The organism is Paenibacillus sp. Aloe-11, from assembly GCF_000245715.1.
In the GTDB taxonomy this organism is placed as follows: domain Bacteria; phylum Bacillota; class Bacilli; order Paenibacillales; family Paenibacillaceae; genus Paenibacillus; species Paenibacillus kribbensis.
Genome location: NZ_JH601050.1, coordinates 285,627 through 392,409, shown reverse-complemented (window position 1 = coordinate 392,409; position 106,783 = coordinate 285,627). Strand labels below are relative to the sequence as shown.

At 44.0% G+C, this 106,783-nt stretch carries 106 protein-coding genes, 1 tRNA gene, 2 pseudogenes and 1 riboswitch; of the genes and pseudogenes, 22 read left to right on the top strand and 87 right to left on the bottom strand.

Annotation, left to right across the window (positions count from 1 at the left end):
* Window positions 1-207: pseudogene (locus WG8_RS28160) on the top strand (hypothetical protein); the annotation flags it as partial.
* Window positions 208-236: 29 nt separating this feature from the next.
* Here the strand turns inward: WG8_RS28160 and WG8_RS07865 are convergent.
* Window positions 237-1,490: an aminotransferase-like domain-containing protein gene (locus WG8_RS07865; RefSeq protein WP_007429591.1), complete on the bottom strand. Its 1,254-nt coding sequence runs from the start codon at window positions 1,488-1,490 to the stop codon at window positions 237-239.
* 49 nt (window positions 1,491-1,539) lie between these two features.
* On the bottom strand, window positions 1,540-2,196 hold the full coding sequence (locus WG8_RS07860; protein WP_007429590.1) for a response regulator transcription factor: 657 nt from the start codon (window positions 2,194-2,196) through the stop codon (window positions 1,540-1,542).
* Window positions 2,197-2,472: 276 nt separating this feature from the next.
* Between WG8_RS07860 and WG8_RS07855 the strand changes: the two genes are divergently transcribed.
* Both WG8_RS07855 and WG8_RS07850 read left to right on the top strand, forming a co-directional pair.
* Window positions 2,473-2,880 carry a hypothetical protein gene (locus tag WG8_RS07855; protein ID WP_007429589.1) on the top strand — a complete coding sequence of 136 codons (408 nt, stop codon included), beginning with the start codon at window positions 2,473-2,475 and terminating at the stop codon, window positions 2,878-2,880.
* A complete protein-coding gene (locus WG8_RS07850; RefSeq protein ID WP_043890877.1) occupies window positions 2,877-3,944 on the top strand; it encodes a phosphodiester glycosidase family protein in 1,068 nt (355 codons plus the stop codon). Before WG8_RS07855 ends, WG8_RS07850 begins: the two co-directional genes overlap by 4 nt.
* A 74-nt stretch (window positions 3,945-4,018) precedes the next feature.
* On the opposite strand, the gene WG8_RS07845 is transcribed toward WG8_RS07850, so the two are convergent.
* From WG8_RS07845 to WG8_RS07790, 12 genes are all read right to left on the bottom strand, one after another.
* Window positions 4,019-4,267: an AbrB/MazE/SpoVT family DNA-binding domain-containing protein gene (locus WG8_RS07845; RefSeq protein WP_007429587.1), complete on the bottom strand. Its 249-nt coding sequence runs from the start codon at window positions 4,265-4,267 to the stop codon at window positions 4,019-4,021.
* A 366-nt stretch (window positions 4,268-4,633) separates the two neighbouring features.
* Window positions 4,634-5,098 carry a tRNA (uridine(34)/cytosine(34)/5-carboxymethylaminomethyluridine(34)-2'-O)-methyltransferase TrmL gene (trmL, locus tag WG8_RS07840; RefSeq protein ID WP_007429586.1) on the bottom strand — a complete coding sequence of 155 codons (465 nt, stop codon included), beginning with the start codon at window positions 5,096-5,098 and terminating at the stop codon, window positions 4,634-4,636.
* A 136-nt stretch (window positions 5,099-5,234) separates the two neighbouring features.
* Entirely contained in the window at window positions 5,235-6,326 is a 1,092-nt protein-coding gene (gene serC / locus WG8_RS07835; RefSeq protein WP_007429585.1) for a 3-phosphoserine/phosphohydroxythreonine transaminase, read from the bottom strand.
* A 266-nt stretch (window positions 6,327-6,592) separates the two neighbouring features.
* Window positions 6,593-8,017 carry a type I glutamate--ammonia ligase gene (gene glnA, locus WG8_RS07830; RefSeq protein WP_007429584.1) on the bottom strand — a complete coding sequence of 475 codons (1,425 nt, stop codon included), beginning with the start codon at window positions 8,015-8,017 and terminating at the stop codon, window positions 6,593-6,595.
* A gap of 270 nt (window positions 8,018-8,287) precedes the next feature.
* On the bottom strand, window positions 8,288-9,325 hold the full coding sequence (gene aroF, locus WG8_RS07825) for a 3-deoxy-7-phosphoheptulonate synthase (protein ID WP_007429583.1): 1,038 nt from the start codon (window positions 9,323-9,325) through the stop codon (window positions 8,288-8,290).
* A 220-nt stretch (window positions 9,326-9,545) separates the two neighbouring features.
* The gene (locus tag WG8_RS07820) at window positions 9,546-10,502 is read right to left on the bottom strand and encodes a 4-hydroxy-3-methylbut-2-enyl diphosphate reductase (RefSeq protein ID WP_007429582.1); all 957 of its coding nucleotides are present in this window, start codon (window positions 10,500-10,502) and stop codon (window positions 9,546-9,548) included.
* Between the two features lie 111 nt (window positions 10,503-10,613).
* Window positions 10,614-12,092 carry a sensor histidine kinase gene (locus WG8_RS07815; protein WP_007429581.1) on the bottom strand — a complete coding sequence of 493 codons (1,479 nt, stop codon included), beginning with the start codon at window positions 12,090-12,092 and terminating at the stop codon, window positions 10,614-10,616.
* 1 nt (window position 12,093) lies between these two features.
* The gene (locus tag WG8_RS07810) at window positions 12,094-12,783 is read right to left on the bottom strand and encodes a response regulator transcription factor (protein ID WP_007429580.1); all 690 of its coding nucleotides are present in this window, start codon (window positions 12,781-12,783) and stop codon (window positions 12,094-12,096) included.
* A gap of 147 nt (window positions 12,784-12,930) precedes the next feature.
* The gene (locus tag WG8_RS07805) at window positions 12,931-14,517 is read right to left on the bottom strand and encodes a S1C family serine protease (RefSeq protein WP_007429579.1); all 1,587 of its coding nucleotides are present in this window, start codon (window positions 14,515-14,517) and stop codon (window positions 12,931-12,933) included.
* A gap of 195 nt (window positions 14,518-14,712) precedes the next feature.
* Window positions 14,713-15,021, bottom strand: coding sequence for a hypothetical protein (locus WG8_RS07800; RefSeq protein ID WP_007429578.1), 309 nt, complete (start codon window positions 15,019-15,021; stop codon window positions 14,713-14,715).
* Between the two features lie 84 nt (window positions 15,022-15,105).
* Window positions 15,106-15,681 carry a 3D domain-containing protein gene (locus tag WG8_RS07795; RefSeq protein WP_007429577.1) on the bottom strand — a complete coding sequence of 192 codons (576 nt, stop codon included), beginning with the start codon at window positions 15,679-15,681 and terminating at the stop codon, window positions 15,106-15,108.
* A gap of 62 nt (window positions 15,682-15,743) precedes the next feature.
* Entirely contained in the window at window positions 15,744-16,625 is an 882-nt protein-coding gene (locus WG8_RS07790) for a putative sporulation protein YtxC (protein WP_007429576.1), read from the bottom strand.
* 203 nt (window positions 16,626-16,828) lie between these two features.
* On the opposite strand from WG8_RS07790, the gene WG8_RS07785 reads away from it, so the two are divergent.
* The 5 genes from WG8_RS07785 to WG8_RS07765 all read left to right on the top strand — a co-directional run bounded on the left by WG8_RS07785 (window position 16,829) and on the right by WG8_RS07765 (window position 20,462).
* Window positions 16,829-17,224 carry a hypothetical protein gene (locus tag WG8_RS07785; RefSeq protein WP_007429575.1) on the top strand — a complete coding sequence of 132 codons (396 nt, stop codon included), beginning with the start codon at window positions 16,829-16,831 and terminating at the stop codon, window positions 17,222-17,224.
* A 210-nt stretch (window positions 17,225-17,434) separates the two neighbouring features.
* A complete protein-coding gene (locus WG8_RS07780) occupies window positions 17,435-17,929 on the top strand; it encodes a cation:proton antiporter regulatory subunit (RefSeq protein ID WP_007429574.1) in 495 nt (164 codons plus the stop codon).
* 4 nt (window positions 17,930-17,933) lie between these two features.
* Window positions 17,934-19,160: a cation:proton antiporter gene (locus WG8_RS07775; protein ID WP_007429573.1), complete on the top strand. Its 1,227-nt coding sequence runs from the start codon at window positions 17,934-17,936 to the stop codon at window positions 19,158-19,160.
* Window positions 19,161-19,245: 85 nt separating this feature from the next.
* Window positions 19,246-20,103: a YitT family protein gene (locus WG8_RS07770; RefSeq protein ID WP_043890923.1), complete on the top strand. Its 858-nt coding sequence runs from the start codon at window positions 19,246-19,248 to the stop codon at window positions 20,101-20,103.
* Window positions 20,104-20,270: 167 nt separating this feature from the next.
* Window positions 20,271-20,462, top strand: a complete 192-nt coding sequence (locus WG8_RS07765) for a helix-turn-helix domain-containing protein (RefSeq protein WP_232289069.1) — start codon at window positions 20,271-20,273, stop codon at window positions 20,460-20,462.
* A 129-nt stretch (window positions 20,463-20,591) separates the two neighbouring features.
* Here WG8_RS07765 and mqnC read toward each other — a convergent pair whose 3' ends face one another.
* The 10 genes from mqnC to WG8_RS29500 all read right to left on the bottom strand — a co-directional run bounded on the left by mqnC (window position 20,592) and on the right by WG8_RS29500 (window position 31,470).
* Window positions 20,592-21,725, bottom strand: a complete 1,134-nt coding sequence (gene mqnC, locus WG8_RS07760; protein WP_007429571.1) for a cyclic dehypoxanthinyl futalosine synthase — start codon at window positions 21,723-21,725, stop codon at window positions 20,592-20,594.
* Window positions 21,726-22,124: 399 nt separating this feature from the next.
* Window positions 22,125-23,303 carry an aminotransferase class I/II-fold pyridoxal phosphate-dependent enzyme gene (locus WG8_RS07755; protein ID WP_007429570.1) on the bottom strand — a complete coding sequence of 393 codons (1,179 nt, stop codon included), beginning with the start codon at window positions 23,301-23,303 and terminating at the stop codon, window positions 22,125-22,127.
* A complete protein-coding gene (locus tag WG8_RS07750; RefSeq protein ID WP_007429569.1) occupies window positions 23,300-24,484 on the bottom strand; it encodes a PLP-dependent transferase in 1,185 nt (394 codons plus the stop codon). Before WG8_RS07750 ends, WG8_RS07755 begins: the two co-directional genes overlap by 4 nt.
* 125 nt (window positions 24,485-24,609) lie before the next feature.
* Window positions 24,610-25,527, bottom strand: a complete 918-nt coding sequence (gene metA, locus WG8_RS07745; protein WP_007429568.1) for a homoserine O-acetyltransferase MetA — start codon at window positions 25,525-25,527, stop codon at window positions 24,610-24,612.
* A gap of 115 nt (window positions 25,528-25,642) precedes the next feature.
* Window positions 25,643-25,769: riboswitch (SAM riboswitch) on the bottom strand.
* A 209-nt stretch (window positions 25,770-25,978) separates the two neighbouring features.
* Window positions 25,979-26,254, bottom strand: a complete 276-nt coding sequence (locus tag WG8_RS07740; protein WP_232289068.1) for a DNA-binding protein — start codon at window positions 26,252-26,254, stop codon at window positions 25,979-25,981.
* Between the two features lie 99 nt (window positions 26,255-26,353).
* Window positions 26,354-27,187 carry a hypothetical protein gene (locus WG8_RS07735; protein ID WP_043890876.1) on the bottom strand — a complete coding sequence of 278 codons (834 nt, stop codon included), beginning with the start codon at window positions 27,185-27,187 and terminating at the stop codon, window positions 26,354-26,356.
* A 162-nt stretch (window positions 27,188-27,349) separates the two neighbouring features.
* Window positions 27,350-27,967 (bottom strand): helix-turn-helix domain-containing protein, encoded by a 618-nt coding sequence (locus tag WG8_RS07730; RefSeq protein WP_007429567.1) that lies wholly within the window; start codon window positions 27,965-27,967, stop codon window positions 27,350-27,352.
* Window positions 27,968-27,997: 30 nt separating this feature from the next.
* Window positions 27,998-28,222 (bottom strand): hypothetical protein, encoded by a 225-nt coding sequence (locus tag WG8_RS07725; protein ID WP_007429566.1) that lies wholly within the window; start codon window positions 28,220-28,222, stop codon window positions 27,998-28,000.
* Between the two features lie 1,096 nt (window positions 28,223-29,318).
* A complete protein-coding gene (locus WG8_RS07720) occupies window positions 29,319-31,172 on the bottom strand; it encodes an AraC family transcriptional regulator (protein ID WP_043890875.1) in 1,854 nt (617 codons plus the stop codon).
* A gap of 76 nt (window positions 31,173-31,248) precedes the next feature.
* A complete protein-coding gene (locus tag WG8_RS29500; protein WP_442950072.1) occupies window positions 31,249-31,470 on the bottom strand; it encodes a DUF5659 domain-containing protein in 222 nt (73 codons plus the stop codon).
* Between the two features lie 680 nt (window positions 31,471-32,150).
* On the opposite strand from WG8_RS29500, the gene WG8_RS07715 reads away from it, so the two are divergent.
* Window positions 32,151-32,486, top strand: coding sequence for a YfjL-like protein (locus tag WG8_RS07715; RefSeq protein WP_043890874.1), 336 nt, complete (start codon window positions 32,151-32,153; stop codon window positions 32,484-32,486).
* A gap of 88 nt (window positions 32,487-32,574) precedes the next feature.
* On the opposite strand, the gene WG8_RS07710 is transcribed toward WG8_RS07715, so the two are convergent.
* The 11 genes from WG8_RS07710 to WG8_RS27355 form a co-directional block, all read right to left on the bottom strand.
* A complete protein-coding gene (locus WG8_RS07710) occupies window positions 32,575-33,243 on the bottom strand; it encodes a hypothetical protein (protein WP_052310852.1) in 669 nt (222 codons plus the stop codon).
* 503 nt (window positions 33,244-33,746) lie between these two features.
* Window positions 33,747-35,174, bottom strand: coding sequence for a helix-turn-helix domain-containing protein (locus WG8_RS07705; RefSeq protein WP_007429564.1), 1,428 nt, complete (start codon window positions 35,172-35,174; stop codon window positions 33,747-33,749).
* A gap of 761 nt (window positions 35,175-35,935) precedes the next feature.
* A complete protein-coding gene (locus WG8_RS07700; RefSeq protein WP_007429563.1) occupies window positions 35,936-36,790 on the bottom strand; it encodes a tyrosine-type recombinase/integrase in 855 nt (284 codons plus the stop codon).
* An 820-nt stretch (window positions 36,791-37,610) separates the two neighbouring features.
* Window positions 37,611-37,952, bottom strand: a complete 342-nt coding sequence (locus WG8_RS07695; RefSeq protein ID WP_007429562.1) for a DUF3102 domain-containing protein — start codon at window positions 37,950-37,952, stop codon at window positions 37,611-37,613.
* Window positions 37,953-38,589: 637 nt separating this feature from the next.
* Entirely contained in the window at window positions 38,590-39,060 is a 471-nt protein-coding gene (locus WG8_RS07690; protein ID WP_198286447.1) for a hypothetical protein, read from the bottom strand.
* Window positions 39,061-39,085: 25 nt separating this feature from the next.
* Complete coding sequence (locus WG8_RS07685) at window positions 39,086-39,604, bottom strand: hypothetical protein (RefSeq protein ID WP_043890873.1); 519 nt, start codon at window positions 39,602-39,604, stop codon at window positions 39,086-39,088.
* A gap of 61 nt (window positions 39,605-39,665) precedes the next feature.
* Window positions 39,666-40,553, bottom strand: coding sequence for a hypothetical protein (locus tag WG8_RS07680; RefSeq protein ID WP_043890872.1), 888 nt, complete (start codon window positions 40,551-40,553; stop codon window positions 39,666-39,668).
* Between the two features lie 236 nt (window positions 40,554-40,789).
* Entirely contained in the window at window positions 40,790-40,897 is a 108-nt protein-coding gene (locus tag WG8_RS29495) for a putative holin-like toxin (protein WP_442950071.1), read from the bottom strand.
* A gap of 120 nt (window positions 40,898-41,017) precedes the next feature.
* The gene (locus tag WG8_RS07675) at window positions 41,018-41,359 is read right to left on the bottom strand and encodes a hypothetical protein (RefSeq protein ID WP_043890871.1); all 342 of its coding nucleotides are present in this window, start codon (window positions 41,357-41,359) and stop codon (window positions 41,018-41,020) included.
* Window positions 41,360-41,868: 509 nt separating this feature from the next.
* Window positions 41,869-42,315 carry a hypothetical protein gene (locus WG8_RS07670; RefSeq protein WP_007429560.1) on the bottom strand — a complete coding sequence of 149 codons (447 nt, stop codon included), beginning with the start codon at window positions 42,313-42,315 and terminating at the stop codon, window positions 41,869-41,871.
* A gap of 43 nt (window positions 42,316-42,358) precedes the next feature.
* Entirely contained in the window at window positions 42,359-43,006 is a 648-nt protein-coding gene (locus WG8_RS27355) for a hypothetical protein (RefSeq protein ID WP_007429559.1), read from the bottom strand.
* 186 nt (window positions 43,007-43,192) lie between these two features.
* On the opposite strand from WG8_RS27355, the gene WG8_RS07660 reads away from it, so the two are divergent.
* Window positions 43,193-43,429 carry a helix-turn-helix domain-containing protein gene (locus WG8_RS07660; RefSeq protein WP_043890870.1) on the top strand — a complete coding sequence of 79 codons (237 nt, stop codon included), beginning with the start codon at window positions 43,193-43,195 and terminating at the stop codon, window positions 43,427-43,429.
* 313 nt (window positions 43,430-43,742) lie between these two features.
* The gene (locus tag WG8_RS07655; protein ID WP_043890869.1) at window positions 43,743-44,705 is read left to right on the top strand and encodes a hypothetical protein; all 963 of its coding nucleotides are present in this window, start codon (window positions 43,743-43,745) and stop codon (window positions 44,703-44,705) included.
* Between the two features lie 434 nt (window positions 44,706-45,139).
* Here the strand turns inward: WG8_RS07655 and WG8_RS07650 are convergent, their stop codons facing one another.
* The 8 genes and pseudogenes from WG8_RS07650 to WG8_RS07620 form a co-directional block, all read right to left on the bottom strand.
* Window positions 45,140-45,553: a hypothetical protein gene (locus WG8_RS07650; RefSeq protein ID WP_043890868.1), complete on the bottom strand. Its 414-nt coding sequence runs from the start codon at window positions 45,551-45,553 to the stop codon at window positions 45,140-45,142.
* Between the two features lie 17 nt (window positions 45,554-45,570).
* Window positions 45,571-45,929 (bottom strand): annotated as a pseudogene (locus tag WG8_RS28155) (cyclic-phosphate processing receiver domain-containing protein).
* Between the two features lie 31 nt (window positions 45,930-45,960).
* Window positions 45,961-46,551 (bottom strand): hypothetical protein, encoded by a 591-nt coding sequence (locus WG8_RS07645; protein ID WP_043890867.1) that lies wholly within the window; start codon window positions 46,549-46,551, stop codon window positions 45,961-45,963.
* Between the two features lie 67 nt (window positions 46,552-46,618).
* The gene (locus WG8_RS07640; RefSeq protein WP_007429558.1) at window positions 46,619-46,837 is read right to left on the bottom strand and encodes a hypothetical protein; all 219 of its coding nucleotides are present in this window, start codon (window positions 46,835-46,837) and stop codon (window positions 46,619-46,621) included.
* Window positions 46,838-46,927: 90 nt separating this feature from the next.
* Window positions 46,928-47,275: a hypothetical protein gene (locus tag WG8_RS07635; protein ID WP_052310851.1), complete on the bottom strand. Its 348-nt coding sequence runs from the start codon at window positions 47,273-47,275 to the stop codon at window positions 46,928-46,930.
* A 28-nt stretch (window positions 47,276-47,303) separates the two neighbouring features.
* Window positions 47,304-47,654 carry a hypothetical protein gene (locus WG8_RS07630; protein WP_007429557.1) on the bottom strand — a complete coding sequence of 117 codons (351 nt, stop codon included), beginning with the start codon at window positions 47,652-47,654 and terminating at the stop codon, window positions 47,304-47,306.
* 42 nt (window positions 47,655-47,696) lie between these two features.
* Entirely contained in the window at window positions 47,697-47,918 is a 222-nt protein-coding gene (locus WG8_RS07625; protein ID WP_043890866.1) for a hypothetical protein, read from the bottom strand.
* A gap of 6 nt (window positions 47,919-47,924) precedes the next feature.
* Window positions 47,925-48,614, bottom strand: a complete 690-nt coding sequence (locus tag WG8_RS07620) for an AbiTii domain-containing protein (protein ID WP_043890865.1) — start codon at window positions 48,612-48,614, stop codon at window positions 47,925-47,927.
* Window positions 48,615-48,950: 336 nt separating this feature from the next.
* Between WG8_RS07620 and WG8_RS07615 the strand changes: the two genes are divergently transcribed.
* Both WG8_RS07615 and corA read left to right on the top strand, forming a co-directional pair.
* The gene (locus WG8_RS07615; protein ID WP_043890864.1) at window positions 48,951-50,168 is read left to right on the top strand and encodes a tyrosine-type recombinase/integrase; all 1,218 of its coding nucleotides are present in this window, start codon (window positions 48,951-48,953) and stop codon (window positions 50,166-50,168) included.
* 632 nt (window positions 50,169-50,800) lie between these two features.
* Complete coding sequence (gene corA / locus WG8_RS07610) at window positions 50,801-51,736, top strand: magnesium/cobalt transporter CorA (protein WP_007429556.1); 936 nt, start codon at window positions 50,801-50,803, stop codon at window positions 51,734-51,736.
* A gap of 166 nt (window positions 51,737-51,902) precedes the next feature.
* On the opposite strand, the gene WG8_RS07605 is transcribed toward corA, so the two are convergent.
* The 12 genes from WG8_RS07605 to WG8_RS07550 form a co-directional block, all read right to left on the bottom strand.
* Window positions 51,903-52,910 carry an HRDC domain-containing protein gene (locus WG8_RS07605; RefSeq protein ID WP_007429555.1) on the bottom strand — a complete coding sequence of 336 codons (1,008 nt, stop codon included), beginning with the start codon at window positions 52,908-52,910 and terminating at the stop codon, window positions 51,903-51,905.
* 165 nt (window positions 52,911-53,075) lie between these two features.
* The gene (locus WG8_RS07600) at window positions 53,076-53,954 is read right to left on the bottom strand and encodes an ROK family protein (protein ID WP_007429554.1); all 879 of its coding nucleotides are present in this window, start codon (window positions 53,952-53,954) and stop codon (window positions 53,076-53,078) included.
* Between the two features lie 227 nt (window positions 53,955-54,181).
* Window positions 54,182-55,078: a 5'-3' exonuclease gene (locus WG8_RS07595; RefSeq protein ID WP_007429553.1), complete on the bottom strand. Its 897-nt coding sequence runs from the start codon at window positions 55,076-55,078 to the stop codon at window positions 54,182-54,184.
* 72 nt (window positions 55,079-55,150) lie between these two features.
* On the bottom strand, window positions 55,151-55,516 hold the full coding sequence (locus WG8_RS07590) for an arsenate reductase family protein (protein WP_007429552.1): 366 nt from the start codon (window positions 55,514-55,516) through the stop codon (window positions 55,151-55,153).
* Window positions 55,517-55,520: 4 nt separating this feature from the next.
* Window positions 55,521-56,477: an RluA family pseudouridine synthase gene (locus WG8_RS07585; protein ID WP_043890862.1), complete on the bottom strand. Its 957-nt coding sequence runs from the start codon at window positions 56,475-56,477 to the stop codon at window positions 55,521-55,523.
* A 21-nt stretch (window positions 56,478-56,498) separates the two neighbouring features.
* Complete coding sequence (locus WG8_RS07580) at window positions 56,499-57,062, bottom strand: cob(I)yrinic acid a,c-diamide adenosyltransferase (protein WP_007429550.1); 564 nt, start codon at window positions 57,060-57,062, stop codon at window positions 56,499-56,501.
* A gap of 18 nt (window positions 57,063-57,080) precedes the next feature.
* Complete coding sequence (locus tag WG8_RS07575) at window positions 57,081-57,650, bottom strand: hypothetical protein (protein WP_007429549.1); 570 nt, start codon at window positions 57,648-57,650, stop codon at window positions 57,081-57,083.
* Between the two features lie 101 nt (window positions 57,651-57,751).
* Window positions 57,752-57,958: an aspartyl-phosphate phosphatase Spo0E family protein gene (locus WG8_RS07570; RefSeq protein WP_007429548.1), complete on the bottom strand. Its 207-nt coding sequence runs from the start codon at window positions 57,956-57,958 to the stop codon at window positions 57,752-57,754.
* A 115-nt stretch (window positions 57,959-58,073) separates the two neighbouring features.
* A complete protein-coding gene (locus tag WG8_RS07565; protein WP_007429547.1) occupies window positions 58,074-59,285 on the bottom strand; it encodes an aminotransferase class I/II-fold pyridoxal phosphate-dependent enzyme in 1,212 nt (403 codons plus the stop codon).
* 12 nt (window positions 59,286-59,297) lie between these two features.
* The gene (locus WG8_RS07560; protein WP_007429546.1) at window positions 59,298-59,798 is read right to left on the bottom strand and encodes an Lrp/AsnC family transcriptional regulator; all 501 of its coding nucleotides are present in this window, start codon (window positions 59,796-59,798) and stop codon (window positions 59,298-59,300) included.
* A 143-nt stretch (window positions 59,799-59,941) separates the two neighbouring features.
* Window positions 59,942-60,328 (bottom strand): spore coat protein, encoded by a 387-nt coding sequence (locus WG8_RS07555; protein WP_007429545.1) that lies wholly within the window; start codon window positions 60,326-60,328, stop codon window positions 59,942-59,944.
* Window positions 60,329-60,360: 32 nt separating this feature from the next.
* On the bottom strand, window positions 60,361-60,597 hold the full coding sequence (locus tag WG8_RS07550; protein WP_007429544.1) for a hypothetical protein: 237 nt from the start codon (window positions 60,595-60,597) through the stop codon (window positions 60,361-60,363).
* A 115-nt stretch (window positions 60,598-60,712) separates the two neighbouring features.
* Here WG8_RS07550 and WG8_RS07545 point away from each other — a divergent pair, with 115 nt between their 5' ends.
* Window positions 60,713-61,951, top strand: coding sequence for an NAD(P)/FAD-dependent oxidoreductase (locus WG8_RS07545; protein WP_007429543.1), 1,239 nt, complete (start codon window positions 60,713-60,715; stop codon window positions 61,949-61,951).
* A 70-nt stretch (window positions 61,952-62,021) separates the two neighbouring features.
* Here WG8_RS07545 and WG8_RS07540 read toward each other — a convergent pair whose 3' ends face one another.
* From WG8_RS07540 to WG8_RS07525, 4 genes are all read right to left on the bottom strand, one after another.
* Window positions 62,022-63,275 carry an MFS transporter gene (locus tag WG8_RS07540; RefSeq protein WP_007429542.1) on the bottom strand — a complete coding sequence of 418 codons (1,254 nt, stop codon included), beginning with the start codon at window positions 63,273-63,275 and terminating at the stop codon, window positions 62,022-62,024.
* A gap of 120 nt (window positions 63,276-63,395) precedes the next feature.
* A complete protein-coding gene (locus WG8_RS07535) occupies window positions 63,396-64,109 on the bottom strand; it encodes a hypothetical protein (RefSeq protein WP_007429541.1) in 714 nt (237 codons plus the stop codon).
* Window positions 64,110-64,164: 55 nt separating this feature from the next.
* Window positions 64,165-64,578, bottom strand: coding sequence for a DUF350 domain-containing protein (locus WG8_RS07530; protein ID WP_007429540.1), 414 nt, complete (start codon window positions 64,576-64,578; stop codon window positions 64,165-64,167).
* Window positions 64,579-64,638: 60 nt separating this feature from the next.
* Window positions 64,639-67,005, bottom strand: coding sequence for an endonuclease MutS2 (locus WG8_RS07525; RefSeq protein ID WP_007429539.1), 2,367 nt, complete (start codon window positions 67,003-67,005; stop codon window positions 64,639-64,641).
* 153 nt (window positions 67,006-67,158) lie between these two features.
* Between WG8_RS07525 and WG8_RS07520 the strand changes: the two genes are divergently transcribed.
* Window positions 67,159-67,518, top strand: a complete 360-nt coding sequence (locus WG8_RS07520; RefSeq protein WP_007429538.1) for a phage holin family protein — start codon at window positions 67,159-67,161, stop codon at window positions 67,516-67,518.
* A 151-nt stretch (window positions 67,519-67,669) separates the two neighbouring features.
* Here the strand turns inward: WG8_RS07520 and zapA are convergent, their stop codons facing one another.
* From zapA to ilvB, 15 genes are all read right to left on the bottom strand, one after another.
* Complete coding sequence (gene zapA, locus WG8_RS07515; protein WP_007429537.1) at window positions 67,670-69,694, bottom strand: cell division protein ZapA; 2,025 nt, start codon at window positions 69,692-69,694, stop codon at window positions 67,670-67,672.
* Between the two features lie 207 nt (window positions 69,695-69,901).
* Window positions 69,902-72,349 carry a phenylalanine--tRNA ligase subunit beta gene (pheT, locus tag WG8_RS07510; protein WP_007429536.1) on the bottom strand — a complete coding sequence of 816 codons (2,448 nt, stop codon included), beginning with the start codon at window positions 72,347-72,349 and terminating at the stop codon, window positions 69,902-69,904.
* 28 nt (window positions 72,350-72,377) lie between these two features.
* A complete protein-coding gene (pheS, locus tag WG8_RS07505) occupies window positions 72,378-73,409 on the bottom strand; it encodes a phenylalanine--tRNA ligase subunit alpha (protein ID WP_007429535.1) in 1,032 nt (343 codons plus the stop codon).
* 430 nt (window positions 73,410-73,839) lie between these two features.
* Window positions 73,840-74,409 carry an ATP-binding cassette domain-containing protein gene (locus tag WG8_RS28150; RefSeq protein WP_232289067.1) on the bottom strand — a complete coding sequence of 190 codons (570 nt, stop codon included), beginning with the start codon at window positions 74,407-74,409 and terminating at the stop codon, window positions 73,840-73,842.
* A gap of 368 nt (window positions 74,410-74,777) precedes the next feature.
* Window positions 74,778-75,818: a polysaccharide lyase family 1 protein gene (locus WG8_RS07495; RefSeq protein WP_007429533.1), complete on the bottom strand. Its 1,041-nt coding sequence runs from the start codon at window positions 75,816-75,818 to the stop codon at window positions 74,778-74,780.
* A gap of 272 nt (window positions 75,819-76,090) precedes the next feature.
* A tRNA-Gly gene (locus WG8_RS07490) sits at window positions 76,091-76,161 on the bottom strand.
* Between the two features lie 106 nt (window positions 76,162-76,267).
* On the bottom strand, window positions 76,268-78,409 hold the full coding sequence (locus tag WG8_RS07485) for a putative bifunctional diguanylate cyclase/phosphodiesterase (protein ID WP_007429532.1): 2,142 nt from the start codon (window positions 78,407-78,409) through the stop codon (window positions 76,268-76,270).
* A 339-nt stretch (window positions 78,410-78,748) separates the two neighbouring features.
* A complete protein-coding gene (locus tag WG8_RS07480; RefSeq protein WP_007429531.1) occupies window positions 78,749-79,852 on the bottom strand; it encodes an ATP-binding protein in 1,104 nt (367 codons plus the stop codon).
* A 338-nt stretch (window positions 79,853-80,190) separates the two neighbouring features.
* A complete protein-coding gene (locus tag WG8_RS07470; protein WP_007429530.1) occupies window positions 80,191-80,607 on the bottom strand; it encodes a hypothetical protein in 417 nt (138 codons plus the stop codon).
* A gap of 256 nt (window positions 80,608-80,863) precedes the next feature.
* Window positions 80,864-81,403 carry a peroxiredoxin gene (locus WG8_RS07465; RefSeq protein WP_007429529.1) on the bottom strand — a complete coding sequence of 180 codons (540 nt, stop codon included), beginning with the start codon at window positions 81,401-81,403 and terminating at the stop codon, window positions 80,864-80,866.
* Window positions 81,404-81,743: 340 nt separating this feature from the next.
* Entirely contained in the window at window positions 81,744-82,820 is a 1,077-nt protein-coding gene (leuB, locus tag WG8_RS07460; protein ID WP_007429528.1) for a 3-isopropylmalate dehydrogenase, read from the bottom strand.
* Window positions 82,821-83,114: 294 nt separating this feature from the next.
* Entirely contained in the window at window positions 83,115-84,656 is a 1,542-nt protein-coding gene (locus tag WG8_RS07455) for a 2-isopropylmalate synthase (RefSeq protein WP_007429527.1), read from the bottom strand.
* Between the two features lie 127 nt (window positions 84,657-84,783).
* Complete coding sequence (gene ilvC, locus WG8_RS07450; RefSeq protein ID WP_007429526.1) at window positions 84,784-85,776, bottom strand: ketol-acid reductoisomerase; 993 nt, start codon at window positions 85,774-85,776, stop codon at window positions 84,784-84,786.
* Between the two features lie 166 nt (window positions 85,777-85,942).
* On the bottom strand, window positions 85,943-86,428 hold the full coding sequence (ilvN, locus tag WG8_RS07445) for an acetolactate synthase small subunit (RefSeq protein WP_007429525.1): 486 nt from the start codon (window positions 86,426-86,428) through the stop codon (window positions 85,943-85,945).
* A 1-nt stretch (window position 86,429) separates the two neighbouring features.
* Window positions 86,430-88,175 (bottom strand): biosynthetic-type acetolactate synthase large subunit, encoded by a 1,746-nt coding sequence (ilvB, locus tag WG8_RS07440; RefSeq protein WP_007429524.1) that lies wholly within the window; start codon window positions 88,173-88,175, stop codon window positions 86,430-86,432.
* 613 nt (window positions 88,176-88,788) lie between these two features.
* Here ilvB and WG8_RS07435 point away from each other — a divergent pair.
* Entirely contained in the window at window positions 88,789-89,229 is a 441-nt protein-coding gene (locus WG8_RS07435; RefSeq protein ID WP_007429523.1) for a GNAT family N-acetyltransferase, read from the top strand.
* Between the two features lie 33 nt (window positions 89,230-89,262).
* Here the strand turns inward: WG8_RS07435 and WG8_RS07430 are convergent, their stop codons facing one another.
* The 9 genes from WG8_RS07430 to WG8_RS07390 all read right to left on the bottom strand — a co-directional run bounded on the left by WG8_RS07430 (window position 89,263) and on the right by WG8_RS07390 (window position 97,665).
* A complete protein-coding gene (locus WG8_RS07430; protein WP_007429522.1) occupies window positions 89,263-89,595 on the bottom strand; it encodes a hypothetical protein in 333 nt (110 codons plus the stop codon).
* A gap of 263 nt (window positions 89,596-89,858) precedes the next feature.
* A complete protein-coding gene (locus WG8_RS07425; protein ID WP_007429521.1) occupies window positions 89,859-90,818 on the bottom strand; it encodes an ABC transporter permease in 960 nt (319 codons plus the stop codon).
* A gap of 1 nt (window position 90,819) precedes the next feature.
* Complete coding sequence (locus WG8_RS07420) at window positions 90,820-91,899, bottom strand: ABC transporter permease (RefSeq protein WP_007429520.1); 1,080 nt, start codon at window positions 91,897-91,899, stop codon at window positions 90,820-90,822.
* A complete protein-coding gene (locus WG8_RS07415) occupies window positions 91,892-93,430 on the bottom strand; it encodes an ABC transporter ATP-binding protein (protein ID WP_043890918.1) in 1,539 nt (512 codons plus the stop codon). The genes WG8_RS07420 and WG8_RS07415 overlap by 8 nt, the downstream gene beginning before the upstream one ends.
* 137 nt (window positions 93,431-93,567) lie before the next feature.
* A complete protein-coding gene (locus WG8_RS07410) occupies window positions 93,568-94,605 on the bottom strand; it encodes a BMP family lipoprotein (RefSeq protein WP_007429518.1) in 1,038 nt (345 codons plus the stop codon).
* Between the two features lie 371 nt (window positions 94,606-94,976).
* Window positions 94,977-95,336, bottom strand: a complete 360-nt coding sequence (gene rplT, locus WG8_RS07405) for a 50S ribosomal protein L20 (protein WP_007429517.1) — start codon at window positions 95,334-95,336, stop codon at window positions 94,977-94,979.
* A gap of 53 nt (window positions 95,337-95,389) precedes the next feature.
* A complete protein-coding gene (rpmI, locus tag WG8_RS07400; RefSeq protein ID WP_007429516.1) occupies window positions 95,390-95,590 on the bottom strand; it encodes a 50S ribosomal protein L35 in 201 nt (66 codons plus the stop codon).
* Window positions 95,591-95,610: 20 nt separating this feature from the next.
* A complete protein-coding gene (gene infC, locus WG8_RS07395; RefSeq protein ID WP_007429515.1) occupies window positions 95,611-96,108 on the bottom strand; it encodes a translation initiation factor IF-3 in 498 nt (165 codons plus the stop codon).
* Window positions 96,109-96,426: 318 nt separating this feature from the next.
* Window positions 96,427-97,665: a glycosyltransferase family 2 protein gene (locus WG8_RS07390; protein WP_007429514.1), complete on the bottom strand. Its 1,239-nt coding sequence runs from the start codon at window positions 97,663-97,665 to the stop codon at window positions 96,427-96,429.
* 604 nt (window positions 97,666-98,269) lie between these two features.
* On the opposite strand from WG8_RS07390, the gene WG8_RS07385 reads away from it, so the two are divergent.
* Together WG8_RS07385 and WG8_RS07380 are read left to right on the top strand one after the other, a co-directional pair.
* The gene (locus WG8_RS07385) at window positions 98,270-98,797 is read left to right on the top strand and encodes a phosphatase PAP2 family protein (RefSeq protein WP_007429513.1); all 528 of its coding nucleotides are present in this window, start codon (window positions 98,270-98,272) and stop codon (window positions 98,795-98,797) included.
* A gap of 51 nt (window positions 98,798-98,848) precedes the next feature.
* Window positions 98,849-99,982 (top strand): MGDG synthase family glycosyltransferase, encoded by a 1,134-nt coding sequence (locus WG8_RS07380; protein ID WP_007429512.1) that lies wholly within the window; start codon window positions 98,849-98,851, stop codon window positions 99,980-99,982.
* Window positions 99,983-100,027: 45 nt separating this feature from the next.
* On the opposite strand, the gene trmB is transcribed toward WG8_RS07380, so the two are convergent.
* Together trmB and WG8_RS07370 are read right to left on the bottom strand one after the other, a co-directional pair.
* Entirely contained in the window at window positions 100,028-100,741 is a 714-nt protein-coding gene (gene trmB, locus WG8_RS07375) for a tRNA (guanosine(46)-N7)-methyltransferase TrmB (protein ID WP_007429511.1), read from the bottom strand.
* A 104-nt stretch (window positions 100,742-100,845) separates the two neighbouring features.
* The gene (locus WG8_RS07370; protein WP_007429510.1) at window positions 100,846-101,043 is read right to left on the bottom strand and encodes a hypothetical protein; all 198 of its coding nucleotides are present in this window, start codon (window positions 101,041-101,043) and stop codon (window positions 100,846-100,848) included.
* A 307-nt stretch (window positions 101,044-101,350) separates the two neighbouring features.
* Between WG8_RS07370 and WG8_RS07365 the strand changes: the two genes are divergently transcribed.
* The 4 genes from WG8_RS07365 (at window position 101,351) to WG8_RS07350 (ending at window position 105,029) form a co-directional block, all read left to right on the top strand.
* The gene (locus WG8_RS07365; RefSeq protein ID WP_007429509.1) at window positions 101,351-102,304 is read left to right on the top strand and encodes a TIGR01212 family radical SAM protein; all 954 of its coding nucleotides are present in this window, start codon (window positions 101,351-101,353) and stop codon (window positions 102,302-102,304) included.
* Entirely contained in the window at window positions 102,305-102,886 is a 582-nt protein-coding gene (locus tag WG8_RS07360; protein ID WP_007429508.1) for a class I SAM-dependent methyltransferase, read from the top strand.
* A 165-nt stretch (window positions 102,887-103,051) separates the two neighbouring features.
* Window positions 103,052-104,026, top strand: coding sequence for a type I phosphomannose isomerase catalytic subunit (locus tag WG8_RS07355; protein WP_007429507.1), 975 nt, complete (start codon window positions 103,052-103,054; stop codon window positions 104,024-104,026).
* A gap of 25 nt (window positions 104,027-104,051) precedes the next feature.
* Window positions 104,052-105,029, top strand: coding sequence for an alpha/beta fold hydrolase (locus WG8_RS07350; RefSeq protein ID WP_007429506.1), 978 nt, complete (start codon window positions 104,052-104,054; stop codon window positions 105,027-105,029).
* A gap of 85 nt (window positions 105,030-105,114) precedes the next feature.
* Here WG8_RS07350 and WG8_RS07345 read toward each other — a convergent pair whose 3' ends face one another.
* Together WG8_RS07345 and odhB are read right to left on the bottom strand one after the other, a co-directional pair.
* Window positions 105,115-105,645, bottom strand: a complete 531-nt coding sequence (locus tag WG8_RS07345) for a YfiT family bacillithiol transferase (protein WP_007429505.1) — start codon at window positions 105,643-105,645, stop codon at window positions 105,115-105,117.
* Between the two features lie 135 nt (window positions 105,646-105,780).
* Window positions 105,781-106,783, bottom strand: a 1,003-nt coding sequence (gene odhB / locus WG8_RS07340; RefSeq protein WP_007429504.1) for a 2-oxoglutarate dehydrogenase complex dihydrolipoyllysine-residue succinyltransferase, incomplete at its 5' end; no start/stop codon positions are given.

The window sequence follows — 106,783 nt, the reverse complement described above, 5'->3', positions numbered from 1 at the left end:
TTTGAGCGCGTAGCCCGTGGCCGCTATAAGCTGACTCCGTTCGGCGAAGCGGCTCTAAGCGAGTATGCGGCGGTGCTGCAAGAGCAAGGGACTGAAACGGCCGCAGCAAAGGCCGTAGAGCCTGACGAAGGCGACGCGCAACATCGAATCGCAGAAACGCCAGCCCCTTACTCCTCCACCACTGCTGCCGATACGAAGGATGGCTGACATTAGGCGGTGGAGTGTCGGTATGCCTGCTAGCTTCGGGCGGTAAACTCACTGATCGTCTCACCGATCAGATTCATGCCCATAAGTAGCTGCTCGCGGCCCGGATGGCTAAAATTAAGGCGAATATGGGACGCACCCTCACTGCCAACCGCACACAGCGCCCCTGGCATAAAGGCTACGCCTTTGGGCAATGCCGCTTTTAATAGCAATGCACTGTCCAGCCCATCGGGCAGCCGCACCCATACATACATGCCGCCTGATGGAATATGATACGTCACGTCCTTCCAAAACGGCCGCTTAAGCAGCTCCAAAATGAGCTGAAGCCGTGTTGAATATTCTTTGTTCAGCATCGCCAAGTGCTCGTGCCATTGGAAACGCGAACGGGTCAACAGTTGGAACAGCAGTCGCTGGTTCATCGTACTGGACTGCATATCGGCCAGTTGCTTCAAGGCATACATTCCTTCAATCAGCGGGGCGGGACCAGCCGCCCAGCCGGTACGCAGTCCGGGAGCGATCGTTTTATTAAATGAACCAATATATAGCACTTGACCGCCCTGACCCGCATGATCCAGTGCAAACAGCGAAGGATACGCCTCTGCAAATTTCCGACTCTGTCCATGCGGACTCTTGTCAGGGGACTCGTTTTTTTGCTTAAAATGCAATTCACCGTAAGAATCGTCCTCTACAACCAGCACCTGATGGTGCCTGCATAAATCTAAAATTTCCTGCCGTCTTGCTGCGCTCCATAAGGAACCGGTCGGGTTCGCAAACGTCGGCGTGGCAAAAAAAAGCTTGGGACGATAGCGAATCATTAAAGCTTCAAGCTTATCAGGGACTACACCTTCCTCATCTGATTCAACAGGCACAACCTGCGCCCCCTGCATAGATAGCACCTGCAAACATCCGGGGGAGGTCGGATTTTCGACCAACACCGGATCACGCTCATCCACCATCAGTCTTACGATCAGGTCAATGGCCTGCTGACTGCCTGTTGTGAGAAGAATTTGCCCCGGGGGCAGCCTGACTCCTTTTCGCTGCTCCCACTCTCCCGCAAGCCATGCCCGCAAAGGAAAATAGCCCTCCGGTTCACCATACTGGAGGGCGTCAGGGCCGGAACCAAACACATCATGGGCTGCTTCTTCCAGCAGCTTCACCGGAAACAGTTCTTGTGCAGGCAATTCTTCAGCCAGAGATATAAAGGAGTGTCTTCTCGCATTTTCCCGGATATGACGCACTGGAGAAGCCAACATTGCAGCCGTTCGTGAAGCAAAGGAATATTGCATGAACATCCTCCTTCTCCTGAAAATAGGTCACTGCCTCCGGGCTGACGCGTCAGGCATATAGCTGCTTCATCTGACGTGCATATAAGGCATAGCGCTCAATGGCCTGCGCCCGGCTGGACACGCCTAATTTTGCATAAATTTTACGCAGATAATTATCAATGGAGCGCCGACTCACTTCGATCTCGATGGCAATTTTATCATATGTAATGCCTTGTACAATACGTTCCATAATGAAAACTTCGGTTTGTGTCAATTCATCAAAAGGCTCAGAAGCCACTAACGGCAAAAACGGCCAGTTCCCACAGCGAATCCAGTCCATCGGTAAAGAAGCAAATCCTTCGCGTAAACCGTTGATCAGATGAATCAGCTGGTTCGGTGACGCCTGTTTGGACAGCATTCCATTCGCCCCCAGCGAAATCAATTGCTGAAACAACGTAATATTATCCTCATCCGTCATAATAACAATATGGCTGTCCGGAGACAAGGCCCGCATTTGGGTCAAAAACGGTTCAGCAGTTCCCTCGGGCAACCTGTAATCCATTAAAATAATTTCCGGCTGGATGGAACAAGCCAGTTCCAGGCCTTCCGTTCCGGAGGAGGACATCCCTCTAACAAGTAAATCTTGCTGATCTTCCAAAATAAGCTTTGTTCCCAGCATACTTGTAGGATGGATATCTATAATGACCACCTGCCATACTTTTCTCATGTCTTAACCTCCTCTGTTTACAAGAAAATACATAGTTCGCTAAAATGGATCTAAAATTAGAGATTGCATATGTAGGAATTGCGCGAATGTGAACGTATAGGAAGCGAGAACGGTTTAAGGAAATTGTATCCTAGGACTTCCTTCCGATGCAATCTCTTTTTCCAAATATTTTTTATACTCCTATTTCGCTTTTGCGAAATAAATAGGCCCATGATAGAATTGGAACTGCAAAATAAAGACTGGAAATTTGACTTTACACGGGAGTTGAAAAATCACATGCAAGCATCACCTGAACGCCCTCTTGCCGAAGCTCGGCGGAGCCATTCAAGAAAGGGGTTGCCCGTAAAGGCATTTCTGCTATTTTGGTTTATACTTATTATTCTAGGTGCTCTCGCAACCTATCTGTATAGCAATCACTTGAAGCAGCAAATGCTAAACGAGATGCAAACCCATACAGACCAACAGATTCAAGCACTTAAATCCGACTATGAAAAGCAGCTAACCACACTTTCCAAGGAAGTTAGCGACTTGCAGGGCAAAGTGCAGTCCTTCAATGAATTGCTGACCTTTACGAAGGACAATGCCAATAACAAAACCGATAACAGCAACAAGCTTTATACCCAATTAAACGAAGTCAAGCAGCAGCTTAATATACTTCAGAAAAAAATGGACTTGCTAAAATGAACATAGATGCAAAACAAGTGAATCGGTTCTTTATGTTAGCCCTTGCTCCTTTTATCGGTTTATTGGGGTGTATTTTGTTAGTGCATCCCCCTTTGAGCTTTCCCGGGTCCACTGCTCCGGGCCTGCAAAAAGCCGAAACTATTGTACAAACGCAATCCGTAAGCAAGCAGCTTGATGAAGCCAAACAAACGGCAACGTACACTTTGTCCACGATTCGCCGGACATCCGAGCTGTATAAGCAAACAACCCAAACGATGAATCAGCTTGTCCAAACAGCCTCTACTCAGTCCAAGCGTCCCGCGATCATCTATGATCGACGCATCACCGCCAAGCTGGGGGTTCCCTATGAGCATGTAGACAGCAACCGGATTACCATTGAATTGTTCAAGGTGAACCCGGGGATTTATCACGGCTATGCCATGAAGGTTAAACTGAAAGATCCTACCGCTATGAAAATGTCTCTGGGGAGCGACAAATTGGGCGGCTCTGAAACAACTATGCGTGCTGTCTTGAGACACGGAGCTGTCGCTGGCATCAATGCAGGCGGCTTTGCGGATGGAGACGGCAAACGCTATCCATTAAGTACTACCGTCTTGAACGGCCACTACCTTACCGGCTTTCAATCCAGTTTCAAGGATTTGTCATTCGTCGGACTGAGCAGCAATGGCAAGCTTATCGGGGGTAAATTTTACAGTCAAGGCGCGCTGGATAGCTTAAAACCTGCCTTTGGGGCTACCTTTGTTCCCGTTCTGCTCCAAAAGGGACAGAAGATGCCTATTCCTGAGAAGTGGAAAATCTCGCCCCTGCGGGCCCCACGGACGGTCATCGGCAACTATAAAGACGACCAACTGCTCATTATCGTCGTAGACGGCTACAATGAAAGCGGGGGTTCAGGTGCAACACTCGAAGAACTACAAGGGAAGATGTACAATCTGGGTGTTCAGGATGCTTATAATTTGGACGGAGGCGGCTCCTCGTCGCTCATATTGAACGGTCGAATCGTTAACAAGCCGTCAGATGGTCAACTTCGTCCGGTCCCTACTCATTTTTTATTCTATAAATAATAAAATATGCTTGTCGAAGTATGGCTCAATTAAAAAAAAGCATCACGAACGAATGTCGTGATGCTTTTGCCTCATTAGGAGGAGTACTGTGTCATTTCTGTCAGACATTGAGCACAAATATAACGGTCTTTAAAATCGTTTACTTGATCTATTGAACCGCAAAATACACATTTCGGACGATAACGCTCCAAAATAATATGATCACCCTGAACCAAAATTTCGACAGGATCTCCCTCATTCATTTGATATCTTTTGCGCAGTGACTTAGGCAAGACTATTCTCCCCAATTGATCAACTTTACGCACTACACCAGCAGGTTTCATCGTGATCGTACACCTCTCCTATTCAGTAATAACTTACAGTTTGCTTTCCCTGCGAAAAACTAGGTACAAAGACACTATTCTTTATGTAGTATTCGCTGTCTTTTTGTCGAATCCTGCTGATCACAGGAAATTTTATTACATTTTTTCATAAAATCATGAACCCTATCAAAGTATGGGACAGAATGTCTATAATATTCTTATCGACCGGTAAGTCAATTATCATTAGCTCTAATAAGAGAATTTTGCAAATTTCGACAATATAGCCTTTATTCAAGCCCCGCAGTCAGGTTCATCTAGGCAAATATTGCGCAACTTTCATCAGCAACTAAGGTCCTGGTTCTTTATTCACAGTTTACGTGACTTTAATCACGATAAACCTGGAAAATCCATTTGTCTCAACGCTTCATAAACGATAATCGCAGCGGAATTCGACAAGTTTAGAGATCTTACTTTATCTGACATAGGCATCTTAATGCATGTTTCCGGATTCGCTGCTAACAATTCGGGAGGCAATCCCTTCGTTTCTTTACCAAATACCAGAAAGTCTCCATCCCGGAATGAAATATCGCTATAGCGCTGGTTTGCTTTTGTCGTCGCATAAAAAAAACGGCCTTCCTGATACTTCTCCTGTACCTCAGCAAAAGACTCGTGGTATTCAATGTGGACAGCATACCAATAATCAAGCCCGGCCCGTTTTAACGTGGCATCGTCGGTACGGAAGCCCAGTGGCTTCACCAGATGCAGATGTGTCCCGGTTGCAGCACACGTTCTGGCAATATTCCCTGTGTTAGCCGGGATTTCCGGCTCAACTAGCACAATATGTAATGGCATTATGTTTCGTTCCCTTCATCTTTTTATCATCTATCCCCCACACTGCTAAAAGCCTTCCCCTATACACGTTCAGGGAAGGCTTTACTTTTACTTTTTCGATTTCAAATCGCGTGTATCGAAATATATATCCGTAAAATCAACGGTTACGTTGCTTGAAGCTATCCATAAACTCCGCCAATGCTTGACAGTTCTCCAATGGAACAGCATTGTAGATCGAAGCGCGAAGCCCTCCTACGCTGCGATGTCCCTTCAATCCGATAAACCCGGCCTGCTCGGATTCCTTAATAAATTGCTTTTCCAGATCCTCATTAGCGAGACGGAAGGTTACATTCATAATGGAGCGATCTCTGCTGTCCACACAGCCACGATAGAAGCCTTCGCTGCTGTCAATACGGTCGTAGAGCAATGCAGCCTTCTGTTGGTTTACACGCTCAATGCCTTCCAGGCCACCTTCCTCCTGAATCCATTTCAGCACTTCATTCACCATATAGATGGCAAAGGATGGCGGTGTATTGTAGAGAGAGTTATTTTTTTCATACGTGCTGTAACGCAGCATCGTAGGTATGTTGGACGGCGAGGATGCCAACAGCTCTTCACGGGCAACGACGACCGTTACACCAGAAGGTCCCAGATTTTTTTGCGCGCCTGCGTAGATCAATCCAAATTGAGTAACATCAAACGGCTTGCAAAAAATATCACTGGACATATCAACAATCAACGGTACGGAACCCGTATCTGGAAATTGCTTGAACTGTGTACCTTCAATCGTCTCATTGGACGTCATATGTACATAAGCAGTATGCTCAGGCAAGTCCAAAGATTCCACATTTGGAAGACGCATGTACTTCTCATCAGCAGAGGATGCGGCAATATGAGCCTTGCCCAGCAGCTTGGCCTCTTTGTATGCCTTGTCGGACCAGCTACCTGTCATTACATAGCTTCCGACCTGTCCTTCGCTCAGGAAATTCAAAGGCAGCATTGCAAATTGCGTACTGGCGCCCCCTTGCAGGAACAACACCTTATAACCCTTAGGATTGCCCAGCAGAGATAACAAACGTTCCTGTGCCTCATTATGAACAGATTCATACACGGCTCCGCGATGAGACATTTCCATGATGGACATTCCTGTCCCCTGAAAATCCACGAATTCAGCTTGTACACGTTCCAGTACCTTTAGCGGCAATGCCGCTGGTCCTGCATTAAAATTATAGGCTCTCTTACTCAACAATTTCCCATCCCTTCTCTACTCTGGTGTGGATATTATCGCTATGATAGCAGTATTCATAAATGCGTTCAAGACTTGTATAAAAATGTTTTTGAATTCATTTATGATGTGACAAAGCTGTGAATGTTATCATATTTGACATCTCCACTTTGTGATATTCATTTTAATGTTAAAAGGTCCCCGGCTATGAGACCGGAGACCTATCTTGAACAACAACTTTGATCCGTAGGCTAATGTTTGTTCTTCAAGGCAGCTACGCTGCCGATTTATTAGCAGTCGAAATACAGGCTGTATTCGTGCGGATGAACACGGATGTTCACCGATTTAGCTTCAGAACGTTTGAACTCTACATAGTTGTCGATAAATTCCTTTGTGAATACGCCGCCTTCAGTCAAGAATTCGTAGTCAGCTTCCAGAGCGTCAAGAGCCTCATCCAATGAAGCTGGTACGCTGCGGATTTTACCTTTCTCAGCGTCAGACAGCTCATAGATATTCGTGTCAAGCGGACCATAGCCCAATTCGATTGGGTTCAGTTTGCGCTTGATGCCATCCAATCCAGCCATCAGCATAGCCGAGAAAGCCAGATAAGGGTTAGCTGTGGAGTCCGGTGTACGGAACTCGATCCGACAGCCTTTTGGCGTAACAGCCGCTACTGGAATGCGTACAGCCGCAGAACGGTTACCTTTGGAGAACACCAGGTTAACCGGCGCTTCGTAGCCTGGAACAAGACGCTTGAACGAGTTGGTGCTTGGGTTTGTCAAAGCGATCAGCGCAGGTGCATGGTACAGAATACCGCCAATGTAATGAAGAGCCATTTCGCTCAGGTTAGCATAAGCACCTTTTTCGTAGAACAAAGGAGTGTCCCCATCGAAAATGGATTGGTGAACGTGCATACCGCTTCCGTTGTCTCCGAAGAGTGGTTTCGGCATGAATGTTGCCACTTTACCATATTGACGAGCTGTGTTGTGTACAATGTATTTATAAACGAGCAGGTTATCTGCTGTTTTCTTCAGTGTATCAAAACGGAAGTTGATTTCCGCTTGGCCTGCTGTAGCTACCTCATGGTGATGGCGCTCAATTCTCAGACCTGCTTCTTCAAGCAGACGGCACATTTCACTACGAATGTCTTGTTGGGTGTCTACTGGCGCTACAGGTACATATCCGCCCTTCACTCCCACTTTAAATCCCAGGTTGCCGCCTTCTTCCTTACGGTTTGTGTTCCAAGCTGCTTCCTCGGAATCTACGAAGAAGGAAGAACTGTTCATGCCGCTTTCGTAGCGAACATCATCAAAGATGAAAAACTCGGACTCAGGTGCAAAAAATGCTGCTGTGCCCACTCCTGCCGATTGCAAAAATTCCTCTGCCTTTTTGGCAATACCGCGAGGATCGCGGTCGTATTTTTCGCCATCTGGCGTAGCAATGTCACACAGAATATTCAGTGTAGGATGCTGAGTGAAAGGGTCGATAAAAACCGCTTCTGGATCGGGCAGCATAACCATGTCGGATTCCTCGATGCCACGATAGCCAGGAATGGAAGAACCGTCGAAAGCAACACCGTTAACAAATGTTTCTGCATCTACTTCGGAAGCTGGCAATGAAATATGGTGAGCACGACCAGACAAATCTACAAAACGAAAATCTACCCACTCAATATTATTTTCCTGAATTGTTTTCAATACGTTTTCAACGGACATGTCTTCTTCCTCCCAATTTTTCCGAACATTAAGTCTTATACAACCCTGAAATGTTCATGATCGAATGTTTTTGCTGTCGTCATTATAAATCTCAAACATGACACGGGTCAATAGCTATGTAAGGTATTTTTTAAACTAATGTTAGATATTCTCACGCCCTTGATAACATTTGAAAAGCACAAAAAGCCCGAAACATCGGGCTTTTAAGTGATTTTAATCTTATCACTGCAATGCGGCAAAACTTTTATGCAATGATGTTAACTATTCGAATTAGGAAATGGTACTAGGTGTATGGAATGTCTTCCCTACTGCAGGAGCAAGCAATTCCAAATCTTTCAGCAAATCTGCAAATTGATCAGGGAACAGGGATTGTACGCCGTCGCCCGTCATCGAGTTGTCAGGGTCTGTATGCATCTCAATAATCAGTCCGTCAGCACCGGCAGCTACTGAAGCCTTCGTCATAGGAACAACCAGCTCACGCCGTCCTGTGCCGTGGCTTGGATCAGCAATAACCGGCAAATGGCTCAACTGTTGCAAAACAGGGATCGCAGACAAATCCAGCGTATTTCTGGTGTAGGTTTCGAATGTGCGAATACCGCGCTCACACAGCATAACATTCGGATTTCCACCTGCCAAAATGTACTCGGCAGCATTCAGGAACTCGTCATAAGTCGAGCTGAAACCGCGTTTAAGCAACACTGGCTTGCCACAGGTTCCCAGCTTGCGCAGCAGATCGAAGTTCTGCATATTGCGTGTACCTACTTGCAGAATATCCGCATATTCCGCACAGATGTCCACGTATTCCGGTGTCATGACCTCTGTGATAGTCAGAAGATCGTGTTTTTTGCCCGCTTCGGCCATCATGATCAAGCCTTCTACCCCAGTTCCCTGGAAGCTGTAAGGCCCCGTACGCGGCTTAAAAGCACCTCCACGAAGGACTTGTGCACCCGCAGCTTTAACCAACGCGGCAATCTCGTCAATCTGCGTAGCAGACTCCACGGCACACGGCCCACCCATAATCACAAGCTCGCCCCCGCCGATATTTACGCCATTAATGGATATGACCGTATTTTCGGGATGAAAATCACGGCTAGCCAATTTGTAGGACTTCGATATTTTGACTACATTTTCTACACCCTTCATTTGACGCAGGTGTTCAGCCAGCTTGGGCTCTACGCTGCCGATCAATCCGATAATCGTACGATCCGATCCGCGTGAAACATGGGCCTGCAAGCCTTCCTTCTCAATAACTTCAACAATGGCATGGATATGTTCTTCAGGTGTTTGAACACCAGCGATAACGATCATATTTTTCTTCCCCTCTATAAAACATATTTTATGGATTACTTTGACATTATGACACTTAAACGCTTGTTCGCTTTTAAGCTTTTATTCGTTAAAGTAAATATACCCGTTTTGGCTTTACTCGTCAAGACTTAATTATTCTCGAGATTATCTTTATGATAACAATAAAAAAAGCCGCTATTCGGGTGTTTCTCCTCGAATAGCGACTAAGGTCAATCCTAAGTTATTTCGTTGTTTTTGACTTTTCCCGTACAGGAGGCAGCAATTTTTTCATATCAACGGTCCGCTGAATCTCCCACGTTGCCGGGATATCTGGATCATACTGCTCCAGATACGTAATAACTTCTTTCGTAATCAGCGTCGGAGTGGAAGCTCCGGATGTGACCGCTACCTTCGCAACGCCCTCCAGCCACTCACTTTTCAGTTCTGTTACATCGGCAATTCGATAAGCTGTAGTGCCGGCAATCTCCTCAGACACTTGGGCAAGTCTGTTGGAGTTATTGCTGCGTGGATCACCGACAACGATCACCAGGTCCGCCTGTCCAGCCTGCTCGGCTACCGCCTCCTGACGCACTTGGGTTGCCAGACAGATTTCATTGTGTATCTCGGCACCCGGGAATTTCTCCAGCAGCTTCTTCATAATGTGCTTGATGTCCCATTGACTCATGGTCGTCTGATTGGTGATGAGGATTTTGCCCTCAGACAGCGCAAGCGTGTCGATTTCCTCTTCCTTTTCAATCAGATGGACATGATCCGGTGCAATTCCGATAGCTCCCTCCGGTTCAGGGTGCCCCTTTTTGCCGATATAAATAATCTGGTATCCTTCTGACGACTTCTCCCGAATCAGATCATGGGTCTTCGTCACATCCGGACAGGTAGCGTCAACCGTAGTCAGTCCCTTGTCTCTTGCCAGCTTGCGAACCTCAGGGGATACGCCGTGGGCGGTAAAAATAACGGTCCCCTTCTCCACCTGGCTTAAAATTTCCATACGGTTCGGGCCGTCCAGTGTAATAATCCCTTCATCTTCAAAGGAATTGGTGACATGGCTGTTATGCACAATCATGCCTAGTATATAAATAGGCCGGGGTAAGTCCAGGTTTCTGGCAGCCTGACGAGCCAATACCATGGCATCGACTACGCCGTAACAGTAACCCCGGGGTGAAATCCTGAGTACTTCCAAAAATAGCACCCGCTTTCTTCGACACGGTATGCCGCTCCAATAACTGGACAGCTGTGGGCATCCAAGCCTCTACCGGCCAATTCTATGATGTCGTTGCCTTCCTATTATAGCCTATTCCAAAGGCGCGGAAAAGCTGACCGGAAGCCAGATGATGAATGTCGTTCCTTCTCCTTGACGTGTAACCACTTCCACTGACCCGTGATGTTCATCGATAATCCACTTGGCAATAGACAGTCCCAGACCGATCCCCTCCGTCACGCCGCGTGACTCGTCCGCCCGATAAAAGCGGTCAAAAATATAGGGAACCTGACTCTTGTCCATCCCGATGCCTGTGTCACTGATCCGCAGACCCACCTGCCCCTGATAAACAATGGCATCAAATCGGACGGTGCCTTCAGGAGTATACTTGAACGCATTATCAATAAAAATAAATAGCATCTGCTGCAAATAATCCTTGCTGCCTTCCATATAAATGCCATTCAGCAGCGAAAAGTCGCCCACATTCCATTCGGCTGTTCGCTCCAGAAATTGAGCACGACGGGCAACCTCATTTACAAGCGGTTCCAGCGCGACTGGAGTCTTATCGAATGTTTTCCCCGTATCCGCTCTCGCAAGTGACAGCATATCGCTCACCAAACGACTCATCCGCTGGCCTTCATCAGCCATGTCATTCAGCGCCTCGGTAGACAGCTCGCGAATCATCGCTTCATCCATATTCGGTCGCTCTCCTGGTTCAGTGGTCCACATTTTGACCAAAAAATCAACATTGCCACGAATCGTCGTAAGCGGTGTACGCAGCTCATGGGAAGCATCGGCCACAAAACGGCGCTGTGCACCGTATGCATCCTCCAGCTCCTTATAAAATGCCTCTGTACGTTCCAGCATATTGTTAACCGTCCCGATCAGCTGCCCAATTTCATCTGCCGGCCCGTCATATTCAATACGGACACTCAAATCGTTACTGGATTGAATCTGATTTGCCCCCTCAATCACCTTGACCAGCGGCTTCATGGACTTGCGAGCCAAAAAGAGACCTGAGGTTGCGGCAGCGAGTAGAGCAAATAACGAGCCGTATACAAGCACATTTTGCAGCCTGTTCATGAGCCGATCCTGTGAGCCCGTAAATTGCCCTATCTGGAGAAAGCCAACTACCAACCCCAATTCATCAGATTTGATCGGCTGCTGATAAATCATAAAGGAATCCCCTTCCACACTCACACGCCGAATCCCCTCATTTTGGACTGCTCCTACCGCTGTAGATGGTACCGGGAAGGTAATATTAAGGTCTTTCATATTTTGAGTCGTTTTGGTTACCCCGGATGTGTAATTATAAATTTGTACATATAGCTGCGAGTCATCAATTCCACGTCCCTGCACTAAGCCCAAATCCAGATTGGGGACTTCAAACAATCCCCCTTTGATAGTAAGCAGCAGCTGCTTATTAATCCGTGGCGCCTGAGTCATAAGCTGACTTTTCACTTCATTGTATGTGTAATAATAAACCAGTCCGTAAATAGCCAGACCAAAAATGACAAGCACTATAGCCAAGATGCTCGAATACCAAGCTGTCAGCCGCCACCGAATAGACATATTACACATCACCTCTTAAAATATAACCGGCTCCCCGAATGGTGCGAATGAGTCGTTTGCCGCCATCCTGTTCCGTTTTTTGGCGCAGCATGGCAATATACACCTCCAGCACATTCGATTCCCCGCTATAGTCATAGCCCCAAATTTTGTCCATAATCAAATCGCGTGACAACACACGCTTCGGATTTTGCATAAATAGATGGAGCAGCTCAAATTCTTTTGCTGTCAGCTCCAAACGATTGCCGCCACGAAACACTTCACGTGATTCGTTATCCAGTTGCAGGTCCTCGAAGGTAAGTCGGTTTCCGTTATTGTCCTGCTGTTCGGTTTTACGCCGCAAAAGCGCCCGCACACGTGCTAGCAGTTCCTCCAGTGCAAACGGCTTGACGAGATAATCGTCGGCCCCCAAATCCAAGCCCTTAACCCGGTTCTCCACCTCGTCCTTGGCTGTAAGCATCAGGACGGGCACCGTGCTTCCGCCCTCACGCATGCGACGGCATACCTCAAAACCATCCACCTGCGGCATCATGACATCCAGCACGACAACATCAGGCTCAGCTGTCAGCATTTTATTCAATCCTTCTGCTCCGTTGGCGGCAGTCAGCACTTCATAGCCCTCGAAAGCCAAACCTCTGCGCAGCATGGACACAATTTTCTCATCATCATCAATTATCAGAACGGTAGAACGCATGCATGATCGAACTCCTTTATTATCTTCTTTTCACTCTATTGTAGCAGGAGTAGACGCATGTAGCATCTTGCCGCCGCATACAGCAAGAAACGGAAGGGCTCTTCCTTCCGTTTCTTGTTCCATGCTCATTTGTATAGAGTTACTAGCTTATTGTTGAAGCGTCGAGCTAAAATCATTTTTGTTGCCTATTTTCAGTTGAATGTCCTTTTTCTGTCCGGCCCGTTCGATGTTAAGCGTCAGTGCTGTACCTACCTTTTGTGTTTGAATAAACTGGATCAGCTCCTGTGATGTGCTATAAGGCGTGCCATTGGCTCCGATAATCACATCGTAAGGACGCAGGTCTGCCTGATAAGCAGGCGATTTGTAAACAATATCTCGTACAACCGAGCCTTCAGTCTGGGATGTACCCAGTTCCTTGGCTACTTCAGGGCTTAAATTCAACAGAGTTGCGCCTATGAAAGGCACAGGTTCTTTCGGAATAGGCTGATTATTTTTCAGCTTATCGACAACTTCCAAGATCGTATTGGACGGAATCGCAAAACCGATCCCCTGTGCGTCTGCACTCACAGCTACGTTCATACCAATAACCTGGCCTCGCAGGTTCAACAGCGGTCCACCAGAGTTACCTGGATTAATGGATGCGTCCGTTTGAATAAGATGCTTGTATTGCGTCGGTTTTCCAGTTGATTCACTATTAATCGTGATCGTACGTTCTTTCGCACTCAGCACTCCGGCTGTTACCGAATGCTCAAAGCCTTCAGGGTTACCGATTGCTACCATCCACTCGCCGACTCTAGCGTTATCGGAATTCCCCAGCGGTACCGTTGGGAAATTATTTTTACCGTCTATTTTAAGTACCGCCAAATCAAGGTCTGCATTTTTACCTAACACCTTAGCCTCATACGGTTTATTGGTTCCTTCTACAGTAACCTGAACGACGCTTGCACCTTCAACAACATGGTTGTTGGTCAGGACATAGCCCGATTTATCAAAAATAAAACCGGAACCGATACCAAGCGGAGTCAGTTGTCCGCTGTTGCTGCTGTCGTTCCTATTACTGCTGTTTCCATCGCTATTACCATCGCTGTCTCCATACTGGTTTCCAAAGAAGTATTGGTACAGCGGGTCATTAAAATATGGGCTGCTTTGTCTGCCACTTGACTGCTTGGCAAGCGTTTCGATTTTGACGACCGCAGGTCCCGCCTTTTCAACAACAGATTGAACATCAGCAGTGCCTGAAGGCATCACAGCCGGAACTGCACTTGGCTCAGAACCCGTCGATCCTGAATTTGTCGTTTCGCCGCTTTCCGCTGCCGCCGAAGTTAACGCCGTCTCCGGTGTAAACATATTGGTTCGATCAGCTGTATACATCAAAACCGTAATAACCAGCATTCCGGCCAAAAAAGACAGGAAAATCGTTTTGATTTGTGACTTGGGCTTATTCGGCTTGAATTGCCAGTTGCCACCATTCCGACCTGAACCGTCCTGTTGCTCAGGCACAGCTCGATGGTAGGAGGGAGGAAAAGGTCTTACTGCCTGCGGTGGTGTAATCTCTACGTCCTTCTCCATCAACTGCTCTTCTTTGCGTTGTCCGTCCGATTGAACTGAAGAAAAAGGGCCATAGGAATAATAATATGAGGAACCACTTGATTCATTTTGTCGAATTGTTCTATCAGCATCAACCTGATCGTTGTCGTTCCGGCGTCCGGAATTATTATTTTTGAATTCGTCCATTATATATCTCCTCCCAAACCCTATGCTTCAAGGTGGTGTTGTTTAACTGACTTTATTTTGCACTTTAAACCTTAATTCCACCTTAAAAAAAATTAAAAAGCAGATAAATCCTTAGACCTATATGTACTTACCCCTGTTCACGTTATACGAAATGCCCCGGAGAATTCCGAGGCATTGTCGATTGCATATACTTTTTTATTTCGTGTTAAAGTTTTCATCGAACTTTTGGTTCGGTGTTTGAGCATTGCTTTGAATTTTGTTGCGACTGGCGTTTTGTACTTTTTGCGCTACTGCACTTGTACCTGCCACATCTGTTGCAAATTCTTCACTATACTTCTCATTTGGTGTCTGGTAGTTGTCTTGAATTTTATTTTGTTCAGACTTTTTCACCTTTTGAGAAACGACACCTACCGAATTGTCTTGTGCAAATTCTGCTTTAAACTGATTGCCTGCGCTTGCTTTGGCGCCTTGGTTCATGTTCGAGCTTCCGCCTTGATTTGGCATAAATCTCAACCTCCCAGTATGTTTTATGGGATAAGCTTATCCCGCAACATAGTATGTGAAGTCAGAAAGGACAATATTCAAGGATTAAATGGAAGCATCCAGTGTTGAGCTCGGAATGGATTTATGCGTTTCGATCGCCTTTTGGAGCGATTGTATCATCTTTTCCGTACATTTTCCGTTCCCTTTTTTTATAATTTGGACATTTACGTCTTTCTTACCCCATTCGGAATACACCTGCCGGGTTGTTTTAAAATACAAGTCAATCTTGTTGCCCTTAATTGCTGATCCTGTATCTGCTACAATGCCATAGCCGTAACCTGGAATATACAAAATGCTGCCCAAGGGAAACGTCTTGGGATCAGCTGCAATCGTGGACAGTGTGTTTTTGTCACGACGTACTTTTACACCGGAATACGTAATACCGTAACCGGGATGATTTGGCCGTTTGCCAGTGGACTCATAGCCTGCTGTATATCCTGTTGCCGTGACCATCATGGTCGTAATGACCTGCTTTTCGGGTGGGGCCAAAACAGGTGTTGATTGCCATTTCTTATGCTGGACCGGTTCTTTGTGACCGTATACTTCATTACCCGACATCATCACACAGCCTGCAATGAGAACGGTGCCCAAAATCCGTTTCCATACCAACATGGATCTCATAAAAAACCTCCCCTTGAAGCAAAGGCTTTCCAGAAATCCGTTGGATTATACAAAACATTTTATTATTTTTGAACATCCTGACCTGGGTAGAGTCTGCTCAGCTTTACCTTATCTTCAAAAATATGCAGCAGTGTTCGCACAATGGGGGTGTGCTCATCGTGTGTATGCAATATAATGGAAGCAGGGGAGATCGAAATAAGGGTGCTCACAATTCGATCCTCGACCTCCATTTCCAGCTCAATTCCCGGCATCTCCACTATGATGTCATCCGCGTCGGGAGTCGCTATAGGGACCATGGCGCTATCGAGAATGGTAAAATCATGCCCGCCTTGATGAAGCACATGCACGAGCGGAACTTTACTTTCCTGAAAAAATACAAAGTATTTGAGCAGCCCCATAAATTCTTCATACTGCCGATCTGCCCAGAATTCCTCCATGGCATAATCGACGATTTCTTCAAGCTCTTTTTTATACGCATGCAGTCTGAATTGAATAAGCCCTTCCAAGTTCATTACACGAAGCTCCTTGAAATCCTTTTCCAGGAGAGCGGTCAGTTTACCATGGCGCTTTAAACGTCCTCTTGGGCCATCATCATTTACCAGGGAGCGAATCATGCTGCGAATTCGGGTCGTGTCCTCTTTCTCCAGCAGCGAACAGGCTTTGGTGAGATTTTGATCAAGCAGCTCCCACTCCTTAACTTGGATAATATAATCCGCTATCGCTGAAGACATGATGCTGTATACACAGGGAAGAAAGCTTTCAAACTCCGAATTGCTCTCCGTGCCCTTGCAGGTCCATGCCACTTTGTTTTCCAGCTGTCTGAAAGTGAATCGAAATCCGCGCCGTGACATATGTAGTCCCTTGGTTCTACTTTTGACCACCTCGTAGAAACGGTCGGCTTCCTGTTCTCCATCTGTATTGGTCCACACTGTAAACAGTTCCATTGGCTCACTCCTTTCGATCACTGCTTTCAGTATATGGCGGCCTCTGTAGGGTTATACGAAGTGAACGACTGGAAACGGGAAGTCATATTTATAAGGAAATAATCGGTTTCATCAAGAGCAAAACCGACAGACGTTTGAATATTTAAGGTGGGGTATGTTAAGGTTATAGTAATATGAATTTTTCACAAGAGGGAGGGGATAAGATGTCAACGATGCTGAACATACTGCGTACATGTATGGTCGTCATATTGAGCCTCGTTCAGATTTTGTCCCTTCCTGTGACATTTCATGCAGAAGATACCACTCAATCCCTGCAGTTTACTGCGGTCTCTTCTTTGATGCCTTATGCTGAGGCCTCCTCATTGGAAACGGATTCCCATGGGCTGGAGCATCACTCCAAACCAGCTATTCGTAAGTCCTCCCCATTGCTTCATCTGGTGGTTGCTGCGGCCAAATCACTCCCTTTTGTCATTTTGATCGCGCTTGTGCTGCTGCTGAGCATCCCCAAGCTTCGTCTGCCTTTCATCCCTGTCATTTGCAAGCTGAAAAAGCAATTGTGCTTGTTTCCCATCAAATTCACCTCCAGTTATGTGGCTTAACCTCTCCTTTTTGCATGCATACCACACATTTGTATGTCTATTTGTTGATTTTTCCCAATGAGTTCTAATAAGAAAAATTTATTTGGGTTTTTCCATTAAATTTTAATAAATTTATACAATTAATTCATATTCCATACCACACTCAAAGTATGTGATTTATTTCCCATATCATTTATTTCAAATAAACGTATCGTACAGGAGGCTTTACAAATGGATATTCGAGAGTCTATTTTGCCAGGAATCGGGATTAAGTATCGAATAGATGCTGAGAGCGGCGACCGAATTGTCATTATTATTCATGATGACGGCAGGCGTGAGTTGTACCATTTTGATTACGAGGATCTGGAACAAAGCATTTCCATGACCACCCTGAATGATCAGGAAGCGCGACAGGTGGCCTCCATCATCGGTGGCATGACGTATAAACCCAAACAGCTTGAAAGCGTAGAAATGACATTTGACGATTTTATTATCGAATGGTACAAAGTGGAGCCCCACTATGCAAGTGTTGGCAAATCAATCGGTAATCTGGATATAAGGCAAAATTCGGGCGCTACCATCATTGCTATTATGGAGAAAAAAGGGAAGAAGTTTGTAAATCCTGGCCCTGAAGTAGTTATTAATGAGGATGCCACTGTGGTCGTTGTCGGGGAACGTGATCAGCAAAAGCGGTTTAAACAAATTCTTATGAACGGAAGCGGGTGATTGGATGGATCATCTGGTATTTGAGGTTGGGTTGGCAATTGCTCTAATCGCTGCAGCCGGACTTATTTCCTCCAGGCTGCGCTTCTCGGTCATCCCTTTTTATATCCTGATTGGAATGGCCGTTGGACCGCACGCGATGGAGCTATGGCATTTTGATTTCCGGTTTATCGAAAGCGCCCCGTTCATTGATTTTATGGGCAGAATCGGAGTACTGTTTCTACTCTTCTACTTGGGTCTGGAGTTTTCAGTAGGCCGCCTGATCAAATCAGGCCGCTCCATAGCTTTGGGCGGTACCATTTATATCGGCATCAATTTCACACTGGGGCTGGCTCTTGGCTTCCTAAGCGGTTTCCCCGTTGCGGAGACGCTGGTCATCGCCGGGATAACAACAATATCATCCAGTGCCATTGCTGCCAAGGTGCTGGTGGATCTCAAGCGGACCGCCAATGCCGAAACCGAAATGATTTTGGGCATTATTATGTTTGAGGATGTTTTCCTCGCCGTATACATTTCCATCCTCTCCGGACTGGTGCTCAGCGATTCATCCTCGCTCGGGGGTGTGCTGCTTTCGGCGCTGATTGCGCTTGGTTTTATGCTCGCAGTCATTATCATCGGTCGAAAGGCCGTTCCTCTGTTAAATCGGATTCTGCGTATTCGCTCCAATGAGGTATTCGGGCTTGTTGTTTTTGGCTCCCTGTTTCTGGTGGCCGGTTTTTCGGAAACGATTCATGTGGCGGAAGCCATCGGTGCCCTGCTGGTCGGGCTGGTACTGGCTGAGACAGAGCATGCCAAACGGATTGAGCATTTAATTGTGCCCTTCCGCGATTTCTTCGGTGCCCTGTTCTTCTTCAGCTTTGGGCTTTCCATTGATCCGTTATCCCTCGGAGGAAACGCGATATGGCTGGCACTGGCGGCGGTCATTCTTACGCTGTTTGGTAACATTTGGGCCGGGATGCTGGCTGGGCGTACGGCCTCCTTATCGCCCAAAGCATCCGCCAATATTGGTTTGACCATAGTCGCGCGCGGTGAATTTTCAATTATTATGGCCAATTTGGGTAAAGAAGGCGGTTTGCTTGATATTGTTCAACCCTTTGCAGCCATTTATGTTCTCATACTGGCGATTCTTGGTCCGTTGCTGACTAAGCAATCCAAACCTATTTTTAATATGCTGAACAAAATATTCAACTTCAAAGACCCTCGCCTTCGAAAGGAAGAGAGTAAGACGATATAACTGTAGAAGCTGGATACGACAATCCATGAGGAGGGAAGGCTATGCCGCACATTGAAAAGCATGCCGAAGCGCTATGAAGCGGCTTGTGAAGTCCGCTTCAGGAGATGCGAGCAGGTTCCCTGTCTTTTATACGGTGATTGGCGGGATTACAGCATCCGTCGGTCTGGAATTGTTTTTACATCCGCATGATATGATCGCTGGAGGCGTCACAGGCATCTCCAGACTTGTGTCGCTTTATACGCAGGAGCATTTTGGGTTGCTGCTATTCGTTTTGAACTTGCCATTGATGATGCTGTATTCACTGTCTACCCACAAGCCCATGCTGCTTCGGGCGCTCCCCGGCTTGTTCGCCTTTTCAGGCTCAGCCATTATTCTGTCGCCCTTCCCGGCAGTGAGCGGCCATCCGGTTGTATGTGCTTTGGGAGGCGGAATCTGTATCGGGCTTGGCGCAGGGCTAGCGGCCCGTCACGGTGGTCTGCTCGATTCGCTAGGGCTGAACGAATCTGACGATGGCCGCCCATCGGCTCTATTTCTAACACAACGGAAAATTCCGCTGATACAAATTGTGATGCTTTGTAATGGTTTACTGCTCATGACGGCTGGCTTCGTGCTAGGCTGGGAACCAGCTCTGTACTCGGCCTTGTCCTGCCTCGCCGCCTACGAAACGACTCGGCTGATGTTTACTGGTCTGACCCGCATGGTTTGTGTCATCAGCAACAACCAGCAGACTATTGAGGATGCCCTGTATCGCAGGCTTCGTATACAACGTATTTCTGTGGGAAGTCCTGTTCAGAAAAAGGATGAAATTAAGAAAGATCTGGTCGATAAAAAAACTGAAAAGACTATTGTCTATCATGTTCATCTTTTGGATTTGCAGCGCTTCAAGGCGATCATTCAAATGACAGACCCGCAGGCTGAGATGTATACACTAAAAAAAGAGTAAGGATGTTGTAGCGTCCTCACTCTTTAGCAACAGCCGCTTATAAAAGCGGTGGCTGTGTTAATAAAGGCACTGAAATAGACCGTTTACCTTTGGAGAGGGCGTCTATTCGTATTAAAAGACTAACCAGAATTTCTGGTTGGTCTTTTCTATATTCGGAGGATATTTATATGTTAAAGTTCAGAATTAAGTTAAAAGAAATTCTAAAAGATCGTGGAATAACACAGAAGAAATTAGAGGAACTCTCGGGAGTCCCACAATCCAAAATATCTAATTTGTGCAACAATAAATTTCAAAAATTGAATATTACAACATTGAAAAAATTGCCCATGCATTACATATCAAAGACATTTCTATATTAATGGGATTTGAAGAAGAATAAAATGTAATTATAAACACATCAAAAAAACGCTTATCTACGTTAATCCCTCTGCACGAATTAATGTTAAATAGGCGTTTTTAATGATTAAGAAATATGAACGGATCTATTCTTAATTTTGCATAATAAAATCATGTTCAATACTGCTGGCGCTGTCAAATGTACGAATGATATCATAACGGGTGTTGCGCTGCGCCGGGATGTTACCAGTCTCGCGGATCAACTGTAAAATGGACTCGATGTTGACCTTATAGGTTGCGCCTGCGGCGGAAACGACGTTTTCCTCAATCATCGTGCTGCCAAAATCATCACAGCCATAGTAGAGAGATTTTTTGCCGATTTCCGGTCCCATGGTTACCCACGAAGACTGAATATGCTTGATGTTATCCAGTACAAGTCGACTGATCGCAACAGTTTTCAAATATTCCTCCGGCGTCTGGCGCTCCTTCTTCAGGTTTGTGTTGTCTGGCTGGAAGGTCCAGGGAATAAAGGCCAAAAATCCTTCAGAATTATATTTATTTTCAATACATTCATCCTGAGCATCACGAACACGCAGCAAATGCAGCGCACGCTCCTCCATCAACTCGCCAAAGCCGATAACCATCGTAGCCGTCGTGTTCATACCAACCTTGTGAGCCGTTTGCATCACGTCCATCCAATCCCGCCAAGAGCCTTTGAGACGGCTGATTTTGCGGCGAGTGCGGTCATCCAAAATTTCTCCGCCTCCACCCGGCAGTGAATCCAGTCCGGCCTCATGAATGGCTCGAATGGTTTCTTCCATGGAAAGGCCGGATTTCTCTTTCATTTTATGAATTTCAGCCGGCGAGAAGGAGTGCATCGTAATATCGGGAAAACGCTCCTTGATGCCTTTCAGCAAATCTGTATAGTAACTGAACGGCAGATTCGGATTTACACCGCCTTGCATCAAAATTTCAGTGCCTCCTACATCCTGTGTTTCCTTGATCTTCTGAAAGATCACCTCATCCGGTAGAACGTAGCCTTCATCTGAACCCGGTCTGCGGTAAAATGCACAAAAACGGCAATATACGTCGCACACATTCGTATAGTTGATATTTCGTCCGATGACGAAGGTTTTAACGGGATTAGGATGCATGCGATTCATGACCTTATTTGCTGCATGACCGATTTTTTCTACCTCGTCTGATTCAAACAAAGCAACGGTATCCTCTAAATTCAGGCGTTCGCCGCGCAGGGCTTTATCTAAAATATGGTCGATTACACTCATGGTGTATCCTCCTTTGCTTTCACAGGGCGACGAAATGAAAGACAGGACTTATGAACGAGAATGCTTTCACAAACCTGCGTTCGAACCCTGCCGTAATGTATGTTCATGACTGGCCTTGTATGTTGTCTGTGCTATTTAGCATAGTAAAACCTATTGATAATACTAACATATCTTTAGGTAAGGAACCATACTTATTCCCGCTTCTTTCTGCTTTTCACCTTGAGAAATATACAGCTCCCAGCTGATTCTCAACAGTACGTATAGCCATTTTTCGCACTGTCCTTCATATCATTCTATAGAAAACAGCAAGCCTCCTGAAATACTGGAAACTTGCTGTTAGTACTGTACCTATTCGCTTCCTGCGTGAAAACGCCAAGATGCTGCTGAGGTGCTGACGCTCTAGCTTAACGCCTCGTTCAGATCGCTGATCAGGTCGTCAATATCCTCCAGACCTACTGAAAAGCGAAGTAGTCCATCTGTTATTCCTCGCTCCAGGCGTACACTATGCGGCATAGCTGCATGTGACATCATCGCCGGGTAAGACAGGATGCTTTCCACAGCTCCCAGACTCACCGCGACAATTGGAATACGCACGCGACTGAGAACTTCTTTTGCCCGCTCACCTGAACCTACATCAAACGATATCACTGCACCGTATCCGCTGGATTGGCTCTCGTGAACAGCACGCCCCGGATGATTCTCCAGCCCCGGATAGTACACAGCCTCAATATCGGCTCGGTCGTTCAGCCAGTTCGCAAGCTTTGCCGCACTCTTTTCACTATGTGCCATACGAGCTTCCAGTGTCTTCATGCCGCGCATGAGCAACCATGACTCTTGCGGGGCCAGCACAGTCCCCATCCCGTTTTGGAGCTGCTTGATTTGTCTCCCGAGCGATTCGGTACGTGCTACCGCAAGTCCTGCCAGCACATCGCTGTGTCCGCCGAGAAACTTGGTCGCACTGTGCAGGACAATATCGACACCCTGCTCAATCGGACGCTGATAATAAGGGGTCATGAACGTATTATCCAGCAATGTCAAAAGTCCGTTGTCCTGTGCCCAGGAAGCTACTGCCGCTACATCGGTAATTTTGAGTGTAGGATTGGACGGGGTTTCCATATACACAGCCTTTGTATTTTCCTGCAAGGCCTCTTTTACGAGGTTGAGGTCCGTCATGTCAACAAAGGTCGTTTCAATATTCATCCGTTTCAGTATGGTGGTCAGCAGTCGATACGTTCCTCCATATACGTCTTCCGTAACAATGACATGATCTCCGGCGGACAGAAGCATGAATACAGTGGAGATGGCCGCCATGCCCGATGCAAAGGCAAAGCCTCTGGCCCCGCCTTCTAACAGAGCAATATAGTCCTCCAAAGCTTGTCGTGTCGGATTACCGGAACGGCTATAGTCATGCTGTGGAGGATTATAGATATCATGATGGTGAAAGGTAGAAGCCTGATAGATGGGAACACTCGACGCACCTGTTACACTGTCAATTTCAGAGCCAAAATGCAGCAGCTTGGTAGCGAATTTCCGCTCCTTATCCAGAGTTTGCTCGATTTTCTTTGCATCCTCAATCATTGTTGCTCCCCTCCTTCAACTTCTTGACGTGCCGCTTCCAGCGCCGAACGCAAATCTTCAATTAAATCGTCTGTATGCTCAATGCCTACGGAGAAACGCAGCAGCCTGTCATCTACCCCAACTGCATCCCGAATTTCTGCCGGTATATCGGCATGTGTCTGCACAGCAGGATAGGTCATCAGCGATTCTACCCCGCCCAGACTTTCGGCAAAAGCAATCAGCTTAATGTTACGAAGCAATGGCTCCACATAGCGAGCATCCTTTACTTTAAAGGAGAAGATACCTGTGTTGCCGCTGGATTGTCTGTTTTGTATCTCCCGACCCGGATGACCTTCGAGCCCTGGATAAAATACTTCCGCCACTGCAGGGTGGGTCAATAAATAGTTAGCAAGTACCGTCGCATTATGCTCATGTCGATCCATACGCAGCGCCAGCGTTTTCATGCCCTTCATCAATTGATAGCTGTCGCCCGGAGAAAGCACAGCTCCTATAGAATTGTGAAGGAAGGAAATTTCGTCCGACAACTCTTTGCCCCTGGTTACAATCAAACCTGCCAGCACATCATTGTGTCCACCCAAATATTTGGTTGCGCTATGTACCACAATATCGGCACCCAGCTCCAAAGGGCGCTGGAAATATGGTGTTAGCAGCGTATTATCTACAATGGTAAGCAACTGACGTTGTGATGCCCATTCAGCCACCGCTTGAATATCCGTAATCATCATCAACGGGTTCGTAGGCGTTTCTATGAATACAGCTTTGGTATTCGGTCGACATGACTGTTCAAGCGCTTCAAGGTCATTTGTATCCACATAACTTGCCGTCACGCCGAATTTAGATAAAATGCGCTCCAGCAAACGATATGTCCCACCATAGAGGTCCAGCGATACAATGAGGTGATCTCCCTGTCCAAACAAAGCAAATACCGTTTGCAGCGCCGCCATGCCGGAACTGCATGCAAAGCCTGCATCACCAGATTCCAGTACAGCGGAAGCCTCTTCCAGTACCTTTCGCGTCGGATTAGTCGTCCGGATGTAATCAAATCCTGTGCTTTGGCCCAGACGGGGATGGCGGAACGCCGTAGCTTGATAAATCGGATAATTAATAGCCCCGGTTACTGGCTCCTCCACTGAACCGATCTGTGCCAATTTGCTTTCGATTTTCCACTGTTTCTCACTCATACGAATCCTCCCATTAACTTCCATATTAGATGATGTAACATATGCTGCAAAAATGGATGATCAAATCCTATACTGCTGCGCTACTGCAAGGTGGTACTGCAGAAAGGTAAATTTCAAGCCCCTTTTTAAATCTGGGGCCCGATATCGTAAGGTGTTTCCTGGTATACATAATAGTTAAGCCAATTAGAAAATAATAAATTGGCATGCGCACGCCAGATAGAGGGCGGTGTGCGTTTAGGGTCATCGTCAGGAAAATAGTTTTTGGGGACTTCAACATTCAATCCTTTAGCCACATCACGATCGTATTCCCATTTCAGCGAGAGTGGATCATATTCGGAATGGCCAGTTACAAAAATTTGTTTGCCATCACATGTGGCGACCAGATACACTCCAGCTTCCTCGGATTCGGATAAAACCTCTAATTCGGCAATGCGATCAATATCCTCCCGCCGAACCTCCGTATGCCGGGAATGAGGAGCATGAAAAAGTTCATCGAAGCCGCGTAGCAGCTTCACTTTAGGCTTAATAACCGTGTGTGGAAATACGCCAAAGCATTTGAAGTCGAGTCCGTATTTAGGGACCCCGAAATGATGGTATAGACCTGCCTGTGAGGCCCAACAGATATGCATGGTCGAAGTGACATTCGTTTTCGTCCATTCAAAAATTTGCTGGATTTCCTTCCAGTAGTTCACATCTTCAAACTCCAGCTGCTCTACCGGGGCACCTGTAATAACCATACCGTCAAAACGACTGTTCTTGATCTCGTCAAACGTTTTATAAAACATGTTCAAATATTCTTGTGATGTATTTTTGGATACATGGGACTTCATGTGTACTAATGTAACGTCCACTTGCAGCGGGGTATTGCCGACCAGTCGCAACAGTTGGGTTTCTGTCGTCTCTTTTGTAGGCATCAAATTCAAAATGGCGATGCGCAACGGACGGATATCCTGGTGATAGGCCAGGCTTTCATCCATTACGAAAATATTTTCGCCCTCCAGCACTTCCTTGGCAGGTAGTGTATCCGGAATCTTAATCGGCATGTAACTCACTCCTCGTTAGTAAGTTTCGCGAAAATCGTCTTGTCGAGATGCCGGGCATATAATAAAAAGACCTTTCTCAGTTAGAGAAAGGTCATATTTGTATCCATATGCGCCTCTCTCATCTGTCAGGGCAACACGCTTGTATACAAAGCGCACGTCCTGCAAGAATTAGCACCGTGCGATTAGAATCGCCGGTTGCCGGGTATCATCGGGCTAGTCCCTCCACCTGCTCTTGATAAGAAAATGACTTTTAATTAGCCTTAATTAACCTCAGAAAACCTTATGTATTAACGGTTTTCGCTGTTTAATCTGCTAATTAACCTTATTTAGTTTTAACTGGCTCTCTTAGTTTCGTGACCACTTTGTGACCACTTTGTGACCACTGAACCATATAAAAAAGAACATGCTCAACATCTAGATGCTTCATTGCATGTTCATAATTATACACATATTATTCAGTTCCGCAAGAGGATTCGATTATGTATTTTGCTAATAATGGCTTTGCCACTCTCTTCTGTTTGCCAACTTTCATAACTGGGAATTTCCCTGAATTCATTTCATCATAAGCTACATTTTCACCAATCATAAAGATAGCCATGAGGTGTTTTACATCTAACAATGGGGGATATGCTTCTAGAGCTTTTACCATTTCTTCTTCCATAATATGTATATGTCTCTCCTGTTCTGCTTCGTTAATTTTTCTATCTGCTGAAAATCTAAATTTCAATTCTAAGCCTTCCTAACTTGCTACTTAGATTCCCTCTACCTTAACTCTAATACTTCTTAGAACGCCGTTTAGGCTCGTCTGAAGCGACTTCAATATGTATCACTCTACTGGTGTTTCCTTGATTATTACCGCTGACTGAGTATATGTAAATTCTTTGCTTATTGTTGCGGTACGTCCATCGCCAAGTTCTATTGTTGCTATTAAAATTGATCCCCTATATGTCTTCTCTTTATCATCGTTGTCTTCTTTCTGGATCAATTCCTTTTCCCCATGCGTAAGAGCAGATGATTGCAAGAGGTATACACAACCATCTACTTCATAATACTTCCCACTATCTGATTCTGTTTGAGACAGGCCAATAGCCTCTAGAGCTTCCCTCTTAGTATCGTATTTCCTGAATGTTCTTGAGCTTTCAGGATTTCTAGAGTCGTACATTTTTATTAAAAAGTGAGGTTGAGCTGTCGCCCGTTTGGTATTGTCATGTTGGCTCATAGCTGCTATGTTAGAAAAAGAGTAGCCCTCTGCTTCGTTTATTCTATCTATGCTCGGGCGTAATCCCCTTGGCTTACCCTTTTCTAGATATATATCTGTAAGCCGCTTCCATTCTAACCACATTTCAGACTTACACTTGATAATCTGCTCCACTGTCTCTTCAGGAATAGTCCATTCGCAGGGTACACGTCGATAGTACTCATCACCATGTTTCGTGTTATTTATTCTCGAATTAACTGAACCGTAAAGTAAAAAATAAGCAAATTCCTCATCCTCACTGATTAGACCACGTTCTCGTGCAATCAAACTATACTTTATTGCGCGTTTTTTATAATCCACAATTTGAATATCTTCACCATATGTATCTTGCCAACGTTTAATCTCTTTTTCACTTAAAATTCTTGGTCTGCCTCTACCTGCATTTTGTCTTGATTCGTTCAAATTATTGCCTCCAATTTTTGTGATCAAATGTTGATTTTATCTTCTGCTCTTCTATAGGAGAAGGGTAGAGCGCCCAATACTCATCGGCTCACCAATCATAGATGTGTCGAAAGCATTAGAAGAGTCAAATTTTTTAGTACCATCCCCTTCTCCCATTAATGCTTAGTTTAAGTTTTGGATGCTCTGCTTTACCTTTTGGTGATATTCTTTGTAAAACTCAAGCGAAGACTCTTCATCCAAATAATCATCAAGGAGACAGGAGAATTCGCTAGCACTTCTCGACTCCTTATACAGTGCGTTGGGGTCATTTTCGTTGGTTTCATTCTGAATGAACTCATACAAATGATACGTATAGTCACTAGAAGAAATCCAAGTCCATAAGATAGTGTAGAATTCACGAATTTCATTCTCAGAAAGAGTAGCTTCATTTGAAATATCTTTAACCTTCAGTTTTTCAGCCTCTTGTTTAATAGCTTCAAGTTGCAACGCCATGTCATAAGAGTGTTGAAGCATATCAGCAGCTTGTACAGGCTGACCATTCTCCCACTTACGCAGCTTAGATTCAGAACATCCTAGCAGTCCACTAAGTTTTCTAAGGCTGATATTCAGCAACTGTCTACGCTGTTTATATTCTTGACCTACCTCTTTCCATTCGGCGCTACTATCTCGTACAAATTGTTCTTTGGATTCCTTGCTATCAGCAAAGATAAGTCTTGAAGCATCATTGTATAGTTCTACCAGTTCCTCTTTGTTCATGCTGCTCAGGTGAATTGTATTCATTTATGTATTTCTCCTTTTAATGTATGATAATTATTTTTGTGTATAGCTACGTTTAAACTGTTTTACAAAATTACTATTGGAATATTCCATACTCGCATTAGCGAATTCTAAGAATAAATCAGCGTTTTTTACGGCAAACTCCATTAGCATATCATGACGACATTCCAAATCATATTCTGCTTTCAAGTGTTCATCATGCTCCTCGTATCCCAATACGCTTTTAATAAATTCATTTGTTCCTTCAGTATGTGGCATTTTCTATCTCCCCTATTAATTTTTAAAATGCTTGTTTTACTGCATTCTTGCTTCTACGCCTTCGACAAATCCAATATATGTATCAAAGCTAATCAATCGCTCAAGACTTTCATGCATTCGATCTTGTAGATACTCTTTGAAGTCTTTAAATAGTCCATGTTCGTGAATGAAATCTAAAACTACTTCATATTCATCCTCATATCCCTCAACTACTTTTTCAAGTGATTCATTTTCTTTTTTTAGCGAAAAAAAATTCCTCTGGTGTCAGTGTGATAGTTTTATTCATTTAAAGTCCCCCTATTATGTATGAATTATTTTATATAGTTCCGGCTTTACTTCATGTGAAGACAATCCAACACTAAATCAAGCGCATCCCCCCTTTCAATAAACTGCCTCTTTGGTAAGTCTATGCGGCTACATGGGAAACGTAAAGACAGGCCACCAAATTAATTCTGCCGCTGATATCCCTATACTTTTATCTCTAACTCACAGGTATTGCCCTTACCAATACAAATGCCCTTCCAAGGCAAAGTATCTTGATTTCCTATAGATTATTCAGAAAAAGGATGTACTAAAGACAAGTCAACAATAATCCATTTTGACCAGGTATTTGTTCGTATTCTGTTATCCACCTGTCAACTAATCTGGCCTATGACTATAATTCCTATATATATTTATGTACAACAAAACACAGGAATCAAAATCAGCTTCCACAACTATTTGCTACTTATGCAACTATAACGATTAGAAAACTCCCCTTATCGGGTCGTATTCTAACATTTACAGCATGGCATACGCCACATTGTTCATTTGTATACTTCTCAATCTCGCCATCTGATTTGCAAGTTTCAGCCTATTTCACGCTAATTTAAGCCATAACTTGCAAAACCAAATGTGCAAAAAACTCAATGATATCAACACTTTTTTATCAATCTCACCACTTTTCTATATAATATATATAGGGAGATTGGATAGATTAGTATCTGATCAGGTTCAAGAATCTAAATTACAGACAGTCACTGGTGACTGGATGACGTAGCAATAGCGTAGCGCTTGCGGAGATTCTTTTGATCTTATGGTTAAGGTAGCTTGGACATTACAATCTGATGATACAACGGTATTCAATTCTAATCTGTTTTGTGCTTATGTACGTTTGAACTAGGCTTAAATCCTTATTGAAGTATCTTGAAAAATGGCTACTTTTTATATTGAATTCCTTGGCTATATCCTTTTTTGAATATATTCCTTCAGGCTGGCTTATCAACCAATCCGTGATCCTCTCTGTCATCGTTGCCTCTTTAGATAGTCCTGAGTCACTACTTTCGTGCTTGCTCACAAAATCATCTACAACCAATGAAATTGGCTTAGCTATCTTAATCCCCTTTAATTGCTTGGCTACTTTATTAAACACTTCTCCGCTACTGGTCACTATGTATATCTCTGCTTTGGGTTTAGGATTACGCTGTACCCGTTTAACAGTCTGATACATCTCTGATATGATATCGCACTGTCTGATTTTCTCTAAATCCCTGTTTTTGAAGGCTCTAGTCTTATCCTTCTTTACAATATCTAACGACACTTTCCAGTCGTGTTTATCTGCATACTGGCACAAATGGATGATATGGGACTCGAAACGTTGATTAGGTGTTCCAAGCAAGTAACAGCAATCAAAGTCACGCCAAGTATTTTTTCCAATAAGATTCCCATACCAATTGATGCTGATAGATTCGCCATTATATTCATCGCCCACAGCAATATCGGTGAATCCAACTTGTCTGAGTTGACGAATAAAGCCACCTTCATCACCGTTATCAGATAACACGAACTCCTTATGTAACACAATGAGATATCGCTTCCCTAGTTTATAGTTGCGCTTGATAAAATTTGTTATCTTTTCAAAGTATTCATTCTGATTAATTTCTTTGTTCAGCTTCTTATGAATATTGGTTTTGCTGGTGCTGAATTTAATGTGCGTTATAGTTGAGCCTGAATGGTCAATAATCTTGGACTGCTTATCTAAAACAAATTTGATATTTCCATTTTTCACATTATATAAATGGTCAATCTGTCCGTTAGCGTCTAGTATTATGTTGTTGGCTAGACAAAACAGTCTGTACTTTTTATTATATGTACTGAGCGAATGGTAATTATAATAGCATGTGTTTTTATAAAATAATTCTAGTTCTTGTACAATGCCTTTGAGATTATTATAGGCTGAACGCCCCTTGTCACGGATAATCTCTTCTTTGTTTTTGTTTATGACATTACACAACTCATAGAGAGGTTTCAAGCTGTCCATTTTAGGATGACACCTTATAATTCCTCTGCTTGAGAGCTTTTTCCCTTCACTTGTCTTCATTCGCTCACATGCATCAATCTGATTGAGTAAGCTATTGACTGCATCATACAACAAGGGATGAAGAGTATGCGATAAAACAGAAAATAAATCATTGTACTCTGACCTACTGAAACTGACAATATCGAAGTCAATCCGTTCGTCTATGATTTGTGTATGTCTGCCCTCCGTGAACGATTGTCTCAATTCATCATCTTCACACAGCATTTTATAGCGTGAATGCGTAATAATGAGAACATCACAATCACGTACAACCTCAAGATTCTGCCTATAATAACTCCAATTATCAGAAGTAATTCCAATAACATGCTGGCCTTTGCCTATAATCCGTTCGTTACTATCTCCAAATCCTTGGTACAACCTGTCGATATTCTCACCTATGTACTGACTAGAATCTTCAACATCCTTGGCGAACCTCTTTACTAACAGAAACCTCCTGTATGGCTTCCCATAATTGATAGCTGTAAACTGATAAGACTCTATGTATTCCCTCAAAATCTTATTTGTTTCCACCGATTTACCGAGTGAAGCCTCTAAATCAATAACTACAAACGTATTTGGGTCAGTTTCACCTTCTAATATCCTCCGTTTCATATTTAAAATTTTATTTGTATACTTCTCGCCATAAACGTCAACAAATGTTGGAATAGAATGATTGGAATGTATAGGTTTAGCCCCTTACTGGCATTCTGCTGGCATACTCATGAAACTCATGATCGGTTTTATAATCTGCCATTGCCTGTTGTAAGCGTTCACTAGAGCAAAACAAATAAACATTCCTGTCACTTTTCAAATCGTCACCAATCGCAACCAACATAAATCCCTTTAACTGAAGGTAAAGAGATAGTTTTCGCGAATGAATGACAGTTGTCCCATTAGAAATATAGACCACTCCCGTCTTTTTGATATCCAGTTTTCAAAGATCGCACAACAAATAAACTTAACGGTCCATTTTAGATAGAACGAATAAAGACAATATTAAATTTGCCAATCCTAAAAACTATTTTAATTTCATCTATCTAATCTAGTATCCATCTCGTCTACTTCTGTGTTTTAAATCTGCTGTGTTAATTGTATACGTGGTAAAGCAATATGTATTGTCAACTACTTAACTTTTATTCCCTTTAATCCCGTTTCACCTTCGCCTCACTGGTTCATCTCCTTTTCTTTGTGATTCCAACTGAAGCCTGTCACGCTTTGGTTGATATACCCATAGTATATCAAGGGAATATATCTGTCAACAGTAAATTGAAAATAATCTGATTTTACACAATTAGAAACTGTGTGTGTGCATCGGCATGTGAATATCAGAAATATATATAATGAAGAAAAAATTTGAGCCTCTATTTCGTAGAGTGAATTGATGTTATTCATTCAGCCGCTTTTCATTATAGTAATTGTTAAAAGTTTTTCACTTCGAGATATTCAAACTTACCTCAAAATTGGAAAACTGATACCACGATAAAATAATTCCAAATAATGTTTCGTATTGATTTCTATTAGTGTATAATTATTACAGAATAAAGTTTGGTATATAATAGATTGATAATGTTTGTAATGGAGGTGAATTATTTGAGCAAAAAACGTTTATTTTTTATAATAGGAATACTTCTCTTGGTTTTGATTGTAGGCTTTATCTATTATTTTTTTAATGGTTCCCCTAATAAAAAAAGCGATGCTGCAACAGAAGTTAAAACATACCTAATGACAGAACGTTCTTACAAAGCTGAAGATTTTCAGGAAATTGATGGAGTTTATTCTTTTAAGTACAAAGAATATCAAGCTGTTGTAAAGTTCAAAGATGAGCCGAATGTAAATTACACTTATGCCAAAGTTAATGGAAAATTTAAGCTTGTTGGTACAACGAACGTGGAAGGTAAACATATGGATAGCACTTTCAACAATTAGGTTAAATAATAGAAACAGCGTGTACCCTTTTTTTTAAAATCGGTACACGCTGTTTCTTTTTAACAAGATTGTTGCAAGAACAAGAATATTACCAATTTCCAAAGCTAGCAGCTATGAAGAAACCTTGTTTTCCTGTCTCTCCAAGACTCTTCCAATCATATGGAAGTATGTTATAACCATTACCTACAGTATTAACGTGACGTGCATTCAATCCAAAAGAATAATAGGCAAGCCAAGGAATTTTAGAGCAATAAACTTCTTCTAAATTGAGCATATTATTAAGAAGTCCGTATTTTGCATTTGAATGCTGAGCAACATAGCTTTTTGCCCATGATCCGGCTGAATGCGCCAGAGAAGCATCGCTATTACGGACAACTACTGTATTGGGGTTTTTTCTAAACCAAGCAGAAAGAGATGTTAATTCTGGGTGTGCCCCATATCCTGCTATAGAAGCGATATATCCATTAGCATCTGTAACAATACCAGCATGTCCCGTTAATCCAGAACTCGATGTATTATTTGTAACTAACACATCTCCACCTTGAACAGTAAGACCATTTGGATATGTGGCCCTAACAGCCATTGTTTCAACAAGAGCATTATATGTAACATCTGTAACACTAGCATCATGTGACGATAATGTCAGTTGAGGTACTTCTTCCACAGCACTGGCTGCATAAGAGGTTGATGATAGCTGCGGTGTTAATGTTAAAAATAACACCAAAAACAATGCAATTGAGAAAAACTTTTTAACCATGAATACATCTCCCTTTATATTTTTTCGGACTAAAACTCATATAATTCCATGTGAATTTTATCCATAAATAGATTGTAAAGTGTATGGATATATTTGTCTATGTTTTTTTAGTAGTGATTCATTTTCAATATCCTCCTACGTTTTTGCCAAAGTAAAATTATTTGACTTTACCTCTTTTGGTGAATACTGATTCCCTCTGTTGCCCCATTTTCAATCCCATAAATCCTCTCCAACTCCATACATAACAAAAAGGCTAGACGGGAAATCTCATCTAACCTCTTCTTAAATTAATTATTTAATGCTCTGCCTTTTTCCCATTGTCCACATTAGGAATGATTAAATTCCCCCGTGGTGACCTGTTGGTTCGTAATTAGAGCCATTTTAGGAGTGCATTTTTAACTCTTTTTTGTTCCGCTTTTACTTACGTTTAAAATCCCCCAACTTGATCATGAAGTTGGATGTGACTATGCGACTGAACAGGCACGGTAACAATAAACAAAAAACTAGCTGCGGCGATCAGCAGTACCATGTTTTTCAACATTTTTTTCAACATTTTTTAACCACACCTTTTCAATAAGTTTTAGAAATCCTGTTTTAGTTTCTGGAGCAGCATAATCCTGAAAATGTAAAAACAGACCCATACAGTTTATAAAGTAAGTTTCATTATTTATTATATGTGACTTTAGCATTGCATACATCAAGTATTTAAAGCCATCGTTATACATTGACCGATACAAATAATAATAAGCTAACTCGTATTCAAATCGGGCAAGCTGCTCTGGTATGACTTGCTTAGTATACATGTCAGATGATGGCTGTCCTAGTTTGACAAAGGAGTCAATAAGCGTTTCAAAACGCTCTAGTACGTGATTAACATCTAACTGAAATCGGTTAGCAGCAAACATTACGTTCAATAGCTTAGTAACCATTTCTTTATCGACTTTTGATGCAGCAATGTATTCAATATAATCTGAAAGCACACTTGTATCTCCAGACAGGAGCTTATTAACGTAAATATTACAATCCGCCCAATCTTGAAACAGTTTTATCCAGTGTAAAGTATCCTCATCCGTCTCTTTGACCCAATCTAAATTAGCGTAGGCGTATGTATATTGTAGAGCTTGTTGATAATCGCCTTGAGCTTCAGAGACACTTGCACATAACAGATCAGCATAAGCAATGTATCCAAATAACGGCCCCCTGGTTACCTTTTCATGCTCCCTGTTCTTTCGATTCTTTTGCTGATGCTTCATTGAATATTGGACTTCCGCTTTTCCTCTCATTTTCCTTGCTATTTCATCAACCTTGTCCCATTTACGCAAAGACCTATACACGTTTGCCAAATCCTTCAATGCGTCAAGCTGATCTATTTCATCTAGGCGCTCTACAAAAGCTTCAAATACCGCAGTTGCTTGAAGATTTTGAGCCTGGTCTTCCCCTATACGGATGCTGAACAACCGATATTGACATAAAGCTAGCCGTTCTGAATGCTGCTTTCTTTCACTCTCCGCCGCGTTTTCATAAAGGTAAGCTGCTGCGTCCCGATACCCTTTGCGGAACAAGTCCTCGGCTAGTCCAAAGAGCGAAGGGCTGTATATCGGATTATCCAGAAACATACTTACAGCACGTTGTAAGCAATCCAGTCGCCCTAATTCAACACAACGATATACGAAAGGTTTTACTCTCCGCCAGTTAAGTGGTGATTCTTCAACGCACTCTTCAACAAATCGCTCATAAAAATAATCCGGTGGTAAATTCATGCCCATCGTAATACGATCCAGTTGATTAACAGATAAAGAACGATTGCCTGTGATGATACCGCTAATTGTACCTACATTCAAACCAATGATATGCCCAAACTCGGTCATACTCATGCCCTTCTGTTTTAGATACTTTTCAATTTCTGTCCGAATCGTAGGTGCGATTTTCATGGATAAAACACCCTTTCAGCGTGAAATCGTTATATAATGCATAGTTAAAAAAATTATGTAATTGTGAAATAAGTAGTAAAATACATTTGTTTTATCGCTCATGATTGTACCATCTTTTGGAACAAAATCATATACCTTTCATATTTGAGTTCCAGATACCTTTTGGGATAGTTTAGGATGATTTTATGATTAAGAGTATCATCATTTTGCTTATGTATAGTTTATTGGGAAAATCAGAATACAACTCATCTAATACAAAGTTATCTGATTGAATAGTAATGTTCATATTTCATTGTAAATTAATCTATGAATAGAGCTTAGAATGGATGTATGACATATAAGCAACCTTCATGATATTCAGGATGGCATCGAGTCAAAAATTAGACTGAGTCGGGGAGTGGAAGTGCTAGGGGTATATCTGTAGAAGTTAAGTGGTCAATTGATTTTTACCACCCCCCGTTCCGCAAAATTTTGCGTATCGGTATCAATAGAGCCAACAGATTCAGGTAAAGACAACATTTCAAATATTTTACCAGTCCCCAAATTCGGAGACGATTCCGATTTTCCAAACTGTTCAAATGCTTGAATCGTTCGCTCATATAACTTGAGTGTGGAGATGGATGTGCTACAGCATAATTCGGTAAAAATAGGTGTCGTTTGGGTGTAAAATATCCCCCCTTATTTAAATCATACACCAATATATGGCTATTAAATGACAAATAAACCCAGTGCGCTTACACTAGGCTTGAACACATGTGAATTTAGAGTCTGTTCATCTTCTCAATCATCTTTTGTTTTGTAGGGTTAGCGTATAAGAGTGTGGTATGAATGTTACTATGCCCTGCTTGATTCGCTACTTCATGGACTGACATATCATTTTCTAATGCATAAGAGCAGAAGAAATGCCTCAAATCGTGAGGAGTTATTTCCTTTCCTACAATAGCTGAATATTTATTGAAAAGCTTATTGATTACAGTTCTATCTAATTTACCTCCTCTGTTACTTGGGAACAGATAATCACTTATAATACCTTTGTCTGAGCGATCTTTAATCCAACTTTGTATAGCTGTCCTCGCCTTGTCTCCCATAAACACAGTTCTAGTCTTCTTTCCTTTACCTTCAGATACAATTAACTCTCTTGAAGTCAAATTAAAATCAGTCATACGGATATTTAGCGCTTCACTAATCCGTAATCCACAATAGGCCATCAATGACACGATAGCATAGTTACGTTTTGACTCATGTTCCAGCACCAATTGTCTGAACTTCTCAACGTCAGCAAGTCCAACAGTAGCCAGTGAAGCATATTGACGTTGAATCTTTAACATGTCCTTTTTATTAATCGCAACCTCTGTCTGTACTCCTGATTCAACCAAGTAGTCGTTAAACTTGATAAGTGCGCTGATTTTAGCATTGATGGAAACAGGTGCGAGCTTCTTGACTGTTTTGAGATAGCTTATGTAATCCTTCACATTCTCTCTATGCAGCTTCTTGAACTCTATTCCTTTGCTCTCATCAAACCATTTCATAAACCCACTTACATTAAGTATGTAACTTTTAATTGTATTCAAACTTTTTTCATCCTGCCGTAAGTATTCCTCAAAAGCTTGGATCATCTTCACCACTCCCATACAATTATGTTGCATTCAATTTAAGTAGATTTCATATAAATTATGTTGCATTATATAGTCTAATTATACTATTATCCTATTCATTTTGCAACATAATTGTTGTTATGTGGCATTACTAGAATTGATGAAAATTATTTACTATACAATGTTTTTGCCCGGACAATGATCACTCAGAAATAACCATCTTGAAATTCAAGACGGTTAACACTGATATAAGCAAGAAAAATTTTACGCAGCGTACAACCCATTGACAGCATAGAAAATATCGAAGTCGTGTGATATGTACGTTAACCAGTCAAGTTGACGCTGTGTCAACCATATGAGGGATGTCGCCCACTTTGATGAGGCATTAGGCTAAGCCGCATCGACACCCTTATCGAAGCTCAATCGTCAAACTTGACCATATGTTCAAAAACTCCTTATTACATATAGCTTTCTGAGTCATTGTGGTTCAAAATTATGCCTGAATATATTTAAATCTTACCATATTGAAGAAATAGTGAAAATATAGATAAATAAAGGGATTTATGAAGAATTGCTTTGCATCGTGGTTTCAATCGTAGGTATCGGAGAAAAATGTTCAAAAAAGCTTGATATACCAAGGGATATTTAAGTTTTTATGAATTAAATTATGAAAAACTTAATTTTATAAAACCATTTATTTCTCTATACTTTTACACACAGCAAACACGTATCGTCAATCGTAACACGATTAGCGGAATGGATGACATATTTTCATGTTTTTTCATCAATTTTCACTCTATCAAGTTGGTTCATCTCATATATAATAGAAGAAACGCAAATCTCACTCACGTACAGTTATCTCCTCCACTGTCTTGCTGTCACCAGTCGATGGAACAGTATGCTCTTGTTCAACAAACTCCAGACGATCAATGGATTCGGGTAGAGATAACATCTCGAATATCTTACTGTTTGCCAAAAGCGACGACGTCGTCGCATTTCCGAACTGTTCGAATGCTTTAATCATTCTTTGTGCTGTTCTTGGAGTAAAATCAACTGTCTTTAACCACTTTTCCCACTCACCATGAGCTAAGTCATTCTCTTTCACATACTTCAATCGTCGCCCAATCTCAAAAACTGATTGACCAGCTATTTGTTTGTAACTCGGTTTAACCGTTTTGCTCATCTTTTATATGGCTAATAATTTCCCATACCAAATTGGTACTCAACGGTGATTTACCTGTTCACCTTCTAAGCTTAACTTAGTAGCCTAATGCTGAAATTGATTCAGTATTAAAGTGGAAGTAATCAATATGATAAGAGGATAGAAAATCATTGCCTATTCAATGACAAAGAGGCAAAGTCAAATAATTTTACTTTGGCACTAAGTTAAACTTAGGACTCGGCGAAATTACCGATCCCCCTTCAGCTTCCATCTAAGCCATACAGGGAGAACGAAATTTCGTTCCCGTTAAACTAATACTGAATCAATTTCAATATATAACTCGGTTTAACCGAGTTTTAGCTTCATATATTCTCACGACTGAACTTTCAGGAGTCACAATTATGGATTCCCACAGGGCAACTTTGCGTTTTGGTATTTATCTGCTCTTGAAATTTCAATGACAGGTAATCGTGTCACTTGGTGACACTAGGTGACACCCTCAAGTTGGACACAGCGTCCAATAGTTTAACGTAGTGTTAAACTCAATGATATGAAGGGTTTTGGCAAGCTGCAAAAAGCCAATTGGGGTTTCCTCAACCTGAAGAAAGCCGTGATCCATTGCATGTAGAGCTTTATTTCACAATGAAAGAAGCCTCTTTCACCTCTCAACAAAATACCTATTTGTCATATACCAAGCCTTACCTTTCACTGTATCCACCATACCCTTTTTACTATCCAAAAACACAATCTCACCGCATTCTTTACAGCCCCATTTACTCCTCTTGTATGCTGATTCCTCTATATAAGAAGCTCCACACTTGCACTCCACCTGAATCAATGTCTTATGCTGGCTGTATGCATCTGCTAACTGTTCATTGGCCTTACTTGCTGCTGTAGGCTGTATTGCTGCTACATGTTTCCTCTGCTCACTAAATTCATTATGTACCTTAAAGTCTGCTACAAGCTCAGGATTCAATCCAAAATGTTCTTTGCCTACTGTTGTTACATATTTACTTCCTACACGATATGACTCTATCCAGTCCTTTATTTGCTTGCTGGATAGATTGACAGTTCCTTTAATACCGCTGTTTAGCGTGTAGATCATTGTGTGATGTTGGTTTGAGTTAATATACATTAGATTAACGTCCCCAATGCTATGAATTGATTGGCTTTGAATAAATCTTCTTATTGAGTATGTCTTCTTGTTTCTTTAATATTTTAAATCCATCCCTAGAATAAATGTCTGGTTTATCAGACAATAAAATATAGCCCTCATCTGTAGTTTTCAATAAGTAAAGCTCAATATCTGTACCGTTTATGTTATCTGTGAAATAGTATACTCTTCCTATCTTCTTTGCTACAAAATATATAAACACATAAACAATTAAGCATAATAATAAGCTAAGAATTGAAGATCCTAATACTGTAACCTTCAAATCTTTTATAGTTTTGATATCACCTGTAAAAAAAACCATGATTACAATTAGTGCAGCAGTAGCGGCGACAGTTAGAGCAATTGACAGTGGTGTTACCATATATTTTTTGTTGCTCTTGTACAATAGCTTTTCAAGAGGAGTTGAGTTAATTAACGCAATACCTTTGAAAATTAGTATGGCTAGTGCGACTATAGATCCAACTCCGACTAAAGGCAAATATTTGGTTATAAATTCCATTATTAATCCTCCACTATCTAGATTTCTTCATACACCTTATAAAATCATAGTTTTAGTTGAATCAAATTTTTCTGACCAACCTTCCATTTTCAATAAATCCATTTGAATTGTAAAAATGGGTCAATACTTCCCTTGTAATTTCCCCTTCTGGATATATTGTTCCGTAAATTTCTGTAATTGAATGACCATAACTGTAGCTCCTTTCAAATTGTTCCCATGGAAGGTTCTTGTTACGATTCAATTCTATAAATAACTCATTATTCAGAGAATCTATTTTTCTATTCAGCAAGGGAACTAAACTTATTAATGATTGTAGCATCAATGAACCATGTCCAATTCTCTTTTTTACTGAAAAGAAATCAATAATTTCAAGTTTACCGCTATTTAAATATTTAAGATACATTCTTGAATGTGTCTCTTTTACCCGACCGTATGACAGAAAAAGAGTAGGCGTATAATTAATATCAAAGGAATTCATATCAAATGTTATACAAATTAGCTTATCTTTTTTATCACGACCTAATTGAAAAAAATAGTTATTGAAATTTTCTTCTGTTTTAAAGCGATATAGCCGTTTAATATCGGATTGTATATCCGCTAAACCCTTTAAATCTTTGCACGTATTTGAATATATATTTCGTAATTTAACATTCTCTTTTTTAATAGATCTATAATACTCTTTACAATTTGAGGGATCTAACGAACAAGGTCTATCACTAACAAACAATTTATAGTTGTCTGGAATATCAATATCAGTCCTGACTCTCATCAAATCAGTCAATGTTGTAATATTGAGCAAAACATTATTGATTTGAGCAGTTTCTTCTTTTACTTTGCTTATCGAAAAATTCTTATCACATATTTTCGCGCTGACTTGTTTAATCTCTTTGTCAAAACATTCACATGTTTTTTTTCTTACTGCACATCTTATTTGTCTTAATAGCTTCACCACCTGTAACATCCTTTCAGCTAATTTTAGGTTGTTTCTTTAAATCAGAAAAATTATAGCTGTTATCCATTTATCCTCTTTTCCGCATTGTAAATGCTGATAAACCTGTGATAAAATAAAGTCAAGAAGTATATAATAAAGAAGAGCAGAGATGTTGAAGCATCCCTACTCTTTTGGCAACAACCGCTTATAAGGGCGGTGGCTGAGACAAATATTAACGGGCAAAAAGTAGACCATTACCTTGTCACGGGCGGTCTACTTTTTGTTGTGGAAAGAGGTATGAGCACAATCAAAGTCGCAAATGAAATCATAAGCGTCAATGCTTGATATACCTCCACAGGCATCACCTCCTTTGCAGGAGACTAGCCGACCGCCCATCTAAGCCATTCTGTTACCAAGGAATATTATAACATATTGATTAGATAGAGAGAAAGGATTCATAATATTATGCTACGCGTTGAAATCTATTTAGATGTTTTTATTGAAGAACTATTATATTCTTTCTGTTCTTGTTCCTTTTTCCATTCCATAAACTGATTTAACTCTTTGTTCGTCATTTGATCAATAGATTTTGGTTCAGGTGCGTTATTATTAATGCATGAAGAAATAAACGAGAAGATACCCATTATAAAAAGAATAAATGCTAATAATAAAATCAGTTTGAGAATAAATTTTCTATCTAAACTCAATTTAGGTTTTTCATAACCTATTGTATCATTTCGCCGATCATATAATAAGTTACCACATTTTGTACAATGAGTAGCACCTTCACTGTAACCTTGTCCACATTTCAAACAACGGAACAATAGCTGTATTTCACCTCTCAGATTATACCAATATTTTACCATGTCTTAGGTGATAGGTCTATAGTAACAAAAAAACGCCTATTGCTAGGCGCTTACTCCATATCAAAGGGGGGTGATTTGAAATCATGTCCTCCATGACTCCTGTATGCATATTTTTTCTTGTTTCAGCTTCCTTTTTCATGCACCTACCTATTGGCCTGAGCCAGCACTTTCAGACTGATTAACTGACCATCCCAAGTTTGCAGGAAAAGCTTACCCTTTATGAGTCGTCCACATCTATACATGCTGATTGCTCCTTTATTTAGAATGATAGAATGTATTGTCAACGTTACAGTGTTGATTATGATGATAAAATGACTCTTTTACATTTGATTGCCATAGCTGTTAAAAGCCCTAAAAAGGTTATCGAAGCCTACTTAATGTCATTAAACATTGTTACATGAAATAACAGGACAGATTATTCTGTAAATGATTATGAGGTTGTCTCCATCCTGCTATGTATTATTGGATTAAGCGAACATTGCGACTTCCGTCATGTGTGAGTATTTGCCTAGTTTTAAATATGTGTCATAGATGAGCTCAGGATCATCAGTTTCGTATCTATCCATTTTCCATTCATGTGCAGGTTCTTGAAACAACTTTTCAAATGCAGCTTTCTTGTTACGATAATAATCATAAACAAAAGTTGCCTTGACAGTGTAACCGTAAGCGTCGATATCTTCTTTACGCATCTGTACCAGTAAATACAATGGGTGATTAGCAAAAGTTGAGCGTTGAAGAAATTCGTTCATACGTTCAACTGTATTGAGCATGAATTTCATTTCAGTAATAAGGATTTCTGCCTTTGATGAGATATCAAGGAAATAGCAGAGTTTTTCAATGGTCAGGTCAGCGTGATACGGAATTTCAGTAGTGGTCAGATTGACCACCTCTTGGTTATTCAATGTAATTGTCATATGTATCTTCCCCATTCGTTTTATAGTTGTGTCACGTGACACATTAGTAGCCTGAAACAATATCCATAGCTTCATCCTCTGTATGTTCAATAGCCTGAATAAAGGGCAACAATGGTTCCTCACGTTTGTACTGGATAGCCTTCTCACATGTACCTCCAGCGTCACGCCATTCCCAATATGCGATGATATCAATGGATTCAAGAAAATACATGGACAGAGCTTCTACGGGATTCGCAGCGTACAATTGCATAAACTGTTCATCTGTAAGTTGATCGTTTTGAAAATATTCGTCCTTCATTTGATGGAGTAAAAGAAATCTACTTTCACGATTTACATTGATGATACGATTTACATACTCATTACGGCGTTCAACAGTGTTCAAGATGATTTGCATGTCATTGCGGATTCGCCAAGCTTCAGGGGAAATATTGAGCATACTGATTAGATCGTTGACGGTTAGATCAGGATTGTACGGCGCTGGCTCGATAATACGAGTCCATACCCCATCGTTACCATGCTCAAATACTTGGATAGCGTCTGATACGCTGAGACCAATCGTCTGCCATTTGCGGTTGAGAGCATCGGTGATATGGTAATAGTGTAGTTCCTTTTCAGCGTCTTCTTCTGATTCCCAAACTTGATTCATGCGTACAATGTCGATGATGGTTATCTCATTAGCTTTTTTGGACATTGGGTATCTTCCTCCTTGAGAAATTGATAAAATGGCAATAGCAAAGCTAAAGAAAGTACTGTGATATCCTTCTCAGCAGTGCTATAATCATTCAGTAATCATAATCATTTAATGACTATATAGACAATATACGACTATAGACATTTGATGTCAATAGTTTTGTTTAAGTATATTTAGGAGGAAATAATGAGGACAAAATTCACACTTACATGTAATCTAGATAAAGTACTTAAGGAAAAAGACATTACACCTTATAAATTATCGAAGGAGACTGGCGAAAGAATCGGAACAATTTATAAATTAGTAAATAATCAAGGTTTAGATAACTCTCGCCTTTCTGCTTCAATGATGGCTAACATTTGTGGATATTTAGGTATCAGTTTAGGGGAGTTGTTTGATATATCAGAGGAAACAGAAGAATAACCTACAGCATACTAAAATTATTACCAACATAGATAGACACAGCAAAGAGCCTAGATAGTACGTCTAGGCTTATTTGTAGTCACGAAGTTTTGAAATTTGGTATTGAATGAAATATAACATGAGGATCTGTATTGAACACTGCATCTAAATATGAAAACAGAAAAATAATACCGACAGTACATAAAGCATTGAATCACATCTTCATAATAACCTTTTTTTGTATATAAATCCATAAAATGAAAGAATAATTATACTGCTGAATAATCAACCTATTAACGCAACAAAAATTTTCACGTGAAAGGAATGAGGTACAATGTCAACTATCTCTTGTCCAACCGAAAACGCTAAGCTATCCGAAGTCACATCCAGCATTGAAGATCGAGCAACAGAAATAATTCAAGGTATAGAAAATGAAGCAAAAGCTGATACTGAAAACCTTAAAAAGGACATGCCCAGCGGTGAGGAGAACAAAATAGGCATAGACATTAAATTTAACTGGACGGACAAAGAATTCAGCTTTCATATTCCTACAGTTAAACTTGAAGATCAAGTAATAGGAAGTCTTCATTTACCTGAGTTTAAAATGGAAAACAAAGATATAGTTTTTTATACACCCTCAGTTAAAATGGTGGACAAAAAAGTCGGTGAATATCCAACTGTTGTATGTAGAGGTTTTTCATGTCATACAGAAATGAAAGATATTATTATTAGTGTTCCGGAAACCTTTCAACAAGAACATAAAATTACTTTGGGAATCCCATCTGTAACAATGAAACAACAAGATATAATTATGGGAATTCCTGTTTTCGGTACCCAATTGCAGAAATTTGTATTATCTATTCCAGAAATTGAAATGGTTAGCATTTCTCAAATAAGCGCTGAAACAAAGAAAAAATCAGAAGAACTAAATGAAAAATATTCTAAAAAAAATCAAGATGTTAAAGCTCAAATTAGGGACTTAATCATTAAAGAAGTTGAACCAGCACATACAGACCTTTTCAATTGTATAAAGAGTGGTGTCTCTGCCATGAAATCTGCGAGTATAACTCCATATGAATCAACTATTACAACACTAAATACGGGAATAAGTAATCTTCAAGCACAAGGTGTACCTTCAGATAATGCATCTTTAAAACAGATGGAGGAAAGTCTTAGAGTAACAACAGAGCAACGAGATAAACAGGTGCAACTATTTGATTCAAAATTAGATGAAATTGAAGCTCAAAGAAAGTCGTCATTTGAAACAATTATAAATCAAATTGACGTGCAAAGCTAAGATTAGTGTAACTAAACAGTCCAACTAATAAACAAGTTGGACTGTCCATCATCAATTTTGCATTCAATCACCTCTTCAATAATGGACAAATATTTTGAAAATTACTGACATCATGCTACCTGCCGTTGTGCAATTCTCACATCTACTCATGCCGGGCAGCATAACATTCAATGACTTAACCCAAAACAAATGCATTTTCGAGCTAAAACATAGCCATTCTATCTTTTCCATGATTGATTATTCTGTTGATTCCGAGTTTTCTAATCACCAATAGTATCTCTATAAAAATATTCAATCTATCTAAATTGCTATAATTTTATCCACTTATACAAAAAATCCAGTCACCGTCAATATGAGGGCAACTGGATGGTGAAATTGGTGTTTTATACAAACTTGAGTGGTTGTATTGTTACAGAACATTTGAAACATGCCTTTCATCGATAATTCTGACTGGCGCCATTAGTTTTAATTATCTTAGCTATTCTGCCCTCTAAGTGTTCTGGGCGAATCATTTGTTTTTCATGCAAACCATACTGTAAACACAATGATTTATAGTAATCATGTCTCTCAGTAGTGGGTCTGTTTTCTACCCAAGAAACAATATGCTCTTTCAATTCAATATTGAATTCATTTGAGTTGTTGATCTGTTCTTTGATTTCGGCAATGTAATCTGAGTCTTTTCTGGGGGTGATATTTTTATACCTCCATATGATTCTGGTATAGATTGCATCGATATCAGAATCACTGAAATCACCTTGGAGGAAACCCAATCTTTCACGAATATATGCATCCATGTAATGTGATAGGCTTGCTTTTGCTCTTACTGATAATTGATCAACTTTAGACATTATAAGCCCTCCTTATTTTAACCCGAATACTTGTTCACCGTTATAGGGTAATGGTATACCTCGATATCCTCATCGATAAACCCTCTCCGTTGAGCTGCCAATAAAGTCTCATACATATTCTTGCGTCCCACGGGGTTATCTGTATGTAAATAGATCTTATCAACCCTCAATCCATGCTCACAAAAATACTTCACCAAGTCATATCCGTTAGGCAGCTCTTTGCCATCAACATCTTCGCCTAAATCATGGTCTAACGTAAGAATGCCGACACTTCTGGTTTCAAGGATTGTATTGCTTCATAGTATGTACGAGCGACCACAAAGCCATCTGGACAGTCTCTGAGGTCATCCACATAAAGGTTGACCTTATTTGTCATAGTCGCATCGCCTTCCTTCAATACATGCCATTTATTGCTTTTTGATAACTAGGCGATAGGTATTTTTATTTACATGAGGAGTTAAATCAGCCACATGATTATTCATTAGTTTTTGCACACTAATTAGGTCAGACGCAGTTATATTTTCTTTGTTTTCCAATTCTCTTTTATATATGTCACATGGACCATCGAAATATTCCTCCTCACCCAATAATAGCAATAGATATTCTTCCTTGGACACTTTGTGTTTTTTTATTGTTCTTCCAGTGTAATTGAAAGAATAAAGCTCAATTTGATTTTTGTGATTTAAACCACCGAATGTTAATTGAAGTCTACTCTGAGGATGTAACTTAAAAATGAGGCTTAGTCCAGGATCATCATAAAGTTTCTCGAATGTGTCAATCCATTCATCATAATTATTTGATTCAATTTTCACATTTTTAAGTATATAATCTGATACTCCTTTTGTTCCTGTTGATGCTATAAAAGAAGTATTATTGTTGTACATATCGTATTTCTTTAAGTCTTCCCGTGCAATTTCGCCAGTAGATCTGTTTGTTAGTCTACCATCAGACATTATACAACATAGTTTTTCGTTTGCTATTATAGATACAAAACTCACTTCGAATGCCCCCCTGAAATGCCCATTTTATTGCGTTAATCCTCAATTCCCTGCTACGCCAGAATGATTAATCAAAAGGATTCTTCGGCACCTTCACTTCACCTTTTTCGCCATTCCAACCTAGAGTAAAAACAGTGTTTTGGTGACGTTCCACGGGATGTCCGTAGTCGGTCGTATGGATATTAAGTAAAACCCAACCTTCACTGATATACTCATTGGCCTTTTCTACAGATTGTGTCTCAAACAAGGAAATGATTTTTTCCAAGTCTCTATTATCTTTCTCCACATCTAACACTCCATTTCAAATTAGTATAGTAAAACAGTCATTTGATGATGATAATTTTTAGAATAGGGTATCTGCCATTTCTTTCCGCAATTAAATAAGTTTGAAAAAACGATTTTGCATCTCCGATGTAATCTTATCATTGTCAGGATTTACTATTCCATCAATAATATGACATTGTACTTCTTCACCAGAATCAAATCTAACATCAAAACTCCCTTCACCAACCCAACGACTAGCATACATTCTTATTGATCCACCATTAAACGAAGACAAATCTGAAATCTTTTGATTTATAGCTTCAATTCTGCATTTGATCTCTTTCTCTTTTGAATTTAACCATAGCGGATCTGATCTTTCACAATCACTATTAGTGCATATCCATAGCTTTTCTCCTAGTTTCCCTTGATACATTTCAGAATTACACAGCTCACACAGCATAAACAAAACCTCCTTATGAAATAGTTATCTATCTATTCAGTTCAACCATATTCAAAAGGTCAGAAATATGTTGATTAACCAATCTATTTTTATTCTGCTCCAATCCCTCTCTAATTCCTATTGCCAGTTCTTCAACCTTGTCCATCTGCAATCGATGAGCGTCCAAAAATATATCGTACAGTTTATCTTCAAAAACAAATCCGTCATAGTTTTGCCCTCTTCTTGGGAGAGAATGTTTAGTAAAGAGGCCAACTATTTCTTCTTCGTTTAGTCCAAACTGGCTTAGGGTAAAATTCAACTTAACAACTTTAGATTCAAATGGATGTGCAACCAATTTTCCTTCTTCGTTAAGTTCATAACCAAATGGTACATCTTTCATTGTCAACAACTCCTTATGGAATAGTTATTTCAATTAAAAGAATCAAAATAAGCTCTCGATGAAATTAATAATATTTTTCCAAAAGGAGAATAACAAAATAAATCCAACGGAAATTGAAATAATTATAGACATAAGAATTGGATGCCTTTGAGCAAATGAATTTGGCTTATGATCGTTTTTATTGTTTTCATCCGTATTTAATTTAACTTGATGACCAATTGAAGAGTTTTTAATCTTGTTGTTATCGCCGATTTTAATATTCATTATTTCTTACCTCCTAAAAAACTTACCGATACCAGAGTCTTTGATTTTGTTGTTATCTCCAATTTCAATTGAACCTTCATATATGATCTTTTCTATATTAATCGTAACTTGCTCTTTCTTAGTATGATTTGTTTCAATCTGAGACCGAATATCTAAGTCATCTAAGTTTTTAAACTGTTTTTCCAATTCCATTATAATCTCAACCAGTTTTGACTTCACATGAGAAACGATTTCCTCAAGTTGATTGGATGGTATCATAACATTCATTGTCAAAAGCTGAAGATCATATCTTGAGATACTATGACAAAATGAGGTCGATATTTGTTTAGCATATTTATCTCTGTTCTCACCACCCAGAATATGTTGAATAGTTCTAATATTATCACGACTATAATATACAGTAATATCATTTATCAGTTCTTTGTCTTTTATCAAAGCTTCTAATGGAACCTGCTGATTGCGATACTTTGTTGTTCCATTTACTACAAATGTTCCAATAGGATTCCCTTTTAATATTCTATAAGGTGGAAAACTCTCAACGCCCTCTTCAATGGAATATCCTTCAAGTTCACCTTTTATCCAACTAATAATTCGCTGATCACCTAAATCTGAGAGTATAATTTTCAGTCTTAAAAGTATGTTTTCAAGGTCAGAATTGTTACTCACCAAATCTATTAATAGTTGACTTCTGCCCACGACCATCGCTCCCATTTTTAATGAAATAAACCTTTAATAATAGGAACAATATACCATACATCAGCACACGTTCGAGTATAAATTTTTTGATTCCTTACACTTTACAATGACATACTCCTTAGACGCTCTCACGTTCGTTCTAAAGCTGTTATTCACGTTATGAATAGGGAAGTCTCAAAACCCCAGTAACTATAATCTGCGTTGGCTTAACGCTCTCCTTTGAGCTTATCTCATTCAATATTCTCATATCAAAACAAACTATTTACACATCTAATTTAATATGATATATTTAATTATTACCCAAAATAAAATAAAGAAAATATTAGGAGGCTACATATGGCAATAGGATCTGTAAAACTTGATAAGAAAACTGGAACGTATTATTTCGTTGTGGACGTTGGGAAGAAAGGGGAACCACGAAAACAGAAAAAGGAGCGAGGATTTAAAAAAAAGAAAGATGCTCAGGATGCATTGACCGATTTATTGAATCAGGTGAACAAGGACGAGTATATTGAACCAAGCAAGATAAAGTTTACAGATTATATGTTGGATGTGTGGATAGTAGAGAAAGTTCAGAATAAACATATGACACGGCTTACCGCAGATTCATATATATCCTATATTCATAATCACATTGAACCTTTTTTAAAAAATAAGACATTTGGAGAGTTGACTTCAAAGGATATCAAAGGATTAGTGAATTATCTAAAGACGAAGAAGAGTCCGCAGAACAATAAGCCTCTTTCTGATTCAACAGTTCAACGTATCTACAATGTTGTTGTTACCGCATTAAATTACGCTGTTAAAAATGAATTGATAAAAAACAATCCTGCTGAAAAAGTAGATCGACCCAAAATAGCAAAAAGAAAATTGACCATATGGAATATTGAACAGATACAGAAGTTTTTGAGCAGTTTCGAATATAATCGTCATTATGTTGCTTTCTTTCTAGCTATACACACAGGGATGAGGCAAGGTGAAATACTTGGACTTCCTTGGAGCAATGTTGATTATCAGAATAAAATAATCATGGTGACCCAAACATTGGAGCATGATGGGAAGGGCATTAAGCAGGGAGCAAAAACTTCTTCAGGAGTTCGTCCAATTGCTGTTTCAGATGAGGTAATTGAAGTGTTACAGAAACAACATGAAAGAGTTCTTATGGAAAAGGAACTAGCTGGAGAAATGTATATAGACAATGATTTAGTGTGTTGTACTAACATTGGTAAGCCAGTCTTTCCTGATACCTTAACAAAGATGATGCGAAGGAAGATAAAAGAATTAGAACTACCACACATTCGATTTCATGATCTCAGGCATACATCAGCTTCATTAATGTTATCCATTGGTGTACATCCAAAGGTAGTTTCTGAAAGATTGGGGCATAGTAGTGTAGTCATAACATTAGACACTTATTCACATTTGCTTATGAATATGCAATCTGATGCAACACAAGGATTGAGCAGTTTGTTGAGTAAAAAAGAAGAATCAGAACCAGTAGAAATTGAACAAGAATTGCGTGACCAGAAGTGTGACCAACCAGTTGAAGTTTAGAAGAAATAACAAGCAAAACCATTGATACATAAGGATTTTTTGAGAAGGCTATAATAAAAGCATCTTATGTGCTCTTGATAAGATTTCGCTATATTCTTTTAGGTTTACAATGTTCTTTTTAAACACTTTAATGCATCGGCTGAGCTTCGTCAAGATGGACTTGTAAATTCGTGTCCTCCATTCACATTTTGTCTACCTTTTCCATAGGTTAAACCATCCCCCTCTTATCGCTGAAGCTCTTGTCACTACTGTTGATTCAGCCATGATTTTGCGCTTGAAAGGCCGTAGGCCGAGCGTTATACTATACAAGTGCTAATAGGCAAAATAATGGTGCAACAGTGCAGATTTTGAGTGCTTTCTGCGTTATTGTGACAACCTAAAATGAACATTTGTGAGGTGAATCCGGAATGGAAGGCGACCCGAGTCCGAATAGGCGGCGATCCCTGAACAACAGCATAGGAATGACTTTAGCTTGCCGAAAGACGGGACGCCAGGCTCTGCATGCTCCAAAAGCCTTCGGCTTTTAATGGGAATGCTCGCTTATCCGAACCGGCTAACCGGCTAACTGAGTCCATTCCTTATGCTTAAGGTACACGTATTTCCGTTGCGACGGAGCATAAGGAGTGACATATATGAAAATCCGTTTGGTAAACAACGGGGTTTTTACCCCTGTCGAAGAAATTGAAATGGCGCTTACTGCACCGGCAGAAGGCTTTTACTGGATTGATGCCGATGTTGAAGATCTGGCAGTGCTCCAGCCTTTATTCTCCATGCATGATCTTGCGGTAGAGGACTGTTTGAGCGAAGAAGAGCAGCGTCCGAAGATTGAAATTTACGAAAGCCATTATTTTATCGTTGTAAACAGTATTCGTTTTGATGATGAAGAAATATTTTTGCGTGCTTTGAACATTTTTCTCGGTCGTCATTTTATCATTACGGTGACCAAGCAAAAAATCAACGAGCTTCGCACTCTTAAGCCTTTGCTTTGGGAGCAGGAAGTAAGTCAGCCGGATCGTTTTATGTATCTGCTGATCGACTTGATCGTCGATAATTATTTTCTGGTTGGTGACCGGATTGAGGTCCGCATTGAAAAGCTGGAAGAAGATATTCTAATGCATACGAAAAAGTCGCATTTGAATGAGATCATCGGCTTGCGCAGTGAGATTTTGTGGCTGAAAAAGGTGCTGGGACCGCAAAAAGAGGTCATTAATACCTTGAATAAACGGGATTTACGCCTCATCGACGATCAATTGCAAAAGTATTTTAGCGACATTTATGAAAATGCTGTGAAAATTTCGGAGACTTTCGAAACTTACCGCGACTTGATGGGTAACCTTCGAGAAGCTTATCAATCTAGTATTGCCAACCGTGCCAATGATATTATGCGCGTGTTTACAGCAATTACGACTATATTCATGCCATTGACGGTGATTACCGGAATATATGGAATGAACTTCGACAATATGCCTGAGCTCCATACACATTATGGCTATTTCGTTGTTATTGGTGTTATGGTGGCGCTGGGCGTGAGTATGTTCTTTATTTTCCGCAAGATGGACTGGGTTTGAAAGGAAAAAGGAGTAGCCAAGGCAGCAGCCGTATCCGATCAGGATATAGCTGCTGCTTTGTTGTATTGTTGTGTATTTCCCCCGCACAATCACTACTTCTATTCACAAAAGCACTGACCTATTTTGCCTTTCGGCGAATGATCGGTGCTTCCGATTTTGTATTAGGTTATCCCACATGTCGATCTGCTGTCCCCTGATGGCGGAAACGGATACGGATTAGACGCAGACGCTCATAAACTTGATCCAGCCCTGTTTCTGCCGCCTTTTCCTCGCCGTACACTTGCAGCATGACGGGCTTGAGCAGCGTGTCCCCCAACTCTTCATAGGCAGACCAGATGGCTGCCTGCTCTTCCTTGGATACGTTCACCAGTTCCTTACGGATTAGCTTCTCCATATCAAATCCATCCCTGTCCAGATGCTCCACAGCTTCAATCATCTCTCTACGATGCAAGCCTGCCTTCATTCCGATGTGCTCCAGTGAAAGACCATCTGAAATACCTTCAATAATCGTTTTTGTCAGGCTGAATTTGTTCAGCTCCTGTCTGTACTGGTTCTGTTTTTGTTTGTACATCCATGACAAAAAAACTTCTTCTTCCAGCGTCTCGGTTACCCAATTCAACGGAAATGATGTGGTCCGGTCATTTTGTGTCGTAATAGCCAGTAGCTCCTTTCCATATTGAGACATCTTACCCTGGCCCACACCGGGCAGCTCCAGCAATTCCTCTTCCGTATGGGGAAGATAAACGCTAATGAGTCGGAGCAGCCGATTCGTAGCAATAAAATAAGGAGCTTTGCGCTCGGCGGCTGCCTTTTGTCGTCTCCACATTGTCAATTGCTCATATACATCGTCGCGCGGAAATAAATCGCAATAGCAGTACAGCTTTTGCAGCGATTGCCCCCGTCCTGCTGCTCCTTCCTGCTCATGAAAAACCCCATGAATCAAGGGTCTGTAGCCCTCAGCCATCTTGAGCGCCAGCTCATGGCGGTACACATGCAGCAATTCCTGCCACAAGCTGCCCTCATACCAAAGATCATCCGTGCTTTCATCCAAGCCATGGTGCGTACTCCAGCCAGCACTCCATATCCCTTCATGTTGTCCAATCCATACCTGGGCAAAGCTCTCATCGCCATGTTCATTCCGTTTGGACAAGCGATTTAAAAATACAATCTCCATGATTTTCCTCCCTGTGTATCGTTGATTACAGTCCCGCACAACGCAAAAACACAAAAAAAAGCACCTATCCCGCGTATTCGCAAGAAAGGTGCTTCCCTTTTTGAGCCGTACTATACTGTTGCTTATATGATAACCGTACCTTGGAGCGTCGTCAACCAGAAATTCTCAACGACTTAGCTTTTCCTTTGCCAAGGCAAGAGCACCACACAATCCGGCATTGTCACCCAATCCCGGACTTACGATATATTGATCAATATCTGTTGTCAGACTCGGATGCTGTACATAGCCGTTCAAAAGCTCTTGAAGCTTGCTGCGAACAAGCGGGAACAACTGCTCCTGCTTCATTACGCCTCCGCCCATAATAATCTTTTGCGGTGACAGGATTAATACATAGCTCATCAAAGCCTGTGCCAGATAGTACGCTTCCATTTCCCATGCCGGGTGATCAACAGAAAGTTCATGTCCCTTAACCTTCCATCTTTTTTCGAGCGAAGGACCTGCTGCCAGTCCTTCCAGACAATCTCCGTGATAAGGGCATGTACCCTCATAAGTATCCTCTGGATGACGACGCACCAAAATATGCCCCATCTCTGGATGTGATAATCCATGAATCAGTTTACCCCCAACCAAAGCACCTGCCCCGATCCCTGTACCTATCGTAATGTACAGACAGCTGTCCAATCCCTTGGCCGCGCCCCAGATGGATTCACCCAATGCTGCTCCGTTCACATCGGTGTCAAATCCCATCGGTACATCAAAATGCTCCTTCAGCTTGCCAATCAGATTGTAATTCCCCCAATGCGGCTTGGGTGTTGTCGTAATATAGCCATATGTATCACTGCCCTCGATAGGATCAATCGGTCCAAATGACCCTACTCCCAGCGCTTCAATACCCTTCCCTTCAAAAAATGAAATGACATTCTCCATCGTTTCCGCTGGTGTGGTTGTTGGAAAGCTCGCACGCTCCAGTACCTCTCCCTGTTCATTGCCGATTCCACATACAAATTTGGTACCGCCTGCTTCAATTGCTCCCAATACTGTCATAGCTTCTGCTGTCCCCTCTCAATCGTTGTCCGTTTCCCTATCTACTATATTCACCTGAAACGTGCTCAAGGTCAATCCCCTGATCACAATTGTATATAATCCTTCACATGACTGTTTCTCTGTTAATGCCTATGGCACAAAGAAGGACACTAACGATCCAAACGTCAGCATCCTCACAGGCACTTTGCCTGAATACACCATGTGAAGCATAGCTGCCTCATTATGATCTATGATCCGGTGGCAACCCCCATCAACGTACATAAGCTTTTCATTTCAAGCTGCTCAAACTTGTCGACAATTTGCACATGATCCAGTGTCAGCAGACAGCTGTCCAACGCACACGCTACAGGCACATCACAATGAATTTTAGCAAGCTTGCGTGAAAGATGCAGCATATCCAGATCGCTCTCAATCTTTTTGCGCACCGATGGCGTCAACTGATCCAGATTCTCCAGAATACCTTCAATGGAGTCATATTCCTGCACCAGCTTGAGCGCTGTTTTCTCACCAATACCGCGTACCCCCGGGTAATTGTCGCTCGCATCCCCCATTAAGCCTTTGATGTCCACCACTTGGCGCGGCTTAAGCCCTTTTTCAGCCAATAATGTCTCCGGGGTATACACCATATAGTTGCCGTGGCCTTTTTTCATAATGATGACCCGTGTCCGCTCATCCACCAATTGGAGTAAATCATGATCCCCTGAGAGAATCATCACATCCATGTCCTCATTTTGCGTATAATGGCGTGCGAGCGTGCCAATGCAATCATCCGCCTCAAAGCCTTCAGCTCCAATGTTGGGAATGCCAAGACTGTCCGTGACTTCACGGATCAATGTAAACTGGGGAACCAAATCATCCGGTGCGTCAGCTCGATTTCCCTTATACGCAGCAAAATGCTCCCCGCGAAAAGTCGTTCCGCCCATGTCCCAGCAGCAAATAACGTGGGTGGGGTTAAACGTTTGGACCGCATCCCAAAAATATCGAATAAAACCATATATGGCGTTTGTTGGCACTCCAGCTTTTGTGCGACGAATATATCCGTTTGCGGCAGTTGCATAATAAGCGCGGAATAGCAGAGCCATGCCGTCAACCAGCATTATGGATTGTTCATTACGTTGTGTCACAGATTGTATTGCTCCATTCATTCATATTATTTAACCCCAACAGTATACCATATCGCAGAGCGGAATTGGGCGTTATTGAGCACCCCATGCCTCCTCAAATGTTTCCTCTTTGAATCCTACCGTGACTTTGCTCCCGTCTGTTACGATGGGGCGCTTGATCAATCTTCCATTCGAGGACAGAAGTGAAATTTGCTCTTCACGGCTCATATCTCCGAGCTTGTCCTTCAATTTTAACTCCTTGTAAACCTCACCGCTCGTATTGAAAAATTTCTTGAGCTCCAGTCCGCTTTTACGGATCAAATCTTCCAGCTCCTTCGGTCCGGGCGGTTGTTCAAAAATAGGAATCAGTTCCGTCTCATATCCTTTGTTTTGCAGCCATTTTACTGCATTACGGCAGGTGCTGCATTTGGAATACTGGTATATTTTCAACTGGCTCATTAGGTTAATCCTCCATTTTGTTTCTTAACAGCTCCTGCATTTTGGCCATATCATCCGGTAGAGGAGCACAGAACGTCAGTCGCTCCCCTGTCACAGGGTGCACCAAGGACAGTTCCGAGGCATGCAGCGCTTGCCGAGGCATCTGGGCATCAAGCTGCTCATATTGCTCACGACGCGCTGAGTCATCGGGTATCGCCCGGTACATTTTGTCTCCGATCAAAGGGCACCCGATGTACGTCATATGCACACGAATTTGGTGCGTACGCCCGGATTCCAATTTTAGACCCATTCGGCTCCCCTCGTTCCACGCTTCCTCCAGCTTGTACATCGTCAGAGCAGGATAACCACTCGGAGTCACCATTCTCATATGCGGATCATCCGGATTGCGATCAATCGGCCCATCCACCTGTCCTTCCGGTTGCCCAGGATGCCCGTGCACCAGAGCTGTGTAGCGCTTATCCACCGTTCCCGCAATCATCTGCTCGGAAATATGCTGGTGCACATACGGATTTTTAGCCACAACGAGCACACCTGTCGTCTCCTGATCGAGACGATGAACAGGACGGAACCGGAACAGCTCTCCTTTGGACTGCCAATAATGCACAACTCCGTTAGCCAGAGTGCCTGTGTAATGTCCATGTGTCGGATGAACAATGATTCCCGCCGCCTTGTTTACGACCAACAGGTGCTCATCCTCATACAAAATGTCAAAAGGAATCGGTTCAGGTAAAATATCATCGGAACGCTCGCGCTCCATGCGGATTTCCACCCGATCCCCAGCCTTTACCTTTACGCTGATGTACACTCGTGTCCCGTTCAGCATGATCCCTTGCTCTGTTAGCTTGAGTTTGGATATCAGCTTCCGTGAAATGTTCATTCTTTTCTGTAAAATTGTCTTCAACAGCATGCCCTCCTCCTCAGGAGGGATCATATACACGATAGGTTCATAGTACAAGTCCATCACAAATTCCCGATTGCCTCCTTATTTGCGGAACACTTTTTTGCTCCGCACATATTCGACATCGGGTACGCCCTGACGCACATTCGCTGTGCGGGCCACGACAAAGAAATAATCGGAAAGACGGTTCAAATACCTACGTACCGCAGGATTAATTTCCGTATGCTTCCCCAGTGTGACAGCACGGCGTTCCGCACGGCGACACACTGTACGGCAAACATGTAGCGTAGAAGACAATGTGCTGCCCCCCGGTATAATAAACCGCTCCACCTTCGGATTTTCCTCCTGACATGCATCAATCCAGCCTTCCAGCCGCTCTGCCAGCTCGTCTTTCACCTTATATTTGCTTTCATTGATTTTGACAAATGCCAAATCCGAGCCGCAATCAAACAGCTCCTGCTGTATTTCCTCCAACTGGGTCCGGATATCCGCAAACTTTTCTCCTTCGGCAAAGCTGATTGCTTGTCCTACAAAGCTGTTCAGCTCGTCGATTGTGCCGTATGCCTCCACACGGTCATCATCCTTGGACACTCGACCGCCGATCACCGAAGTTTGTCCCTCATCACCTGTTCTCGTATAAATCCCCATCGTACTCCATCCCCTTTATCATTCCGTTAGTGCTTTCAGCACCTTGATGGCCTCATCCTTATTGCTTGTACGTGGAGGCACGGTAGCAAATAATGTTTTTGAGTTATATTTTAAATCCTTGAACATCTTCATCTGCTCCACGGGAATCCCGTATAAATGAGTTTCCTTGATCACATCTGTTCCTTCTTCCCCCTGCCCCTTCTTCTCAAATACACCGCCCTCGAACACACCCCGAGCATACGTTTTTTTGTCAAAGGCATCGTCTAACGGAAGATTCGAGCCATTCTGTCCATACAGCTTCATATCCTCTTCCGGTAAAAGAAACAGATCATGCTCCCCAGCCGCATACTCAACGACCAGTTTCTGCTGGTTGTACAGCGGGCTAACTGAAATTTCAATATTGGGAGCCTGCCCGCCCAGCTTATCCTTGAGCTTTTGTGTCAGCTCATCACGAACGACTGAAGCATCCCCTTTATCCATAATAAAAATGGAAAAGCTGTCTTTGTCCCGTTCACCACATCCTGCTAATAGTACGAGTGCCAGCATTCCGATAATCCATGGTGACAGCCATTTTATCCCTGCTCTCATCTGTGCGCCCCCTCTTCCATGCCACTAATATATCATAAGTGGTGAACGCAAAAAAAGAAGGCCCTGCGGCCTTCCTCGTACGTTCAGCTGACTGCACACGGTCACACCTTGCACTCCGTACCATACAGCTTCATGTATTCATTGATTTTCAAATCGAGCTTGCAGCTGATTTCGATAACAAGATCAGAGGTGAAGGACTGTTCTTCCTGAAACGTCTGCATCATCTCATTGCGCAGAAGCAAAATTTCATCTTCCAGGGAAATGTCGTATCCTATTGAACGCGACGAATGATATCCAACATATGACATGAGCATTCCTCCTGCAATTTGAAAAATTGAACTTCCTGCTTTCGATTTCAAATTATAGCATATAAATTTAGAAATAAAAGACTATTTTCTATTTTTTAACCATAAAAAAATAATTCTAGCCTTCTTTTTTTACTTTTTCTACAAAATGGCCAATCCGATCCAGTGCTTCCGTCAGCTGACCGACAGAAGTCGCATATGAGCAGCGAAGGTAACCTTCGCCTCCCAAACCGAACACATTCCCCGGCACAGCCGCTACCTTCGCCTCAGTCAAAAGGCGCTGCGCAAATTCATCCGAGCTGAGTCCCGTGCTTTGAATACTAGGGAAAACGTAGAAAGCTCCTCGCGGCTCGTGACATTCCAGACCAATGTCCCGGAATCCCTCTACCATTAGACGGCGACGCTGGTTATAGGCTTCCACCATACGATCCTTCTCGCCCAAACCATTCCGCAAGCCTTCCAGGGCAGCAACTTGCCCCATGGAGGGCGCACACATGACGGTGTACTGATGGATTTTGAGCATAGCAGCAATCAGGTCGGGATGCCCGCAAGTATATCCAATACGCCAGCCTGTCATGGCAAAGGCTTTGGAAAAACCACTAACGAGAATTGTACGATCCATCATACCCGGCACAGAAGCAAAGCTGACATGCTTATCGCCATAATTCAATTCGGCATATATTTCATCCGAAATAACGATTAAATCATGCTTTTCCACGAGTTCGGCAATCGGAAGCCAATCTTCATAAGTCATCGTAGCTCCAGTCGGATTGCTCGGGTAGCATAAAATCAGCACCTTGGATTTAGGTGTAATTTTAGCCTCCAGTGCCTCAGCGGTCAGTTTGAATTCATCCTTGGCAAATGTTTCGATACCTACCGGAATCCCGCCCCCAATCGAAGTGATTGGAGAATATGAAATATAGCACGGCTCAGGGACGAGAATTTCATCGCCGGGTACGATTAATGCGCGCAAGGCAAGATCAATCGCCTCGCTACCACCAACCGTCACAATAATTTCCTTTTTCGGGTCATAACGGACATCAAATTGCTCATTCAGATATTCACTAATCGCTTCACGCAATTCAGGTGTTCCCGCGTTGGACGTATAGCTGGTAAAGCCTCGCTCTAACGAATAGACGCAGGCTTCCCGCATATGCCAAGGAGTGGTGAAATCCGGTTCACCTACCCCAAGGGTAATAATATCCTTGTTGCTCCCCACCAAATCAAAAAACTTGCGAATACCCGAAGAAGGGATTTCACGTACCAGCGGGGACAAATAGGAACTCATGGCTTTGTTGCTATCGGTAAATGCTTCTGATTTGAGATTCATCATGATCTTCCTTTACGGCGAAATCATCAGACGATTATCTTCCTGATGGTCCTCAAAGATAATTCCGTCCTGCTTGTATTTTTTAAGCGTAAAATTGGTCTTGGTGGACAATACGGAGTCAATAGGTGACAGCTTTTCAGACACAAAATTAGCGACCTCACGGAGGTTGCGGCCTTCAACTTCCACCAGCAAGTCGTATGCCCCGGACATGAGATAAACCGATTTCACTTGCGGATACAAATAGATCCGTTCGGCAATGCCTTCAAAGCCTCTTCCACGCTCAGGTGTAATCTGTACTTCGATCAAAGCAGTAACCTTCTCGTCGTCGACTTTATCCCAATTGACCACAGCGGCGTATTTGACAATCACATGCTGGTCTTCAAGCTCTTTAATTGATTCACGCACATCCTGCTCGTCAACCCCCAGCAAAGTAGCCAGCAAAGTCGGTGTTCTTCTTGCATCTTCTTTTAACAATTCCAGTACTTTTAATTTCAAATCATCCAGTTCTGTCATTCTACATAAGGCCTCCATCAAAAGAGATTACTATACATCATACAATACGTACTTTAAACCTGCAAAGAAAAACCGTCCGCCCCGGTAAACCCGGCAGACGGACGGCTGTTATGGGAAATTGCTTTAAGGATGGAATGTCGCGTTTACATATAATAAGGGTTGTGCTGATGAGAAGGCTGGCCCTGTTGATGCATAGGCTGACCATATCCTCCTGCCGAGGACGATTTTTGCTGAATGAACTGCTGGCATTCCTGTTGTTTCTTGCGAGCTTCTTGAATCTGTTTGTCCAAATCGACGCGCAGTGCCTTGGACGAGGCAGAATACATATTGTTCTGACTCATCAGGCGATACAAATCGCCCTGCGCACGCAATGTATCGTTCGTAAGGTCAGTGAACATCTGGCGTACAGATGAACAATTGGATTCGGTAGTCGCCGTTGTATACTCCCCAACTGTACGTTTCAAATCAGCAAGAATGGTATGGAGCAAATCTTCTGCGGGCATAAATGACATATTGTTCTGTGGATACATCCTGTCATACCTCCTTTATGGTGAGTGCTAAATTACTGCTGCGGTTGCATAGGAGCAAGCTGCTGGTGCTGTTGAAGGGCATTTAAGAGCAGGTTCATGTGGTGTTCGTGCGTTCTCGCGAACTGCAAGCAGACTTGTTGAATGGCTGGCTGCTGAATAGACGCTGCTGTCGCCGCACATTGCTTGAGCAAAAGTTCTTCATTAGAAATGGAGTCCACGATGTACTCCAGCTCTTTGCCAGTCAAAGGTTGCATGTTCATAGATTGCATAGTCTGTGCCTCCTTAAAATGTTTTGTTGCACGCTGGTTATCTTGTCCGTTTCGCGAAATACTATGTACGACATGTATGAGATACTACATTTTGCCTATAAGGAGCGCAATTTATATGGATCTGATTAGTGGGATTACCTATTGGCCGGATACGTTGGAGCAGCCGCTGGACTTTCCGCCTTTGACAGAGGAGTTGGATTGTGACGTGCTGATTATCGGAGGCGGGATGAGCGGGTCGCTCTGCGCTCGGCTGTTGGGAGAACGACAGGTGAATACAGTGCTTATCGACAGGCGCAAGCTGGCTCATGGAAGTTCTTTAGCGAATACCGGATTGCTGAAACATAGCAATGATAAGACCTTGACCTCTTTCATCCATACGTTTGGTGAGGCTAACGGCGTGCTGTTTTACCGTATGTGCAAGGATGCTCTGGATCAGTTGGAAAAGCTGGCCACCACACTGGATATCGATCCTTACTTTATTCGACGCAGCAGCCTGTACTATGCGAGTACACCGGAGGATGTACAGGTGCTCCAGGAAGAATACAAGCAGCTAACCAGGTTTGGATTCCCGGTGGAGTACTGGGATAAGCAGCAGGTGGCTGCCCGGTTTCCCTTTCGAAGGCCGGCGGCATTGTACACCCACGAGGATGCCGAGGTTAATCCATTTCGGTTTGCCCAAGGATTGTTGCAATCCGCGAACCGTCTTGGTGTACGCTTGTATGAGCATACGGAAGCCAAGCATTTGGAATTTGGCGAAAATGAGGTCGTTTGCCATACCAGCGATGGAACCATTCGGGCGAAAAAAGTCATTTTTGCCACAGGATATGAAACTCAGGAGATCAAAAAGGATCGCGGAGCCATACTCGAAAGCTCTTATGCTATCGTCACCAATCCTGTTGGGAATTCATCTTTGTGGCACGAGCAGTGCCTGATCTGGGAAACCGCACGCCCCTATCTGTACATACGCTCAACCCGGGAAGGACGTATCATTATCGGCGGTTTGGATGAGCCTGTGCTGAACTCAAACCAGCGTGAAATCAGGCTGCTGCACCAACAGAAAAATCTGCTGCAAGCGTTAGAGGAGCATTTTCCCGATGTGCCATTTCAGATTGATTATGCATGGGCTGCCGTGTTCGGCTCCTCCCATGACGGACTGCCGTATATTGGTCCGCATCCGCGCTTCCCAAACTGTTACTTTTTAGAAGGATACGGAGGAAACGGAACGGTTACCAGCATGATAGCCGCACAGCTGTTGGCTGATGAGCTGACAGGCACACACCGACCAGAAATGGAGCTTTTTTCACTAACCCGTACCGCCAGCCCATCGCCCGATACAACGAAGCCAGTGGTTTAATCATATGTACCGCGAAAAACCTCCTGTCCACGTCTAAAGTGGACTGGAGGTTTTTAATTGTCTTTTCAGACTATTCGGTTTGCTTCTGCCAGCGCTGTGTTTTGGAACGAGTCGCGCTTTGATTCTCTTTTTGTTCCATTTTTAGCACATTTCGCATAAAAAACCATCCACCCACCGGTACTAATGCAAGTCCAATCAGCAGCCAAATCATCGCTCCAGGAGCCTTGCTGATACTTAACACACCCAAAAAAATTAACGTTCCGGTCAATCGGCCAACCATGAGGCATAGTTCACGCAGTACAACCAGTTCCACTCGTTGATTGGCATCTCCTTTGCTCGTTCCCATTAGATCAAAGCTTGCCGAGATCATAGGAATCAAGTACAGAGGCATGAACAACGAGGTGCCGATCCCCATAATCAGAAGGGTGCTGTACTCCATACGCCATAATAACGGTAAAATCACAATGACCAGCAGCACGGCACCCAGCAGCATTCCAGCCGATCGATAACGGGGCTTGAGCCATTTGCCGGCAGCCCAAAAGCTGAAAAATGAAACCGCCGACGTAATAAATGAAAACTGTGCCAGCTTCCACTCCTGCTTTGTCACTACATACACAAGCAGTGTAATCAGGAAGGCAAAAACACCTTCACGGATACCCTGTGCAACAAGGGATAACGACAACGGACGCCACATACTTTCTTTTTGTGACAATCGTTGCTTAGGCTCCTTCCAATTGTATTTTCCTGTCGTTTTGCGCTTACGCAGAAAGAAACTCAGCACCACCCCCACGACATAAAATGCCAGTGAAATGCTGAAGATCACGCGATAACCGGCATCATCTTCCATTCGGGCAATAATCCAGCCGGACAGCCAAGGACCCACAATGCCAGAAAATGAGCCCAGCAAGCCCACCCAGCCGTTAAAATGATCACGGCTTACCCGGTCTGTGACTTCGAAAAAAATCACATTAAACGCCAGCCAGAATAAACCCAGCGCTGCCCCCAACAACATCCCGAGCGGCCATATGTAGTTTACAGCCTGCGGTCCCGTGTATAATACGACCAAATAAAATAAGCCGGACATGGCGGTCCCTACGCGCAAAGCATTCATTTTGTTATGTTCCTTGACCCATTTTCCAGCCACCCAGACCATAATTCCCAGCGCAATTTGCTGGCTGACATTAAACCAACCGATCATTGCGTAGTCCTGCCTGCTTTTCCACAAATACACGTTAAGAAAAGTGCCGGACAAAGCTGCTGCAAAGACAAACAATCCATTCAGGCTTAGCAGCAGAATGGATTGTCCGTTTAGGTTTGATTTCAATGCAGTTCCCCCTAACCGAAAATCACCCATCAGCTTATGACATACAAGTCAGCTTGCTTTAAGATTTCTTCGATTTAAGATGCCCCTATTGAGCTAGGAACTATCCGGGGAGTTAACTATTTAATTGTTGGAAATACCGCTGAGCTTCTCCAGCATCCGCAGTCGGTCATCCTCTGAAAGCGTCTGCTGAACATGGAAGCAGCTCGGACACACATAAACATTTATGACAAACGGCAAATCCAGAACAGGTCGGCCAAGCACAGGAGAGAGTGACGGTTTAAAGCCTTCTCCGGTTACAGTTTGCAATCCCGCATGCAGCATATATTCACCGCACTGGGAGCATTCAAGAACTTCATCCTGTCCATCTAGTATTTGTTCAGCGCCTTGCTCATAAGCCATCAAATCCGCACCGCTTTCTTCAAATTTTTGCAGGGTATGCAGCACAGGCATCTTATGAAGTTCATTGTCCTGCAACAATGGGGCGCCCTCTGGCTTTTCAACTACCGCTTCATCCTCGGCTTCATATAAAATATCCTGCTCCTCATCATCGCCAAGCTGAATGCTCAGTGTACGATAGCCCTTTAATGCTTCCTTCTCATGAGAATGGAGCAATGAGCTGCCAGATGCAGCATGATCGTGTTTTGTATGCTCGTGCCGATGCTCAGGTGCATGTCTGTGTACAGACGCAGAAGCCGACTCTGCCTCATCTTCATCATCATTTATGTCTGAGTATCCCTTCAGGTCATTATGGCAATAAGGACACTCTTCTTCAGGGCCCAGTTCTTCATCCCAAATAATTTCCATGCTACACCATGGACAAATAGTCATTTCCAAGCTTTATCATCCTTCCGTTCCCAAGCGTATACCAAGCTTTAGTATACAGGATGTGTCAAGTCACACTAGCACCAATGACATAAGATAACGATATCGAAATAATCATGGAGAACAAGCCGACAGCGCGGTTATCCTCTTTAATCTCCTGATCGATAGAAAATACCGGTGTCAGAAACTCAAACAGAAAATACGCCGCAAGCAGCAGTAAAAAACCAACGAACGACCAAATCATCGTATCATACACACTGGATTTGGCTTCCATGGCAAAGCGGAGCACGTTGCAGATGCCGAACATTTTCCCGCCCGTAGCCATCGCTACCGAAATATTTCCACGCTTGATCTCTTCCCAGCATTTATACCGGGTTACGAGCTCAAAGCATGACAAAAATACAATCAGCTCCAGCACCGCCACCGAGAAATAGCCCAGCATCATTCCCAACGGATGTGACAGCAATTCATCAATCGCCATCTTCACTTCGTCCCTCCCGTTCTACTGAGCATTACCGGCAGAAGCCGGCAACCCCGTAGCTCATTCCAATTCAGCAACAGTTACCCCTGTGCCGCCTTCATTGTAATTGCCAATGCGGTAGCTTTTCACATGCTTATGTTTGCGAAGATATTCCTGAATACCGGTGCGCAAAACCCCCGTGCCTTTGCCATGAATAATGTGAACCTGACCGAGATTGGCTAAAAATGCTTCATCCATGAAGCGATCTACCTCGATCAGAGCTTCCTCGACATTCGCTCCCCGAAGATCAAGCTCATTGCGTACATTATCATCCCTCGTTCGTTTGACGCCTGTGACTGGCTTTTGGACCCTTGGTGCAGGCGTTTGGGCAGGCTGCAGCAGCTCCAAATCATCCAGACTGACCTTCATTTTCATGATACCCAGTTGAACGACAGCTTCCTTGCTTCCAGACAGTTCGACCACGTGGCCTTTTTTGTTCAGACTATGAACAGTTACCTCATCTCCGGCCATAATAGAACGAGTGCGTGTAGCAGCACGTTTGACCGTGTTCTTCTTGCGTTGCTTAGGTTCAGCCTCATCCAGCTCTTTACGGGCTGCAATCAGCTTATGCTCCTTAACAGAAGCTCCTTCTTCCTGAGCCAGTTTGCGTAAATCGCTAATGATCTTCTCTGCTTCGCTACGGGCCTTATCTACTAGAACTCTTGCTTCATCCTCTGCTTTTTCCAGCATACGGTCCCGTTGTGACTCCAGCTTATCCAGCTCAGTCTGGTGACGGCTGCGCAATGCTTCCATTTCCCTACGCAGCTGCTCGGCCTTTTCCCGTTCCTGCTCAGCCGTCAAACGGTTCTGCTCCAGTGACGCAATCATGTGCTCGACGCGCTGATCTTCTTCCGTTACCTCGCCACGGGCATAGTCTAAAATACGGCTCGGCAAGCCCAATCGCTCGGCAATGGCAAAAGCGTTGCTTCGTCCAGGTACACCGACCAAAAGACGATAAGTAGGACTTAATGTAGCGACATCAAACTCCATGCTTGCATTAATGATTCCTTTGCGCTCATAGGCATACGCCTTCAATTCACTATAGTGAGTCGTCGCAACCATACGGCAACCCATTGCATGCATATGCTCCAAAATCGATACAGCCAGCGCCGAGCCTTCCGCCGGATCTGTTCCTGCTCCTACCTCATCAAGCAACACAAGGCTTTTAGGTGTCATATTTTTCAGAATGCTAATGATGTTGGTCATATGGCTGGAAAAGGTACTCAAATTCTGCTCAATGCTCTGCTCGTCACCAATATCCGCATAGATGGCATCAAATACGCATAGCTGACTTTCATCCTCAACAGGTACAAAAAGTCCTGACATCGCCATCAAGCTTAGCAGACCGATGGTCTTCAGAGTAACTGTCTTCCCCCCTGTATTCGGTCCCGTAACGATAATGGAGGTGTAGGAATTACCCAGCTCTACGTCAATGGGAACGACCTGCTCCAACGGGATCAGAGGATGTCTGCCTTTTTTCAGCTTCAAGTATCCGCGATCATTCATCAAAGGCAAGGTGGCCTTCATTTCACGGGCGAGACGCGCTTTTGCAAAAATAAAGTCAAGATTGCCCAAAATGTCCACATCATACAGCAGCATATCCGCTTGTTCGGCGACAAGTGCGGTTAGCTTTTGTAAAATGACTTCAATTTCACGTTCTTCTCTCAGCCGTGTTTCCCTCAGCTTGTTGTTCATAGCAACAATCGATTCAGGCTCGATAAACAGCGTTGCACCGGACCCGGATTGATCATGCACAATTCCGCCAAAATAAGAGCGGTATTCAGCCTTAACCGGAATTACAAAACGATCTCCACGAATTGTAATCAACTGATCCTGTAGCATTTTGGAGACGGTGGAGGAACGAATCATGGAATCCAGCTTTTCACGAATACGCACTTCACCTGAGCGCAGCTCCCGGCGAATTTGCGAAAGCTCTGTACTGGCAGAATCCAGCACCTCTGCGTTTTCGTCAATGCAGCCTTTAATCGAGTTTTCCAAGCTTCTCTGCTCTGAAAGCTGCTCACTCCAAAACAGCAAGGTTTCGACAGGATTTTCCTCATGCAAACTTGCTACGTACACCTGTATACGACGTGCAGCCTGCACTGTAGTCCGAATGCCAAGCAGTTCCTGCGGATTCAGCGTTCCGCCAATACGTGCGCGTTTCACCGCCGGAGTAATGTCCACCACCCCGTTAAATGAAGGCACTCCTTTGAGCCGATCAGCTGCATAGGCCTCATCCGTGCCTTTCAACATTTTCTTGATATGCTCCAAATCATCGCTGGGCTGTAGCCGAAGAGCTGTTTGCTGGCCTGCTGCCGTTTGGGCATAGTGACTTAGTTTATTTAGAATTTTTTGGTATTCAAGGGTTTTAAAAATTTTAGAGTCCAACTTCACTACTCCTTTCACTTATATCTATATTATACCGAAAGCCGCAAACTTACGCTATTTGCCAACACTGTTTTACACATAAGAAAGCTCCCTATGCCACACACTAACCTTTGTCTAACCCTGCAATTTCAAAAAAACGAAGGAGGTTATTCCGTGAGCATTCTTGGGCACATTGTGCGTTTCATCGTGGCCGCCCTGGTTCTGATGGTCGTAAGCTGGATCGTTCCCGGATTTAGTGTAGGCGGCTTTTGGAGCGCGCTGATCCTTGCGATTGTCATTGCCTTGATTGGTTATATTATTGAGGCCATGTTCGGTCGGCGCGTTTCTCCATTCGGACGCGGTATCGTAGGTTTTCTGGTGAGCGCTCTGGTTATCTGGGTGGCTCAATATATTGTGACCAGTGTCAGTGTTTCTGTGATGGGCGCATTGCTAGCTGCATTGGTTATCGGGATTATCGACCTGTTCATTCCGGTAACGACACCTTTTGAAGCTGGTCGTAAGGCCAAGAATTAATTTTCAGTTTACACCGCGGCAAAGCTGTCCCAAGCAGATTTATTCTGCCAAAGGACAGCTTTTTGTCATACACACACCTACGGTAATCCAATATACAAATAATCCCCGGCGATAAGCAGCCGGGGATTTGCGTCACATCTATAATCCGTATCTACTGATCCTGTTCGATGAGCTCAATCCATTCATTATACTCCGTTTGAAGCTTGGTGTATTCTTCCTGCAATTGATGCAATTCCGTCGAAATCTTTTCTGTATTTTCCCGATCTACATCCTGCTGAACTTGTAAAAGACGAAGCTGATGAGCCGCCATTTCATATTTTTGACCCACTTCATTAAGCTCAGACTGTAAAGCAAGCCGTTCCTGCTCTACAGATTGCTGTTCAGCCTTCGCCGTTTCGGCAGCTTCAACTGCCAAACGGATCTCCTCCTGCAGCTGCTCCTTTTGTTCAACCGTTACGGCTATTTCACGTTCCCACGAAGCAAATTCTTCCTTACGTGCAGCGTCTTCAGCCTCCCAACGTTCCACCTCGGCCTTCAACTGCTCATATTTAAGCTGCCATTCCAACAATTCTTCTGCAGTACGTTCCAGTTCACTCTGCCGTTCGCTATCTTCACGCTGGAGTTTCTTTATGTTCTGCTCCAATTGCTGAGCCCGGCTCTTCATGCTGCTATGCTGCTCCTGAAGCACGTTGTAGGCCTGTATTCCTTCCTGCTCACGACCGTTTACCTTCTTCAGCTCATCCTGGACACGTATTAGCTCAGACGAAAGCTCTTTGATTTTGGCTTCCAGCTGTAACAGACGCTGCTGCTGTGCCGCAAACTTGCTATGAACAGCTTCTACTTCTGCCTCAGCATGCTGTAATTGCTCCTGCGTTATTTTCTTCTGCTCTCGTGCCTCCTGTAGCGAAAGCTCCAATTCATCGACGGCATGCTGACGCTCCTCAGCAAGCTTCTGCCATGACTTCTCACTTTCAGCCAGTGCAGCCAGTTCGCTTTGCAACTTGCGAGAGGATACGTGCGCCTGCTCCAGCAGCTTGTGGATCCGGCGCTGCTCTTCCTCCAGCTTAGCCGCTTGCTGCTGCACAGCCTTGGCTTCCGTAGCCAAAAGATCATAACGGTTCTGCAGCTCTTCACGCGCAAGCGAATCCACCTGTTCCCGTTCTGCTGCGGCCTGCCGCTGCGTTTCCAGTCGGGACTCCAGCTCGGTCTGCTGCTGCTTCAATAATGCAGCTTGCTCTTGCGCTTCTCCCAAACGGGATGCAAGCTCTGCTTTGCCTGCCTGTACCTCGTCCAACTGCTCCTGAAGCTCCTCGATTCGAATCTCCTGCTCGAGCGCAGCTTCCTCGGCCCGTTTCTCCGCTTCCTGGTGCTGGAGATTTCTCTCATTCAGCTCTTGCTGCGCCTGTGTTCGCTCCTGCTCTAGCTGCTCATTCAGCCCGGAACACTTGGTCTGCCATTCTGTTACCTTCTGGCTATGCTCCTGCTGCAAAGCAGTACGCTGCTTGTCCAATTCTGTGCGTTGACGCTCCTGATGAGCCTTCTCCGCAGCCAAAAGCTTGGCTTCGGACTGCTTCGCCGCCTCAGCCAATTCCGTCTTCGTCTGCTCCTCTGCCTGCCGTATACGGGCATTCGCCACTTCCTGCTGCTCTTTCAATTTACGGGAAGCTTCTTGACGGGACTCCTCCAATTCACGTTTAGCCTGCTTTTGCTCATTTTCAAGCTCGCCTGCTTTTTTCTCCTGCTGTTCCAGCCTTATCCTCAATGCAGCAATTTCCTTGGCTGATACAGACTCGGTTTCTGCCAGCTTCCTCTGGGTCGCTTCCTTTTCTTCCTTCAATTGAACAAGAGACTGCTTCATATCTGTATTTTTCTGCTGCTGTTCTCCCAGGGCTGTCTGGAGTTGCGCCAGCTCTCCCCGTAGTTCGGCACGTTCGGCGGCTAATCGGTTCATATGGCTTTGAATTTCCTGAATTTGTACAGCCTCTTCTGCCATATGGACTGCAGCCAGCACGGCAATTCGGGGCATATCCAGACGTGAATGAGCTTGGGAAATATTGTGCATGCGTTCATCCACATAATTGGCAACCTGTTTCATATAATCGGGATTACTGCCGACGAGTCTATAAGAAGTACCGTAGATCTCTACAGTGACGCGAGTGCGATCCGGTGTAGTCACAATTATGCCCTCCTTCAATACTACTGTATGTTGATTCTAAGTTGTGTCCGATTCTATGGTACCCCGCCCTTGGTGGAGCGTTCAACCCCATAGTCCGGCTTCCCCGCAGCGGGTGAATATCAGAGTAGAGAGCTTCAATGATGATAGGCCAAAAAGCCGTATCGAACCTCTGTCACTAAGATTCGATACGGCTTCCCGCATTTCCTGCTACTTTCTCAATTCCGCTCCAAAAGTTTGCTCCAGAGACGTAACGACAGGGGAATGCGCCGCATTAATTTCTTCATCCGTCAGCGTGTGCTCCCAATGACGGTAGGTCAGGGAAATAGCTACGCTCTTCTTGTCCTCACCAAGCTTGCTGCCTGTAAATACATCAAACACCCGTGCATCCTGCAGCAGTTCTCCGCCTGCAGCGTAAATAACACGAAGTAGTTCGCCTGCCTCAACGTCTTTGTCAACCACGAGAGCAATGTCACGTTCCACGGACGGGAAGCGAGCCAGCTCTCTAAATTGGATGTGATTGTTGGCATGTTCAACGATTTGCTGTAATGCAATTTCCGCCACATACGTATCATTCAGTCCATAAGACTGCTGCAATTCCGGATGGATCTGCCCAATCGTGCCGATCCGCTGGGAGCTTCCATTCACATCCAGCCATACCGAAGCGGAACGTCCCGGATGATAACTTTGCGGTTGGTCAGCTACATAACGAATGCTTGCACTCAACCCAAAATAGTCGAACACCGTTTCAAGTGCCCCTTTAATATCAAAGAAATCAACCTTCTCAGCACCAATGTTCCATTGCTTTTCACGGCGTGCTCCAGTCAACAGCAGACTGAACACTTGAATTTCCTGCGGCTGACGGGTTAATGTTTGCTCCTCTGTGTAAAATACAGTGCCTATTTCAAAAATCGCCAGATTTTCCTGCTTCCGGTTCATGTTGTATACCGCTGTATCCAGCATCTGCGGAATAATGCTCGTACGCAGAACGCTGCGGTCTTCGCTCATAGGCATCGCCAAACGAACCGGATGGCTGCCTTCTGTCAGGGCATTAAACAAGCCCGTACTTTGCGGATGTACAAACGAATAGCTGATTGTCTCTTGCCAGCCGCCATGCACCAGTAATTTGCGCAAAGAACGACGCAATGATTGTGATGCCGTCAATGCACCCGGAGTGGTCGGCCCTTCAATCGGCGTGGTTGGAATGTTGTCGTAGCCATACAAGCGTGCAACTTCTTCGATAAGATCCACATCAATGGTAATATCCCCGCGGCGCGTAGGCACTTCAACTTCCATCACGCCTTGCTCTGCATCACCGCAACCAAAATGCAGTCTACCAAAAATCGTTTTAACCTCAAGCAGTGACAGCTCTGTTCCCAAATAGCGATTTATTTTATCCAGCGACAGCTTGATAATACGATTTTCAGCTTTTGCAGAAGCAGATTCTACAATACCCTGATGTACAGTTCCCCCTGCGTAACGCTGAATCAGCGCCGCCGCACGGTTTATAGCAGGCACAACGGCACCCGGATCAACCTCTTTTTCAAAACGCAGGCTCGCTTCGGAACGAAGTCCAAGCTGACGGGAAGTTTTGCGCACCGTACCGCCATCAAACTTCGCGGATTCGAGCGCAATGCTGACAGTCGCATCGGTCACTTCCGAATTAGCCCCACCCATTACACCTGCCAGTGCAATCGGCTTCACACCGTCCGTAATCAGCAGCATTTGCGGCTCCAGCTTGCGTTCCTGATCATCCAGCGTAATTAAGGTTTCGCCTGCGCGAGCGAGCCGAACTTCAATGTTGCCATTTTCCAGCTTATCCGCGTCAAAAGCATGCAACGGCTGACCGTATTCCAGCATGACATAGTTCGTAATATCCACGATGTTATTGATCGGACGAATACCCGCCGCCATCAGACGGTTTTGAATCCACAACGGGGAAGCTCCCACTTTTACACCTGTAATATAACGGGCTGCATAGTGCGTACATAGCTCAGGAGTATCTACTTTCACGGATAGATGGTCTGCCGCTGCATCACCGATTTCAACCAGATCCTTAGCCGGGTCAGCCAGCGAAATATCACGTCCCAGAATGGCGCTTACTTCATAGGCTGCTCCGTGCATGCTCAAGCAGTCCGAGCGGTTTGGCGTCAGATCAAAATCCAGTACGTAATCATCCAGCCCCAGCAGCTTCGTGATCGGTGTACCAATTTCAGCATCCTCCGGCAGCACGAGAATCCCTTCCTGCAATTCCTTTGACAGTAGCTTGTCATTCATGCCCAGTTCCTTAGCCGAGCAGATCATACCCATGGACACAACACCACGCAGCTTGGCCTTCTTAATATGGAAATCTCCCGGCAGCTTGGCACCCACAACGGCAACAGGAACCTTTTGACCTGCGTCCACGTTTTTGGCACCACACACGATTTGCAAATCTTCTCCCTGACCCGCATCGACAATACACACATTCAGCTTATCCGCATCCGGATGCTTTTCCTTGCTTTTGACGTAGCCGACAACAACGCCAGTAATCCCTTGGTTGCGATGTTCAACTTCATCTATTTCAATGCCCGAACGGGTGATTTTCTCTGCCAGCTCCTCCGCGCTCACCTGATCCAGCGATACATACTCGGACAGCCACTCGAATGATACTTTCATATGGGTTCACTTCCCTTGATATAGTTGTTTATTGACGCGCAAACTGTTTCAAGAACGACAGGTCGCTGTTATAGAAATGACGAATATCGTCAATGCCGTATTTCAAAATGGCAATCCGCTCTACACCCATACCGAATGCAAAGCCACTGTACACCTCGGGATCAAAACCACCCATTTCCAGTACTTTCGGATGCACCATGCCACAGCCCAAAATCTCAATCCACACACGTTCGCCATTTTTCTTTACAAAGGTAACGTCAACTTCAGCACTCGGCTCGGTGAATGGAAAAAAGCTTGGACGCAGACGAATTTCGGTCGATTCCCCGAACATTTCGCGTGCGAATTGCAGCAAGGTTCCTTTCAAATCACTCATGCGAATGTCTTTTCCAATCACAAGCCCCTCAATTTGGTGGAATTGGAAGGAATGTGTTGCATCATCATCATCACGGCGGAAAACCGTACCCGGACAAATGACCTTAATAGGTGTTTCACCTTTCATGGCTTCCATTGCGCGAATCTGAACCGGTGACGTATGGGTACGCATTAACAGATCCTCGGTCAGGTAAAACGAATCCTGCATGTCGCGCGCCGGGTGATTTTTAGGCAAATTCAATGCTTCGAAGTTGTAATAATCCGTCTCTGCCTGCGGTCCCTCTGCAACTCGATAACCCATGCCTGTGAAAATGTCTTCAATTTGTTCAATCACTTTATTGAGCGGATGAAGTCCGCCTTGCGGCAACGCGCGTCCAGGCAGTGTAACGTCGATTTTTTCCGCTTGCAGACGTTCATTCGTTTCCGCTTTCGTGAACTCGTCCTGTTTGCGGTTGACCACCTCTTCAATGGCCTCGCGCACTTCATTGGCTACCTGTCCAACAACCGGACGCTCTTCCGCACTCAGCTTGCCCATACCGCGCAAAATCTCAGTCAACGCACCCTTTTTACCCGAATACTTAACCCGCAGGTCAGCCAGCTCCTTGGCTGTTGCCACCTTCTCCAATACTTCCAATGCTTCTTCCTTCAAGGCCAGCAAATGTTCCTTCATTTGGATGGTTTCGCTCATCGCCTGTTCAGTCCCCTTTCTTCATTTCCAGCTTTTCAGACAACAAAAAAAGGTCCTTTCTCCCAGTAAGGGACGAAAAGACCGTGGTACCACCCTCGTTAGACAATCAAGCTCAGCTCACCTATTACTCTGCCTATCGGCAAATACAGGTGCTTATTCACGCTATGCATCATCATCTCGCTCTGCACGTTGTAACGGTCGTGAATCGGTATCCTCTACTTGCCCATTCGCCATCCACATGACGCTTGAGGTTCAAGGAACTGCTCCGGAGCGAACTTCAACAGCCCATTATTTGCAGAAACGCTCTCAATCCTACGGCGCTTCCTCCCTGTTCAATCGGACACTGCCTACTCTTCTCCATCAAGACATTTTTAATTTCGAACTATTGTTCATTATTATATGCAAACTGCCGCGCTTTGGCAAGCAGGGCCTACACTTCATTCTTGTGGATGCCGGGAAAATCCAGCCGATCCAGCTTGGCGCGAATGTGTCTGATTTCGCTCAGATGCTCATCATTCTCATCCATCATACCCGTCAATCCCATCAGTTCCGTCAGACGCAACTGTAATCGCAGACGCTCCTCACGCTGCTCCTGATCCTCCGGCTCCCGTTGACGGCTTCGCTCGTCTTCTTGCTTTTCGTCGGCTGTTCCCTCATAGATCTCATATCCGCCTCCCGGCTTCATATCGAGCAGCCGGGTTGCCGTGCACCGCACCAGAGGGCTAGCCTGCTGTGCGGCCTCCAGTGTAGTTCGAGACAAATTCACTGTATCCTGCTGCTTTAGCCAGCCCCGCTCTTCCAGCGGCAAATCATGCTCTACTTGACCAGAGGTTGGCGCTTCATCTCCCAGCAATATACGTAATAGTGTCGTTTTTCCTGCTCCATTTCTTCCAAACAGCGCGAGCCGTTCTCCTTCCGTCACATCCATCGACACATTCTCAAACAAAGTGGTTCCGTTCCATTCCTTTATTACATTGCGAACACGTAAAATCGTTTTCATACCATGATCATCCTTTCCCAGCCCGGCTTTTATGCCGGAAGTAATAAAAAAAGCCGCAGAAGGCTGCGGCTTGCATACAAGGAATACAGAATGACTGCTATGAATCGTTTCAGAACATACGCTCATGAACAAATAAAACCATGAAGGGAAAAAAACGACTCCCGTTCCGGAATAAACGTATACGTCCCAACTCTCATTTCAGACACACTTTCCCCGTTGCAGCATACAGCCGCCTGCCAGTAACTGTGCAGTTAAATGGGAAAATCAGTGTGCTTACTTCATCGGACGTATGGTTACCTTCCTTTTTATGGGATACTTGCTTGCAGTCAGTATAACAGAACAAAATAGATTTGCAAATAAATTTAGAGTTATTTTCCGAATACCAAAGTTGTATTAGAAGAACCAGCATATTTAGTTACAAACTCTTTGGTATACTCAGGAGTTTGAACCTGGTAGCTGTAGTTCTTGCTTGGATTCCAACGGGTTACAGGCGATTTTTGGTTCTTGATGACGGGATAACTACCCACATCTTTAAACTCGCCATTGGCTTTATCATCGAGAATTCCACCCTTTTCACTACCTTTGCCAAAGTAGTTGTACTCCGAATAAATTCTTGCATTGGTAGCTATCGTGTAAGCTAACTGGAAATTATTGATATAGTTATTTTTAACATGGAAATATCCGTATCTCATAAGCCCTGGACCACGGACAAGCAAGTTTTCAAAATAATTATTGGCGATTGTGATATGGGGCATGCCATCATAATTTTTATTGCCATCATCAGGATAACCCAGAATGAGACCATATTTGTGATTAGCAAACTTCGAATTACTGATGGTTACATAATCGGCCGATTGTCCTACATACAAAAGCTTGTCCAGATCCGAACCATTCGGATCATAATTGTGACCCGCAAAAGTAACATGATCAATCCAATAATTAGTACCCGCAGTAAGATATAGCTGGATGTCATCGTTGCCTTTAATGTTGGCACTGTGCTCAAAGGTTAAATTTTGAAAGATTACATTTCCGGAGTTAGCTGTTGTTTTCAAATGAATATTGATCAGCTTGTTTTGCGCGTAAGAGCCAATAAGTGATTTGTTGGAGCCAATGTTGACGACGGTTTTAGAGGAGGCAGAAATATTCTTTTCAATCACCAAAATTTTTGGAGTGGAATCCCCTAACTGATTTTTCAAATCATTTAGATTGTTGATATAGATAACCTGCCCATTTTTCCCCCCGGTTGTACTAGGCTTGGAAGCGCCATTTTCATTTTTAGCCTGTCCAGCAAAGCCAGTCAATCCATTCGTCGACGTATTCGGAAAGTCAGCCGCAGCGAACGTAGAGCTTACCGGAAAGGTGAAGAGCGCAAATGTTAAGGCTAAAAAAAGAAAAGAAATTTTCCTCATCACAGGTACACCATCCTTTTTTTGTATTATATTCCATTAATGTGACTATACTTATTTTTTAGGGGACGGTAAATAGTTCTTTGTATCTGTTTATTTATAGCATGTAAGCGAAATATTTGGATTTTGTTTTGTATAATAGTGTAAAATATGGTTCATAAGAACGTAAAAAAACCGGGATACCCAATGGCTCCCCGGCTAAAGTATGTTCATCTAATTATGAGCAAAACAAAAACCCTTGCAGTACAAGGGTTTTTAACGCCTTAAAACAAGAAAGCGGGTGATGGGAATCGAACCCACGCTATCAGCTTGGAAGGCTGAAGTTCTACCATTGAACTACACCCGCATTTTAAAATATCTCAATTCTAATGTAGATACACTCAAGCTATTGTCAAACAACTGAATCAGGATGTTATATAGTATAACTCACCCGTTTGCAAAATGCAAGTAAACTACATACTATCCTGAGACAGCCAATTCATAGGCTCGCGTAAAAATAATTTTTCAAAGGCTTCTGCCGGAATAGGACGGCTAAAGTAATACCCCTGCCCTTCATGACATTCCTGAGCCTGCAAAAAATGAAGCTGTTCCTCGTTTTCCACGCCTTCTGCCGTAACCTTCAGTTTCAAATGATGAGCCATGGAAGCAATGGTAGATACGATGGCCGCATTTTTGCTGTCGACCAGTACCTCATTTACAAAGGAACGATCAATTTTAAGACGATCAATCGGAAGATTTTTTAAATAATGCAACGAGCTGTAGCCTGTACCAAAATCATCGATACTGATTGCAACCCCGATCGCCTTTATTTTTTTCAACTGTTCGAAGGCCCGATCCTTGTCAAAGGTCATACTCTCGGTAATTTCCAGCTCCAGATAGCATGGTTCCAGTTCTGTATAGGCCAAAATGCCCTGAATGACATCCACCAGTTTTTTTTGCTGAAATTGGCGCATGGATAAATTGACCGATATCGGGATCGGTTGATATCCGGCCTCCTGCCAGCGCTTGTTTTGCAGACATGCCTCCCGTAGCACCCACTCTCCCAGCGGCACGATCAGACCACTTTCTTCGGCTACCGAAATAAAATCTCCCGGCATCACCATCCCACGCTGGGGATGATTCCAACGCACTAGTGCCTCCAAACTGGTCAACTCACCACTTTGCAGGTGAACACGCGGTTGATACACCAATGAAAATTCTTCATTTTCAAGCGCGCGCCGCAGATCATTTTCCAATTGGAGTCTTTCATGCGCCCGCATCTGCATTACACTGGTATACCGCTGAAAATTCACTCCTTGCTCCTTCGCACTATGAACAGCAGTATCCGCATTCTGAATGAGCTGCTCGCTCTGATCCGCATCTAATGGGTACAAAGCTATACCTACGCTCACCATTACATGATAAGACTCTCCATTAATATGAAAAGGCTGATCGAACAGCTTCACCATATCATCAATCCGATTTCTCATGGCCCTCATATCTTCGTACCCTGTTAGAAGAAATGCAAATTCATCTCCACCCATGCTGAAGACCTCTTCCCCCTCATGGCTAAAGTGCCCCAAGCGTTCGCCTACCGCATACAACAGATAGTTTCCTGCCATATGTCCAAGCGAATCATTAATCGTTTTGAAACGATCTATATTCAGCACTAAAAGCGCTACTGTCTCATCAGGCTTCAATGAATCACGCAGCATTTTATCCAGACGTTGGGACAGCCGGCGACGGTTCGGAAGTCCTGTTATATCATCAGTATAGGCAATGAGATTAAATTCAGATTCTGCAGCCTGCTTTTCCCGGTAGGGAACGAGAACCATTTGCCGGACCAAACCGCTCAGCAGAATATAAAACGCCATCGTATTGGTTAAAAACCCCATAAGGTGATTAACATCACTCATTTGCTCAGAAGACATATAGAACAGTTGACTCACAATACAAAGCCCAGTCCCGCGAATCATAAGCAACATGCCATGTTCCTCCTGGTGAAATTCGCGATATCTTCGCATCCCTAAGACCATAGTAGACACGAGCAGAAACATGATCGCCAGGTTCAAGATCCATCCGAGAATGTCCGCTTCATATCTTATACGAAGATCCGGTAATCTTGCACCACAAACCTTAATAACCCCCAGGATGAGCAAAGTACAGCCTATACCCGCCCACAAAGCAACTGTCTTGTATCCAGACTTCATTTTTCTATAGGGGAGCAAACAAATGATTAAGAACATAACAGCAGTAAAGACTCGATTCACAAACAAAAGCCATAACGAAATACTCGAAGATAAAGCAAAATCGGTCAAGCTTAGGAAACTAACCGAAACGATATGAACAAGGTAAAGCAGACCAGCCACTAGAAATGTCGGCGCAATAAAAAGTCTCTGCAAGGATAATTGCTCCAGCAGAATGGACCAGGATTGATAAAAAATAGAAAAACAAATCGCAGCGCAGGCAAATCCTATAACCGGATATACCAAGAAAAAAACATTATGAGAGTATAACTTATTCAAAGTTACATGAAATAACTGAACCAAGACAAACAAACCTATCGCAGCAATGCCGATACCTATCGTTTTCTTTACTTCCAGTCGTATACTCATCCAGCCTCTTCAGCCCCCTGCATATCGGAGATTCCGATTTCTAAGACGTTTGACAGCTTTGGAAGCCGTTGTTTAAGTCTATAGTCTCAAAAATAATGTTGTATTCTGGTATATAATAGCATTTAATCTGTGAAAGGTGAATCTTTTTTTAGTCTTATATTCACGAATTCATTTTCGCATTCACGCAAAAAAAAGAGCTTACAGCCCCAAAAAAGCGCATGATCTCTTCAGATCATGCGCTCCAACCGACCTTTTTCAACTAAGTGATACCTATGCTCCAACGCTGCACAACGCAAAAGAAATTGCACACAGCACTCCTTTGCGAAAAACTGTGCATTTTTAAACCACAGGAAGCGTGATTTTAAATTGTGTCCCCATTCCATGCTGGCTGTCTACATGAATAAAGCCTCCATGATTTTTGATAATTCGATAGCTCACAGCCAATCCCAGACCCGTTCCACTTTCTTTTGTTGTAAAAAAAGGATCGAATAAACGCGACAATGTATTGTGATCCATACCCAATCCGTTGTCTTCAATACAAATGTGGACATAGGAGCCCTCAAGCACCGTATGGATATCAATACATCCCTCTCGTTCCCCACCGATGCTTTCAATGGCATCCATCGCATTTTTAATCATATTGAGAATAACCTGCTTAATCTGCTTTACATCAATGGAAACCTTCATGAGCTCGTCATTTTCATCCAGTGCGATCTGGCAGCCCTTCATCAATGCCTCGCTTTCTGTCAGCATCACAACCTCTTTCAGCAATCCCATCACAGATACAGCCGTTTTTTGCGGAGCCGAAGGCTTGGACGAATTCAAAAATTCGTAAATAATGTCGTTCGCACGATCAATTTCGGTTAAAATAATGCGGGCATACTCATCCCTGCCCAACTCCATCAAATGAGGTCGAAGCAATTGAATAAAACCCCGGATTGCAGTAAGCGGATTACGGATTTCATGGGCTATGGAAGCAGAGATTCGTCCCAGCATCGCCAGCTTGTCATTTTGGTATGCCGTTTGCTCAATCTGCTTGTAATCCGACACATCCTTGAGGCTAAACAAAAAATCGCCATCCATCTGATCCCCGTAGGTCACTGTCATCAACCAATGCCGACCATACTCATCAATCAACTCGTGATAGCGCTTTCTATGAAAGATAGTTTCTTTATAAATCCGCATGATTTTCTTCTTCTTAAACCGACTTAACTCAGGAAGATGCAATATCTGCATCAGGTTGCGACCCGCCAGCGAACTACGTGGTAATTCCAGCAATTTCGCCATTTGCACGTTAATAAAGGTCAGTACCCCGTCACTGTCAAACAGCATGATACCACTATCCAGGTTCTCCAGCACATTTTCATACTTGTTATTGGCGATCTGTGTGGGAGGGCAAGCTCCCACGGTATCAAGCAAGGCTTCTTGGAATTCACTGATCATGCCAGGCTTCCCCCTTGTTTCGGAATGATAAACTGGCCGTATCGGACGCGTAACATTCTTGAAGAAGAGAAAGACAATCTATCGACTACCCTTCAATGGTGTAGAAAACAGATTCACAAAACTCCGACCAACTCTTTCCAATTCGAGTCTTATTTCATGATAGACAAGATCAAGGATTCGAGTCAATCGGAAAAAGTGTCGAATCCATACTTTTATCCTGTTTTCTTTCGTCATAATATCTGCGCAACATTACCAAAACGAAAGAATAAGTTAGGAATATGCGCCCTACACACCAAAGAAGCTCTCGAAAATTGAGAGCTTCTTTGGTGTGTAGGAAGTCAACTGCCGCTCTTATTATGTTGAAGCCGGGATCGTCTTTGGCTCATCACAGCCAGTCTTCTCTTAAGCTCTCCCTGCCATTTTTCATCATTCATCTGTTTGGCTACCATCAATAAATCAAGTGACATGTCAATTTGACGCTTTACAATTTCAAATGCATCTTCACTCTCACGATTTACACAGTTTTCAAATATCGTATCATCATCTTCCATGACATAATCCTGAAAATCAATCTCGCTTGCCCCATCTCCATGTGCATATTCAGCCAAAATTTCATATTCATTTTCGACTTTATAATGAACTTCAATGCGACGACATACCGGGCAAAACAGCAAAGGAACATTATGGACTTGGGTACGGTAATGCTTCAGCGTTCCCTTGGTTCCTACCATGCTTGCTCCACAGCAATAACTCATCCGGGCTCAGCCTCCTCTGAACAAAACCTGTTCTGCCTTGTTATCTTCTACACTACCTTATTCGCTTTCGTCTACCAAAATTCCTCCAGAACACAACAACATTTCCATAATTATTTGTTACTCACTTTGTACTACTCCATACAAACAAACTTACTCTAATATTTGTATATATAACACAGGCAAGCAAGCCCCCAATATCGGCGTAAAAAACCGTTTTGGGGGCTTGCTTGTTGAATATAAATTTGTGAATCTGATATTACAGGTTTTTGTCGCCTGGTTTCCAGTTCATTGGGCACAAGCCACCGGATTGCAGAGCTTGCAGTACACGCAATGTTTCTTCTACACTGCGACCCACATCGTTGTGGTTAACTACTTGATATTTTAATTCGCCTTCTGGATCAATGATGAACAAGCCGCGCAAAGCAATGCCTTCTTCTTCGATCAGAACGCCATAATCGCTTGCTGTTTTTTTGGTGATGTCAGAGGCCAACGGGAAGTTCAGTTTGCCCAGACCATTGTTTTCTTTAGCTGTGTTAATCCATGCTTTGTGGCTGTGTACAGAGTCTACACTGATACCCAGAATTTCAGTATCCAGCTCTTTGAATTGGTCAGCAGCATCGCTCAATGCTGTAATTTCCGTTGGGCACACAAAAGTGAAATCCAGTGGATAGAAGAAAAATACGAGCCATTTGCCACGGTAATCAGAAAGCTTCACCGAACCAAATTCTTGACCGTCCCCACTCACGGTTTCCAATGCAAAATCAGGTGCAGGTCTTCCTACCAATCTTTCTGCCATAACATGAAATCCTCCTTTAAAATATGTAAGAAAAACACCGTTTGTGTTCTTCCCAATCATCTGAATTGTATTAAACAACTTACTTGATAAATGTTATCATTCGTACAATTCAAAGTCAATATTGTAACCATTACTTTTTTATAATTATTTTAAACTAGATGAAAAATTCACAACTTATACACATCTTGAATATCTTACACTTACTGATACACAAGCAGCTCCTGATTGCTCAGGAGCTGCTGTGCCAAACATGGATTGTAAAAGCCTACGATATGATGCATTGTATAACCTTACTATATAATAGGAAGCTTTTTTTCAGAACAGGTGCGTTTTGGAGCCTTTAGCGAATAGCTGCTGCGATCAGATCGCCCATTTGAGTTGTCGAGATGGCTTGAGATTTATCCACCGCAATATCCGCTGTGCGATGTCCTGCATCCAGTACCTCAGCTACCGCTTTCTCAATAGCGTCAGCTGCTTTCTCATACCCAAAGGTGAGGCGGAACATCAAAGCAACGGACAAAATCGTTGCAATCGGATTGGCCAATCCTTGACCTGCAATGTCCGGGGCCGAACCGTGCACTGGCTCATACAGACCAAAACTGCCTTCTCCGAGTGATGCAGAGGACAGCATACCGATAGACCCAGTCAGCATAGCCGCTTCATCACTTAGAATGTCCCCAAACATATTTTCCGTCACGATGACGTCAAAGCTGGATGGACGACGCAGCAATTGCATCGCACAGTTATCCACCAATACATGCTCCAGCTCTACATCCGGATAGTCTACAGCGACCCGGTTAACTACTTCCCGCCATAAACGGGAAGTTTCAAGTACGTTAGCCTTGTCTACCGATGCGAGCTTTTTGCGGCGTTTTTGTGCAATCTCGAAAGATTGGCGAACAATCCGCTCAACTTCCGTTACATTATATGCACAGGTATCAACTGCCTCCTCACCCTGAGCACTCTCACGTCTGAACTTCTCACCGAAGTAGATGCCGCCCGTCAGCTCACGCACAACGATCAGATCGGTTCCTTCCAACACTTCTGGTTTCAGTGTAGAAGCATCCTTAAGACAATCGAAGACGACAGCGGGACGAAGATTCGAAAACAGGCCAAGCTCTTTGCGAATACCCAACAGACCGGTTTCAGGACGAAGTTCCTTGGGATTGTTGTCCCATTGAGGACCACCTACCGCCCCCAGCAATACGGCATCTGCAGATTGACATACAGCCAGTGTTTCTTCCGGCAATGGCGTCCCCTTTTTATCAATAGCGATTCCGCCAAATAGCGCATGCTCTGTTTCAAATGAAAGACCAAACACTTCTTCCGTACGCTTCAAAATTTTCTCCGCCTCAGCGACCACTTCCGGTCCGATTCCATCACCAGCTATTACCGCAATCTTTTTCACGTCTGCCATCACGTACACTCCTCTTGTTATACAGCCATACGGGTGTATTTTTCATACTTTCTTTGTAACATATACGGCAGGGCTTTGACTAAGATATAGAATCTATCAATTCAATAGGCTTAGCCTATAAGATGAATTTTTCGTTGGAAACAACAAAACAGGACCGGGAAGACCCGATCCTGTCAGCATTTTGCATCATTTGATTTGCAATGCTCGAAAGTACAATATATAGACAAACCAAACCATCTCGATCTATATATTGCTGAATTAAAATCGCTTTGGGGATTTATGCAAAATGTTCATTTAGGAATTATAATCTACGCGATTGCTGTAGTTTTTACGCTTGTCGATCAAACCGTTCAGTGCATCCACGTAAGCTCGGGCACTTGCTTCCAGAATATCGGTGCTTACACCACGCCCCTGTACAGACAGCCCGTTTTGCGTCAGCACCACGTGCACTTCACCCAAAGCATCCTTACCATGGGTAACAGACTTGATGGAGTAATCCGACAGTACAACGCTCTCGCCACTGGCTTCATCAATCGCATTGTAAATCGCATCAACAGAACCGTTCCCTTCAGCCTCCGTCTCAATAACCTGACCTTCTTCGTTAACCAGACTCACTTTGGCAGAAGGCGTAGTCTCATTGCCGAAGGTTACGAACATCGTTTTCAGTGTGAAGACCTCCGGTGTATCTGCCAGTTTTTCTTCCAGCAATGCCAGGATGTCATCATCCGATACTTCCTTCTTCTTGTCAGCCAAATCCTTGAACTGCCCGAAAGCGCGGTTCAGCTCTTCTTCACTCAATTCGTACCCCAGCTCAATCAAACGCTCGCGGAAGGCATGACGCCCGGAATGCTTGCCCAGAACCAGCTTGCTTTCCTTCAGACCGATACTTTCCGGCGTCATGATTTCATAGGTGGTTTTTTCCTTCAGCATGCCGTCCTGATGAATACCTGATTCATGTGCAAAAGCATTCGCACCAACAATTGCCTTGTTCCCCGGCACCACCATCCCTGTCAAACGGCTGACCAGACGGCTCGTACGGGAAATTTCTGACAATTGCAGAGATGTTTTGGCCTGAAAAAATTCCTGTCTCGTTTCCAGCGCCATCGCAATCTCCTCAATAGCTGTATTTCCGGCGCGTTCGCCAATACCGTTAATGGTTCCCTCAATCTGATCCGCCCCGTTCAGGATTGCAGCCAGTGTATTAGCGGTAGCCATACCCAAATCATTGTGACAATGCGCACTCAGTTGAATCTTATCTACATCAACTACATTTTCCTTGATATGCTTGAAAATGTTACCGTATTCATAAGGTGTCAAGTAACCCACCGTATCTGGGATATTGACGACAGACGCACCCTCCTGTACAGCCATGGTGACCATTTCGACTACAAAATCAAGCTCTGTACGGCCTGCATCCTCCAAAGAAAATTCCACTTTGGGCAAATATTTCAATCCGTAGCGAATGGCTGAACGGGCAGTCTCCAATACCTGTGCCTTCTCCATCCGCAGTTTATGCTGACGGTGAATCGGCGAGGTTGCCAAAAAGATATGGATACATGGGTCCTGTGCTCCCTTGAGCGCCTCGCGAACCGCATCAATATCCTGCTCCCTTGCACGTGAAAGCCCGATGACTGTTGAATTTTTGACAGCCTTGGCAACCGCATTAACAGCGGCCAAATCCCCCGGTGAAGCAGCCGGGAATCCTGCTTCCATACGGTCAATCCCCAGTTTTTCCAACTGATGGGCGATCTCTACTTTCTCACGGGTATTCAAGTTCACGCCCGGTGATTGTTCTCCGTCTCTCAACGTTGTGTCAAATATATATATTTTGCGCAACGTAATACACCTCCCTCAGGATTAGGACCTTTAAATTTACAATGCGGCTCACGCAATAAGCAGGGCCGCATTGTAAGATAAACTTTATAAATGAATCATATTGTCGAACACATAGTACAAAAAGAGCTTACTTTTTGATCCAATGCATCATTTCACGCAATTGTCCGCCCACCACTTCAATCGGATGGTTAGCTTCGTTACGACGAGTAGCCGTCAGGAACGCGCGTCCGGATTGATTTTCAAGGATAAAGTCACGAGCAAATTTACCTTGCTGAATATCAGTCAATACTTCCTTCATTGCTTTCTTCGTATCTTCTGTTACCACACGTGGTCCAGTTACATAATCACCATATTCTGCTGTATTACTGATGGAATCGCGCATCGTTGCCAATCCGCCTTCATACATCAGGTCAACAATCAGCTTAAGCTCGTGCAAGCATTCGAAGTAAGCCATCTCAGGAGCATATCCTGCTTCAGTTAATGTTTCGAAGCCTGCTTTTACGAGTGCGCTCACGCCGCCACACAATACCGCCTGCTCACCGAACAGATCCGTTTCCGTTTCTTCACGGAAGGAGGTTTCGATTACGCCCGCACGTGTACAACCGATGCCTTTGGCGTAAGCAAGACCGATTTCTTTGGCTTGACCCGTTGCATCCTGCTCAATTGCGATCAGACCCGGTACACCAAAACCTTCTACATAGGTACGACGTACCATATGCCCCGGGGATTTTGGAGCAACCAGCAATACATCACTATCTTTAGGAGCTACGATTTGTCCGAAATGAACATTAAAACCATGGGAGAACAAAAGAGCTGCGCCTTTTTTCAGGTTAGGCTCAATTTCATTTTTGTAAACAGAAGCTTGTGTTTCATCTGGCAACAAAATTTGAACCACATCTGCACGGCTTGTTGCATCAGCTACGTTCAGAACTTCAAAACCGTCGTTTCTTGCAACATCGGCTGATTTGCCTTCACGCAAACCAATAACAACATTCACACCACTGTCACGCAGGTTTTGTGCTTGAGCATGTCCTTGGCTACCGTAACCGATAACGGCAACTGTTTTTCCTTTCAATACGCTAAGTTCTGCATCTTTTTCGTAGTACGTTGTAACTGCCATGGTTAATTTCCTCCTTTTAATTGGACCCTTCATAATGAGCGGGTACTCCAAGAGATTTGACTTTGCTTTGTAAATTGGATCTAAAAATCTCCTCGAGCCCCCGCTCTTATGCGGGCGGTCTTTATTGATGTAATGGCTATAAGCGGTAATTCGTTAAAGCTCCATATTAAGCATTGCCACGTACCATCGCTGTAACCCCGGTTCGGGTCAGCTCACGAATGCCGTAAGGCTTTAATAATTCAATCATGGCGTCTATTTTTTCGGTATCGCCAATAACCTGAACGATCAAGCTCGTTGTCCCAACATCAATTACAGCTGCTCTGAATGTTTCCACCACACCCATGATTTCCGGCCGCTGAGGTGGCTCCGCCTTTACCTTGATCATTGCCAATTCACGGGCAACCATCGGCTTGGAGCTGAGATCGATGACCTTGATTACATCAACCAGCTTATACAGCTGCTTTTCAATCTGCTCCAGGTTATTCTCATCTCCTACAGTTACAATGACCATACGGGATAATCCGACTTCTTCCGATTGACCAACGGTTATACTCTCAATGTTAAAGCCACGGCGACCGAACAGACCGGACACACGCTGCAAAACGCCGGGATGATCATTTACCAGTACAGCAATGGTATTTTTAGTCGTCATTTTACTCGTCCCCCATCAGCATTTGATCAATTGTCGAACCTTGCGTCACCATCGGATATACATTCTCTTCCTTGCTGACTACAAACTCGACAACGACCGGTCCGGGTGTATCAAGCGCCTCCTGCCAAGCCCGACGTGCCTCTTCCTTATTCGTAGCACGCAGACCTTTTACACCGTATGCTTCAGCTAGTTTCACAAAATCCGGGCTTCCAGCCAGGTCAATGTGACTATACCGATTGTTATAGATCAATTCCTGCCATTGGCGAACCATTCCAAGCACCTGATTGTTAATGATTACGATTTTGACCGGTATATTGTTGATCGCGCAGATGGCTAATTCCTGCGAACACATTTGCATACCGCCGTCTCCGTTAATCGAGATTACCAATCTGTCGGGATTGGCCACCTGAGCGCCAATCGCTGAAGGAAAACCAAAGCCCATCGTCCCCAGTCCACCAGATGTCACCCATGAGCGCGGCTGATTGAATTTGTAATACTGTGCTGCCCACATTTGATGCTGGCCCACATCCGTCGTAACGATTGCGCCGCCCTTGGTCGTTTCATCCAGCAGTTCAATAACCCATTGTGGCTTGAGCACTGCTTCGGAATCCTTATAAGAATAAGGCTTTTCGTTCTTCCATTGCTGAATTTGTGCTCTCCATGCATCTGCCCGATCTGTGCGTTTCACATCCTGATTCAGCAATTCCAGTACCGCCTTCACATCGCCTACAATTGGAATATCGGTCGCTACGTTTTTGCCAATTTCAGCAGGATCGATATCAATGTGGACGATTTTGGCTTGTGGAGCAAATCCATCCAGTTTGCCTGTCACCCGATCATCAAAACGAGCACCGATACAGATCAGCAGATCCGACTGTTGAATAGCCTGATTGGAGGTGTACGTTCCGTGCATACCCGGCATTCCCGTCCACAGCTCGTGTCCGCTTGGGAAAGCTCCCAGTCCCAGCAATGTTGTCGTAATAGGAATTTCCGTTTTACGAACAAACTCGTAAAGTGCCTCATGTCCACCGGAGTATACAACCCCGCCACCGGCCAGAATGAACGGACGTTCTGCCTCTGATATAGCCTGAGTCAGCTTGTCTAGTTGAATCTTATTAGGCAGCACTGTCGGGTTATAGCCCCGCATGGTCACAGGTCCCGTTTGTGGAACAAACAGCGTTTGGGCTGCCGAAATATCCTTCGGGATATCAATCAGCACCGGCCCCTTGCGGCCTGTGTTGGCAATATGAAATGCCTCATGGATGATCCGCGGCAGTTCTTCTACGTCTCTTACCAGATAGCTGTGCTTCGTAATCGGCATTGTAATTCCTGTGATATCAGCTTCCTGGAAAGCATCCGTGCCGATCAGGGAGGATACTACATTACCCGTGATGACCACCAACGGCACCGAATCCATAAAAGCCGTCGCAATGCCAGTTACCAGGTTTGTCGCACCAGGTCCGGATGTTGCGATACAGACCCCAACTTTACCGCTTGCCCGTGCATAACCATCTGCCGCATGAATTGCTCCTTGCTCGTGACGGGTGAGAACATGCTTGAAATCCTTAAAGCCATACATGGCATCATAAATATAAAGCACTGCACCACCAGGATATCCGAAGACACATTCTACTCCCTCCAGCAACAGGCTACGGAGCAAAATTTCCGAACCTGTAATCACTTCAGGTTCCATCCACTTTTGACGTAATTCATCGGTTGACCGAACTTCAGGAATTTGTGCACTCATTGGTCATCCTCCTTTACAAAATTTACATACAGCTGACATTTGTGAAAACAAAAAAACCTTTCATCCCTAGAACAGACTTGCTGTTACTGAGGGACGAAAGGCTGTAGCTTCCGTGGTACCACCCGTGTTTGCCCGATATCTCACAATATCGAACCTTGGCAGGTACAGAAATCACAAAGGATTTCCATATCTGGCGTCTGTAACGTAGACCGTACGATTTTCCCTAATAGGTGAATCGGTGCACCGCTAAAATTCACTGGGCCCAAATACTTTTCAGGAAAACAGCTCCGAGGTGAGCTCGTTAAAAAGGGATTTTGGTGAAGCTTGCAGCTAATGCCTCACTCTCTGAACAAAAGAGCCCTAATCACTTCGTCCTCTTCATTGCCGTTGTGTTCATGTCATTCTTTCAAATGTTTAGACACATTATATGTCCCCCATCTGGGATAGTCAATACCCAGATTTCATAAAAATTTATGTTTATCTTTTGAAGCACCTCAAAGTCGCACGCATGTAACCGATGCCCGCATATGATAAAAAGACCACACGGTAAGATGGGTGCACACCTCCAAAACCACGTCTTGTCTTGTTAACTGGGTAGAAAAGGAGGCCCGTTATGATTCGCAAACGCATCGCTCAGGATGATAAGGTGATCTTTCGTCTGATCGAGCAGGAGCTTGTCCCCCTATCGCATTTAAGCACCCAGGAAATGGAGCAAATACGTAAAGAATTACCCCGGCGCTTAAACCGGGGCATCACTTTTGTGGCTTGCAAGCCGAATAATGCACAGGTTGTTGGCTTCATTCATGTTATGCTGCACGGGGAACTGTTATACATTGATTTGATCGCAATTTCTTCGGCTCATCAAGGTAAGCGCTACGGAAAAAAATTGCTGGAATATGCCGAGCACTACGGGCGAATACGACGCTGCAAGCGGGCCAAAGTCATGGTGGACGAAGACAATATCCGGGGAATCCATTTTTATCTGCGCCACCAATATCAAATATTGCGCTACGTAGCTCTGAGCCGATGCCACGAACTTGAAAAATCACTGTGAAAACCGGCTTCTTGGGATGCTGATCTTCTTATCCTAAAATAAATTAGGGTAAAACGGATAACCTAGCCCTGGATACCCAGGGTCAGGGTCAGCCTTAGCCCCGTATCCCGGTGCACCATAGCCTGGTCCGTAGCCGTTGTATCCGCCGTAGGCATAAGGAGCCGTGCCGATGGCAAGCAAGTCAAACAGCACCAGGGGAATAATCGCCTTCGTGTTTACTTTTTTCTTGCAGTTTGGTTGGAGAACCAGTCGGTTACCCGAAATGCGGATCAGCTTGCCGCTGACCTGGGAACCATCCTTGCGAGTAGCGAAGATGACTTTGCCAACAAGCTTCTCCACCTGCTTTCTGGTTACTGCCTGTTTCATCGTATTTCCTCCTTCTTTCTCAACGAATGGACAGATTGAACGGCTCCTTGATAGCTCACCACCACCACAAAATAGACTGGAGCTGACAGGGGCCGAGCGTCCGTCCAATCTGCATAGCACATTCTATTCTCTTCATACCAGAAGCGTATGTTTAAATGCCTGCACAACCTAAAAAAAATCTAGCACCTGCAGATGCAGATACCAGATTTTTGAGATGTCAATTACAGTTTTAAAACATAAAACTGTCAGCTATTGATGACTTATTAACGCTTGCTAGGATCATAAAGCTGACCCAAAGCAGCCGGAGCTCGTGACCGGCCTACAGCTGCTACCAGTACAATAATCGTCAAGAGATACGGCAGCATAAAAATAATTTCCTGGGGAATACTTTGCGACCATGCAAACAACTGTACATAGTTGCGAATCGCTTGTGAAAAGCCGAAAAATACGGCTGCGCCAAAAGCACCGAGCGGATTCCATTTGCCGAAAATCATAGCGGCAATAGCAATATATCCCTGACCGGAAACTGTATTGTGCGAGAACATATTGGTTGTAGTCAGGGTGATCGTAGCTCCACCAATACCTGCCAACGCACCACTGATCATGACACCGATATAACGAAGGCGATTAACCTTGATACCTACTGTATCCGCTGCACCCGGATGCTCCCCAACCGAACGCAAACGCAAGCCAAATGGAGTTTTATACAAGGTGAAATATCCAATAATAACCAACAAAATAGCCAGATACGTCGTTGGATATGCCTGGAAAAAAGCTTTCCCTGCAATTGGAATATCTACAAGGTAAGGAATGGATATTTCGCTAAAACCTTGAATACGACCGGTGTCACCATCACCTTCAAATAAAAGCTTGACCATGTATAGCGTACTACCTGCCGCCAGAAAGTTAATGACAATCCCGCTTATGACTTGATCGGCTTTAAACGTAATCGAGGCTACAGCATGAATCAACGAAACCAGAATACCGAACACCGCAGCCGACAGTACGCCTACCCAAGCCGCAGAGGTGCCTCCCAGTCCCGCTTGCTCGGCATAAAATCCGCCGACCCCAGCAGCAAACGCCCCGAATACCATTAGTCCTTCCAAACCGAGGTTCGTTACACCGGATTTTTCTGAAAAAACTCCGCCGAGAGACGCAAATATAATCGCCGTCGCAAAAACGAGCGTTGTATGGATTAATTCACCAAGTGTTAACCAACTCATTTTACAACACCTTCTCTTTCTTCCGCTTGGAGTAGAGCGGCTTCACAACCCAACGCACAATTCCTTGGGCCGCAATGAAGAAAATAATCGAGCCAATGACCACCCGGATAATTTCGGGCGGTACATCCGCGCTAAAGCTCATCCCTGCCGAACCATACGTAAGCGTTCCGAACAAAACAGAGCCCAGCAGCACACCGAACGGATTATTCATCCCGATCAGAGCCACGGCGATACCGTCAAATCCGGTTCCCGGTGATCCAGCCATGACGGATTGGTAATGAAATACCCCCAACACTTCAAATGCACCCGCCAATCCCGCAAAAACACCACTAATAAACATCGCTTTTACGATATTGCGATTTACATTCATACCAGCATAACGGGATGCATCCTGATTAAATCCGACAGCCCGAAGCTCGTAGCCCTGCTTTGTTTTCCACATGAAAATATAGAAAAATACCGCCGCCAGCAAAGCAATGACTGTACCCCAATGAACCCGGGCATTTCCCATCATCTGTGACAGCCATTCGATGGAGATGGAAGCGGAAGGCTGAATGTCCACAGAACGATTTTCACCTTCCAATAGTGCGAACTGATTAATCACCAAATTGGCCAAATACAGGCCAATCCAGTTCATCATAATGCAGGTAATAACTTCATTTACGCCTCGCTTGGCCTTCAAATAGCCTGCAATCGCAGCCCACAGGCCACCAAAAACCGCCCCTGCAATCACAGCCAGCGGAGCATGAATTATGGCAGGCAGTCCATGGAGCTTGATACCCACAATTGAGGCGGCTGTCATACCTACCAGAAACTGACCTTCGCCACCAATGTTAAACAGTCCGGCGCGAGCCGCAAAAGCAAATGCCAGACCCGTTAAAATCAATGGGGTCATTTCACGGATAGCCTCACCAAAATTGTATGAATCTCCGTATACACGGCTAAACAAAGCGGAATAAGCCACAATCGGATCATATCCGCCAATCAGCATGACGACAGCACCCAGAAGAAGACCCAAAATAATAGAGACCAGTGCCAGAACAAAGGAGTCTTTCGTAAATATTTTCAATAGGTTAGCCATTCTCTGCTCCTTTCTTCACTGCACTTCCTGCCATCATAAGTCCCAATTCCTGGTCATTCGTTTCTTCCGGCAACACTTCTCCGACAATTTTGCCCTCATAGATGACAGCAATACGGTCAGATACATTCATAATCTCGTCCAGCTCAAAAGAAATAAGAAGGACCGCTTTACCTTGATCCCGCTGAGCAATCAGCTGTTTCTGGACAAACTCAATGGCCCCGACATCCAGACCGCGTGTAGGCTGCGCTGCAATAAGAAGATCCGGATTTTTATCAATTTCACGCGCTATGATAGCCTTTTGCTGGTTTCCCCCAGACAACGCTCTTGCCTTTGTGTGAATATCCGGTGTTCTTACATCGAACTTCTCGATAAGGCTTTTTGCCTGTTTATCGATAGCCTCTTTATTCAAAAAGCCATTTTTACTGTAAGGTGCTTGATAATACGTCTCCAGCACCATATTTTCACTCATGGAAAAATCGAGCACCAGTCCATGTTTATGGCGGTCCTCCGGTATATGCGAAACACCTGCCTCGGAAATTTTGCGTGGCGGCTGATTTGCAATCTCTTGCCCAAGCAATTGAATGCTTCCACCATCGACCTTGCGCAAGCCTGTCAAGGCTTCAATCAGCTCACTCTGTCCATTGCCGTCTACACCAGCAATTCCCAGAATCTCGCCCGCCTTAACCTTCAGGTTCAACTCATCCAGAACACTAATGCCATCCTTGTTTTTAGAGACCACATGGTTCATTTCGAGTACAGTCTGTCCTGGCTGTGCACGTTGCTTGTCCACTTTAAAGGACACACGACGACCTACCATTTTCTCCGCCAGTTCATTCGGTGTTGTTGCTGACGTTTTGACTGTATCAACAACCTGACCTCGACGAATAATTGTAACCGTATCTGCAATTTGCATAATTTCTTTGAGCTTATGCGTGATAAGAATGATGGATTTACCCTCAGCTACCAAGCGCTTCATAATGTCCAGCAGCTCGGTGATTTCTTGTGGTGTTAACACTGCTGTCGGCTCATCGAAAATAAGAATATCTGCACCGCGATAAAGCGTTTTGATAATTTCCACACGTTGCTGCATACCAACAGATATATCCTCAATTTTGGCATTCGGATTCACTTGAAGCCCGTATTGCTCAGACAACCGCTGTACTTCGGCGGCAGCCTTTTTATAATTGATTTTCAGACCTTTACGCGGCTCGGAGCCCAGGACAATATTTTCGGTAACGGTAAACGGCTGTACGAGTTTAAAATGCTGATGCACCATGCCGATCCCCAGATCAATCGCCTTATTTGGGCTATCAATCTGCACTGGCTTACCGCCGATTTCAATCGTCCCTTCTTCTGGCTGATACAGTCCGAAAAGAATATTCATAAGCGTAGATTTACCCGCACCATTCTCACCCAAAAGGGCATGAATTTCTCCCTTATGCAGCTTGATGCTGATGGAGTCGTTGGCAACGATGCCTGGGAATCGTTTTGTAATTTTCTTCAACTCAACGACGGGGGTCGCTGCATCCATGAAATCACCCTTATACACTTTATAGTATGTGCTCCAATGAGCTGACTGATCTTTATGATTCGTATAACTCCAGACGTAAGAACAAGGCTAGTCTTATGAACCAGCCTTGCCGCCACCTCTATGTTCTTCAAACACGATTATTTCGAAGGAACTGTAATTTCGCCCTTAATAATTTTTTGCTTATATTGCTCTACAAGATCAAGTACGTCTTTAGGGACATTTTTCGTTGATGTATCCGCCAGACCAACTCCGTTATCCTTCAGAGCCAGTGTTTCAATACCACCCTTGAACTTACCATCAACAACTTCTTGAGATACGCGTTTTACAGCTTCATCCACACGTTTCACCATGGAGGTCAACGTTACATCGTCACCAAACTCAAGGGATTGGTCTTTATCAACACCGATAACCCATACTTGCTGCCCTTGTTTCTTCCGTGCGAGTGCTTCGTTAAATACGCCTGTACCCGAGCCGCCAGCCGCGTGGAAAATAATATCTGCACCATCGTTGTAGATCGTTGCAGCAGCAGCCTTGCCGAGGTCCGGCTTATCAAATGCACCAGTGTAGTTTACTTCCAATTTCGCATTTGGATTTACAGCTTTAATCCCTGCTTCAAAGCCTTTTTCAAAACGTTTGATCAGCGGGCTGTCTTGTCCACCCACAAAACCAATTTTGTTTGTTTTGGTAAGCTTACCAGCTACAACCCCTACCAGGAAGGAACCTTCATTTTCAGCAAAAACAACCGATTTTACGTTAGGCGCATCTACGACACTGTCGATGATCGCCAGATTTTTGTTCGGGTTATCTTTTGCTACTTGTCCAATCGCATTCGCCAGATTAAAACCGATTCCCCAAGTCAGGTTAAAATCACCTTTAACAAATTGGTTCAGGTTAGGAATATAATCTTGATCCGATTTACTTTGCAGGTATTTAACTTTAGCACCTGTTTCTTTCTCAGTGGCTTGCAGTGCTTCCCAAGCAGATTGGTTAAACGATTTGTCGTTTACTCCACCCACATCTGTAACCATGCCAATTTGGACATTTGATGATTTGGCAGAACTGCCTGTGTCCCCACCACTTGCGTTGGACGCACCTTGGTTTTTGCTACCGCAGCCTGCGAGAATGACCGAAATCGCCAGCAGCATAACCAAAGACATACTGAACATTTTCTTCATGCTGATACTGTTCCCCCTTAGTGTTAGATCCCTGGAACTGCCTCTTTTTCTTTGAAAATGGTACATGCCATACATGTCATTTACTGACGAGACAGATCGTACAGAAGACTTACTTTAGAGATTATACAATTATGATCGGCTAAAATCTAGATAATTAATAACCTTGGGTCAATTTTTTTTGAATTCCCATAAATGTAAGCGTTACAACTTGAAAAAATACATACATTCTGCCATCACACGTCATATTCATTCGTATTTTGGGGAAATTATACCTTTTCGCATCACAAAACATATACAAAAAAAGGCATCCCTACACAGCGTACTGCTTGGGATACCTCTTTTACCACTTTCGTGGTCTCCACGCTCAATAATTAAGCGTTGATTTTGCCTTTAGCAACAGTTGCCAAAGAGTTGAACGCATTGATATCGTTGACTGCAAGATCAGCCAGGATTTTGCGGTTAATGTCCACACCAGCCAGTTTCAGGCCGTGCATCAGTTTGCTGTAAGACAAACCATTCAAACGAGCTGCTGCATTGATACGCACGATCCACAATCTGCGGAAATTACGTTTCGTCTGACGACGGTCACGGTATGCGTAAACAAGCGATTTCATTACCTGCTCGTTAGCTGTTTTAAAAATGCGGTGTTTGGAACCAAAATAACCTTTAGCAAGCTTCAATACTTTTTTATGACGACGACGAACGACGAATCCGCCCTTTACTCTTGCCATATCAAAAGACCTCCCAAATAATGTTTATGCTTTATTTATTGCCGAGCTATATGCTATTTCAGGTTAGCAAGACCTTGTTTCAGACGTCTAACGTCCCCAGGTGCCATCTCAGGGTTAGTACCCAGAACACGTTTTGCACGTTTGGATTTGTGGGAAAGCAAGTGGTTTCTGTAAGCTTTGTAACGCGTTACTTTACCAGTACCGGTAATCTTGAAGCGGCCTTTAAGGCTGCTATGTGTTTTCATTTTAGGCATTGAACTTCCTCCTTAATTTATCATTGGCTCTTTGGAGCCAATATCATAATCATGCTGCGTCCTTCGAGCTTGGGTTGGCGCTCCACGGTACAAAGATCAGCAACTTCCGTTTTCACACGCTCGAGAATTTTTTGTCCCACATTAGCATGGGTAATTTCACGACCGCGGAAACGAACAGAGCATTTCACCTTGTCCCCTTCATTCAGGAACTTCACCACATTGCGAAACTTGGTTTGGTAGTCATGTTCCTCGATGTTGGAACGGAACCATACCTCTTTGATGTCAACGATCTTCTGGTTCTTACGGGCTTCCTTTTCTTTCTTCTGCTGCTCATAGCGGAATTTTCCGTAATCCATAATCCGACACACGGGCGGCTTCGCTTGAGGCGCCACGTTCACGAGATCCAAGTTTGCGTCAATCGCCATTTGCAGAGCTTCACGAGTCGGTTTAATCCCGATTTGTTCCCCGTTTGCACCAACAAGACGTACTTCTCTCACCCGAATCTCATCATTGATCATATGTTCCTTACTAATAACCCTCCACCTCCAGAACCTGTTATTTTTGTATTTTGTGTGTAGACACAAAAAAGGGATGACGACTATACAGCCGACATCCCTGTCTGATACTCAATTCATCATGAAAATTCAATTCACAAATCATTGGATCATGACCAGCCGGCAATACCGGGCAGGTGAGAAGTCGGACCTTCTGCTTGTTAATCCATATTCTTCAATTAACATACTCATGTATCTTATCATCTTGCAGACGATGTGTCAACACCCTTCAAAAAAACAAGTGACACCTCACCTCTTCGGTACATTTATACCGTTCTGCAATTATCCTTGCTTGCTCTGAACCTCTTCCAGACGAACGACACGCGTATGCTGAGTGTGGCTCCACTGCTTATTGTTCTGTGTGAAGAACGCATAGAACGTAATCGGATACCAAGAAACCAGATAGACCGGGAACAGCAGCAAGTACAGATATACTTTTCTGAACGTAACCTTTTCCAAGATCATCGCGATCAAAAAGGTGATAATATTCAGACTCACAGCCACAAAACCGGTCCAAGCAGGGAATTGCACATAGATATTTTCGATATTAGGTCCACCAAATAACGCAATATCTACCCACATCACCATTGTCATCAAGAAGGTAAACAATACGATATACACGTTCAGACCATAAAGAGCCATATCGAATTTAATCAAACTTCTATGCTTGATACTTTGCCACAGCAACGGGAAGAAGTAACGACGAGCGACCGTGAAGTGGCCCTGCATCCAGCGCAGACGCTGTCTGGACGAAGCTTTGAACGTCAACGGCTTCTCATCATACACCTTGGCATCGTAATTAAATCTTGGATATACATTGCGTTGTGTACAACGCATAGTGAATTCCAAATCCTCTACCAGACTTGTTGCACCCCAACCCATTTCCTTGAGCAAATTCGTTTCAAAGCACATGCCTGTACCACCAAGGAAATTGGCCATATTCAGGTTGTGACGCGACAGCTGCCACAGACGGTTGATGTACCAGTAAGATACCCCGTATGCCGCTGTGATCCAAGAATCCTCAGGATTTTTGGTATCAATGTACCCCTGGATAACACGGGCCCCTGTGCACAAATCATTGTTCATTTCACTCAAAAAATTGGTATGCGCCAAATTGTCAGCATCAAACATGACAATAGCATCATATTGGCGTGGCATAGCCCATAATTCCTTGAGCATCCACTCAATAGCGTAGCCTTTACCACGCAAATTCGGATTCGTGCGTTCACAAGCATTCATACCGTGAGCGCGAACGATGTCCGCTGTCTTGTCCGTACAGTTATCACAAATCACGAATACATCGTATAGTTCCTTCGGATAGTCAAGCTGCTTCAGGTTTTCCATCAATGCTCCAACAACCTGTTCTTCATTGTGGGCAGCGACTAAAATGGCAAACGATTTTTCTGGAGCTGCTTGCTCTTTTCTTTTTTTGCGTACCAATCCGAACAAGGAGAATGCAAACTGATAGACAGCGATCACTGCCAGTATGATCTGGAGCGTCACAAAAATAGCGTCTAACATAATCTCTTGTTACCCCCTTTTTATACCCCTTTAAAAATCTTGCGTTTATTTGTTTTCTCTCTGTATAGCGCAAGTTGCGGCGCTTTTGTGCGCCTTTTTCTGTAATTTTGACCCGACCCTTGCTTTCTTCATTGGCTGTGCGCAGCCCCGTTTTGGCTGACACAGGAATGCCATTACGATTTTCGTTGGTTTTCAATCTTTTGTCAAAGCCTTAAAACCGGTCTCAGCAGCAAAAAAACACGACAAACTCCCATTTAATCCGGGAATGCAACACTGAGCCTCTCATTCATAACGCTTAGGTCTTATTTTCATCCATTTGCTAACTTTTTATTTCTTTGGTCCCTCCTTTTAGTGGAGCAATTAGCAACCACTTCTAACCACTCTATCTTATTAGACGGATGAACGCAAAGAAAGTTATACAATTCAGCTTATATTCCTTAAACATTTTTGTGTAGAATTGAACCAAGTGAGTGGTGATTCTTGAAATGAATAGCGTTTAAAAATATGATGGGAGCAAGAGAATAATTACTTATGGACTGATTCTGTCAAAGTGATTGAAAATATTTGCCGACCTTACCCTGAAACGGCAACCGGAGGAAACCAAATGCAACGTCTAGTCGTAAAACTTATAAACCTGGAGCAGCAGTTGTTCAAATGGATCAACGGACGCTTACACAACCGTTTTTTGAACTTCTGGCTTTATTATCTCACACATTTGGGCGGGGCCACTTTTACAATAGCCTCTACGTTACTTATTTGGTGGCTCGCTCCGAATCCATGGAAGGATGCCGCTATGAAGGGAGCCATTGCCCTGGGGGTCAGTCATATCCCCGTGGCGATTGTTAAAAAGCTGTATCCGCGGATTCGCCCATATTTGGCGCTACCGGGTACAAATACATTTCGCAACCCCCTGTCGGACCATTCTTTTCCCTCAGGGCATACAACCGCCATTTTTTCAGCTACTGTTCCTTTTATGCTTCAGTCACCGATGCTTACCCTGCCGTTGTTGCCTGTAGGAATAATTGTAGGATTTTCCCGGATTTACTTAGGGCTTCACTATCCCACGGATGTACTTGCAGGAGCGGTTATCGGAGCTTCTGCAGCAATAGGGACGGTTGCATTCTGGCCTTAAAGCCGATATGGTATGATTGAGAACATCCCAGCAGGAACAGGTGAAATGAGAGTGGCTAAAAAACGAGTGTTATTATTATCGGAAGGTTTCGGTGCCGGACATACTCAGGCTGCATACGCGCTCTCAAGCAGCTTGCGGAAGCTTTCTCCGAATGTGCAGACCCGAGTGCTGGAGCTGGGGAGCTTTTTGAATCCAAGAATGGCCCCGCTCATTATTACAGCATACAAGAAGACTGTTGTATCGCAGCCTCGTCTAGTCGGATTGGTTTACCGTCATCAGTACAAAAAATCATTAAACCGTCTTACAACGCTCGCTTTGCACCGTCTGTTCTACACACAGACCCGAAACATTCTGCGGCAGCTCCGTCCCGATTTGGTGGTATGTACTCATCCTATCCCGAGTGCGGTGATTTCACGCTTAAAGCGCTTAGGCTTACATGTTCCGCTTTGTACTGTCATTACAGACTACGATGCACATGGAACATGGATCAGTCCCGAGGTTGATCGGTACTTTGTATCTACGCCTGAAGTCATGCGCAAGCTGCGAGCACGTGGAGTACCCGTATCGAAAATCCAGGTGACCGGTATTCCGGTTCATCCAAATTTTTGGGAACATCCGGGGCACGATGAAATTCGGGAACAATTTGGCCTTAAGCCCATCCCGACTGTACTCGTTATGGGCGGCGGCTGGGGACTTATGAACGACGAAGTCATTCATCGCTCGCTTACCGAGTGGAGAGAAAACATTCAATTTATTTTTTGTTTGGGTCACAATGATAAAATGCGTCGTAAAATGCAGCTGGACCCCCGTTTCAATCATTCGAATATTCATATTTTCGGATTCACACGGGAAATCGACAAATTAATGGAGGTATCGAATCTACTTATTACCAAACCCGGCGGAATGACATGTACCGAGGGGTTAGCCAAAGGGATTCCGATGCTGTTTCACAAACCTCTTCCCGGACAGGAGGAGGAAAATTGTCAATACTTTACGGCTCAAGGCTTCGGAGAACCGATTACTTCGCTGGATGTTGTCGTTAAATGGATGAACCGATTACTACACGATTTTCCGGAAATCGTTCGCAAGCGACAGGAGCACGTCCATAATGTAGCGCGATTCTATCCTCTTCAGAGCGCACAGAGTATTTTGGATATACTGGAACCAAACGGGGTGCTTTCCTAAAAAGGAAGCACCCCGCTTTATTTTAACAGCTATATCGCTATCGCTTTACTTTCCGTACTTTTCAAGACGTATTTTTTCGTATTCTTCCAAAGCGTCTTTGCCAATCAGCACCTCGACACGATGGATATTCATGCCTTTGCCCATAAATTTTTGTTCATATTCCGTCATGACATGCTCCTCGTTAATCCCCTCACGATGAAGGTTCAACGAAATATTCGTCATTTGCAGACCGCTGTCGGCAAATGAATTCAAGGAAAACTCAAACAGTGTCTCCGAATCCGTCTTAAAGTGAATTTGCCCTTTGCTGTTCAAAAGCTGACGGTACTTGTCCAAAAAGCGCGGATGCGTCAAACGACGGCGCGCGTGCTTGGTTTTAGGCCAGGGATCACTAAAATTCAGATAAATGCGTTCAATTTCTCCAGGCTCAAAAACATTCTCAATCTGTTCAATGTTTGCCAGTGCCAATTTGATATTGGGCGGTGTACCGACCTCTGTATCGCTCCAGGCCAGACGAGACTTTTCCGTTGCACGTCGTACCAATTCATCGTACATATCAAAGCCAATGTAATTGACGTCCGGATTCCGGAAGCTCATTTGGCTAATAAACTGTCCTTTGCCCATGCCAAATTCCACATGAATCGGACGATCATTGCCGAAAAGCTGCTGCCAATTTCCTTTATACTGTGCCGGCTCCAAGATGACCAGATCCTGTTGTTCTTCCAAGCTTTCCCTTATTCCTTTTCTTCCGCGTAAACGCATGTTACTCCTCCATATACTCTGTTATCAAGGAAAAAGGAATTCCATCCCCGCTTGAAGATACGGAAATGAAATTCCTTTTTCAATATATTTGGATTGGGGTCCAACTAATTTAATTGTTCATAGTCTACCGCATCAGCAGGTGAAAAATCAATTGTCTTTTGGCAAGCTGCTCTGATTTTCTGACGTGCGGCCGTTCCAATCTGACGATCCTGCCCAAAACGGACACCAGTCAGCGCCAACGCCTCATCAAAGGTTAGCTCAACAGTAACTTTATTCATACGTGTTTTATCCTGCGTATTCATAAAAAATCACCTCACGGGTTATTAATGTTGGAACCGACGTGCACTTCCCCTACAGCAGGCGATAGAAACAGCATAGCTGCCTTCCTGAAAAATCATCATTAGTCGACAGCTAATTTTTATTTCCAGGATCGAAATCAGTCCTTATATCGTATGTCTGGTACCGCTTACAATATAACATATCGTGTAACCTTTTTCAATCCTGAATCCAGTAAAATCCGCACTTTTTATCGCCTTTTCTGTCAAGTGATTCCCAATTTAGACTGATCTTTGTTACAATAAGGTGATCGTAAAAAAAAGGAGTACACCCATGAAAACAGATTTGTTGCCTGCTCCTCTCCTATGGGGAGATAAACGGTTCCATACTTGGAATTACGAAATGCGCGAGCAATTTGAAAATAAAGTGTTCAAAGTCATGCTGGATGCGGGTTTTACATGTCCAAATCGCGATGGTTCTATTGCCAAAGGAGGCTGCACTTTTTGCAGCGCACGCGGGTCGGGTGATTTTGCCGGACGCCGCCGTGATGATCTGGTCACCCAGTTCAATACGATTCGGGATCGTCAGCATTTAAAATGGCCAAACGCCAAATATATCGGCTATTTCCAAGCCTATACCAATACGTATGCACCGGTTGAGGAACTGCGGGAATACTTCGAGGTTATTCTGGAGCAGCCGGGGGTTGTGGGTCTGTCCATCGCTACCCGCCCTGATTGCTTGCCTGACGATGTGGTGGATTACCTTGCCGAGTTGAACGAGCGCACGTACCTGTGGATTGAAATGGGACTCCAAACCGTCCATGAATCCACCTCAGAGCTGATTAACCGTGCTCATGACACTCAATGCTATCTGGATGCGGTGGAAAAGCTGCGCAAGCGCAATATTCGCGTGTGTGCCCACATCATTTATGGTCTTCCGCAGGAGACGCATGAAATGATGCTTGATACGGGACGCGCAGTAGCGGCTATGGACGTGCAAGGCATTAAAATTCATCTGCTGCATCTTATGCGCAAAACGCCGATGGTCAAGCAGTATGAAGCAGGCTTGTTGCGCTTTCTGGAAAGGGACGAATACGTTAAGCTGATCGTCGATACCCTGGAATTTTTGCCGCCCGAGATGATCGTTCATCGGCTGACTGGAGACGCTCCCCGCGATTTGCTGATGGGACCCATGTGGTCGCTCAAGAAATGGGAAGTCCTTAACGCCATTGATGATGAGCTGAAATCGCGTGAAACGTGGCAGGGCAAATACTGGAGGCAGCCATAAATGGGTTTCCTGTCTGTCTTGAGCTATGCTCATCAATTGGTGGCTGCGCGCGTGCAGCCAGGCGATGCTGCTGTAGACGCCACCGTCGGTACAGGAGCAGATACGCTGTTTCTGGCCAAGGCCGCTGGCAAACGAGGCCGTGTCTACGGCTTTGATATTCAGCAGGAGGCATTGCAACTCGCCCGGCGTCGGCTGGAAGAAAACACCTCTCCCTCATTGGCAGAGGTAACACTGCTGCTGCAGGGTCATGAGCAAATGAGGGAGGCCGTTCCTGGCAACCTGCATGGCAAGGTCGCTGCGGTTATGTTTAATCTCGGCTACCTGCCGTCTGAAGGCGCCGATCCATCTGTCATCACGCATACGGACAGTACGCTCGCCGCGCTTGAAGCGGCCCTGCAGCTGCTGCGACCACGCGGTATTCTGACCGCCGTATTATATCCAGGGCACGCCGGAGGCAGTGAAGAAGCGGAAGCTGTCCTTCAATGGGCTTCTGCTCTCCCCGTCTCCATCGGCCAAAGTATCATTTATCGTCAATTACAACGAGACACTTCGCCATATTTGGTGGCGGTTGAAAAAAAATAGCATACCGGCTTATCAAGCCAACTTATCCAGGTTATGTGCGGCTTTTTCCAGCCGCCTTACATATATCATTTTGTGAGTATCATTTTGTGAGTATCATTTTGTGAGTCGTAGTCGTAAGGGTTATTCTGTTGTGCACTCATTACTCATTCATGGAGGAGAGAAATTATGCTGAAGCCATATCCGCTGCAATTTCAACCTGAATTTAAAGAAAGAGTCTGGGGAGGACGAGCATTAGAACAATTTGGTCTAACCCCACCAGAAGGACATATTGGCGAAGGATGGATGATTGCCGATCATCCGAATGGAACAACAACGGTCATCAATGGCGAGCTAGCAGGCAAAGGGCTGGATGAGATCCGTGAAGCTTATGGACAGGAATGGCTTGGAGCCAAAGGAGTATCGGAAAAAGGTGGCCGCTTCCCGCTTCTGATCAAGCTGCTGGATTGCAATGATGATTTGTCCGTACAGGTACATCCGACAGATGATTATGAGGGACTTCCAGCTGGAGAGCTTGGAAAAACCGAAATGTGGTACGTGCTTGATGCCAAGCCGGATGCGAAAATCATTTATGGTCTGACAGAAGGTGTAACGCGCGAAAGTCTGCGTACAGCTCTTGAAAGCGGAGACATCCTCGGCAGCTTGCGTCAGGTTCCTGTTGAGGCAGGCGATACATTCTTCATTCCCGCCGGAACTGTACATGCGCTGTGCGCGGGTGTTGTCGTTGCTGAAATCCAGCAAAATTCGGATACGACCTATCGGTTATATGACTACAACCGCCCTGGTTTGGATGGCAAGCCCCGTGAATTGCATATTGAGGATTCCCTCAATGTGACCTCTTACGAAGGTGCAGGTGCAACAACGATGAAAACAGGCGGCTTACAGCCGGGTGAATGGCTCCAGCTTGCAGCCTGTGAGTATTTTGTCGTAGAAAAGGGAATCGTAGATGGAAGCTGGTCGCTTTCCACAACGAAAGACAGCTTTACCATTCTTGTCATTTGCGAAGGCAGTGGTACCCTTACATGGGGCGATAGTGCTTCATCTCTTTCCTGTAAAGCTGGAGATTGCTTCTTGCTACCTGCCAATCTGAACGGTTACACATTGAATGACAAAATGACCGTACTTAGATCTTATCTTCCTTAAAGCTTAAAGGATGTGATGTCTAACCATGCGGGAATACACCTTCACCATCGTTGAAAACGACGGAACCGAGCTTTTTGCCTACCGCTGGCTGCCCGATCAGCAGATACCCCTAAAGGGGATTGTACAAATTTCACATGGCATGTGTGAGAGGTCCTACCGCTATATCCGACTGGCCGATAAGCTCACTGCTTCCGGCTACGTTGTGTATGCCAACGATCATATCGGTCACGGGCGTACAGCTGGTGATCTTGATAAGCTCGGTATGCCGGGAGCAAACGCGTTCAATCGAATGGCAAACGGCATGCTGGAGCTAGGCGAAATTGCGGCTAAGGAGTTCCCAAATCAGCCTCGTTTTTTGCTGGGTCACAGCATGGGCTCCTTTTTAACCCAAAAAATAATGTATGACGACAGGCAGGTGTATCAGGGGTTTATTTTATCGGGAACGAACGGGCGGCGTGGTCTGTTAAAGCTCGGAGAGCAGGTTGCCTTGGTACAAGCCAAGCTGCAAGGAATGGATCATCGCAGCATGCTGCTCAATGCGATGGTCTTCGGAGGGTTTAACCGCTCCTTTCGTCCGGTGCGTACGGCATTTGACTGGCTATCCCGTGATCCAGAGGAAGTAGATCAATTCGTACATGATCCATGGTGTGGAGCCATCTGTACGACAAGCTTTTTTCTTGATTTCTTCAGGCTGCTGCAGGAAATCCATTGGCCTTCCTCGCTGGAAAGCATTAACCCTAAACTGCCAGTCTACATATTTGCCGGGGATCGTGATCCGGTGGGATTGTTCGGTAAAGGTGTATTATCGCTGGTCGATATGTACCGAAGCCTGGGGCTTCAGGATCTGGAATATCGCCTCTACCCTGATGGTCGCCATGAGATGCTGCATGAAACAAACCGTGATGAGGTCATGAGTGACATTGTTGACTGGCTGGACCGTCATATTAACGCAGCAACGACCTCCGTGTCTGTTTTGTCTGGAGGCTCTGAGGCATCTTTATAAATAGCTCTTAATAAGAGAAACCTTCAAAACCACGGTTAACGTGAGTTTAAAGGTTTCTTTTTTTCAGTTCAGCTTATGTTGAAAATCACCATGCATTCCGTTCCCTTAGGGAAGTGATATGAGCTGTATGATGCTTGCCGTGCCAGGCATAGATGCCGATGTTTCGTTCGAGCCGGATCGTCTGGCCTGATTCAGGATGAATAAACGTTCGATGCAGCTGATCTTCTCCTAATGATCGCAACACGGTGGCCCACCGTTCATGCAGCCCTTCCAGCAATTGCAGCGAGGGTTCCAGTGGAAGCTCCCTGGCGTCTGGCATTTCGGCCCAACGTCCCTCATCGTATGGCTTAATTGTCGGTGTATCCTCCGTCAGCGCCAGCTTAAAACGAATATAGCTGTTCATATGGCTGTCTGCCAAATGATGAACAACCTGTCTTATCGTCCAGCCCCCTTCACGATAAGGCGTATTAAGCTGCTGCTCATTCAATCCCTCAACCGCCTGACGAAGCTGCGAAGGCAGTTCAGCAATGTCGTGAATCCATGCCAAAAGCTGTTCTTCTGTAATCATATCCGGAACGACGAACGGCCCAATCGGGTAGCGCAAATCTTTGTCCAAAACAATCCCCGCCCTTCTCTGCATCTGAGTGTCTATTAGGTCTGAATCTTATGGTGTAACTATGCAGGAAAAAAAGCAGACCCGCAAGAGTCTGCTTTTTTCATATCCATATGCCTGAATACAGTTGGATCTCTATTATCCCTCAAGCAGCAGGGATTCTGGATCTTCCAGTAATTCTTTGACCGTTACCAAGAAGCGAACCGCTTCGCTGCCATCGATAATCCGGTGATCGTAAGACAAGGCGATGTACATCATCGGACGATTTTCCATACGCTCCTCGTCAATTGCAATCGGGCGAAGCTGGATTTTGTGCATTCCCAAAATACCCACCTGCGGGGTATTCAGAATTGGCGTAGACAGCAGGGAACCAAAAATACCTCCATTGGTAATGGTAAAGGTTCCACCTTGCAAATCTGCCAGCGAAAGCGAGTTGGAGCGTGCTTTGCCAGCCAAATCTGCAATGCTTTTCTCTATTTCAGCAAAGCCGAGACGGTCAGCGTCCCGTACGACTGGCACGACCAAACCTTCCTTGGCAGATACAGCAATCCCGATATCATAGTATTTTTTCAGTACAATATCATCGCCGTTAATTTCTGCATTCACGGTAGGGAATTGCTTGAGTGCGCCAACCACTGCTTTCGTAAAGAAGGACATAAAGCCCAGCCCTACATCATGCTTCTCTTTGAACTTATCTTTACGGCGTTTACGAACATCGAGAACGGCGGTCATATCCACTTCATTAAAAGTGGTAAGCATAGCGGCTGTTTGCTGTGCCTCAACAAGGCGCTTGGCAATCGTCGCTCTGCGACGAGACATCCGCTGGCGTTCTACAGGCTTGCTATACTCCGTTGGAGATGGAGATGAAGCCGCAGGCTTGTTGACAGCGGGAGACGCAGGTACAGTCGATGCCGCACGCGCAACCTCAGCGCTGTTCGTATGCGTTTTAACGTCTCCCTGGAACACACGCCCAAGCGGGTCTTTTCCCTGTACCTGCTCCAGATCAATGCCGCGTTCACGCGCCAGCTTCCGGGCGGATGGAGATGCCGTCTGATTTCCCCCGTCACTATTGGACGAAATAGGCTGTGTGGCCTTTTCCGCTGCTGCAGAAGCTGGTGTAGTCGCTACGGGCGGTGCCTCC

Coding starts and splice junctions, on each gene's coding strand:
- WG8_RS07865 (WP_007429591.1), bottom strand. CDS start 1,490: ATGCAATATTCCTTTGCTTCACGAACGGCTGCAATGTTGGCTTCTCCA.
- WG8_RS07860 (WP_007429590.1), bottom strand. CDS start 2,196: ATGAGAAAAGTATGGCAGGTGGTCATTATAGATATCCATCCTACAAGT.
- WG8_RS07855 (WP_007429589.1), top strand. CDS start 2,473: ATGCAAGCATCACCTGAACGCCCTCTTGCCGAAGCTCGGCGGAGCCAT.
- WG8_RS07850 (WP_043890877.1), top strand. CDS start 2,877: ATGAACATAGATGCAAAACAAGTGAATCGGTTCTTTATGTTAGCCCTT.
- WG8_RS07845 (WP_007429587.1), bottom strand. CDS start 4,267: ATGAAACCTGCTGGTGTAGTGCGTAAAGTTGATCAATTGGGGAGAATA.
- trmL (WP_007429586.1), bottom strand. CDS start 5,098: ATGCCATTACATATTGTGCTAGTTGAGCCGGAAATCCCGGCTAACACA.
- glnA (WP_007429584.1), bottom strand. CDS start 8,017: ATGTCCGTTGAAAACGTATTGAAAACAATTCAGGAAAATAATATTGAG.
- aroF (WP_007429583.1), bottom strand. CDS start 9,325: ATGATCGTTATCGCTGGTGTTCAAACACCTGAAGAACATATCCATGCC.
- WG8_RS07815 (WP_007429581.1), bottom strand. CDS start 12,092: ATGTCTATTCGGTGGCGGCTGACAGCTTGGTATTCGAGCATCTTGGCT.
- WG8_RS07810 (WP_007429580.1), bottom strand. CDS start 12,783: ATGCGTTCTACCGTTCTGATAATTGATGATGATGAGAAAATTGTGTCC.
- WG8_RS07805 (WP_007429579.1), bottom strand. CDS start 14,517: ATGGACGAATTCAAAAATAATAATTCCGGACGCCGGAACGACAACGAT.
- WG8_RS07800 (WP_007429578.1), bottom strand. CDS start 15,021: ATGCCAAATCAAGGCGGAAGCTCGAACATGAACCAAGGCGCCAAAGCA.
- WG8_RS07795 (WP_007429577.1), bottom strand. CDS start 15,681: ATGAGATCCATGTTGGTATGGAAACGGATTTTGGGCACCGTTCTCATT.
- WG8_RS07790 (WP_007429576.1), bottom strand. CDS start 16,625: ATGGAACTGTTTACAGTGTGGACCAATACAGATGGAGAACAGGAAGCC.
- WG8_RS07785 (WP_007429575.1), top strand. CDS start 16,829: ATGTCAACGATGCTGAACATACTGCGTACATGTATGGTCGTCATATTG.
- WG8_RS07780 (WP_007429574.1), top strand. CDS start 17,435: ATGGATATTCGAGAGTCTATTTTGCCAGGAATCGGGATTAAGTATCGA.
- WG8_RS07775 (WP_007429573.1), top strand. CDS start 17,934: ATGGATCATCTGGTATTTGAGGTTGGGTTGGCAATTGCTCTAATCGCT.
- WG8_RS07765 (WP_232289069.1), top strand. CDS start 20,271: ATGTTAAAGTTCAGAATTAAGTTAAAAGAAATTCTAAAAGATCGTGGA.
- mqnC (WP_007429571.1), bottom strand. CDS start 21,725: ATGAGTGTAATCGACCATATTTTAGATAAAGCCCTGCGCGGCGAACGC.
- WG8_RS07755 (WP_007429570.1), bottom strand. CDS start 23,303: ATGATTGAGGATGCAAAGAAAATCGAGCAAACTCTGGATAAGGAGCGG.
- WG8_RS07750 (WP_007429569.1), bottom strand. CDS start 24,484: ATGAGTGAGAAACAGTGGAAAATCGAAAGCAAATTGGCACAGATCGGT.
- metA (WP_007429568.1), bottom strand. CDS start 25,527: ATGCCGATTAAGATTCCGGATACACTACCTGCCAAGGAAGTGCTGGAG.
- WG8_RS07730 (WP_007429567.1), bottom strand. CDS start 27,967: ATGAATACAATTCACCTGAGCAGCATGAACAAAGAGGAACTGGTAGAA.
- WG8_RS07725 (WP_007429566.1), bottom strand. CDS start 28,222: ATGCCACATACTGAAGGAACAAATGAATTTATTAAAAGCGTATTGGGA.
- WG8_RS07720 (WP_043890875.1), bottom strand. CDS start 31,172: ATGAAACGGAGGATATTAGAAGGTGAAACTGACCCAAATACGTTTGTA.
- WG8_RS07710 (WP_052310852.1), bottom strand. CDS start 33,243: ATGGTTAAAAAGTTTTTCTCAATTGCATTGTTTTTGGTGTTATTTTTA.
- WG8_RS07705 (WP_007429564.1), bottom strand. CDS start 35,174: ATGAAAATCGCACCTACGATTCGGACAGAAATTGAAAAGTATCTAAAA.
- WG8_RS07700 (WP_007429563.1), bottom strand. CDS start 36,790: ATGATCCAAGCTTTTGAGGAATACTTACGGCAGGATGAAAAAAGTTTG.
- WG8_RS07695 (WP_007429562.1), bottom strand. CDS start 37,952: ATGAGCAAAACGGTTAAACCGAGTTACAAACAAATAGCTGGTCAATCA.
- WG8_RS07685 (WP_043890873.1), bottom strand. CDS start 39,604: ATGGAATTTATAACCAAATATTTGCCTTTAGTCGGAGTTGGATCTATA.
- WG8_RS29495 (WP_442950071.1), bottom strand. CDS start 40,897: ATGCCTGTGGAGGTATATCAAGCATTGACGCTTATGATTTCATTTGCG.
- WG8_RS07670 (WP_007429560.1), bottom strand. CDS start 42,315: ATGACAATTACATTGAATAACCAAGAGGTGGTCAATCTGACCACTACT.
- WG8_RS27355 (WP_007429559.1), bottom strand. CDS start 43,006: ATGTCCAAAAAAGCTAATGAGATAACCATCATCGACATTGTACGCATG.
- WG8_RS07660 (WP_043890870.1), top strand. CDS start 43,193: ATGAGGACAAAATTCACACTTACATGTAATCTAGATAAAGTACTTAAG.
- WG8_RS07655 (WP_043890869.1), top strand. CDS start 43,743: ATGTCAACTATCTCTTGTCCAACCGAAAACGCTAAGCTATCCGAAGTC.
- WG8_RS07650 (WP_043890868.1), bottom strand. CDS start 45,553: ATGTCTAAAGTTGATCAATTATCAGTAAGAGCAAAAGCAAGCCTATCA.
- WG8_RS07635 (WP_052310851.1), bottom strand. CDS start 47,275: ATGCTGTGTGAGCTGTGTAATTCTGAAATGTATCAAGGGAAACTAGGA.
- WG8_RS07630 (WP_007429557.1), bottom strand. CDS start 47,654: ATGAAAGATGTACCATTTGGTTATGAACTTAACGAAGAAGGAAAATTG.
- WG8_RS07625 (WP_043890866.1), bottom strand. CDS start 47,918: ATGAATATTAAAATCGGCGATAACAACAAGATTAAAAACTCTTCAATT.
- WG8_RS07615 (WP_043890864.1), top strand. CDS start 48,951: ATGGCAATAGGATCTGTAAAACTTGATAAGAAAACTGGAACGTATTAT.
- corA (WP_007429556.1), top strand. CDS start 50,801: ATGAAAATCCGTTTGGTAAACAACGGGGTTTTTACCCCTGTCGAAGAA.
- WG8_RS07605 (WP_007429555.1), bottom strand. CDS start 52,910: ATGGAGATTGTATTTTTAAATCGCTTGTCCAAACGGAATGAACATGGC.
- WG8_RS07600 (WP_007429554.1), bottom strand. CDS start 53,954: ATGACAGTATTGGGAGCAATTGAAGCAGGCGGTACCAAATTTGTATGT.
- WG8_RS07590 (WP_007429552.1), bottom strand. CDS start 55,516: ATGAGCCAGTTGAAAATATACCAGTATTCCAAATGCAGCACCTGCCGT.
- WG8_RS07585 (WP_043890862.1), bottom strand. CDS start 56,477: ATGGACTTGTACTATGAACCTATCGTGTATATGATCCCTCCTGAGGAG.
- WG8_RS07580 (WP_007429550.1), bottom strand. CDS start 57,062: ATGGGGATTTATACGAGAACAGGTGATGAGGGACAAACTTCGGTGATC.
- WG8_RS07575 (WP_007429549.1), bottom strand. CDS start 57,650: ATGAGAGCAGGGATAAAATGGCTGTCACCATGGATTATCGGAATGCTG.
- WG8_RS07570 (WP_007429548.1), bottom strand. CDS start 57,958: ATGTCATATGTTGGATATCATTCGTCGCGTTCAATAGGATACGACATT.
- WG8_RS07565 (WP_007429547.1), bottom strand. CDS start 59,285: ATGAATCTCAAATCAGAAGCATTTACCGATAGCAACAAAGCCATGAGT.
- WG8_RS07560 (WP_007429546.1), bottom strand. CDS start 59,798: ATGACAGAACTGGATGATTTGAAATTAAAAGTACTGGAATTGTTAAAA.
- WG8_RS07555 (WP_007429545.1), bottom strand. CDS start 60,328: ATGTATCCACAGAACAATATGTCATTTATGCCCGCAGAAGATTTGCTC.
- WG8_RS07550 (WP_007429544.1), bottom strand. CDS start 60,597: ATGCAATCTATGAACATGCAACCTTTGACTGGCAAAGAGCTGGAGTAC.
- WG8_RS07545 (WP_007429543.1), top strand. CDS start 60,713: ATGGATCTGATTAGTGGGATTACCTATTGGCCGGATACGTTGGAGCAG.
- WG8_RS07530 (WP_007429540.1), bottom strand. CDS start 64,578: ATGGCGATTGATGAATTGCTGTCACATCCGTTGGGAATGATGCTGGGC.
- pheT (WP_007429536.1), bottom strand. CDS start 72,349: ATGAAAGTATCATTCGAGTGGCTGTCCGAGTATGTATCGCTGGATCAG.
- pheS (WP_007429535.1), bottom strand. CDS start 73,409: ATGAGCGAAACCATCCAAATGAAGGAACATTTGCTGGCCTTGAAGGAA.
- WG8_RS28150 (WP_232289067.1), bottom strand. CDS start 74,409: ATGAAAACGATTTTACGTGTTCGCAATGTAATAAAGGAATGGAACGGA.
- WG8_RS07495 (WP_007429533.1), bottom strand. CDS start 75,818: ATGAGGAAAATTTCTTTTCTTTTTTTAGCCTTAACATTTGCGCTCTTC.
- WG8_RS07485 (WP_007429532.1), bottom strand. CDS start 78,409: ATGAGTATACGACTGGAAGTAAAGAAAACGATAGGTATCGGCATTGCT.
- WG8_RS07480 (WP_007429531.1), bottom strand. CDS start 79,852: ATGATCAGTGAATTCCAAGAAGCCTTGCTTGATACCGTGGGAGCTTGC.
- WG8_RS07470 (WP_007429530.1), bottom strand. CDS start 80,607: ATGAGTTATTGCTGTGGAGCAAGCATGGTAGGAACCAAGGGAACGCTG.
- WG8_RS07465 (WP_007429529.1), bottom strand. CDS start 81,403: ATGGCAGAAAGATTGGTAGGAAGACCTGCACCTGATTTTGCATTGGAA.
- leuB (WP_007429528.1), bottom strand. CDS start 82,820: ATGGCAGACGTGAAAAAGATTGCGGTAATAGCTGGTGATGGAATCGGA.
- ilvC (WP_007429526.1), bottom strand. CDS start 85,776: ATGGCAGTTACAACGTACTACGAAAAAGATGCAGAACTTAGCGTATTG.
- ilvN (WP_007429525.1), bottom strand. CDS start 86,428: ATGACGACTAAAAATACCATTGCTGTACTGGTAAATGATCATCCCGGC.
- ilvB (WP_007429524.1), bottom strand. CDS start 88,175: ATGAGTGCACAAATTCCTGAAGTTCGGTCAACCGATGAATTACGTCAA.
- WG8_RS07435 (WP_007429523.1), top strand. CDS start 88,789: ATGATTCGCAAACGCATCGCTCAGGATGATAAGGTGATCTTTCGTCTG.
- WG8_RS07430 (WP_007429522.1), bottom strand. CDS start 89,595: ATGAAACAGGCAGTAACCAGAAAGCAGGTGGAGAAGCTTGTTGGCAAA.
- WG8_RS07425 (WP_007429521.1), bottom strand. CDS start 90,818: ATGAGTTGGTTAACACTTGGTGAATTAATCCATACAACGCTCGTTTTT.
- WG8_RS07420 (WP_007429520.1), bottom strand. CDS start 91,899: ATGGCTAACCTATTGAAAATATTTACGAAAGACTCCTTTGTTCTGGCA.
- WG8_RS07415 (WP_043890918.1), bottom strand. CDS start 93,430: ATGGATGCAGCGACCCCCGTCGTTGAGTTGAAGAAAATTACAAAACGA.
- WG8_RS07410 (WP_007429518.1), bottom strand. CDS start 94,605: ATGAAGAAAATGTTCAGTATGTCTTTGGTTATGCTGCTGGCGATTTCG.
- rplT (WP_007429517.1), bottom strand. CDS start 95,336: ATGGCAAGAGTAAAGGGCGGATTCGTCGTTCGTCGTCGTCATAAAAAA.
- rpmI (WP_007429516.1), bottom strand. CDS start 95,590: ATGCCTAAAATGAAAACACATAGCAGCCTTAAAGGCCGCTTCAAGATT.
- infC (WP_007429515.1), bottom strand. CDS start 96,108: ATGATCAATGATGAGATTCGGGTGAGAGAAGTACGTCTTGTTGGTGCA.
- WG8_RS07390 (WP_007429514.1), bottom strand. CDS start 97,665: ATGTTAGACGCTATTTTTGTGACGCTCCAGATCATACTGGCAGTGATC.
- WG8_RS07385 (WP_007429513.1), top strand. CDS start 98,270: ATGCAACGTCTAGTCGTAAAACTTATAAACCTGGAGCAGCAGTTGTTC.
- trmB (WP_007429511.1), bottom strand. CDS start 100,741: ATGCGTTTACGCGGAAGAAAAGGAATAAGGGAAAGCTTGGAAGAACAA.
- WG8_RS07370 (WP_007429510.1), bottom strand. CDS start 101,043: ATGAATACGCAGGATAAAACACGTATGAATAAAGTTACTGTTGAGCTA.
- WG8_RS07365 (WP_007429509.1), top strand. CDS start 101,351: ATGAAAACAGATTTGTTGCCTGCTCCTCTCCTATGGGGAGATAAACGG.
- WG8_RS07360 (WP_007429508.1), top strand. CDS start 102,305: ATGGGTTTCCTGTCTGTCTTGAGCTATGCTCATCAATTGGTGGCTGCG.
- WG8_RS07355 (WP_007429507.1), top strand. CDS start 103,052: ATGCTGAAGCCATATCCGCTGCAATTTCAACCTGAATTTAAAGAAAGA.
- WG8_RS07350 (WP_007429506.1), top strand. CDS start 104,052: ATGCGGGAATACACCTTCACCATCGTTGAAAACGACGGAACCGAGCTT.